Genomic DNA, 113,484 nt, shown 5'->3' on the forward strand with positions numbered 1-113,484 from the left:
TCAAGTAAGGTTTCCCTTAAACGTGTTCTGCGTTGCGGCCTTCAAAAACGATCCATTTGGTATTGAAACCGTCGTTTATTTCCGCCATTAAACGTGATGCATCCGCCGTGAAGCCAAAGGAAGCATAGGTTTGCTCATATTCACTTCGTGGAATCGTAATACCCGCCATCTGTTTTTTTGGACTCTGCCAGCTAAGTTAACAATGTTTGACATTAAAAAGTTAACTGCAATTAAATTGTCGCTCGTCATTCCGTAAGGAGTTGCAGTTATAATGTGGACGGCTTACTTTATTAACATTGAAACTGCTATTTGGACTGTTATTATACCTGGGAGATTATGATCGAAAATCGCTGACATTAAATCATCCGGCAACGCATCTCTTTATACCATGACCGGTCTACACGCAACAGTTCACCGTTCTTAAGTTGGACAACATATGCACAGGGCCACCCGAGACTACTTATTTATATAAACAAGCAAAATCGGTCGGTTATTCAGGCATTTGACGAAAAAGGACAAAGTATCGGAACAACCATGTTTAAAAATGGTAAACCCGACCGCAGGGAAGGAAGATCTCGGCCGATAAGGGTATTCCAGATCTTTGATGCGATTATCCCAGCACGTTAACTTGTCTTTAAAAGGTTGATTTATTATAACAAGTTCCCATAACCAAAATACTCAATAGCAAATTTTGATTAGCCGTATGCTGATAAAACTCGTTGTGATGACCCGGCCGGGATACTCACAGGATAAAAATCCTATAAAACCACAATTATACGGCAAATTTAAAAGCGCGAAGCCGACAAAACTATGACTAAGCAGAACAAACCGCCTTCATCAATCAAGCCAAATGCATAACAGCATACAAAGCTGTAGCAGAAATCAGCCCCCAAAGTACAACACCTTGAAAAAGCGGCTTAAAACCTACAGATGCCAAGACCATTTTTGATAACCCTGCGCCAATTAAAAATAAGGTCAAGCTAAGCCCTGCTTTTGCCACGGTAATCAGGTATGGACTTACTATTTTAATTGCAGGTATATAAGTATCAGCCACCATAGCCATTATAAATAAAGCTATAAAGTAGGGTATGCTTATTTTTTTTGAGTTATTTTTAAAGATAAAGGTAGAGAGAAATGCTATCGGAATGATCCAAAGTGCGCGTGTCAATTTAACGGTAGTCGCCACTTCCAGTGCGTGGTTGCCGTATTTACTTGCCGCGCCTACTACAGAACTGGTATCGTGAATGGCAATCGCGCACCACAGCCCAAATTGCGTTTGTGATAAATTGAAGTAATGGCCGATCACCGGGAAAACGAATAAGGCAATGGAGTTGAGAATGAAAACACAGCCTAACGCAACAGAAATTTGTTTTTCATCTGCTTTAATCACCGGTGAAATCGCAGCGATTGCACTGCCGCCACAAATGGCCGTCCCTGATGAGATAAGATAAGAAGTTTTCTGATCGATGTTTAACCAACGTCCCATCAGGTATCCGAATACCAAAGTCGAGCTAATTGATACTACCGTGAAGAGAATCCCTTCCCGGCCGGCCTGCATGGCGCTATGTACATTCATTCCAAATCCTAACCCAACCACAGAGACCTGCAATAGCCAGTGTGTTAATCTATGATTTAAATGCAGATAAGGATGCCCGCTCACCTGTGCTACTATTAAACCCAGGAAAAGTGCAATAGCCGGACTAACAAAAGGTGTTGCACATAAAGCTACGCAAATAACGAAAATTACTTTTCTGCCGGTATGATTTATGTGGAGCAAGGTGCCTGTTTTATAAACTGGAATGGGATGATGTGTGTTCATGAATGAATATTTAATAGCACAAATATGAAAACCTCTCGAGCCTGATTTTTATGATATAAAGGCCTGATCAATAACCAAAAGTTATTAAAGCTTTAAATTGGTATCTTGTCAACGGTAAAGTACTGGCTTATGGGTTAACTTATAACAGCCTGCTGTTTCCTGTTTTTATATTTAAAATTTATGCTTGACTTTAGATTAAAGGTATTTGACACCGTAGCTAAACGACTCAGCTTTACTCGGGCTGCTGAAGAATTATATATTACCCAACCGGCGGTAACCAAGCACATCAGGGAACTGGAAGCTTATTTTAAAACTTCACTTATTGAACGAAGCGGCAATCGCAAGGTGAGCTTAACGCCGGCAGGAAGAATCTTGCTCGCCTATGCTGAGCAGATCGCCAGTGTATATAAGGGGTTGGAGTTTGAAATGAATGCACTGGTGAATAAGCATAGTGGCGTATTGCGGATAGGCGCCAGTACAACCGTAGCGCAATATGTGCTGCCCCCGGTTCTGGCCGGTTTTCACGAACGGTTTAAAGACGTTAAAGTGATATTGGTTACCGGTAACACTGAGCAAGTAGAAGAAGCCTTGCTTAAAAAGGAAATAGACCTTGGGATAATTGAAGGAATGACACGGCAGCCGCAGATCAGTTATCAGGAATTCGGTAAAGACGAACTTGTGCTTGTTAGTAGTATCTCTAACCAAAAACTCAAAAAATATGTCTTGAAGCCTGAGGAATTGAAAAATTATCCGTTTTTGTTAAGGGAGCCCGGATCGGGGACTTTGGAGTTCATTGCTTATGCATTAAAAGAGCGGGATATCCGGTTAAATGATTTAAATGTTGAAATGCAGCTTGGTAGTACAGAAAGCATGAAGTCTTACTTGCTCAACAGTAATTGCATTGCATTTTTATCTGTTCATGCCATCGTTAAAGAGCTTAAGTCTGGGGAGTGCAGAATTGTTGATGTTGAAGGACTTTCCATTACACGTCCTTTTCATTTTATTCAGCCACTGGGGCATCCCTTACCCTTAGCTGAACTATTTCAACGCTTCTCATCAACGTACAGATTATCATGATTAATCGGTACTAATTAGTCAACCAGGTAACCAAAATTGGACAACCTAAACAGTAATGGTACCCACAGCATACGCACTTCAGGATAGTATTAAAGGTTCGTTGCCTGTATGCCGAACATATAGATCAACTATTTAAAATTACCTCGTGTGCCCGGCAACTCAATTTGCCGCCTTAACGTTTGTTTTTCCCGCTTCGCTGATTGTTTTCTATTTCAAAAGATTTCGATCCCATTGTTTTGCAGAAGATTATATAATACAAAACATATGAAGACAAGAATCTTATTAAGTATTTTGACCACAGCTTGCCTGTGGTTCCAAACAAGTACTGCACAAATAGTGGTTGCCAGAAGGCCGGTAGTTTACCGCCCGCGCCCGGTGTTAGTGGTAAAGCCAGCACGTGTATTATTGCCCGCCCGGCGCGTTGTTATTGTGAAGCCGGCACCTATTGTCCGGGCTGTACCAGTCAGGCCGCGGAGAAAAGTGATCATCTACCGATAAATAAAAATTGCTTTGAACACCCATAAATAGTTAAAAATGAAAAATCTGATTGCTTGCCTTATCCTGATCCTATCTTTGCCATATGCTGCTTCGGCACAAACGGCTGGTACCAAATTGACGGAGGATCAAAAAAAGGAATACAAAGCCAAAATGGAGGCCTTTAAGACCGAGCTTAAACTTACGGACGAACAGCAACCAAAATTCGAGCAGATCAATTTGCAGTTTCTTGAAGAGCTGGCAAAGTTGAAACAAGACAATGGCTCCAGAATAAGTAAATACCGCAAACTAAAAGCCGCTACCAATGACCGGAATAGAAAAATTAAAGATATGCTGACCGCTGAGCAATACAAGGTATTCCAGGCACATCAAACAGAAATGAAGGACGAACTGAAATCACTGCGGTCGCAGTAACACGGAATGCAGATAGCACAATCCAAATACAGCCGCCTGCTTATACCTTTAACGGCCCTCGCCGTTGCCTTATTTATGACGTTGCCACGGATAGGCATCATGGCCTATTTGAGGACTAACCCGGGGCTACGCATGAGTCAGATCACTTGGGGCGATCTGGGGAGCAAATTCTTATATGCCTTCCTCGTCGCATGGCTGTTTCTCTGGCTTAACGCCGCCAACATCAATATCGCTGTTGGCTTCAGGACGATCAGAACGTCGAAATTCAGTCATCGGCTGCTGATTAATATTTTGCTGTTTCTGCTGGTCAGATGGCTGTTTCGCTTATCCGGTATCCCTGAAGTAAGCGCTTTAAGGCCGGGCAGAGGCGCCACATTCCTTTTCAATATCAGTTTGGTACTCGAAGTCAGCTTTTGTATCTTAATTGCAGAGATCTACCGTCTATTCAGGAAGCATCAGGAACAACTGCTTCGTAATGAAATGTTACTCAAAATCAATGCTGAGGCAAGGTTTGAGGTTTTAAAGAACCAGGTCAATCCACATTTCTTGTTCAACTCGCTGAATACCATCAATGCAGTGATTGACAAAGATGTCGCGGCTGCAAAAAGATTTGTTAACAATATGTCGCAGGTTTACCGGCATATTTTAAACAGCTCCGGGAGGCCCGTCATTACGCTGGCCGAGGAAATGGAGTTCACCACGGCATATGTCAGCATGTTGATGGAGCGCCACGCTGATAGTATCTCAATTGAAATAATGGTGCCTGATGAATACAATTCGCTATTATTACCGCCGGTATCTTTACAGGTGCTGATAGAAAATGCGGTCAAGCACAACGTAATGTCGACCGGCAACCCTTTGAAAATCAGTGTTTCAGCACACGAGGGTTGCATAGTGGTGAGTAATAAAGTGAGCGAAAGGAAATTGAAATCACCTTCAACCGGTACAGGCCTGTGGAACCTGGATCAGCGATACCGGCACTTGTGCAGCGGTACAATAACTATCAGTAATAACGATGGCGTGTTTACCGTTGCCTTACCCCTTTTAAAGGCGTATGGTGACAAATATGTACCGGTATAGTTTAAATTACGGACCATGGATATATTGATCATAGAAGATGAACCTAACGCGGCCAGGCAGTTGCAAGGCATGATTGCGGCTTGCCGACCTCTGGCACGGTTTGGCCCGCTGATCGATAGTCTGCGTGATGCGGTGAGTTATTTGGGCGATGGGCATTCGCCTGACCTGATCTTTCTGGACATTCATCTTGCTGACGGGCACGCATTCGATCTCTTTGAACGTGTTGACATACCATGCCCGGTTATTTTTACCACCGCCTATGATCAATATGCTGTTAAAGCATTCGAAGTGAACAGCCTTGATTACCTATTGAAACCGATGTTGGAAGAAAGGGTGCGTAAGGCCCTGGATAAATTTGACCTGCATTGTTCAATACGACAGCCAGGCAAATTAGACGAGACCTACCTCGGCCGGTTACAAAGCCTGCTATCCGCCGGTAATAATAACTACAGACAAAGTTTCCTTATACCTTATAGAGACAAATTGCTGCCGGTACAGGTAAAAGATTTTGCCTGGTTTGAAATAAAGCAGGGAGTGGTTAGTGGCACAAGGTTGGACGGTACGTTTCACTTGCTGGAAGAACGTTCATTGGATGAGTTAACGAAGCTTCTTGATCCCCGGCAGTTCTATCGGGCCAACCGCCAGTTCTTGATCAACAAGGCTGCGTTAAAGGAAGTCGTACATTACTTTAACGGCAAACTGTTAGTGCGGTTACATCCTGAGCCATCGGATAAAGTGATCATCAGCCGGGAGAAGGTGACACAGTTCAAATCATGGGTCACCGCTTAAGCTGCTTATTATACCGTTTGGCTGTATCAATACGAACTCTCCTGCTATTATCTGCCTTTCTTTGTGTCATCTTATTATAAAGTTAACACCATGAAAATGATTTTAAATTTTATCAACCTGTGCATATGCTTATTGATGCTTTCCTGTGGTAAGGACGACCCTAAACCTGCAGAATACCGCTTTACTGAACAAGTGGTGATAGACGGCATCCGCCGGACGTACATTATCAAACTTCCGCAAAACTATTACAATAATGACAGCTCACGGGCAATGGTCATTGGTCTGCACGGCGGAGGCGGCAGCGCAGCGCAATTCGAAAGGGCCTATGGATTTGACCAGAAGGCCGATAAGGAAGGTTTTGTGGCCGTTTATCCGGACGGGGTACAGAAAGAGGATGGCTTGGGTTTATTAAAGATCCGTACCTGGAACGCAGGCACCTGTTGCGACTTTGCAATGAACACCAACGTTAATGACGTGAAGTTCATCAGCACATTGATCGATAACATCAGCAGCCGCTTTCATATTAACCGCAAAAAAGTTTATGTAACAGGCATGTCCAATGGTGGCATGATGGCCTACCGCCTGGCTTCCGAATTGCCGGGCAAGATCGCCGCAGTCGGTATTGTCAGTGCCACCATGGTCGCACCGAAGGATGCCTCCAAACAGGGCGTTGTGCCAATCATTCATGTTCACAGTAAGCTGGATACGAAGGTGCCGTTTATCGGAGGTACCGGTATTGGCGATTATGACTTTCCGCCAGTAATGGATGGTATCAATTACTGGGCAAACCGAAACCATTGCACTGTTAATCCTGTAACAGCGCAGCGCCAGGGTTACACCTTACAAAGCTGGAAGAACAGCGAAGGCAGCATCCTTATTCAATGCTATTTAACCGAAGACGGCGGGCATGCCTGGCCCCAATCAGCGATACAAGGTCGCCGGGGGGATACGCCCTCCACAGTGATCAACGCAACCGATCTGATCTGGGATTTTTGCAACAGGTTTACCCTTCCTTGAAAGGCGGATAGTTCCAATTTGCCGTCTATTTATTTGTACTGTCATCTCAGAAAGAGTGAACACGGATAGTCGCGAACGGCCCGGCCTGCAGTGTACGGTGTTATATATAGTAACAGATCTCGGCGGGTTTTCACATCAATAATACGAATGATCGGATATCCTGAAGGCAACTATAATCCTCGTATATAATATGGATCCAACTGCTTTAATCCAGCTTCGTTTTCTCTAAATAAATACGCGGCACGTTGGCCCTTCATAAAAAAACTGATAAACGGCTAAGCACCTGTAACATTTTCTAATATTCCCGGCTGGGGCTAAGATTGTGATTGAGCCGCACCAAGTTGATCCATAAATTAAATTGCTCGTCCTCGTCAATCCCAGCGAATGCTGCCTGAGCGATTTCTTTCACGGCAGCATTTAATGATCGTTCAATCACTTCAGCTTTTCCTGTAAGGTATATGGTTTGCTCATCCCGGTCATTATAAACTTGGGCTAACTCGATGTAACCAGCAGTTTTCAGATCAGACAATGAGGACATCAGATCCGGTAAGCTTGCCGTTACATATTTGAGTAATTCAGATGGAGTGGTCGTTCCGTCCATTCTGAAAAGCGTCAGCATTATCAGATAGTGTTCGGCAAGATCATATTGAGAAAAAGCGCTCTTGAAGTGGCGGTGTAATGCCGCGTTGGCAGCCGTTAACTGCAAACTGATGTCTTTAATAATATCCATCTATAATTTGCTTTATTTTATGGTTTGGCCTTCTTTAATTTCGTCGCTGGCATGCAGCAATATTTGATCACCAGTTTTTAGGTTCCCAAAAACTTCGGTCTGCTCATCGCCTGCAATGCCTTCCTTGATATCAGCATAAACAGCTTTGCCATTCTTAATCTTAATAACATACTGGCGCTCTGTCGACCGGACTATTGCGTTATTGGGTACTATGAGTGATTTCGCCCCCAGGATCAACGGAATCTTGACCTCTCCATACATGCCTGGTTTCAATCGCTGACCGGCGTTCTCTACGTCGATTTCGACGGCCTCAGAACGCTGATTGCTGAGTGCGTTGGATGAACGGCTAATGAAGGCTTTATTTTCCTTTCCCGGTAGCGCGTTGAAAATAAATGAGACTTTTTGCTTGAGATCCACTTTGTCAACATATGATTCCGGTATCATGACCTCCAAGCGAAGCTTACGGGTATCCTGTAATACGAGCATCGGTTGATCTGATGCTTTACCGGGTCCCACCAAAGCACCCGCTGAAACGTTTCGCTGGACAATCATTCCGTCAAAAGGCGCTCGGATGTTTAGGTACGACTGTATATCACGTACTGACGCAGCATTGGATTGTTCTGATAGAACTACCGCTTCATCCGCCCTCATTTTAGAAAGTGCATTATCCAGATCAAGCGGAGAAACAGCTCCTTCTTCTTTGGCCGCCTCCTTAAGGCGCCGGTATTTCTCCCTGCTGGCATTGGCTGCTTCCCTGGCTTGAAGATACCTGGCGTTAGCCGCCTGTACCTGTGACATCATTTCCGGAGCTTCCAGAACAGCCAGTAATTGCCCTTTTCGCACAACTGAACCCCGATCAACATTGATCTGCTTGACAAAGCTGTTGATCTTGGCAAAGAGATTTACTTCATTAAAGGGTTTCAGCTGGCCGGGCAAACGTACATAGCTTGAGAGTCTCTTTTCGGATACAGTACCCGTCTCGAAATTCTCCCCTGCAGCGGTCTTTTCTGCGGTCATATCTACCGGTTTTTCTGAATGGGAACATCCGCCCATTATAGCGGATAGTAGTATAAGAGCGTATAATGTCTGTCTCATGATAATTGTTTTGATAAAATGCTTTCGTTGGACGTTTGGGTTAATTGGTCATCGGCGGGTAACAACGATGGGGAATTAAACTTCGATTTGCGTTGTACCCAGGCGAATACAAGGGGCAAAATGAATAATGCTGCAACCGTAGACGCGAACAGTCCCCCGATCACTGCGCGACCCAGCGGGGCACTTTGTTCGCCTGCCTCTCCCATACCTGAAGCCATAGGGATCATACCGGCGATCATGGCCAGGCTGGTCATTAATATTGGGCGCAAACGTATCGAAGCACTGGTAACACCTGCTTTTACGGCGTCGCGGTAATCAATACGAAGTTTCTCCGCATTGGTGACAATAAGGATAGCATTGGCAACAGATACGCCGACCGACATGATCATCCCCATATAACTTTGCAAGTTAAGCGTAGATCCGGTCAGTAGTAAGGCGGCCAACGAACCCAGTACCACTGCCGGAACGGTTGATAATACGGTAAGTGACAATTTCAGTGATTGATAGTTGGCCGCCAGCAACAGGAATATAACCAATATGGCGAATACTAATCCGTTCTGCAAACTGGCGAGAGTATCGGTTAGCAGACCTGACATTCCCTGTACCTGGGTGACGATGCCTTTAGGGGGCTGCCCCAGTTGATCAACCGCGTTTTGCACGGCGGTAGTAGCGCTGCCCAGGTCATGGCGATGTATGTTGGCACTCACTGTAAGGTAACGTCGGGGGCCCATACGGTCATACTCACCCGGAACATATACGGTCTTGAACTGCGCCACGTCTCCCAGTACAGGAGAACTCTGACCTTTTACCAGGGGAATCTCCCGAAGCTCATCCATATTGTTCATTACATATTCGGGAATTTGCACCTGTACCTGGTAGGTATTTGATGCCCTTTCGTCAAGCCATTGATTTTTTTCCGAAAACCGGCTCGAGGATGTGCTTGCCGTAACTGAACGTGAAATTTCACTTACGCTTAAACCCATCTGCGCAAGTTTTAACCTGTCAAGCGTAATCTGTACGACAGGAAACTTAAGCGGTTGATTGATCTGCACGTCACGCAGATAGTCGATTCGCTTTAATTTATTAACCAGCTTGTTACTGTAGCTCGTGATCTGTCCCATGTCTTTACCGGCCACAGTTACCTCTATAGGAGTAGACGCGCCCTGGCTCATGATCTTCTCCGTCATATCGATCGGCTCAAATGTGATGCGGAGTTCCGGCAAACTGTAGGCGATATTCTTTCTGAGGGTTTCTTTAAAATCATCCATGTTGACGTGATAATCAGCATCAAGATTTACCTGAAGGATGGCTTCATGGGTTCCGGTATTGAAAACGTAAAGGTTGCTGACGCCGTAACTACTGGGGATCAGCCCGACATACCCGGAACTAATCGCTACATGATGGTTCGATGTACTGTCGATGATCTGAAGAACCTGCTTTAGCTTAGTCTCGGTACGCTCGAGCCGGGTACCATCTGGTTCCTTAATACGTATCTGGAACTGTCCGTTATTTAGCTTGGGCATCATATCTTTGCCAATGATGACAAAAGCGCCTGCGGCCATTGCTAGCACGATGAGCAGGTATCCAAGTACGATTGGCTTTTTGAGTAGCATCCATTTTTCCAAAACGTTCATGAATCGTATTTTGATCCGTTCAAACATATCGTTTTGTTCAGGATGTTGTTGTTCTTGACTGAGATGAGCTGAAACCTGACGCTCCTCCTCCTTGCTGAATGCCTCTCCTGCATGGGCGTGCACTTGTCCGTGATGGTAATGCTGATATCTTTCAGCCTTGATCATCCAGTTGCTCAGGATCGGTACCAGCGTCTGTGCAATCACGTAGGATACGATCATCGTCAGGCCAATTGATAAAGATAACGGGAGAAACATGGCTCGGGGTACGCCCTCCATCAAAAAGGCAGGCGCGAAAACCGCCAGTATACACAAGAGTATCAATAATAATGGAAATGCAATCTCCTGGCAGGCATCGAAAATGGCCTGCTTTTTCGACTTGCCCATCTCGAGGTGCTGATGTATGTTTTCAATAGTAACCGTAGCCTGGTCTACCAGGATACCAATAGCGAGTGCCAGCCCACTCAGCGTCATGATGTTGATCGTCTGACCGAAAAGGCCAAGCAGCATCACGCCGATAATGATTGACACAGGAATAGTGATGACCACGATCAGACTACTGCGCCAATCCCTCAAAAAAAACAGCACCATCAGTCCGGTCAGCAAAGCACCGAGCCCACCCTCGGTTACAAGGCTTTCTACGGCGTTTACCACGAATACCGACTGATCGAACTCGTAACTTACCTTAACGTCATCAGGTAACAGGCTTTGTATATCGGGTAGTTTGCTTTTTAAGGATTGCACAACTGCCCAGGTTGAGGCATCAGCTGTCTTGACGGCGGGAATGTAAACCGAGCGCTTCCCATTGATCAGCGCGTAACTCACCGTGACATCAGCACCGTCGGCCACACGGGCCACATCTTTAATAAAAACTGGCGAACCGTTCTTACTCAACACCGGTATGTTGCCGAAATCTTCGACCTGTCTGATCAATGAGTTCATGGTAGTTACATACATGGTGTTATTCATCCTCAGGTTACCTGAGGGAGACATCACGTTGTACTTGGCAAGCGCTGTGACAATCTCATCTGGTGTCAGGTTATAGCTCCGCATCTTATTAGGATCGACGTTGATCGTAACAGAGCGCGAGTTGGCGCCAAAAGGTGGTGGGGCGGACAGCCCTGCAACCGACGAGAATGTTGGCCGCACACGGGTCGTTGCCAGATCGTATATATCCTTCAAGCTACGAGTTTTCGACGAGAGCACCAACTGGCCGACGGGAAGCGACGAGGCATCGAACCGAAGAACCTGGGGAGGAAGTGCCCCGGGCGGAAAGAATTTCATGGCTCGATTCACCTGCAGGGCTACCTGTGCCGATGCTTCGCCCATATCGGTGCCTTCATAAAACGCCAGTTTGAGAAGTGTAAGGCCTTGAATATTTTTAGCGGTGATACTTTTGATACCGTTTACATACAAAAACTGATCCTGCAGGCGGGTAGAAAAAAAGCCCTCCATTTGCTGTGGCGACATGCCGCCGTACGATTCAATAACATATATGGTCGGCATGTTCAGCTGCGGAAATATGTCTATAGGGATTTTAACAGCACTTAATACGGAAAAGATCACCAAACTCAACGTTATAATTACGGTAGTGACGGGCTTTTTGAGCGCAGAAGTAACCATGGACATAGTGTTTAATTTAAAAGGTTTATGATTGTACTGACCTGGTTTTCAATAACTGCTTTCTGAAACAGTGCCTGAACGTAGCTGTACCTGGCTGATACAAGATCTGTTTCTGCCCGATAAAGCAGGTTAAGCGCCGCGTTTAGTTCAATAATGTCGGTCAATCCGTTCTTGTATAGAGAAAATTTCTGGCGATAGGCTGCATTGGCTGCCTTCAACTGCTTCGGTATTTCATTCAGGCGGTCGAGGGCGGCGCTTACACCGGCATCTGCCTGCGCTGCACTTGCGCTAAGCAAGGTCCGTTGTTCATACAACTTGTTAAGCGCATATTGTGATGCCAACTTTTGTGTGCTTAGCTTAACCTGGCGTCGTTTCAGATCAAATAAATTGAAGGTTACACCCAAACCGACCAGGTAATTTTCACGCTGAAAGCCCCAACCGGAGTGCAAAGGCTTAAAATTCTGATCAGCATCAAGACTGGCCCCGCGGCCCCATACGGCGGCCTGAAATAAGATCTTGGGGTTGTAACTTTTTTTGACCAGGTTCTCACGAGTTATACTACTGTTGTACAAGGATCGGTAGTAGTTGACCAATGGGTGATTCAAGGTGTCCGTGTTGATCATACGCAATTCGGCAGATTGGGCAAAAAGCTTACGTTCTGTCGTAGTATCCGGAATGATTGTCTCATAGGGCAGGCCGCTAATTGCAGACAATTTCAGTTGGATCTGGCGGGACTGGCTCGTTAATTCAATATAATTCAATCGTGATTTCGAAAGTTCAGCTTCTGCAATACTGGTATCCACACCGGGACGGATTCCGCTTCGCGCCAGAGCCCTGATTGATTGGCGTATTTCTTGGTTTCGGTCGATGTTCAAGAGTTGGATAGTTTCCAGTTCTTGCAACCGCATAAGTTGAAGGTAATTATCGATGGTAAAGGTTTCCAAGCTAAATTTAGATTGGGCATACTGGCTTTTTTGAATATCCACCTCGGCGGCAGCTGCTTTATTTTGAGCCTGGTATCCCCCGAAATTGTATACCTCCCAATCGAAAGCAGCGATGCCAAGGTTGCTCAGCACGGTAGTCGCGTTGCTTTCATCGCGCACCCCGCGGGCGTTGGATGGTACAATTCCATAGCTAAAGTACGGGCCGCCAACGTTATTATTTGTTCCCAGGTTAGCCTGGTAGTTGAGTTTCAGATTGGGCAACCAGTTGAATCCGGTCTCCCTTGCCTGTGCTTCTTTGATCAATATGGCAGAAGAGTCTGTCTGAAGGGTAGGAGCAGTCTGACTGACTTTCCTTAAAAGCATTTTAAGACTCAGACTTTTAGGGGCCTGCGCGTAGATAGTGCCGGACATCAACATCTGTAAGATGATGAAGCCGCCTAGTTTAAGACGTAACATGAAATAAAATGAGCTTTAGTTATGCTTGAAAAACAAGGAGATTTATTTCGTTTGGCAGGAGTTTTATAGAATTATTACCTGCGTGCATTTTGAATCAAATAGTTAACTTACAAGCAGTAAGATATATAGGTGCCCATTGGGGAGTAGACGTCCTGTTCCTGCACCGGACATCTGCGGTGCGTCGAGGCCGGCCCCACATCAACAATATTGTTAGTGATAATAAGTAAGCCTGGAAGGTAATCCGATAATCGCTCGCCTTGTCGAGCAGTAGGCTGCTAATCATTGCTGACTTTGCGGCAGCTTCATCTAAAAAGTCAGGTTTGCGTTTGGCAAAGACTTTGACCAGCAGGGTACATTCGATTTTATCGTTCAATTGCTGGTAAAAATGAAAACCCAGGAATGGCTTAGCAATTATTATTATTGCTGCAAAACACATTATGAAAATATTTACCCTGGAAATCCTCATACCTTAACGACGCAATAAAATTTGGTATTTGTATTTTAACGAAGAAAAAAGTAACAGTATTGTTGCATATTTTGGGTGATAAAAATATCTTGTAAACAGTTGTTTCAATTCAAAACTCTATATAAGAATCTGTGAATCATGGTACCCAGATCTGATGCAGTGATTGAATTGCATCAAAAATGTTCATCCGACTCGGATACAGTCGGATGGTCATCCATAGCTGCTAAACTAAATTTGTTTAAAATCAACTATTATGGCGGCAATCGAAATTTTAACGAAAGACGACCTGCAGCAGTTCAGGCAGCAATTACTGGAAGATATCAAAAACATCATTTCGATACCAAGTATCCAAGTCAAGCAATGGCTAAAAAGTGACGAAGTGCGAAAAATGCTGCGTATCTCCGCAAGCACACTACAAACGCTGCGAATCAATGGCACATTGAGTTATAGTCGTGTGGGAAGAATCATGTATTACAAACGTGATGATATCTTAAAATTGCTGGAAGGGAATGAAAGATGAATATGATCAAAACGTTGAACAACTTTCTGAGTAAAGCGACTGAAGATAAACGACTGCATCCGAGCCACATCAGCCTCTATGTAGCTGTCGTAACCTCGTGGAGCGAAAGCAAACATAAACATGTTTTAAAGGTATTCAGAAAAGATCTGATGCGCCTTGCCCATATTTGCTCTATCGCAACGTATCACAAATGTATCAGAGAATTAAATGAATATGGCTATTTGAAATATGAGCCATCTTATAATCACTTTGAAGGATGCCACATACATGTTCTTGAGCACAACCAAACCTACGCTCATCGTGTCTGTTAAAGCGTTATGGAAAAATGAATGATTGCCGACGTGTGGGGCTTGGTATCTGGCTCAGCCCTTGTTATGGGCGCATTGGCCGGTTACTTTTTGAAGATTTCTCAAAAGACAGTGGCTATCATCATGGGATTCGGTGCTGGTGTGTTGAAGTACTCGACTTAAGTAAATTAGTTAGACTGATGGGTAAACGCACCGCCTGAAGAATGTGTCTATTATGAATAGTGCAGGTCGTTAGTGGACGCTTTGGATGGTCATTTTATCGCCGTAACGGAAAGCAGGTATCAAACAATTAGTGAATTTATGCCTTGTAAATAATTAGCCGATCACAGCCAAAATAATGAGTGATAAAAACGTTACACTGCATAAATTAAATGAACTTCAGGCAACTGCTATATCCGGCAATGATATCAGCTCCTCTTGCCTTTACGTATCTGCTATTACGATCAGCTACGCGGGCCAGTATGCCTGGATATCACTTTTGATCGTAGCCACGGTTCTCTTCCTTTTCAGAAAAATCTATGGAGAAGTGGTGGGTGCCATGCCGTTGAACGGTGGAGCTTACAATGTACTGCTCAACACAGCCTCTAAACGCACCGCCTCATTTGCCGCCTGCCTGACCATTTTATCCTATATGGCAACAGCAGTCATCTCAGCGTATGAAGCGATGTTCTATCTTCATGACATTACGCATAATCTTCCCCTTATTTCAGCAACTATATTGCTGCTGCTGATCTTTATGATGCTGACCATCATTGGTATCGGAGAATCAGCATTTGTTGCGGTAATCATTTTCATCATGCACATTACCTCACTGTTCCTGCTTGTACTTGCCGGAGGCTGGTATGTGCTACATCATGGGACAGCGATATTCATGGCAAACTGGCGAATGCCGGTCAGTTCCGGCAGTGTGATTACCGCGTTGTTTCTCGGCTTTTCGGCTGCAATGCTAGGCATCTCAGGTTTTGAAAGTTCGGCCAACTTTGTTGAGGAGCAAAAGCCAGGCGTATTTCCAAAAACGCTTCGTAACATGTGGGGAGTGGTCAGTTTCTTTAATCCTACTATAGCACTGCTCGCCCTGGCGGTACTTCCGATGGTTGAGATCGGCGACCATCAGGAGTCACTCTTATCTTTTATGGGACAAAGAGCCGGTGGACACTGGCTCAGTTATATGATATCTGTGGACGCAGTACTTGTATTGAGCGGCGCGGTGCTGACCTCTTATGTAGGCGTAACAGGGCTCGCCGAGCGAATGACGCTCGATCGGATACTACCCAATTTCTTTTTGGCAAAAAATCGGAGAGGTGTCAATTACCGTATCGTCATCGGATTTTTTATATTATGCCTTTCTATCCTCCTGGTTACAAAAGGTGACTTGGCAAGTCTTGCCGGCGTCTATACTTTTTCCTTTTTGACCGTAATGGGCTTGTTCGGCTTGGGCAACCTGCTCTTAAAAGCCAAGCGGGAAAAATTGCCGCGGCCCGAAAGGGCAACAGTTTTATCGGTCGTGCTGGCTGTCGGTTTCATAATTGCCGCATTTCTTGGAAATATGCGGCTTAACCTGTCTTCCTTTTATGTATTCATTCAATATTTGATACCAGCGGTATTGTTTATATTAATAATGTTGAACCGCGGCAGGATCATCCGGTGGCTCATTTACGCCATCAATTTGATGAATAAGCCTCTAAGAAGAATCATCATTAGTGCTATCCGGCCATACAGGACCCTTGTTAAGATCAATTCGCAGGAACTTGTGTTTTTCACAAGGGGAGATAACGTTGCGATCCTGAACCGGGTGATGATTTACGTGGAAGAAAATGAGAGCACCAAGCGACTTAAGATCGTTCACATTGCCAACCCGGAAAGCAACAATGAGCATCTAAAGAAGGACATAGAAGTTCTGGACCGTGCCTACCCGGATATCGATATTGATTTTGTGGAGATCGATGGAGAGTTCGGCCCTGAGATCATCGACAAACTTTCCAAAGAATGGAACATTCCTAAAAACTTCATGTTCATTGGTTCGCCGGGAAACAAGTTTCCTTATCATGTGTCTGAACTTGGTGGTGTCCGTTTAATCATGTAATAGATATGCTTATTATGACAAATTAAGAAGGCTAATTTTCCTGTGATCTGAACGCTTTTCGTTCGCTATGGGTCCGAAAAAGTTGCGTATTTGAAAGATTTTGACTATATTGAAAATATGGGCGTGAGAAGAATACTTTTTTTACTGACGACTGCCTGGCTGATCAACACAATGGTTTGCTTTCACGGCAGCAACCCGTTTGAAAGCAAACAGGACTTCACCCCATATACGTCAAAACAGCTTCATGCTCCTCACAGCCTGCTGTTATGGCTGATGAAATCGCAAAGAGGGTTTCAGCAGCAAGAAGAGAAACAGACGGAAAAAATCAAATACCGTTATCGCTATATTGGTGCTCAAAACCACTTTCTGCAAATTTTCTGGAAAGCGGTTGAGGAAAATGACAACTATCATCATCTTTCATTTTCGACTGTCATGCCGGGATACCGGCTTTCGGGTAAGTTGCCTACATCTTTGGCAGCCTATATATTGCTTTTCCGACTAACGCCTTTCTGACCGTAGCTCCCCCGAATACAAATTAGGGTATACATCAACTTTTTAACTAAAGGTGCTGATCCGGCATGGGCAAAAACTTCCCACCGGAGATCATATGCACCCGTTGCTACACGATTTAAAGAAAGGAAAAATGTCTAAATTATTCATCATAGCCAACCGGCTACCCGTTACCGTTGAAGAAACCGCCGAAGGCAATTTTTACCGGCAGTCATCCGGGGGGCTGGTATCCGCAATCAGCGCCTATCTGCGTCTGGAAGACAGCAACCAATTCACTAAGAAGATTTGGGTTGGCGTATCCGAATGCGCAGAACGCGTGTGGGCGTCAGCTGAATCAGTGACTCCACCAGAGTACGATTTTAAACCGGTATTTGTACCGCCAAAGCTATATGAACACTATTACAACGGTTTCTCGAATTCGGTACTTTGGCCCCTGTTCCATTATTTTCCTTCGTTTGCAGACTATCAGCCTTCGTACTTTGAAGGCTATCTCAAGGTAAACGCGAAATTTGCTAGCGAACTGGAACGGATTTTAGACCCTAAGGACACCGTTTGGATACATGACTACCATTTGCTGCCGCTGGCTGCAATGCTGAGAAAAAAGTTCCCGCAACTTACCATCGGTTTTTTCCTGCATATTCCTTTTCCTTCATACGAATTGTTCCGGGTTATTCCCAGAGAATGGCAACACGAATTGCTTAGCGGAATGCTCGGTGCTGATGTCATCGGTTTCCATACGGAAGATTATCTTCAGCATTTTCTGACTTCCGTACGGAAAGTGATCAAAGCAAGGATTGACCACCGGACCATATCCTGGGACGGTCGTGACATTCAAATTGGAGATTTCCCCATCGGGATTGATTACAATAAATTCCAGGGAGCCTCCAGCGATCACGGCGTACTTACAAAGCGGTCCGAGTACCTCCGTTCCAAACTAGATAAACGGCTGATATTCTCAGTTGACCGGCTTGACTACTCGAAAGGCGTGTTTAACCGTTTAAAAGGTTACCGGGAGTTTTTGGTACAAAACCCACATTACAAGGAAAAGGTTGTCTTCGCATTGGTGATCGTTCCGTCCCGGGATACGATCAGCAAATATGCTGAGCGAAAGAAACTGATCGATGAATATATCGGAAACTTCAACAGCCGGTATGGTAATATTAACTGGCAGCCGGTAATATATCAGTATGGTCATTTGTCTTTTGAGGAATTAGTGGGTATGTACACCGCTTGTGATCTCGCACTTATTACACCACTGCGGGACGGAATGAACCTGGTTGCCAAAGAGTTTGTCGCCTCCAGGCGAGACCGACAGGGCGTTTTGGTGCTTAGCGAAATGGCGGGTGCAGCTAACGAGCTGACAGAAGCGCTGCTCATTAATCCGAATGACCGCAAAGAAATCGCAAAAATGATCAAAATTGGTTTGGAGATGACTCCTGATGAGCAGGAAAGACGCATGACAGCTATGCAGAAAAGGCTACAGGAATACAATGTGGTGACCTGGGCCAAGGAATTTTTTACCGCACTGGCGCGGATAAGCAGCGAGCAAATGAAAAAGGAGCCTTTGTTACTTGACAATTTTGCGAAAGCAAAAATGTTCCAAGCCTATTCGCTGGCGGAAAGCAGATTGATTCTGCTGGATTACGATGGGACCCTCTCTCCGTTTTATAAAGATCCGCAGATGGCAATGCCATCACAAACAGTATTACAGCTACTTCGTGAACTTAGCACCGATCCGGCAAACAAAGTATATATCGTGTCGGGGCGCGACAGCGGCTCACTCGAGAACTGGCTCGGCCATCTTCCTCTTGGCCTCATCGCGGAACACGGTGTTAAGATACGCCATCATGGTGGCAGCTGGCAGGTTTCGGGACTGGGCAGCATCAAAGCTGCACTAAGCGAGATCGCTGCGGTTATGAATAAATTTGTACAGCAATGTCCCGGATCTTTCATTGAACAGAAAGATTTTTCTATCGCCTGGCACTACCGTAACGCTGACATGGCTTTGGCGGAGGTAAAAGCGAAGCAGTTGCACCTGGCTTTGCAGGAAAAAGCCGACCTCTCTGAACTAAGCATACTTAATGGTCACAAAGTGATTGAGGTGAAGGGGGCTGCGATTAATAAAGGTATGGCCATAGCGATGCTACTAGATGATGGCAAATATGATTTTATTTTATCGGCTGGGGATGACCAGACGGACGAGGATATGTTTCGGAAACTAAGAGGAGAACCACATGCCTTCACCATCAAGGTAGGAAGCGAAGCCTCCATTGCAGCGTATAATCTGCTGACGCCTTATTTGTTACAGGAGCTGCTTCAGCGGCTTTCTGCGACCACGCAAGCTGCCAGAGAATATGAATCTAACATTTAAAGAAATAAAACTATGAAAAGTACAATTGGAATAATAATGATTGTTTTAGGAGCCGCGATGCTTATTTGGACCGGCTTTACCTACACAAAAAAGGAAAAGGTGATCGATGCAGGGCCAGTTCAGGTGTCTGCTGATAAAGAGAAGAGCGTAAACTGGCCGCCTTACGCTGGCGGAATATTGCTTTTAGGAGGTGTTGTGCTGGTCGCATCAAGCAGGAAGAATAGCTAACATTGATTACTCATACGCTGATTTCCGGCGGCACAATGTGCCGCCTTTCTTTTTATACTGTTCGCGGCAAAGCCCTATATTGTCCTTTCAAACTAACTACGCAATGAACATCAACGAAATATTGACCATTACCATTGTGCTGGCCGCTGTTTTCGCTTACATCAATCACCGGTACATCAAGTGGCCACCGACAATCGGTATCATGATCTTGTCACTGGCCGCTTCCCTTTTGCTGGCGACGCTGGGCAGTTCGCATTCACTGTTGTCGGAGAAAGCCGTTCAACTGGTTTCTTCCATTGACTTTCAGGAGGTATTGATGAACTTTATGCTAAGTTTTTTGCTCTTTGCCGGTGCAATTCACATAGACGCGCAGAAGCTGCGGGAGCAGGCATTGCCCGTCCTCGTACTGGCGACAGTCGGCATTTTGTTATCTACTTTTATCGTTGGCACCCTGATGTGGCTGCTATTCGGCTGGTTTAGCCTTCAGATACCGTTTATTTATTGCTTGCTTTTTGGGTCGCTGATCTCACCGACGGATCCTATAGCTGTACTTGGCTTGTTAAAGGCAGCGCGTATTCCGGGTTCACTGGAGCTTAAGATATCCGGGGAGTCACTATTTAATGACGGTGTTGCTGTGGTGATCTTTATTACACTCGCAGAAATCGCGCGTTCAGGCGGTTCGGACATTTCTTTTCTTAATGTATCCAAGCTCTTCTTACAGGAGGCTGTAGGCGGACTGGTGTTTGGTGCCGCAGTTGGTTATATCGGCTTTTTGGCGCTGCGCTCTATCGATGAATATAAAGTCGAAGTGTTGATCACCCTGGCTATTGTTATGGGTGGCTACTATGCGGCAGGGCACCTGCATGTTTCGGGGCCGCTGGCGATGGTGGTTGCGGGGATTATTACCGGTAACAAATCGAAATCCGAAGGCATGTCTGATATGACGCGCGACTATTTGGGCAAATTCTGGGAACTGATCGATGAGATATTGAATGCTATTCTTTTCCTGCTGATCGGTTTTGAAGTGTTGGTCATCAAAATAAATCCGACGATACTCATCATAGGAGGAATAGCCATCCTGATTGTTCTGCTGGCGCGGTTCTTGTCCGTTGTCCTGCCGGTGAGCCTGTTACGGTCCAGGGTTAAGTTTGAGCCGCATGCGGTAACCATATTAACATGGGGAGGACTACGCGGAGGCATTTCTGTGGCGTTGGCACTCTCCTTAAGCAATGATATGTATCGGGATGAATTCGTCCTGATTACGTATGTGATCGTTGTCTTTTCTATTCTGGTACAGGGATTGACCATTGGTAAACTGGCGGCACGGCTAAAGACATAAAAAGAAACTATGGGAGAAATTACGAAAGCGGTAAAGCATTTTATAGAACACCGTTTCAGCCTGCTGGAGGATAAGGCTGAGGAGCCGGTTATCATTGATGCTATTAAAAAGAATGTTGATTTCAAGGGCGCTAATCTTTGGGCGTTGATATTTGCTATTTTTATCGCATCTATCGGCCTGAACGTCAATTCCACTGCAGTCATCATCGGTGCGATGCTGATATCGCCCATCATGGGGCCGGTGATGGGCATTGGGCTCGGCATTGGTATCAACGATCTGGAACTGGTTAAGAAGGGCGGTAAAAACCTCCTGGTGGCGACACTTTTCAGCATCCTGACCTCAACAATATATTTTTATATTACGCCGCTACATGAAGCCCAGTCGGAATTGCTGGCGCGCACCTCGCCATCCATCTGGGACGTTTTCATCGCCTTTTTTGGCGGGCTGGCCGGTATGGTCGCCGCCTCCCGGAACCAGCGTAGCAATGTTATCCCGGGAGTGGCCATTGCCACGGCGCTGATGCCACCCCTATGTACCACCGGCTTTGGTTTGGCCACAGGTAACTGGATGTATGCCTTGGGGGCCTTGTACCTTTATTTTATTAACAGCGTCTTTATCGCGATCGCCACGTTCCTGATGGCCCGCTACATAAAAATGCACCGGAAGCATTTCGAAGACCCGGGAATTGAAAAAAAAGTTACCCGTTATATGGTGATCGTAGTACTGATCACCATTATTCCCAGTGTCGTGATGGCTTATCGTATTGTGGATAAGAGCATTTTCGAAACCAATGCCAGAAAATTTGTAGATGAGCGGTTCCACTTTCAGAACACTCAGGTGGTGTCAAAGTCGTATAAATACGGCCAGAACAATAAAGAGATCGACCTGCTTTTGATCGGCAATGAACTCAGCCGGCAGGAGCTGGACTCCTTACGCCTGCATCTCAACGATTACAAATTACAGGGGGTTAAGCTGAACATCCGACAGGGTCTTAACGCCAAGCAGGAGATCGACTTTTCCCAGATCAAAGCCAGCATCCTGGAAGATGTATTCAGCCGGCAGCAAAGCACAGATACGATCAAAGTCAATCCTGCAGCACCGGCAGTCGCAGATAGTAACGTGTTAGCGGAATTGAAAGTGCTTTACCCCGCCATACGCTCATTTGGCATCAATTCCATGGTGCTTTACACATCGAGCAATGGAAAAGCTGATACCCTGAACGTGGCATTGGCCGATTTCCGTTCAGCCATCCGGCCGGCAGACCGGGCTAAACTGGAGGAATGGCTGCGGGTGAGATACAAAACAAACATCAGGCTGGTAGTACAATAAATACGCCTTGATGATTAACATGACCTGCGTTTAATACCTTTGCTATTTGCTGAATATGAAAAAATCCCCAATAGACCACATCATCAAACCTGTCAGCAAGTTCATCCACCTGGAATATACCAGTGGAATCGTGCTGTTTATTGGCGTGCTGCTGGCCATCATTTGGGTGAATTCCCCATTTAAAGATGCTTATCACCATTTATGGGAAATCGAGTTTGGTATAGGGTTCGATGACAATGTATTGCGGCACCCGCTGCATTTGTGGATAAACGATGGCCTGATGGCTATTTTCTTTTTTGTGATCGGCCTTGAGCTCAAACGCGAATTCATAGCCGGTGAACTATCGTCCGTAAAGAGGGCGGCATTGCCGATGGCTGCTGCACTTGGCGGCATGCTGGTGCCGGCAGCGATCTACAGCCTGGTCAATTATGGAAAAGAAGGTGCACATGGCTGGGGAATACCCATGGCGACTGATATTGCATTTGCGCTGGCCTTATTATCAATGGCCGGGAAGCAGATTCCAACTTCGGTCAAAGTCTTTCTTTCCGCCCTCGCTGTAGCCGATGACCTTGGTGCGGTGCTGGTCATTGCTATGTTTTATAGTGCCCAGCTTCAATTCACACCCCTTATGATCGGTGGCATTTTCCTGTTGGTACTGGTCATCGGTAATGCTATCGGCGTAAGACATACCGCATTTTATCTCATTATAGGGTTCGGCGTGTGGATTGGGTTTTTGCTTTCGGGCGTTCATGCCACGATAGCAGGAGTGCTCGTAGCATTTACCATTCCTGCGCGCAGGAAAATTGATGAGAAGCGCTATTCTTTAAGATTACGTGAGCTTTCCGAAGAATTCGAACAGGAGATACCCAACTGTAGCATCCTGACCACACCGAAGCAACATGAGATCATCGAACACATCAAGGGTCTGAGCATCGCAGCCCAGACACCACTTCAAAAAATCGAATCGGCCCTGCATCCCTGGGTAGCCTTTGTTATCATGCCGGTTTTCGCCCTGGCCAATTCTGGTATCATTATCGAAAGTGACTTTTTAAAAAATCTGGCCAACCCTGTTAGCATTGGTGTGACCGTGGGTTTGGTAATCGGCAAGTTCACTGGTGTATTATTATTTACCTGGCTACTTGTCAAATCAAAATTTGCTGAACTGCCCGAGCGTGCCACCTGGCGCCACATTGTCGGCATTTCAGCTTTGGCGGGTATCGGCTTTACCATGTCCTTATTTGTTTCCTCATTGGCTTTCAGTGATTCAAAAATGGTGGAGCAGGCGAAATACGGTATTTTGATCGCGTCGTTAATTGCGGGAACCGCGGGAACCCTCCTGCTTCGACATGCCGGTAAGCAATTGTCTGCCCGTTGATTTTTTGAGGTAGATATTTTTCCTTTCTCCCGCTCATCGTCTTTGCCATCCCGGTATTGAATATGCCTGACTGTTTTTTCGTTAAAGCAGGAATCGAAGCAGTCCATGCCTAGCCTCCATACTTTGGATAGATTCTCTGAATAGCGATGCCGATAAAAATGGGTCTCCCTTTTTCCGTGACCAATTAACCATTTGTTAGCTAAATTTCTTTTTGGGAAACATTGTCTGTTTTAAGGCGTTACTTTTTTAGAGAAAAATAGTACAACTATGGGATATCATGAATGGAAAACCTGCATTGACGCTTGCCTGCAATGCGCTGCAGTTTGCAATCACTGTGCAAGTTCCTGCACAAAAGAAGATAATGTACAAATGATGGCCGGTTGCATCGAATTGGACATGCAATGTTCCGCGATCTGTTATGCCGCCGCGCAGCTTATGAGCCTTGGAAGTCCTCAGGCTAAAGAGGTATGTGCCATTTGCGCTGAAATATGCGAAGCCTGCGGAAACGAATGCGGGAAGCACCAGACCGAGCACTGCCAGGAATGTGCACGTATTTGCAAATCCTGTGCGGAAGAATGCCGTAAAATGGCGGCCTGATCGCCGGAAAAGCTTCTACACCGCTGTCAACAGCGAATTTATGCCTATGAGTTATCAGCCTATAGAAAATTATGCCATAATTGGAGACCTCAATACAGTTGCCCTCGTCGGTCAGAACGGCTCGATCGATTTCATGTGCTTTCCTGATTTCGATTCTCCGACTTTATTTGCCGCGTTACTGGACGATCGCAAGGGGGGATCATTCAGTTTATCTCCCGAATCGACGGGTACCAAGCACAAACAGCTTTATATACCTGACACGAACGTCCTCATCACCCGGTTCCTCTCACCTGACGGCGTTGCCGAACTGACCGACTTCATGCCGGTAGAAGAAATGTACGGCGGCAAAGAACTCGTCAGACGGGTAACATGCATTCAGGGCGCCTTTACCTTCCAAATGACTTGTTGTCCCCGATTTGACTATGCCCGGACACCGCACAAAGCCAGGCAAGAAGGACCATTTGAAATTATTTTCAATACTGCTGAAGATGAAGGCATTTCCGTCAGGCTAAAAAGTACCGTGCCAATGACTTTGTCTGGCGATGATGCCGTAGCCACTTTTACGCTCGGCAAGGGCCAGAAAGCGGACTTTTTACTGGAGCACATTGACTGCTCGAGTGCTGCTACAGACAATCTGGAAGACTTTACTACACAAAGCCTTTTCGACACCATGGCGTATTGGAAATCATGGGTTGAGAAATCAAACTACCATGGCCGGTGGAGGGAAACCGTGAACCGATCTGCGCTTTGCCTTAAACTGATGACCTCTTATCAATATGGATCCATTGTAGCCTCACCCACGTTTGGCTTACCGGAGGAAATCGGCGGTGAGCGGAACTGGGATTATCGCTACACCTGGATCAGGGATGCTTCCTTTACCGTATATACCCTGCTCAAGCTGGGTTACAGAAGAGAAGCCAGGGAGTTTATTACTGGATAGAAAAGCAATGCCGGGAGATATCAAAAAGTAACGAATATATTAGTCTGATGTACGCCCTTGACGGAAGGAAGGAACTTACCGAGATCAAGCTGGATCACCTGGAAGGCTATAAGGGCTCTCGCCGGTGAGGATAGGTAACGGCGCCTATACCCAGGTACAATTGGATATCTACGGCGAACTCCTGGATTCTGTGTATATGTATGACAAAAATGTTGAACCCATCGCGTATAAATTTTGGACAGACCTGTCCAGGCATGTGGATTGGGTATGCAACAACTGGCATCGAAAGGACGAAGGGATATGGGAAGTGAGAGGCGGAAAGAAGGAATTCCTGTACTCGCGGATGATGTGCTGGGTGGCGCTGGACAGGGGTATAAAGATCGCGGAAAGACACTCATATCCGTTACCAGAACAGTGGGTTAGTGAAAGAGATCACATTTTTGAATCGATTCACAGCGATTTCTGGGACGAAGAATTGCAGGCTTTTGTACAATACAAGGGAGCAAAAACGGTTGACGCTGCTACTCTACTTATGCCTATGGTGCGCTTTATCAGCCCAAAGGATCCGCAATGGCTGTCTACATTGCATAAGATCGAGCAGGATCTCGTTTCCGACTTTTTAGTTTACCGCTATCGTCAGGAGGAGGGCTTTGACGGGTTAAAAGGTGGCGAAGGAACGTTTTCCATGTGCACCTTCTGGTACGTAGAGTGTTTATCGGCTGCCGGTGAACTTTCCAAAGCTCGTTTGTATTTTGAAAAAATGCTTGGCTATGCCAACCACGTAGGCTTATATGCAGAGATGCTTGGACTGCAGGGTGAGCATTTAGGGAATTTTCCGCAGGCCTTTACCCATCTTGGTCTGATCAGCGCAGCACTGAACCTGGATAAGCAGTTGGATGACCGGCGAAACAAACAAGTACACCAACCACATCGGGCTGCGGGCAAAGAAGAATTTATTTAAACAGCTAATACCGTACGTATGAAAGCCATAGCAATTACACCAGGCGCCCCGGGCGCAGAACTTATCGAATTTCAGGAGCCGGAAATCAAGTCTCCTACTCAGGTAAAACTACAGGTTTTGGAGGTCGGCATCTGTGGAACTGACCGGGAAGAAGTGACAGGCGGGCGGGCAAATGCGCCTCAAGGTTCCGGTCACCTCGTTATCGGCCATGAAATGCTGGGTAGGGTTATCGAAACCGGATCTGAAGTTTCAGCAGTTCGTCCGGGGGATTTCGCGGTTTTTACGGTTCGCAGGGGTTGCGGGAAGTGTGAGGCTTGTCTAAATCGGCGGAGTGACTTATGTTATACAGGAGATTACACCGAAAGAGGGATCAAGAGCAGGCATGGATTTGAAACGGAGTTTGTCGTTGATGATGCCCAATATGTGATCAAAGTACCCGAATCGGCCAGCAGCATCGGGGTTTTGGCGGAGCCGATGTCCGTAGCCCAAAAAGCAATCGATGAAGCTATAAAGATCCAGCTGGCTCGTCTTGGCAAAATTGCAGACGAGGAGTGGATGGCCGGCAAAAAAGTGATTGTGGCGGGAATCGGCGCAATTGGACTGCTTGCTGCGCTTGCGCTTCGGTTAAGAGGCGCTGAGGTAACCGGGGTCGATATTGTTGAAGAGGACTCCAGGCGGCCATCCATTCTTAAACGGCTTGGTGGCAGTTACCTCAACGCTAAGAAAGTTGCGATAACGGATTTAGATGACCGGCTTGGACAGGTAGATTTTATTTTCGAGGCAGCCGGGGTACCGCAACTAGGCTTTGATCTGATCGATGCACTGGGCATTAACGGCGTTTATGTCATGACCGGCATCCCGGGTGAAGGGAAGCCGGTTTGTATTCCCGGATCGGATACAATGGCGCAAATGGTCTTGAAAAACCAGATCATTCTTGGTAGCGTCAATGCCAGCACCCTGCATTTTGAAATGGGAATCAAAGACCTGGAGCGTGCAAAGAACAGGTGGGGAAACCTTGTGGATGAATTGATTACGACAAGAATTCATTTTGACAATTTTGAGAAAGCACTCGATTTTAGGTCTTCCGATGACATCAAGACCGTCATCACCTGGAAGTAGTTACTCCAGGCAGACCGATACGCAGCCTTCGCATCACTTACATTAAGAGGCTCTCCACCACCATCACCGCTTGTTCGTTATACAGGAGTTTTGCGGTATTAAGATGCTGATCAATTGCCGTATGCCACCAGTCGCTAAACTATCTGCTATGAAATCTATTCTTAAGATTCTTTTTTTTCTTGTGCTGCAATCAGCATCAAAGACCTCACACGCCAGTCGTACGGTGCCACCAGAAAAAGTAAACACCGATACCTCCTTCACCAACCTGCACCTTACTAAAAATGCGGTTGACGCATTTATTAAAGACAAAGTGGTGGGCGCAGTAGCTGGGGAAAACATCCGGCAATTTTACCAAAGCCGCAACTTCCAGTATGCCTGGCTTACAGAAGAAGGACTGGCGGAACAGACACAAACGCTTTGGGGTTTATATAAACAATACCAGGGGTTCTCCAGCGATAGCTCCCTTTATGATGCTAATCTGGATCAGCAGTTGGAAGGGTTGTCCAGTGGAGAAGAAAGCCTTGACCTGAACGGTCAGCAGCGGCTCGAACTTCGTTTAACGGCGTTCTTTCTGCGTTTCCTTAAATATGCCTATGCGGGCAAAGTCAATCCGGAAAAGCTACAATGGCACATTCCAAAAAAGAAATTAAAGCCAGTTGACCTGCTTGAAGAACTGATGTCGGTTGATGATCAGAATCTTGATGAATGGCTCCCCGCAAGTACCGGGTATATCGCGATGAAAGAGAAGCTGATTAAACTTCAACAGCTTCGCTCAAGCGACTGGCCAGTCATCTCCCTGGACGATCCCGGTGTGCTAAAGCCAGGTGATACGGCTCTGGTGGTCAAGAGACTGAAACAAAGGCTATCGCTACTGGGCGACCTGCCATTGACAGATACTAACGCAATATATGATCATGATTTTAAGTCTGCAGTTCAGTCTTTCCAACGCCGTCATGGTTTGGTTGTCGACGGTATAGTTGGACCGAATGTTATGGAAGCGATCAATATTCCGATAGAAACTAAGTTGAAGACCATCCTGATCAACATGGAAAGAATGCGCTGGATGCCTTTTAAACCGGCGGGGAAACGGGTACTCGTTAATATCCCCGAGTTCAGGCTCCACTTTTATGACGGTTCACAGGAAGTGCTCAGCATGGATGTGGTTGTAGGTAAAGCAGCAACAAGAACCGTGATCTTCTCAGACCAGATCCGGTATGTTGTTTTCAGCCCCTATTGGAACCTCCCCCGAAGTATTGTGAGGAATGAGGTCCTTCCCGGAATGGCGCGTGATGCCGGATACCTTGATCGACACCGTATGGAAATTACCGGCAGGCGGAACGGATTGCCCGTTGTGCGCCAAAGGCCGGGCGCCGGCAATGCACTTGGCCGCGTGAAATTTATTTTTCCTAATAAATACAGTATTTACCTGCATGACACGCCTGCGAAACAGTTGTTTGACAGGAACACCCGGGCATTCAGTCACGGTTGCATAAGGGTTGGGGCCCCTTCCGCACTGGCCGATAAGCTGCTGGAGAATATGCCTGACTGGACATCTGGCAAAATAGCAGCAGCTATGGCATCGGACAGGGAACACTGGGTGAAGCTTACAGATCCGGTGCCGGTGTTTATTACCTACTTAACTTCCTGGGTAGATGAATCCGGGAAATTAAATTTCAGACAGGACATCTATGGGCACGACGCTAAGCTGGCTTCACATTTGTTTGATCAGTAATCTAAGGCGGGATTTATGAAAGTAGTTTTGAAGTGGGTGCGTAAGCATTATACAAAAGTAGTAAGCAGCATTGCTTTCTATCCTGCTATCATAGCTGTCTTTTTTCTCCTGCTTTCTATAGTCATGCTGCAGGTGGATTTTTCGGACGCAGGTAAGGATTTTAAACAGCAATTGAGCTGGCTGAGCCTGAAAGATGCCAGTACCGCACGATCCATCCTTACAACAGTTGCCGCAGGTGTCATTTCTTTAACCGTTTTTAGCTTTTCCATGGTCATGATCGTGCTTAACCAGGCGGCATCACAGATGAGCAACCGTATACTCAGCAGCATGATCGAGAACCGATTTCAGCAGATTGTGCTTGGGTTCTATATCGGCACGATCGTTTATTCACTTTTTCTGCTCAGTACGATACGTGATATCAGCAGCGGTATCTATGTACCGGCCATCAGTATTTATCTCCTTATCCTGTTAACCATTGTTGATATTTTCCTCTTTATCTATTTTTTAGATTATGTTACGCAAACCGTAAAATTCGAGACGGTGATCAGAAGGGTTCAGCAGCAGACAATCGCGGCAATGATGAAGCACTTCTGTCCAGAGACTTCAAAAGCAACCGCCTATAGCGAAGAACCTTTTATTACGCTGCCGGCAAACGATTCCGGTTATTACCAGGGTTTTGACACCCATAAACTGAGCGATCTAGCCAACCGTCGGAAGCTATGTTTTGAGATCCTTCAGCCGAAAGGCACTTACTTCGTCCAGGGAACTGACTTCATGAACATTTTTGGGACCGCAGCGTTAACCGACGACTTAAAGAAAGACATCTATCTCAGTGTCGATTTTTTTAGCGGTCAACCGATCGATCAGAATCCCGAGTATGGTTTCAGGCAGTTGGCAGAAGTAGCCATCAAAGCCCTGAGTCCGGGTATAAACGATCCTGCTACCGCTGTTTTAAGTATCAACGCACTGACTGAACTGTTTGCATACCGCCTCGATAACTGTCTACCCGATGTAATTAAAAACGATCAAAGCGAAATCATTATCAGGCAGGTGGTGCCAACATTTGCGGAGTTGTTCGAAGATTGTATGTATCCGATCTGGGCCTATGGCAAAAATGACCGTTACATTCGAAATGGGTTTTTGCATATGCTTGATCAACTTAAACAATTGGACAGAAAGAAAAGGCATACTGACCTGTTGAAACGCTTTCATGCCCATTTGACTGATGCGGGAGCGGGTGATTGACAGGACTCCTGTCAGATAACGGGAAACAATTTCAAAATTGGTCCGTTGCTTTTTTATCCTTTCTTAATGTCATATGGTACCGGGCTCGCAGGCAGTGCTTACTACCAGGTTTTAAATAATGTACTATGAAAACAATAGCGATAGTTGTGCTTACAGTTGTGATTGCAGCAGGTGTCAGCTTTACGACCGTAAAGTTGATGGAAAGAACTGATGCGCAATCAGGAACGGGAGGCGACAGCCGATCACCGGTGCATTTCGCGTCCTCCAGGACTAAAGATGCGGACACCGGAATTGATTATCCGGATTTTACACAAGCAGCGGAAAGATCAACACCACAGGTCGTACACATCAAAGTACAATTGACAGCCGGTCATACAAACTCCGGGTATTATCCATCACGACAGCGGTTGGCAATGGCGTCGGGCTCTGGTGTCCTGATCAGTACAAACGGCTTTATTGTAACCAATAATCATGTGGTAGAGGATGCTTCTGCTATTAAGGTTGTACTGACCGATAAGCGGACCTTTGCAGCCAAATTAATTGGCCGTGATCCGAACACTGACCTGGCGCTGATCAAGATTGAAGCTTCAGGCTTAAATGCGGCCACTTTCGGCAATTCCGATGAAGTGCGGGTCGGGCAATGGGTACTGGCCATAGGCTACCCTTTTTCGCTAAACACCACCGTAACGGCAGGCATCGTGAGTGCGAAAGAAAGAAGCATAGGAATTATAGGAAATAAGGAGCGCCTGTCTGAGAGACAAAACACCGGTTCAGCAGTCGAGGCATTTATACAAACAGATGCAGCAATAAATCCGGGTAACAGCGGTGGTGCGCTCATCAATACAAATGGAGAACTGATCGGGATCAATGCTGCGATAGCCTCGCAAACCGGCAGTTATGCAGGATATGGCTTTGCGATTCCAGTTAACCTGGTCAAAAAAATCGTCAATGACCTAAGGCAGTTTGGCACTGTCAAACGGGGGCTTTTGGGGGTAAGTTTCCCCTCACCATCCACCGAGGAAGAGGTGCTGAGACAACGCGGTATCGATCCGGGGAAGGTTAAAGGGGTCTATATCACTGGTGTCCAGCCCGGCAGTGCCGCCGCGGCGGCGGGATTGCAGGAAGGCGATATTATTAAAAGCATTGATTCGAATACCGTTAACTCATCAGTTGAGCTTTCTGAACGCATTGCCCGCCACCATCCAAACGACAAAGTACCTATAACCTACCAGCGTAATGGAAAGCAGGCTGATGCAACCGTTATCCTGAAGGCTCAGGCAGACGAGGATGTAGCGGACCGGAACCGGCCCTCAATTGACGACATTTATAATAAACTGGGCGCCAGATTTGCACCACTGAACGACCTGCTTAAACAACGATACCAGGTGAATTCAGGGATGATGGTGACCGCTACCTTAAGAGGAGGCTTTTTTGAGCAGATAGGAGTTCTGCCGGGATCGATCATTGTCAGCATCAATGGCCGTCAAACCAACACCCCCTATGAGCTCAACAGTGCCTTGATGGATGCCACGCGCGGGACCGTGCGGATAGCCTGTGTAATGCCTGATGGATCCAAAGTGCTGGTAAACCTGTCGTTAGGCGCTTAGCGAGATCGCGCATTCCGCTATTGCTCAACAGCAGGGTACTGTAGTTCAACCGAACTGTCGGTTCGGGCATGCAGGGAAAGCAAAAGCAGGTTCCTTATTGCAAATCTATGATCCGGGCAACTGAACGAGCGCCGGGTTCTTTACGGAATCCGGTGAAAAGTCATGGTCTTTCCAATCCACTTGAAATGCCAGTACCCTCGTACTTTTAACAACCCTTTTGGGCTGATCTTTGCTGAAGCGTTCCAGGTCTTTCCATGTCTGGAATCATATACCTTTCCATCTTCCCAGGTATTTTTTTTGGCGTCATACTTGAGTCCGCTTAATATACTCATTCCCAGAATTCGCCGGTTCCGTAACGCGGGATCGGGGTTCCGCTTGTCTTTCCAGTAACTCATGGGTTTCCCTTCCGTGTCACTGAACCAAATAATTTTGGCTAAAAAGTCATTGTTCTCCGTGAAAATATGTATGCGCAATGATTTGTCTTCATTCTCCCACTTTCCGCAGATCTGTTCCCTGGCAGGAACAGACTGTGCAAAGACCCCGATGGTCATTAAAAGAGCGGCCAAAAGCACAACGTAAAATTTATAATTTTTTGCAGGTGCAAAACTCATATTTCTCTCCTTAATATTGTAACTGAAGCGATTGTACGGCTGCGGCGTCAACCGGTTGTTTAGGGTTGCTCTGCACGTCAGGCTTTACCAATAATACCGCTGTTCGTGCGTTGCGGATCATTCGCTGGGTAAAGTTTCCGAAGAAAAACTCCTTTAAATTTCTTTTAGTTTTACCCTCAATCACGATCAATTGCGCATTTTCTTCTCTGGAAATAACATTTATATCTTTTGCAGGACTAAGAGAGTAAATCGATCCTTTAGTTGCTTTTCCCGCAAAGCGGCTCAGCCTCATTCGGATACGGTCCGACAGTTCTCTGAGCGATTTCAGAATGCCGAGATCATGTTTTTTTACGATTCCGACAACGTATACTGCAGCATTATTTTTTTCAATGATGCTACGCGCCAGTTGCAGTTTTGCCAGTGGCTTCTCATCACTCAATACAGGAAATATAACTTGCCGGAAACTATTAATTTCTTTCCGGGCTGGTACAGCAAGCACATGGCATGTTGTTTTTCGAAGCACTTTATACACCAGGCTGTCCTCCAGGTAAGACTTCTCACTAATACCAGGATCTATTCCGATCACGACCATATCAGCCGCTAATTCCGTTGCATGCTGCGCAACAACCGTGTGAAGGATACCTTTCGCAAAATGCAGATGGCATTTTACCTGGTGTTCAAAAGAAATAGATGTGGCAGTTCGCTCGAGCAAATACCTGTCCTTTTCAAAAACTTCGTCCAGCATGGGATCAATTGTAACGAGTTGCCCCAATTCCGGGTAATAATTTGTGATGTCCTGGACATATAACAGGTGCAGAACGGCATCGTGTCGCTTTGCCATTTGTATTGACGTATTGAGTGCGTTTAGTGAGGTTTCGGAAAAGTCGATGGGGATCAAAATATTTTTGATGGTAGTTTTCATAACAAAATAAATTAAATGGTTTAAAAATCCGGGTGTTGAATAACAACCCGATGAAGTATTCATAATATACAAAAAAAAGACCGAAAATCCAAATTTATTTGATTTTTTGACCTGTTTCGCCGAGAGAAACACCTCCTTTGATGCCAAAGTCCAGCGTTCTGATAGGGAACGGTATCATGATGTCATGCTCATCATAGGCTTTCTTAATCCGCATGATCGCGTCACTTCCAGCCTGTAAGAAAGCAGGCTGCTCCGGGGAATTGACCCACAACCGGATGACAAAATTGATTGAACTATCACCGAATTCCTGAAAAAACATGGTGGTCTCGTTCTCTTCACAAAGACCAGGCATATTTTTTACCGCATTGAGCGTTACCACCCTTACTTTTTCAAGGTCATCCCCGTAAGATATGCCGACGGATAAGTCAAATCTTCTTTTACCCAGCATGGAGAAGTTTTCGATCGGGTTCTGAAACACGTTCTTGTTCGGGACAATAACCATCTGCCCCTGAAAGGTGCGCAAAACAGTATCCCTCAAATTTACTTCCTCCACTTTGCCCATGTAATCACTGATCTTGACGATATCTCCTGTTTTGAACGGACTACGAAAAGAGATAAAAATTCCTGATATAAAATTTGCCGCCATATCCTGAAAAGCAAAAGCAAGGGCTAAACCGACAATACCTGCGCCGGCGAGTATGGAGGTGACCGCTTTGTCCAGTTGCAGGATGGACAGGACAGTAAAAAGGGTGATTCCTATAAAGAGGATGTAAATAACGGAGGTCAGCAGATGATTGAGCGATGTATGACCGGAAAATCGTTTAACTACCTTTGCCGCAACCTTTCTGATCTGCCCGGCTATGAAGATACCAATCACCAAAACTACGGCAGCAAGCACAAAGTTCGGAAGCAACCTGATGAGGTCATGCAACCAGTTGCTGATTTTCTGGCTGATCAGTTGATATGCTTTGTCTATATCCATCATTTTTCAGTAACTGTTTTAATAAGGAGAAAACGAAAACTAATGTTTTGGTGCAATCCTTTAATAGACCGGGGGACCATAGATTTTTCAGTTAAAACGCCCAAAAAGACGATAGTTGCCTGCAGTTAGCCATTCAAACATCAATTGTCGCCTTGACTGTCATCGCTTCGTTCATTTTCTTGTAATGTGGGTTTTCCGCTTTCTACCTGTAAAACCCGGGTGGTCACCGCGTACTCATCCGGCGCAATCTCCTTTCCGAACCTGATCGCGTAATATTTTGTAAATACGGCCCCGAAATACAGAATGATAGCCGAAAAATAAATCCACAGCAAAAGGACGATAATCGAACCTGCGGTGCCATACGCACTACCCGGATGGCTGTTCCCGATGTAAAAGGCAATGGCAAAGCGGCCAAGCATAAACAAAGACGCAGTAAACAAGGCGCCAACAACTACATCTTTCCACCTGATCACTGCGTCCGGCAACACTTTAAAAATAATGGCGAAGAGTGATGCGGTAATGATCAACGAAATTACCAGGTTGACGATATATATCAAGACGACCGTTGCGTGGGGAAAAAGATGGTTTAACTTTCCCATGAACCCTTCTACCAATCCATTTATGATCAATGAAACCAGCAGCAGAAAAGCCATGCTGACGACAAGCGAAAATGATAGCAGACGGTTCTTGAGCAGGATCAGCCAGCCCCTGTCTGTTTTCACCTTCAGTTTCCAAATGGCGTTGATAGAATCCTGTATTTCGGCAAAAACGGTTGTCGCACCGATTAACAGCGTAACAAAGCCGACGATAGCTGCAAACGTATTGTTTCCGCTTATCGCGGCATTCTTGATGATTTCCTGTATCTGAAGTGCCGCCTTATTGCCGACGAGGTCTTTGATCTGTCCGTAGATCAGCCCTTCCATGGCCTGTTCGCGCCAGAGCAGATTTGACAGGAAAATAATGACCATCAGCATGGGGCCCAGCGAAAAAATCGTGTAGTAGGCCAGTGAAGCACTTAGCTTGGTGACTTTGTTTTCTACAAAACCTTTTCCCGTATCCCTAAATAACCCCCAGGTATTTTTTAATGAAAATTTTTGCATAGGCGTACCTCCGGGCCGCAATGGAGATATCGGCCGCAGCCGGCGGCGCGATAACCGATCACGCTCCTGTTAATTTAGCGCTGTATCAGGAACCGCATACCTGATCAGCAACGTTCCAAGCCGGTTATTGAAACCCATTACCGGGCTGGTCATCGTCAGCACATGGCCTGCGGCTTCAATGCTGGTTTCATCTGTGGCGGCTGCAGCCGCTTTGCCAATTGTTGCAAACTGCTGCCCCTCGTCTTTCTTATTGGTCGATGCAACGATGATACCTTTATTATTGGCGATCACGACCCGTTGAATATTTTTTTCCTTCACCAGGTCGCTCATATACAAGTTCACCTGATTGAGATTGCCTTGCAGCATTTCCGTTCTCAATGCCCATACAAAGGGCTTGGCTAAAAGCTTAAGGTGGTCGCTGTGCACCTGCACTATTTTTTCGTCGGCTGCTTTTTTCAAGGCCTGGTTCTCGGTAGCCGCCTGTTCTTTCAGGTGCCCGATCTCGATCGATTTCCAGACCCACAGCGCGCCGATCAAAACCAGCGCGATCACGATCGTAATCAATACCGTGCGCTTGTTGCCTTCGTTAGCAGCAGGAGTTTGCGTTGAAGTGTCAGTCGTATCCATCATATCTATTTTATTGTATAATAAGCCCGCATTCAACACGCACTTAACTATTATATAAAGAAAAATACACCGCTTTGTTTTCAGCTTTTCAACAGTACCTGATCATCCGCTACGGTCACCCAGCATCATCCGCAATGCGTTTAACGCGAAATAAAGGCGATTGTGGGTCATCGACGGAACCGTTCTTTACAACGCTGAACTGGCCGTTTGACTCCATTACAACGGCTTCCACCTCCCGGAGATCGGCCACCTGCTGGCTTCTCAGCACTGAACGTACTTCCGCCTCGGTTACCCTTTCCTTTTTCAGTGCCTTTGTTAAAAATGCGCCTTTATAGAATATCAAGGTGGGCTCGGAACTGATCAGTTTTGAAAACCGCCGTGATCTCACAGAGCAGTAAGCCAGAATGTATTGAAGCGAGATCAGCAAGGCTAACGCAGCCACACCGGAAGCCAGCGTCACGTCTTTACTCAGCAAAACCGTAGCCAGTGTGGAACCCAGGGCCACTGTTACGATAAAATCGAATTCCTTCATTTGTGAAAGTGTCCGCTTTCCCGATATCCTGAGCATAAAGATCAAAGCCAGGTAGGCGATTGCCCCAATGATCAGCGTCCTGCTGACGCTATTCCAGTTGTCAAAAAATATCTTTTCCATAGTTCGCCGGTAGTGAAGTAATCTTTACTGAACAATAATTGTGCAGGCTTGTTGTTCTAAATAACAAGGCTTAACTCCCCAAGGCGCTCAAGGCAGGTATCCCCTCACAATTGTTATTGAACCGTCCCGACATCAGGCGGGCCGGGTTTAAACTACGTGCGATGAATGCAGATATTAAAGCGGTACGCGCAGCTTTCTTCCCCTCGCTGACGTTGTCGGACTGAATGCATTCAGTACTTCTTTACTTTTTAATCCAGGCTCACTTAGCTACGGGCTCCTGGGCGGATTAACAGCCCCGCTGTTTAACCGCAGGCGGTTGAAAGCAGACCAGGAACGAACAGTTGCCGAAAGCCGCCAGGCGCTGTATAGTTATCGCAAGACGGTATTAAGCAGTTTCCAGGAAGTAAGCAACAGTCTAAAAAGTATCGAAAACTATGAACATATGTACGCGTTGAAACAGGAGGAGGTAAAAGCATTGAATGATGCGGTCGCCGTCGCCAATGACCTTTACCTCGTTGGGCGGGCAAACTACCTGGAGATCATCACCGCACAGCGCAAGGCACCGGACGCGGAACTGGAACTTGCGAATACGAAGAAGAATATTTATCGGGGCCATCAACCTGTACAGATCTGTTGGCGGCGGCTGGAAAAAATAAGTCAAAACAATTAAGGTTAACATCATGAAAGACACAGAAAAGGATGGGGGCAACGACCCAGCACTGTTAGCATTCGGAAAGAAGCTGGGCCTGACCGCTCTGCTGGTGGTCGTGCTTTTGCTTGTAAGAGCGACGTTTAATGTGTTCATGATGGTGCTTGCCGCATCACTCATTGCCTTGTATTTCCATGGGCTTGCAGACATTGTCCAAAGAAGAACAAATATCGGGCGGCGCTGGAGCATGACCATCTCGGTTGCCGGGAGCTTTCTCTTGCTGCTTATCCTTCTGTTTCTTATTGGCAGCAAGGTACAGTCGCAGGTAGAAGAGCTCAGTTCGAGGTTTCCGTCCATGGTGGAAGAGGCGAAAGGACGGCTAAATGAGTCGGCCGCCGGAAGGAAGGTATTGGAGCAATTTTCGGGTGACAACGCGAAAAAGGTAGCCGGCACTGCTCAGCAATTTTTCAGCTCTACCTTCGGCGTTCTCGGCGACCTGTATGTAATTCTGTTTCTCGGGATTTTCTTTACAGCATCTCCCGGGATTTATAAAAAAGGGATCATCGCGCTGGTACCAGCGAAAGGTGAAGCCGCGGCGGAAGACATTTTAGACAAACTGGGAACCAAGTTAAAGAACTGGCTTAAGGGCAAGATCTTCGCCATGGCCGTAGTTGCGGTACTCACCGCTGTCAGCCTGGCCATTATAGGCGTTCCCATGATATTCGCGCTGGCACTGATCGCAGGTGCGCTCAACTTTATACCCAATTTCGGACCGATAATGGCGATGGTGCCGGCTGTTCTGATCGGACTTTCGCAGGGCACGGACACTGCTTTACTTATCGCCGGAATCTATGTCCTCATTCAGGTGATCGAAAGTAATTTCATTACCCCCCTGGTACAAAACAAACTGGTCAGTATTCCTCCTGCGATGATCATCGCAGGGCAGTTGATCGTAGGATCACTGACGGGCTATCTCGGGATCATTCTGGCCACGCCCTTAGTGCTTATCGTTATGGTTTTGGTTCAGGAACTGTATGTCAAGAAGAAGCGACGTGCAGAATGAATAACGAGTGGAATTTCCTGACGGATCACGTTATAGCATGTCGCACTGGTTAGCACCATCCTCATGGTTTTTATCGTTTATGATATCCGATAAAAACCAATTTTCATAAGATCAATGTGGAAGCCGGTGCCTGACGAGGCCGTAAACATACGTACCCAGTAAAGCGCCGATGATCACCATAATAAAGGTAGTGTATCCATAACCAAAGTTGACGAACATAGGCCCCGGACAGGCCCCGGTTAATCCCCAGCCCAGGCCAAAAATAACACCGCCGATAATATACCTGGGCCAGCGTTTGTCCTTGTTTTGGAAATTGATCTGCTGACCTTCGGAATCTTTAAGATGAAAACGCTTGATCACGTAAACTAAAATGATACCCAGTACTACCGCTGTACCGATGACGCCGTACATTTGAAATGATTGAAAACGGAACATTTCCTGTATGCGGTACCAGGAAGCAGCCTCGGATTTTACCATGATAATACCGAACATGATGCCGGCGAAAATAAAACGAAGTCCTTTCATAAATTCAAAATATAAGGGGTAGCAAAAGGTGGGTCATGATCAGTCCACCGGCAATAAAGCCGATAACGGCCCAAAGCGATGGCAGTTGCAGGTTAGAAAGGCCGCTGATCGCATGGCCGGAAGTGCATCCGCCGGCATACCGTGAACCAAAGCCGACTAAAAATCCCCCGCCTAAAAGGATCATCAGTCCCCTGAAGGTTAAAGCATAGTGCCAGTTAAAAATAGCGGAGGGATTAAAGTCACCGTCGTACGGAATGTGCAATAATTTTAAATCGGCCACGGTTGCAGCAGATAATTGAAGCGGCTCATGACTTTTAAAAACAGTGCCGGCTAAAAAGCCGCCTGCTACAGCGCCCAGCAAAAACAGCAGGTTCCAGCGCTGCGTTTTCCAGTCAAAATCAAAAAACTTATGCTTTTTACCAGCCCCGGCAAGTGTGCAGATGGTCCGCAGGTTTGAGGAGAAACCGAATGATTTACCGTAGTACAGCAATAGTATCATGATGAATGCGATAGCAGTTCCGGATATGTACCATGGCCAGGGTTGTTTGAGAAGTTCGGGCATCAGCGTTTGTATTCAATATAAATAAGGCAGATAGCTGCCTCTACAAAGTTCCGGAATTAAATTGAAGCATTTTTATAATACTGCCAGTCTCTCAGGCAAAAAGCGCCCCTTGTTTTTACATCCTTAAAACGATCAGCAGGCAAAACATGGGGCGAAAAAAGGCTCCCCGGTGGGGAGCCAAAATTTTTAAAGTTCGACAATAACACCTGCCTGACAGTCGGCAGCTTCTGCCTCGGCTTCCGCTTTATCATCAAATATTTTATTATTACCGTTTTCATCGGTAACGATGATGGCGTATTCCGCGCCACCATGCGTTTCTATCACTAAATAGTTCATCCTTGTAGTTGTAATAGTTTCTGATAAATATCTTCCCAATACGCCTTAAGCTTTTCATCAGCCTGTCTGTGTAGGGGGTCAATATGTTCGTAGTGGCGATAATCATCGGCCTGCATGATCGCCAGTTGCAGGTTCTCTATTTCGAGGTATAAACCATTGATATCGATGATTTTCATGGCCTTAGAATTTGATGCAATCAAATCCCGCTACGGCTAACAGACCTAATCCTGCTAAACCGCAGCAGTTGCCGATAAAAAGTACCAGCCTTTCTAAAAATGTGATGATGACCGCTTTACCGTAACTGCTGAACTGCTGCAGTCCACCAATTCCCCTGCGGTTGAACCTGCGCCGGCCAATATGGTAGCGGATAAACAGGCAGATGGCGAACAGGAACAATCCGCAGGGAATGATGTAGCTGTGATGCGCTTTCATCTTAACCGAATAAGAGGTCTACCGCAGGTTTGAATTTCGGATCGGTATGCCTGCCGAGCGCCACGTATTGGGTCAAAGCATGCGCTGTAAAAATGGCGGTGTAGCCGTCGAATAACTGGTCAGCGAATACGTTCGGGCTCTTATGCAAGTCTTTCGGATATTTCGCCATGACCCGGTGTACTTCCCCGGCCAGATCAAACCAAAAATCGACACCGAATAACTGGTCTTTCCATTCGGCTTTAATCCGCTCTTTGTCGTTCAAAATCGTTTTGGTGAGTTCGTTGAGATACCCCAAAAATTGGGGTATCTCCTGAATCAGCAAACTGTGCAAAAGCCTTGCTTTCGCTACATTGGTCAGCATTGTTAAGGGTTGCATCATTTAGTTTTTAAAGAGGTTCAACGCGTCTGCACCCTGACGGGCAAAGTTGCCACACAGGTCAAAGGCCACCTGCGCCCGTTGCTTTGCTGTGCCGTCCATGATGGATTTGAATTTGGCGTCGACGTCCTTGAAACCGCGGACATTCTGGTAGTAGCCGGTGATCGCGTTATAGGCCCCGAACAATGTCCCGGCAGTGGTTTCCATTTGCTGGGTGGGGTTACCCATCGCATAGGCATAGGCGTTATCTACGATGTTGGTATAGGTAGTGGAAAGCTTTTCTACCAAACCCAATTCGAGGTTGCTGATCACTTCCTTGTTGGGTGCCATAGCGACCTGTATCAATTTTTTCACCTGTGCATCGGTAATGCGCACTTTTGTCCAATGATTAAAGAGTTCTTCTAATTCCTGCCCTACAACATGTGAAATGCCCATTAACGTGTGCGCCTGTTTTAAACGGTCGTTTGCCGAAGCGGTGTGACGTATCTTGATGCCATTCGACTGGTTGCGGATGGCCGCGTTCAGCGTATTGTTGCAAACGATACGGACAGGGGTAAAAGCGGCGGTAATGCTGCCAAACCCATCGTGCGAAGTGGTCAGGAATAAGTATTGCTCGATCAGATCCTGCCTGCCGACCCTGATATAATCCGGTAGTTTAGCGGTAATAAAAATGCGTTCCCCTTTGCCCAAAGCTCCTGCCGTCTCATATTTGATACCGTCCCCACCCCCAACGATCGCGTCAAAGAACTGGAAGGCATCGGCGTTCTGTACCACTTCGTAGTCTTTACCGACCACGCCCAAAACAGCGTTGTTGTCATTGCGGACGGTGGCAAAGAAATTAGGGACTTCTATCTTTGGAAAGGTGATACCGTTAGCTAATTCCATTAAATCATTGCTTGAAGAATTGCTGAATAAAGGCCGCTTTTCAACGGTGTAATCCAACCCGGCATAACGGATGGCTTCCGCACTGGTCGGGTGATCTTCGACGATCTGCCCCAAGCCGTGCCATGCTTTTTCTTTTACGCTAAAAAAGCTGTGCCGCTGTGTTTGTTCGTTATAATTCAGATGGTGTGCCATGACTTTAATTTTTAATGATGAATGCTGTTGGTGAGCTGTTCAGTTGAATTGTTCGCTTGGTTTCAGTACGCCTTTCTTACTCCTTTTTTTGGCGTGCTTGCTATCGGGTTTCGCGGATTTGGTCAACAGGTTAATTTCATCGGTACGAAACTTCAGGCTTGCCATTGGTTCGCCGTCTCTTGACACCCACGGCTCCGCAGTCATAAAGCCGGAAAGCTGCACCAGCATGCCTTTGGTTAAAAATGGCGCGATGGCATCGGTACGCCAGTAAGTACAATCCACGAAGGCCGTCTCCTGCTTCCGCTCGCCCTGTGATCTGTAGCTGCGGTTGATCGCAACCCTGAAAACTGTGACATTTTTGTCGGCGTTTACTGCCCTTACGGTAGCATCTGCTACCAATCTTCCTGTGATTTCCATAACGTTTTTGTTTTTAATGAATAAATTTTGTCCGTTATTTCTTTCCTGCTCTCCCGACTCTGCGACCCTGCCCGGGTAGTTTTTTTCAAAGAAAAAAGAGAAAAAAAGAAAGCACCAGCTGCCGGAACGGTAAGGGACGGGAGAACTATAAGTCCCGAAGGGTGACCGGAGCGCAGCGAAGGGCATTATGCGTTCGTACGGACCGTCCGTTCCGAGCATCGCGTTCTTTTTTACTCTTGTTTCTGGGAATAACTGCTGACAGCCATGTTTACTGCAATTTCTATAAGCGTGTCCGGAGGCGGTTGCAACAAAGTGAAACGGCCGGATCATATGCAGCAGGACGCAAGTGGTCTCCCCGGCAGGCGATGTACCGAAGCGCACGGCGGCCTTCTCTGAATAGCGTGGGCCGGCTGCCAAAAGACATTCCGGCTATCCTTATTGCGCTATTCTGCGGCTTTTTAACGATATTCCGCTTATTCCCGGCTTTCGGCAAAACGGGAACAATCAGCCGTCCGTCAGTTGCATAAAAAACAAATGTATACTGACGGGTCTGCGCTGCCGTTTACTTTATTACACCTTAACCTTAAAATCATGCCCGATCACCACCTGTCCGATTTCATGATACTCCGCCAGCCTGCGGCGCCGGCCAGTGCGTACAGCCTCGATCCGGAGCAGATCCTGAGAGACGATGACTTTTTGAACGCGCTATCCGTCGCTGTCCCGCAGTTCTACGCCTCGTTGAAGGAAGGCCCCGCCGATGCCCGCGTAAGACATACGCTGCTTAAATATTATAACCGGTTCTGCTTCCGTCCGACCCCATTTGGGTTATTCTCTGCGATCACACCTACTTCGTGGCAATCGCCGAAAAGCGGGCCGGTAACCGACCATGTATTCATCCAACTTGACAATCATTTAGCCTACCAGTTGCGCGGGCTGTTGATGCCTTCACCGGCTGAGCGGCTTGAACCGAATCCCACCTTATACCAGGTGCAACAGGAGCACCGGTTCATCCGGAGCGAGACCGATAATGAAAACGGCAGGCGGCAATACCTGCTGCAGGCCACCGACCATACGACGACTTTAAAAAGCATCCTCCGGTTTTGCGCCTCGGGGCAGACCCGGAACGCACTGTTGCAACATATCCGCCGAGTCAGCCTGTGTGATGAACCTGAGGCAAAAGAATATCTTGATTTTCTGGCGGATGCACAGGTGCTGCTGCCCGTGAACCGTCCTAACATTACCGACAGAGATGATCTGTTGCGATTGTCCGATATGGCCGCACCCCCTGCGGAGGCATCCGCAGCTGTCCTTGCCGTACAACAGTTACTTCAGTTCTGTGGCAAGCCCCTCCCGTATCGTACGCAACTTATAAAAGACCTTAATGAAACAGCCCAACTATTAAAGGCCGTGGAAAACCGACCGGAGCGTCCGGTGTTCAGCATCATTCGCCTACGTTCGGCCAGCGATGATCGTGAAGCCAAACCCCATAAGGAATCCCTCCACGACGGCCTGTTCGCGTTGAGTCGGTTAAGCCAGCCATCCGCCCACACCGCTTTGCAGCAGTTCATCCGCCAGTTCAACGAACGGTTCGAAGGACAGACGGTGCCATTACTCAGGGTACTAGACCCCGAGACCGGCATTGGTTACCAGGCGCCGGAAGCAGAGAAAGGAAACGCGCTACTGGAGACGGTAATAATTGCGCCACGCCAGTTGAAGCAGGAACAGATCAGCTGGAACACGGTACATCAAGTATTGCTGAACGCGTGGCACCGGCGGGGCCACTTGCACCGTCAACCATTGAACTGACCGACAAAGACCTCAACCAATTACCCGAGCCAGCGACCGGTATGGGAACCAGCGGCTTTTCCGTGCTCTTCCGGACGAACGGCGACCAACTGTGGATCGAAGCGGCAGGTGGTTATCACACCAATAGCCTGCCGGGACGTTTTACGCCGGCCAGTGAAGCGATCGAAACCGCTGCTGTGGCCATGGCGGCACACGAACAGGCGCTTAACCCGGATGTCCTGTTCGCGGAGCTCGTGCACCTGAGCGATCTTCATACCGACAATGTGAACCGCCGGTCCGTCATTTTACCGTTTGAGATCCCCATTATCGCGGCCTCAACGGTACCAAAATCCAGGCAACTGGCGCTTGCGGACCTGTTCGTTACCGTTTCAGGCGGCCGGGTACTGCTGACGTCGCGGTCACATGGCAAGATCGTCCTGCCCCGGCTGAGCTCTGCGTACAACCACGGCCTGAACGACCTCCCATTATTCCGTTTCCTGGCGGATATTCCTTACCAGTTCAGCAGTCCTGTACAGACGCTTGACCTACGGCAGCTTTTTCCCGGCCTTGATTTTTACCCGAGGGTGGTTTTCCGCCAGGCCGTCCTTGCGCCGGCGAGGTGGATCCTGACAGAATCCATCATCAAGAGCCTGGCCATGAAGAACAGTGAGGGAGAAACCATTAAAAACTTCAGATCGTTCAGCCAGCGCCTGGGATTGCCGGTCATCTTTGCCTGGGCACAGGGCGACCAGCAACTCATTTTTAATGCGCAGCGTGAGGCGGACATCCTTTTCTTTATCGCTTGTCTCGGACGGTCCAAAGTGGCAGAACTGCAGGAAGTATTGCTGGACAGCGGCAACAAGCCCGGAAGCCACCCGGTGGTCACTGTGCAGTATAACGCGTTTATCGAAGCGAGCCGCCCGCTTTCGCTACCCTATCCGGAAATACCCGGGAAAGCAAGCACCAGGAACAAACGGCGATTTATGCCAGGCTCGGAATGGCTCTATCTGAAGATCTATACGACACGACTTGCTACGGATGCGCTGCTACGGCAACTTGCGCCCTACCTCAAGAAACGATCGCGGGAGGACATCATTCGAAAATGGTTCTTCGTCCGGTATGAGGACCATGCGCCGCATATCCGGTTGCGCTTACTGGTAGCCCCGGCCGATCTCGGACAGGTTATGGCGGATATGCGCCGGCTCTTCGAAACAAAAGTGGAGCGACAATTGATCAGGGAATTTCAGGTCGACACGTATGCCAGGGAACTGGAACGTTATGGGATCACACCTTTTGAAGAAGTCGAGCAATTCTTCTGGTCGAGCAGTAAACTGGTCCTGAAATATCTGACCGGTAGAAAGAACCTATCAGCAAGTCCGCTGTATATATTCGCGTTAGCCATCACGCGTACACTGGTCGCTGCGGCGTTCGAAAATGAGGAACAACAAGCCACTTACTGTTTCGGGCGTTACCAGCAGCTCAGTCAGGAATTTGAGGGGGATAAGATCCATGTTGAACTCGATAAAAAGTTCAGGTCATTGCGAGCACCATTAAACGATACTTTGAGCGATGCATCTTTTTTCAGGCGTCTGCGCCTTGCAGGTTTGAACGCAACTTGCGTAGCAGATTTCCGCACGTTGATACAGCAAGTCAGCTTGAACAGCGCCGTTTACGAGGATCTGGTCGGCAGTCTTATCCATATGCACCTGAACCGCCTGTTCACGACGGAAAGCAGGAAGCAGGAGATGATCGTTTTCTACCTGCTGTTCAAGTACACGAGATCCCAAGCCTATAAAGGTAAAGGCCTTAATCAGCCTGGCTGACCGTCGGCAAAGCGCAATCAGGACGCACGCTCCGATTTCAGCAGCTTATCATCCATGTCTTTAAGGAACTGCTCTTTGTAATGATCGCCCATCGGCAGGTAGCGGCCGTCCTCCAGCCTCACCTGGTTACGTTCAATGATCCTGGCATAGTTGATATTGATCACGAATGACCGGTGAATACGGGTGAATAACTTGCGCGGGAGGTGCTGCATGATCTCTTTGAGCGTCAAATACGTCATGTGTTTCCCGTTCACGGTATGGATCTGGATATAGTTTACGGCACCTTCAATAAAGATCACCTCGTCAAAGCGTATGCGGACCATTCTTCCTTTGATCTCGCTTTTGATATTGAAATATTCCAGCTTTTCTTCTGCAGGCCCGCTACCCATCCGGTGCCACTTCCGTTTGACACGCTGGATGCATTTGAGGAACCTTTCACGATCGATCGGTTTCAGCAAATAATCGAAAGCTTCTTTCTCAAACGCCTGCAGAGCGTACTGCGGGAACGCGGTGGTAAAGATGACGGTCGTATAGAGGTTTACCATTCCGGCCAGCTCCAGCCCTGTCAACTGGCGCATATCGATGTCAACAAAGGTAATGTCAGGTGCCTGTGCACTGGTCAGAAAGTCGAGCGCCTCCAGCGGGTTCTCAGCAGAGCCGCAAAGTTCGAGGCCTGGTGTCGATTCGATATAATCCCGGAGCAGCGCAACGGCATCAGTTTCATCATCAATTACATAGCAGCGTATATTTTTCATAGGTCGATGGATAGATGTACAGCGAACTGATCCTGCTCATCGTTAACCTGCAGCTCGAACCTGTCCGGGTAAGCGTTTTGAAGACGCTTCCTGAGGTTATTCAACCCGAGCCCGGTTGTTGAATAAGCGGTCTTTTCTCTCTTTTTGTTTACGGTGGAAAAATGCAGTTTGTTCCCTCGTAGTTGAAGTTCAGCGGTTGCAGGGGCGCTTGGATCGCCACATTCGCCGTGTTTAATAACATTTTCTACAAGGGTCAACAAGGCCAGCGGTAAAATGAACCTGCCTGACAGCTCACCGTTCGATTTGAACCCGAGGTAACGCTTTTCATTAAAGCGCATGCGATCCAATCCAATCAGGTTACGGATCTGTTCGACTTCCTGTTTAAGTTCAATGGTTTTTTGCTGTGCGCTCCCCGCAGTGAGCGAGTACCGGAGCAGGTTGGACAGTAACATGATCCCTTTACCGGCCCTGTCCGATAATTTGTACACCGCATAATAAATGAAGTTCAAGGAATTAAACAGCAAGTGTGGACTGACCTGGTGTTGCAGATAGGCGTTTTCGACTGATATGTACCTGTTTTCCAGCTCGAGCATACTTGCTTGCTGGCGTAACCGCTCGATCTCCATTTGCTGCGCCTGATCCCTGAAACGGGTCAGGTACAACATGGACCAGTAAGCAATGCTAAAGCCGATGAAAAAGATCTGCCGGAAAATGTTAGACAGCAAATACGCCCTGGTAAAGACTTTCAACGATAGCCAGGGTGCGTCTGCCCCGGCCAGGAGACCGTCGATGACCGCTTTGAGGAGACCAAATACGATCATCTCCACAACGATAAGTCCGGCTGCGATCAGGTACGGGCTTTTCGTTTTAAAAAAACTAAAGTCAAGGATTACATGCGCGTTCAGGTAAAATAGGCTGATATACATCACGTAGTAAATCCCGTAATGGAGGTACTGCCCGTCCAGCCCAACTGTGGTGAACAGGCATAACAACTCATAGCTGATAAAGACTGCCCAGACCAGCAAGTGGTAAAATGCGGCCTGTTTCCACTGGCGGATTGGTCTGTTCTTTGTCATCTTAATGTCAACACCATCTCTTAACATAGCGCAAACGAGCCTCTGCGTAATAAACTTTTATACCCTGTTCTATCAAAATAGCTTTGGTCAAAACAAACACCATGAAAACGACCAAAGCAAAAAAATTATCCCGGCGACTCATGACCATTACGGATTTCAGTAGCGTCCGTAACGTGTCTTATGCTGCACGGCCAACAGAAGACACTTCTGATACGACGGCAACAATGACGATCATCATCACGACGATCAGCACCCACCGCGGGTTAAGAAATTAACATAAAGTTAATGAAACGATTTGTTTGTTTAAGATGGATTTATCGCCGATAGGTAAGTACCACCTGAGAAAAAGCGTATATTTTGCTAAAACCAGAGACACATCAATTAGAGAAGGTGGCTGGCGAATTATTAACCGCCGGCAAGTCGTGGCGAATTGAAACCGCCGCCGCCTGGCATGACCGTGTACTGCTGGCACTTGACACCCTGGAACAGCAGATCAACGCGCGTTACTTCGGGCCGGCCGGCGATCCATCAATCCGCAGATACCTGCGGTATCATCGAACGGCTATCACACTGTTGTCAGACCGCATGTTTACTTTCCTTCAGGACGACATTGCCGGTCCAACAGCGACACTGCTTAAAGATGTACTTCAACATCTGGAGACCGCTATCAGCAACCTGGGACATCGCTACCCGGACGCTTCCGGCAGTACCATTCCGGCCACTGCCTATTACCGGCATACGGTATTAGACGACTTCCAACGCAAGTCAGCCCTGATCTTGTCGATATTTGCCGACGATCAAACCAGGGAACTTTGGACAGCGATCGGGTATTCATTGGAAGAATTGCTACAGCCCTCGTCCGGTATCCGGTATGATCACGCGGAGCTTGGGCGGATAAGCAAATTTGCGGAACTGATCGTCCGGGAAGCCGGGCTGCCTACCTTTGACGCGCACCGGCTCTTCCGGCTGGCTTATATGGAAAACCTCAATACTTCCAAAGTAGCGGTATGGTACCAGGAGCAGTTCCTGCACGAAATATCCCGCTTGTCAGCGGCAGCATTGGAAAGCAGGTTCCTGAGGGAGGAACGCAGGCTGCTCCTCCATGGCGTTGCACCGAAAACAGCGTTTGATCCGCGACGGGAAAGCCTTTCCGACCAGTTGCCGGCATGGCTGCAAAAGTTGCGCAAACAACAGGTCACAGACAGCGACAAGACGACCGGCATCGCCCGTTTATCCCTGGAGCTTTCGGTCGCCCAACTCGGGCTGTTCCTGCGTTTATGTTACCTGACCGGTTGTTTTCACGAGCATAATATCTCCGCTCTATTGCGTTTTGTCAGCCGGCACTTTATTTCCAAGAAGCAGGACCACATCTCGCTTAAAAGTCTGGCGAAGGCATTTTACAATGCGGAACTCAGCACAGCCGCTTCAAACCGTGCCTGGCTGCAGCGTATGATCGATCGTATCAATCAAAAATATTTCCCTAAATAAGCCTATGGACGAAACCGACGCGGCATTGTTAGCTACACCTGCATGGATCGCAGGTGGCATTGCTGACCAAATCAAAACAAAAGTATATGATCGCCAAATTCAGCGAAAGACTCTACGCGGACCTGAACAGGGACCTTAATGAGTACGTACTGGGTGAAGATAACCCGATCAAACGGCTGGAAAAGTCAGTCCACAGCTGCGTTAAATACCTGATCCGTCTGAAAGAATTCTGTAAGGAGCATGACCCGTCCACCCCGGCCGAGCAGATCGAATTCTTTAAACACATCAAACCGAAGTTCAAATCGCTGCTCATCTTTTATCAGTCCTTACTGAGTATCGAGACGCGAAAGCCGATCGGAGAAGAGCAGGCCATCTGTGCCTTCCTGGCCAATGAACTGAAAGTACTGCATCATTTTTTCGAAAGCAATCTCTCTTTTTACCAGTACGTCCGCACGGAGGCAACCTATCTTGATGAACACTACTTTGTCCGCGGTTCTTATGATGTCCGCCTGGACCCGGACCAATGCGTCATCGATTCCGACCCGGCCTTTAGTACGACCCATGACCATAAGCTCGCGCAGGTACTGGCGAGTGAGTTGCTGCAGGAGCAACTGCAGCAGGACATTCTGCGGATCACGCAGCGGGAGGCCATTGTGCAGACAGAATCTGAATACCGCGACTTCGATTGGAAACAAACCAAATGCGCCCTGATCGAACTGATTTACAGCTGGCACGCGACGGAAGCGTTCGGCAAGAAGAGCCTGAAAAGCATCGTCAAGTTCATTGAACGTGCGTTCAACGTTTCGCTGGGCAACTTCTATGATACCTACGACTGGCTGTGCGGCAGGCAGACCCCAACCGCGTATCTGGACGAAATGAAAGAAGCCTTCCTGCTTCGGGCGCAAAAGCGATTAAGATAAAAAACAAAAAGTACACCTCCGACTCGGACAAACTCGGAGCATAGCGCTTAGGATGATCGTGACCTTTGTATGGTCGCTGTAATGGTGCAGCGACATTAAAACGATCATTTATGCTAAGTCAAATCTCGTGGACCAATTACCTGGTCAGCATTATTGTCCTGTTAGTGATCTATTACGGCTGGGTCGGCCTTCGCTTTTTTGGCAGCGACCTGCGGCGCGGCTGGGGCCCTAAGCGATCTGCCAGCATCGCGGACCTGGCAGACCTCACGGTGCCCTCCGTATCGGTGATGGGTGCTATTGCGCCGGAACCGGAACAGTTAAGGGATCACACGGAAATGCTTTTTGATGACCCGGAGCCCGATGCGCAAATGCCGCCAACGATAGCCGACGATATCGTGCCGGACATACAGCAATTCGAGTCGGAACTACAAGCCCTGGTCGATGTGATCACCGTATCCAAGGAGAGCAAAGCGAATTTCCTGCTGCTTTTCGGGCTGCTGACGGAAAAGTACGCCGCTGTTACGGATCCGGAGGTGCATGACCGGATCAAAGTGTTGCTGCTCCAGCAAGCCGGTGCGTTCGCTTTTAAACTTACTGCGGAAGAGTTAGAAAAACAATGGTTTAACCCTGTAATACATTAAAATCATGAAAACAATGCTTAATCGCTATGGTAAGGCCCATAGTCTGTTTATCCGGCTGATAACAGCTACCATCATCTTTGGCTTTATGCCTTTTATGTCCGCCATGGCCCAGGACGGCAATGCCGGCATCACTGAAGCGACCAACCAGGTGAAGGGTTATTTCGACACCGGCACGAACCTGATGTACGCCATCGGCGCGGTCGTCGGCCTGGTCGGCGCCGTCAAGGTTTACAAAAAGTGGAGCGATGGCGAACACGATACCGGCAAGGTAGCCTCCAGCTGGTTCGGGGCCTGTATCTTTCTGGTGATCGTTTCTACCGTTCTTAAATCATTTTTTGGCGTTTAAAAATCCTTTATGTCAGTATATCACATCAATAAGGGAATCAATAAACCGATCGAGTTCAAGGGCCTCAAGGCGCAGTATATCGCCTATCTGGGCGGCGGGCTGGTCGTGCTGCTCCTGGTTTTCGCAACGCTTTACCTGCTCGGAACACCGGTGCTGGTGTGCCTGCTGATCATCGGTCTCGCCGGCAGCGGCCTGTTCTTCAAAGTATTTGAAATGAGCCGGAAATATGGCCAGCACGGACTGATGAAACGCCGTTCATCAAAATATATACCTGACCACCTGAGATTCCATACAAGGAGGATATTTTATGAAAAACGCTGAACAGATCTTCCCGATCTATAAAGTCGAAAACGATGCGATGGTCTCCGCACAAGGGAACGTGACCGTTGCCTTTGAGGTACGCCTGCCCGAACTGTTTACGCTGTCCAACGATGAGTATGTCGCTTTTCATCAGGCCTGGGTAAAAGCCGTGAAGCTGCTGCCGGTCAACAGTATCCTCCATAAGCAGGATTGGTTTGTCGAAGCGCTGTACGAACCGGTTTTTGGTGATGAATCGTTCCTGAGCCATTCGAGTGAACGCTTTTTTAACGAACGCTCGTATCTGGCGCACCGTTGCCTGCTGATGCTGACCCAAAGACCAGCCGACTTCAGAACGGTCACCAGCAGCTCCAGCAGTCTTTTGCGCAAACACATCACCCCGCGGGAAGCGACTTCAGCAAGACTGTTCACGGAATTTCTGGATAGCGCCGGACAGTTTAAGCGGATCCTCGAGGATAGCGGCCTGGTCGGGTTAAAACGCCTGACGAACGAGGAACTGGCAGGGACACCCGAGCAGCCGGGCATTTTGGAGCAATATTGTTTCCTGCTGCGGGCGGGCGACCGTCCTTTGCTCAAAGACATCCACCTGAAAGGCGGCCTGATGATCGGCGAGGACCATTGCCAGTTGTACACGCTTTCCGACGCGGAGGAGCTGCCGGCTTTGTGCGGGCCGAGGATCACCTACGACCAGTACAGCACGGACAAAACCAAGTTCAGTACCGGCTTTGCGAGCCCGGTGGGCGCACTGTTGAATTGCAACCATATCTATAACCAGTACCTGATCATCGAAGATACCGCCAAAACGATCAAAAAACTGGAAGCGAAAAAGTTGCGTTTACAGTCCCTTTCCGCTTATTCAAGGGAGAATGCGATCGGCAGGGATGCCACGCAGGAATTTTTGAACGAAGCGATCAGCCAGCAAAGAGCGCCGGTGAAAGCGCATTTCAATATCCTTGCCTGGACATCGGATAAAGCCGCGCTGAAGGATATGAAGAACAAGGTTAGCTCGGCCCTGGCACAGCTGGATGCACAGCCCAAACTGGAAACTGACGGCGCACCGCAGATCTGGTGGGCAGGGCTTCCGGGCAATGCCGGCGATCTGCCGGTCAATGATACGTTCGACACGTTTGCAGAACAGGCTTGCTGCTTTTTCAACCTGGAAACGAACTATCAAAGCAGCTTGTCCCCTTGTGGTATCCGTTTGGGCGACCGGCTGAGCGGCAAACCGCTGCATGTCGACCTGAGCGACGAGCCGATGAAGAATGGCATCACGACCAATCGTAACAAGTTCATTCTGGGACCATCCGGTAGCGGCAAAAGTTTCTTTACCAACCATCTCCTGCGCAGTTATTACGAACAAGGTGCGCATGTGGTACTGGTCGATGTCGGTCACAGTTACGAAGGACTATGCGAGTTTCTGGATGGTTATTATTTTACCTACTCGGAAGAAAAGCCCATAAGTTTCAACCCATTCTACATTGGCAAGGGCGACAAACTCGATACGGAGAAAAGGGAAAGCATCAAAGCAATGCTGCTGGCCCTGTGGAAAAAGGAGGATGAAGGCGTACAACGTTCGGAGTACATCGCCATCTCGGACGCCTTGTTTCATTATTACGAACAGCTCACGGGGTTCGCGTGCTTTGATACCTTCTACGAATTCCTTAAAGGTCCTTTTTACGAAACCATGAAGCAAAGCAAGGTCAAGGACCAGCACTTTGATATCGACAACCTGCTTTTCGTCCTGCGGCCGTATTATAAAGGAGGCGAATACGATTATTTGCTCAACGCCCGGGAAAATCTGGACCTGCTGCACCGGCGGTTCATCGTTTTTGAACTGGATAATATCAAAGATCATCCCATTCTGTTCCCGGTCGTGACCCTGATCATTATGGAGACCTTCGTTTCCAAGATGCGCAAGCTACCAAAGGACGTCCGCAAAATGATCCTGATCGAGGAGGCCTGGAAAGCGATCGCCCGGGAAGGCATGGCCGAATACATTAAGTACCTGTTCAAGACGGTGAGAAAGTTTTTTGGTGAAGCGCTGGTGGTCACCCAGGATATTGAAGATATCATCAGTTCGCCAGTGGTAAAGCAAGCGATCATCAATAACAGTGACTGTAAAGTATTGCTGGATCAGCGCAAGTACCAGAACGATTTTCCTAAAATCCAGGCATTGCTTGGCATCACGGACAAAGAAACCGCTTTCATTATGAGTATGAACCGTGCCAATGACGAGCGGTACCGGTACAAGGAGGTCTTTATCAGCCTTAACGGGCAATTATCGCGGGTCTACCGCACGGAAGTGAGCCGGGAAGAGTACTGGACGTACACGACCGAATCGGCAGAAAAGGCCAAAGTCAAACGCTATAAGGAACGATATGGCGATATCCGCAAGGCCATCGCTGTCATCGTAAGGGAAGAAAGAGAAAGCAAACACACCGCGTTATGAAAAAGCACTTCACCATCCTGCTGCCGTGCATCATTGCTGCAGCCTGCAAAACAGAACCGGACCATGACGGAACGTACATCGCCCATTTTAAAGGCCAATACTCAGTCGGCGACGATACATTGATTGTCAAAGACAGTGTTGTAACGAAACGCACAGGCTACCAAAAAATAAGAGAAGGTAAACTGCTGGCGAAGGAACACCGGGTCAAACACTGGGTCATCGGCAGCCTGGACGCACCATTCCTGAGATTTGAAGGCGAAGACCTTTTCATTGGCGAAACCATTTATAAAAAAGTACCATGAAAAAGTTGAAAATTTTATTACTCGTGGCATCGCTTTGCTGGGTCCAGCAAAGTCATGCGCAAATCGCCATTGCGGAAGCGGTCAAACTTGTGGTCAAGAAAGTGATCAAGGCCATCGATCTGAAGGTGCAGCGCCTGCAGAATCAAACCATCTGGTTGCAGAACGCCCAAAAGACCCTGGAGAACGAGCTTTCAAAATTCCGGCTCACCGAAATATCGGATTGGTCGGAAAAGCAGAAAATGATCTATGACAACTACTATCAGGAGCTGTTGAAGGTCAAGTCTGTGATCGCTTACTACCAGCGGATCAAAACGCTCAGTTTGAAACAGGTGGCCATGGTATCGGAATATCAGCGCGCCTGGCGGCTGTTTCAGTCGGATAAGCATTTTAAACCTGGGGAATTAGCGGAAATGCAACGTGTCTACCTCGGCATACTGGAAGCCAGCGCCAGGAACCTTGATCAGATTATGCTGGTCATTCATCCGGGAAAAACGCAGATGACCGATCAGCAAAGATTGGAGATGATCAATAAAACAGGGGACCTGCTGGACGAGAATTACAGCGACCTGAAGCAATACAATCATCAGAACATGATCCTTTCACTGCAACGCAGCAAGGACCTGATCGAATTACGCACCATCAGACAATATTATGGAATCCATGAGTAACATCAGTAAAAAAGCGGGCGCTTTGCGCCGCCAAAGCCGCAAACTATTGGCCTTTGCGATGGTGACGGCGGGTATGAGCGGACAGCTGGCCTTTGGCCAGACCTTCTCGGAGTGGTTCAAGCAAAAGAGCACCCAAAAGAAGTACCTGTTACAGCAGATCAGCGCTTTGCTGGTCTACCGGCAAAACGCTCAAAAGGGCTATCAGATCGCAAAAGGCGGATTGGGCAGTATCAGCGGCTATCTCGGGAGGGAATTTCAATTACACGATACTTACTATAAAAAGTTAAAGACGGCCAGTACTGCCGTCCGGAACGAGCCGAGGGTGAAAGCTATCCTGCGCTGGCAACAGGACATTATCCACAGGATGCGTGCGCTTCATCAGGAACCGGGCCTAACGGCCGGGGAACGGCAGTATATCGGCGCAGTAGGCGCGGCGCTGCTTGGGAATTGTGAGGGGCTGCTTTACGACCTCGACGTGGTCCTCAGCGATGACAGAACGGCGATGAGCGATGAGGAACGGCTGCGGCAGATCGGCCGTTTGTACCTGGACATGCAGGAAAATTACCGGTTCGCAAGCACATTCCATCAGCAGGTCCTACTATTCAGCCGGTCGAGGCAGCATGAAATCATCGATGCAAAACAAATAAAAACGTTTTATGGGAACGATCACTAAATTTCAGAAGTTCGGTCTGCTGGTTTGCGGGCTGATCAGCCTCAGCGCACCGGGGAAGGCGCAAAGCCAGGAATTGCAGCAGTTATTGCTGAACATTGAAAAGCTAACGCAATTCAAGGCGATACTTTCTGATATGAAAACAGCCTACCGTATCTATCAACAGGGTTACGGAACCATATCGAACCTATCTAAAGGCAACTTCGATCTCCATAACGCCTACCTGACGGGTTTGATGGCCGTCAGTCCGGCGGTACGGAACAACCCACGCGTGGCACAGATCGTAGGCCAGCAGTCGGACCTGTTGAAAGAATACCGGCGTTTCGGTAACCTGTTCCGGCAGAGCGGCAGTTTCAGCCGGCAGGAGCTTTCCTATATCGACCGTGTCTTCAGCCAACTGGTCCGGCAAAGTAACGCAGCTGTTGCGGATCTTACCAATGTGATGACCGCGGGGAAACTCCGGATGTCGGATGACGACCGCCTGCGGGCGATCGACCGGCTTTTTATACAAAGCACGGAACAACTGCAGTTCCTTCGCTGGTTCAGCCGAAAGACGGCACTTCTCAGTCTTGCCCGCAGCAGGGACCTGAATGACACCCGCACGCTGCAACGCTTATATCAACTCCATTAACCGCATTGTTATGAAAAGTAAATTAATGACCAGCGTCCTGATGACGCTGACGGGGATCGCTTTACCGATACTTAGCCGGGCGGACGGCCTGGCGGACGATATCCACGGCCTGCAAGGTGTGCTCGATAAGGTCTATACAGAGATGCTGCCTTTATGCAGCGACCTGATCGGCGTGGCGCGGGGTATCGCAGGATTCGGTGCTTTGTGGTACATCGCTGCCAGGGTCTGGCGGCACCTGGCGAATGCAGAACCTGTGGACTTTTACCCGCTATTGCGTCCTTTCGGACTCGGCATGGCTGTTTTGCTGTTCCCGACGGTGATCGCCCTGATCAACGGTGTGATGAACCCGACCGTTACGGCTACCGGCAGCATGGTTAAAAACTCCGATGCGGCAATCGCCAGGCTTTTAAAGCAGAAACAAGAAGCCGTTGAACGTACCGACGCATGGCAAATGTATGTGGGCGATGACGGCGAAGGCGACCGCGACAAGTGGTATAAATATACCCATCCGGACGATGGGAATCATAATGAAGAAGGGTTGCTAAGCGGGCTCGGAAACGACGTGAAGTTCGCCATGGACAAAGCCAGTTATAAGTTCCGGAACAGTGTCAAGCAATGGATGAGCGAAGTGCTACAAGTGGTGTTTGAAGCTGCAGCGCTTTGCATCAATACCATCCGGACGTTTTACCTGGTGGTCCTCGCTATCCTGGGGCCGCTCGTGTTCGGACTGTCGGTCTTTGATGGGTTTCATCATACGCTGACCAGCTGGCTGGCCAAGTACCTGAATGTCTTCCTCTGGCTGCCGGTAGCGAACATCTTCGGCAGCATCATCGGTAAAGTGCAGGAAAATATGATCAGGCTGGACATCAGGCAGATCGACCAGGCAGGCGATACGTTTTTCAGTTCTACCGATACTGCTTACCTGATCTTTCTGCTGATCGGTATCGTCGGCTACTTCACGGTGCCAGCAGTGGCCGGCTACATTATCCATCCCGGCGGTAACAATGCCCTGCTGAACAAGATCACCAGCCTGACCTCGATCAGTCTGACCAACATTGGATCAGCCACCGTTTCCGCAGGGGCAGCCGGTACGAACCGGATGGCGGCTGGCGCCACTAACATCATCCAGGCCCCGGGGCATTTCGCAGAAGGTTACCGTTCTGCAGGCGGTGACCACCAGGCGGAAAAACTAAATGGAAACCCTAAAAAATAAAGATCATGTTTACGCACTTAAGAAACATCGAGAGCGCTTTTCAGCAGAACAAGCGGATCGTCGCGCTGGCGATCGTCACCAGTATGATGATCTCCATCACCGCCATCTGGCTTGGCTTCAGGGCCTACCAGAAAGCCAACGCACACATCTATGTGCTGGCCAATGGAAAGATACTGGATGCGGTTGCGGCGGACCGCCGCGAAAATGTACCGGTAGAAGCCCGCGATCATATCCGCATGTTCCATCATTATTTCTTTACGCTGGATCCTGACGAAAAAGTGATCGATCAAAATTTGCGTAAGGCGCTTTACCTCGCTGATGAAAGCGCCCGTAACCAATACAACGGCCTGAAGGAAAAGAACTTCTATAACAACCTGATCTCGGGTAATATCAGCCAGCAGATCGAAGTGGACAGTGTGCAGCTGGACATGGAGCGTTACCCTTACTTTTTCAAGTGCTTTGCCACAGAGAAACTGATCAGGGCGACGTCAACCATCCAAAAGCTGCTCGTTACCCAGGGCTACCTGCGCAACGTCAGCCGGTCGGATAATAACCCGCACGGTTTCCTGATCGAAAAATGGGAAACATTGGCAAATCGCGACACCGTTATCAGCCGGCCATGATACGCACACTCATCGACAAACTGAACCGCTGGTACAACTCAAGGGACAGCTGGGTACAGCTCGGCGTACTGTCCGGCTTCTGCCTCACTTCCCTGGTGCTGCTGTGGCTGGCCATCCGCTACATCCAATTTGACGTAAGGAGCTACAATACCAAGGTGCCGGCCTACATCGGACGACCCTCAGGCCCCGAATTTAAAGACAGTACAAAACATCAAAAACAATAGATATGGAAAAGCAACGAAAATTCTACCTGGTATTACCACTGCTGGTATTACCATTCCTGACGATGGCCTTCTGGGCTTTGGGCGGCGGCAAGGGCGGACGGGACACGGCTGTCTACGGAAAAGGCCTGGACACCGACCTGCCGGAGGCACAATTCGGGGACAAAGAAAAAAATGATAAGCTCGCGGTCTACCAGGCGGCGCAGCGTGATTCGGCAAGGGATGGGATCAGCCCGGCCTTTCTCCATGCCATCGGCTTAGCCGGTGATTCTGCCAACCATACGGCACAGGTGACGACCACTGATGAACAGGCACAGCAGCTCCAGAACAAGCTCGCTGCGCTCAACCGCCAGATCGGTCAACCGCAATCCGAACCTGCTCCGGCGTATGATGAACCCGAACCCGCGCAGGTCAGGCGGCTTAACAGGCTAATGGAGCAGGCCGGCCACAACGGCGGTGCCGACGACCCCGAGCTCAGGCAGTTGGACAAGATGCTGGATAAATTACAAGCCATTCAGAATCCCGCTACAGTAGCGCCGGTCAAAGCCGCTCCGGAAGCTTCGACACCTTTCCGCACGATCCCTGCGCTCATTGATGGCAAACAAAAGATCGCAAATGGCGCTGCAGTGAAAATGAAGCTCAATGATTCGGTAAGGATCAAGGGACAACTCCTGCCGCGTGGGCAAGTACTGTTCGGAACGGCGCAGATCGCGAACCAGCGCTTACTGGTACAGATCAAAAATATCCGTTCCGGAATACAGATCATCCCCGTTGACCTGACGGTCTTCAGCGAAGATGGTATGCCGGGCATTCCAGCACCTGAAGCGGAGTTAAGCGGGATCACGGCAAGCAATGCCGACCAGACCCTGCAAAGCATGCAGATCATGAGCATGGACCAGTCACTGGGCGCACAAGCAGCGGCGGGCGGGATCAACGCGGCCAAGGACCTTTTCAGCAAAAAGGTGAAAAAGATCAAAGTGAAATTAATGGACGCCTATCCGGTTCTGCTGAAAATCAACAAGTGATATGGAGCAGGCCGCGGGTTCCCCTGCGGCGAAAAGAAGACATGAACAAGTACTATTAAATCAAAAAGTTATGAATACACAAAATGCAGAATTTCTGAAGAAAAGCTTACTGAACCTGGGGTTCGGAGAGAAGCTGAACACGGAACTGGACGAGAAGATCGGCGCTAAGGTCCCGGAGTTTCACCTGAACACGCAACACGAGTTCAATGGCCGGCAGGTGGACTATCAACTACATTTCAAAGCCGGCGACAACAATGAAATGTATTTTTTCAATAAATACGATGCTTCGCTTAAGAATGAAAAAAATGAACAGGTCAGCCAATCTTTCTACATCAATAAGGGCAACGGGATCACGGCCAAGGAAGCGTTCAACCTGATGGAAGGCCGCGCGGTACACAAGCAGTTGTACAGCCAGGACGGTGAAAAATATACCGCCTGGCTTAAGCTGGATAAAGAGAACCTTACCGAAGGCGGCAATATGAAATTCCGGTCCTGGAACGAGAACTATGGCTATAAGCCTGAAGAAGTACTTGCCGGGAAAGGTATCAGGGAAATGAACAGCGACCAGGGCCGTGACAATCTATTACGTTCTTTAAAGAAGGGGAATGCACAGCAGATCACCGTCGAACGCGACGGCAAGGAAAGCAAATATTTCATCACGGCCAACCCGCAATTTAAAACGGTAGATCTGTTTGATCCGCAAATGAAAAAGATCAGGCGGGAAGAATTGTTAAAGCCGGAGACGTCCAACAGTAAAACGCAAAAGCAAGCCGCACAGCAAAAGGAGGAGCTGCCTGCAAAAAAGCAAACCAGAAAACATAAGCAAGCAGTTTAAAAGGAAGCGGGGCCGCCCCCCGCTTCCTTTTTAATAATAAATCACTTAGCTCTCGCTGCAAGGGATTTTTAACCTAAGTAATATGATTCAAGAAATACCCAGGCTTATAAAAATGTCTTCTTATTCACGATAGTAACAGGACAGATAAGTTTTTAGAAATGATACCCTGTAACCTAAGTTGCCCAACTATATAGCTAGCATCCAGGCTTGTTATAAGAGAACGCAAAGGAAACGTATTTTTTGAAATCAGGGGATTCCAGGCCTACTAAACCCGAACAGTGTTACTTGGTTAACAACTGCCCGCGGTTTATATTTACCTTATCAACTATATTACTGATTGGTCGCTACGCGATACGTTGGATCTTCGATGATGTTTACATCGATTACCCCGTCCGCATTTTTAAGCAATATCCGGCAATCCTCGCTTAGGTGCCGCAAGTGAAGTTTTTTGCCATTTTTATGATACCGCTCAGTCAACTTGTTCAGGGCCTCTATCGCAGACATATCTGCAACACGGCTTTCCTTGAAGTCAACGATCACTTCATCAGGGTCATTCAACACATCAAACTTCTCATTAAATGCTGTCACGGAACCAAAAAATAAAGGGCCATAAATTTCATAATGCTTCACACCAGTTTCGTCCACGTATTTTTTCGCACGGATACGTTTTGCGCTTTCCCAGGCGAAAACCAGCGCAGAGATAATAACACCTATGAGCACCGCTAAAGCAAGGTTATGCAGCAGAATAGTAATAATGGCCACTACTATTCCCACAAAGATATCCTGTTTTGGCATTTTATTGATGATGCGAAAACTTACCCATTCAAAGGTGCCGACTGCTACCATGATCATTACACCGGTCAATGCCGCCATTGGCACTCGTTCAATGATCGGTGCACCAAACAGAATGATCATCAGGATGGTTAAGGCCGCAATAATTCCGGATAATCTAGCTCTAGCTCCTGCGGACAAGTTGACCAATGTTTGTGCGATCATAGGGCAACCGCCCATCCCGAAGAGAAATCCATTTAACAGGTTTGCGCCACCTTGTGCGATCGCTTCGCGGTTGCCGTTACCTCGTGTGCCGGTAATTTCGTCTACAAGATTTAGTGTTAGCAGCCCTTCTGTTAAACCTACGCCTGCCATGATCAAGGAATAGGGCAATATGATCTTCAACATATCAAACGTAAATGGTACCGATGGAATATGGAAGGCTGGAAAACCGCCGCTGACTGCGGCTATGTCCCTGACCGTTTTGGTGTGGATACCAAAACCAAGAACGATCAGAAAAACGATGACGATAGCTACCAAAGATGGCGGAACCGCTTTTGTCAGGCGCGGAAAAAGCACAACGATCCCGATGGTAAGCGCTACCAAGCCTGCCATCATGTATAGCGGACTGCCGGACAGCCATACTTCTTGACCGTCAATTATGGTTTTAAATTGCTCCAGTTGCGCCATAAATATAATAACGGCTAAGCCGTTCACAAATCCATACATCACCGGTTGCGGAACCAATCTGATAAACTTTCCTAGCTTGAACAAGCCAACAAGTATTTGAATAATGCCTGCGAGTGCTACTGCCGCAAATACGTATTCGAGGCCGTTGGATTTCATCAGTGCGATCAATACAACAACAGTTGCACCAGCGCCTCCGGAAATCAGTCCGGCCTGCCGCCGAAAATGGAGGTGATCAAGCCCATAATGAAGGCAGCGTACAGGCCGACCAAAGGCGGAAATCCTGCCAGTATCGCGAAAGACAGTGATTCCGGCATCATCGTCATCGCGACTGTGAGGCCAGCAAGGACCTCGTTTTTGTAGTTGATTTTTTGAGAAAAGTCGAATAAGTTCAATTTAAAACCCGGCATAAAGAGAATAATTAGATAGTTAAATGAAGCATGGACGCAGAAAATGACACATCTATACAGACGTATATTACGCAAACAAGCAGTTCAAGAAAATATTAGATACAAGTGAAACAGCCCAAAGAAATTTGAACTACGCGATGTTACCAGGAAGTAACTCAGGGTGGTGTAACCGGACTATTATAAATAGCTTGTTTCATTGCCGGCAAAGGTAACGAAATATGGCGAACGACAAAACGTTAACCTGAAGTAAACAAAACGGGCATCTATGATGGCACCCGTTAATCTTATTTTTAGAGAAACCATCACCATAGCCAGGCTTGTGTTGGCTGTACCTACACAGGTATTTTTACCAGTTGAGTTCACGATACATGTGCGCTCTGTCATTGATTAGACTTTTTTCAGCCCAATCTGCTGTTAGGTCTATTACTGTCATAATGTTATAATCAGCCAGGATCAAGGAACGCCAAACATTTGGTATTTTCTCAGCAGTGTTCATCAAGACGAACCGGTGTAGTAAACGATGAATGGAATTTCAGAGGTCCGGCGAAACACTTATCATCCACTGCCGTTAATATTGTATCGCATTCAAATTGGTCAATATGATGAGCAAAGAAGAGTTACTCGAAGGTTTAGAGTTGTTGTACACCGGCAAAGCCTTCGCAGGTTTCAGAGAGGAAAACCCTTTTGTAACATTTTTGGGTTATGACAGCCATGGCTGGTCAAATATCTGGGTAAAGTACGGCGGGCGTAGTATTTTTACATCGATCAGGGATGTTATGCTAAAAAGCGATCTGACAAGCGTTATATGACGATTTACAACTTGGAGGAGTATTCCGATTATGTATCTTTGTATAGCAATATCGGGTTACTGCCGGCGTTGCAGGGTTAATTTTTACTTTTAAAAGCTCCGAAGATGAACCCATTAGACTTTCCTCAAATTACCGATCTGAGCCAGGCTGTGGGCTACCTGATCAAGAACCAACTGGCCAATGCAGGTACGGTCAGTACCGTAGCCAACCAAGTGATCATTTGCATTTCCCGCTTTGAAATCGAGCACCGGCTGGGCAACCTGCTCCAGCAGATTTACCGAACGGTCGATCAGCAGTTCCCGGTCCGCAAAGACGATCTTTCGCTGGTGATACGTGATGCAGAGGGCTTGTATGAAAACACTTTTAAGATCTGGAAGTCATCATCCTGAATGGCAGTTTTGTTAATCTTTCGCGGATCATAGGTTTGGAAGCAGGTAATAAAGCAGTAGGAGGCTGCCAATAACTACACCGGCTGTGAGCACGAGTAAAAGCCGGGATTGCGGATAAAATTGCGCATTCAGCAGTTGTTTTTCGATCCGCCGGTAACGCAGGTATCCGATCAGGGCGGTTAGCGCACCGATCGCAACGAGGCACATGCCGATCAAACCGGAAAAACCCTTGACCGGTGTCGGTGCGATTTGACCGGTCATCGCTAAGGAGAGTTGCTTGACGAACAAAGAGAATTTGACGACCACAAAGCCGAACCCCATAAGGGCGATGCTGGTGCGGATCCAGGCCAGGAAGGTCCGTTCATTGGCTAAATGATCGCTGGCACTGGCTTTCGGGCGTTCTATTTCGTTCATGGTTTATCGGCGATCTGGTGTTAGAGAATCATTTACAAGATTAATGCCATTCGTAGGCGCATCTCTGGCACAAGTCAATGGATCATTACAGGCGGTTCATGGCGGATAAAGATTATATCTCGACCAGTTTAACTAGCTTAAGTTCAATCACAGAGGCCGTCTTAATAAGCGGCCTCTTTTTGAAGTCTCAACTTTAATCAGAAGTTATTGCGATTTCTGAATCCGTCTCATTCTTAAAAACAGTAATACGGTTAAGCTTAAAAATAATATCAAGCCGGTAGAAAGACATATTTTTTTTAAGACCGAGCCGTCATCCAAGGCTTTGATCGTTAGTCCAAACGTGGACAGCAACAAGGCTAAATGTATCCAGAACAAAAATACGGCCTGTTTCTCCTCGCTCTTTTTATCTGCTTCTTTCATAATATAAAGATCAGAAACCTTTCTTAAAAGTGATGCAAAATTTGATAGTATTTCAGTTTGACCCTAATCGAAATTTATCATGACCGAATGCACTTTTTAAACCTTATTAATGTAGTTTTGAAGTGATGAGAATGACCGTAATGTTATAATGCCCTTCCCGCTCAATTTGGAGCATGCACGGTAAACCAACCGTGTACGCAATCTTTTTATCTTATTGTTTACCCGTGAAGTTTTTGCTCGTGCAGTATTGCGCGGGTGGAGGCTGTCAATTTTATTAACTTATATGTCATACCTCTTAAGTAAAAAACAGATCGAACAGTTCATTCACGATGGCTTTGTTCGAATAGATAACGCGTTCTCTGCCGAACTGGCTAATGCTGCCTTAGCTATTTTATGGCAGGATATCCCTTTTGATCGTTTCAGCCCCGAAAGTTGGACAGAGCCGGTCATCCGTTTAGGCATGTATACGCAGGAGCCGTTTATTAAGTCACTGAATACACCTGCCTTATACGCCGTATTTGACCAGCTTGTAGGCGCAAATAAATGGATCCCCTGTAAAAGCGTCGGTTCATTCCCAGTTAGGTTCCCAGCGGGCAAAGAACCTAATGATATCGGTAAACATGTCGATGTTAGTTTCCCGGGTGATGATCCGGGAAATTACTTTGAATGGCGGGCTAATATCAAATCAAAAGGAAGAGCATTACTCATGTTAGTTCTATACTCGGATGTAAGCAGCGACGATGCGCCTACCGTCATATGCAAACGATCACACCTGGATGTGGCGAAGTTGCTTTATCCGGAAGGAGATCGTGGCCTTTCATTTATGGACCTGGCAGCCAGGCTGAGCGACTTGCCAAACCGTGATGAAGTGTTAGCGACAGGCAAAGCGGGTACAATTTATCTTTGTCACCCTTTTTTGGTTCATTCCGCCCAATCACATAAAGGGACCAACCCTAAATTTATGGCACAACCACCGCTGTTGCTGCGGAGCGAACTAAACATAATGGATCAGGAAATCGGATTTTCACCCGTCGAGCAGGCTATACGTCTGGCAATTGATTAACCGTTAAAATGCCCTGCCCATGCATGGCCCCCAAAGAACTTAAACGCTCATTGGGGGCATTTTTATGAATTAAGAAAGCGTACAGGACCGAATCCAAGTGGAGGTAGAATTGAAGACAGTGGCAGCGATCAATAACATCTTTCAAAATGCGCAATTACCAACATTTATCACTTTATTTCTGCAGTGTTTTGGGCTGAAATACTTCCTTAAAAGCCTTAAGCGGGCTTAATCGGCTTATGTTTATAAAATATTATTTTTGAACTATGTTAGACCCGCTTTTTGATTATATACAACGTTACGGTAAGCAGCTATTGTCCGAAGCGGAAAAGGAAAGAATCCGCAGGATCATGCTGCCCAAACGACTGCGCAGGAAACAATATTTCCTGGAGGAAGGTAAGGTTTGTACTTATACCGGCTTTATTGTTCGTGGCGCTACACGTCAGTTCAGTGTAGATGAGCAAGGCAATGAGCATATCCTGCAACTGGCCATTGAGAACTGGTGGATCACGGACCGCGACAGTTACATGAACCGTACGCCATCGAAATATTTTATAGAGGCCTGGGAAGATACCGAGCTCTTGCTGATGCCGCGTGAACGACTGGATGAGCTGCTGGAGATACCGGCGATCAAAGGCATGTTCTGGCAGATGAGCGAGAACAACCACATCGCCTCGCAAAAACGGCTGGACGATACCATCAGTTTGCCCGCCATCAAACGCTATGAGCATTTTGAGCAACTCTATCCTGAGATCGTTCAGCGCTTTCCCGCACACCAGATCGCTTCTTACCTGGGCATCGCACGCGAAACGCTGAGCCGGGCCCGGTCACGTTCACTACGCTAACGGTCACTTCACTGTGACCTTTGTCAACAGGCGTTCGTGACAAAGGTCATCGTCCGGGGTCTCTTTCGCCCGGTACTTTTGCTTTGTAAACATTAAAAAATACAAAGCACATGAAAAAGTTCAAGATCGAAGACACAGTTATATTACTGATCGACCACCAACAAGGCACCATAAATTTTTCAGCTAACCGCCCGCACGATGTGATCATCTCACGCGCCCGTGCGCTGGCACGCTTAGCAAAAGGCTTGAACATTCCGGTGGTGCTCACCACCAGCCAGGAAGAAATGCAGCAGGGCCCGCTGATCACCGACCTGCAGCAAATATTGCCGCAGGAATATGCAGCGCGCATAAAACGCCAGGGTATCACCAATGCCTGGGATGACGCGGAATTCAAAGCAGCAGTCTTGAAAGTGGCTGACGGCCGTAAGAACATCGTGATGGCCGGCCTGACCAATGACGTTTGTATCGTTTGGCCGGCTATCGACATGCAGGAAGAAGGATTTGACGTTCAGGTGGTCATCGACGGTGGCGGTTCACCCACACAGATCGCTGAGGATGTGGCCCAAAAGACCTGGGAAGCGCAAGGCGTTCGTACCACGACCATCAGCCAGTTCGTTTCGGAACTGATCGGCAGCTGGGCCTCACCGGAAGGTGAGATCGCCAAACCGATCGTTATTGAAGAGATCTATTCCATGTTATTCAAATAATTTTTCACGGCCGCGCCGGTATACCGGCGCGGCTCTAAATCGATGATCATGTTAAAGAAAATAAACAGCGATACTTTCCGTGGCAATGGCCCGATCAGGGTACTTTATCCGGGTTTGGTTTTAAATGAAGGTGATACCGGACTGGGCAGCATTGGCCGTATCGATCATGCAACCTTCAGGGGCCGGCACCATATCGCCATGCATCCCCACGTCAACGATGAGATCCTTTCTTATTTCCGCTCCGGAACGGTGAAGCACCGCGACAGCGAAGGCCATCAGGAGATCCTGAGCGGCGGGCGCCTGATGCTGATGAAAGCGGGGCAGTTTTTCCAGCACGAAGAGGATATCGACGGAGTAATCGAACCGCATGAGGGTTTGCAGATCTTTATCCGGCCGGGCGAAAAAGACCTGCGGCCGAAAGTCATCTTTCATGACCTGCCTGAACTATACAGTGATAACGCATGGCGGTTGCTGGCTTCACCTGCTGCGGATACCACATTGCAGTTCAGCAGCCGGACATGGATCTATGACAACCGGCTGGCTGCAGGAACTTCCGCCAGTTTGCCGGAGTTTCCCGCAACCGGTCTGACCGGACTTTTGTATATTTATCAGGGCGGCCTAACCGTCAATAATGACCTGCCGTTGCAGAAACAGGAAGGACTGATCTTCCGGGATGAATTCCCTGGAAATACAGACAACTACCGGTGCGGAACTGGTCCTGTTCTTGACCGATGAGCAGGCGCCCATTTACAAAAGCGGTATGTACAGCGGCAATCAATTAGATTAGAATAATATGGAAAACACTGTTCGTATACTGGATAAGAACGACGGCCGGCGCTTAGGCGTGGTAGGTGGTAATTACCGGGTGATCGTAGACGGCAAGGACACCGATGGTGCCTACGCCGTTATCGAAATGCTGGTACCGCCGGGCGGCGGTCCGCCACCGCACAGCCATCCATTGACGCAAGAAACCTTTTATGTGCTGGCAGGTGAAGTGACCTTTAAAACAGAAGCGGGGCACCAGGTAGTACAGCAGGGTGGTTTCGTGGTCATTCCCTTTGGCGGAGCCATCCATTGTTTTCAAAATACCTCAGGAGCAACCGCCTGCTTACTCTGTACGGTCATGCCGGCCGGCCTGGAAGAGGTATTCCAGGCGATCGGTACACCCGTCGCCCCCGGTGAGTTCCTGCCGGTACCCGAGTTGACACCGGACCGCAAAGCCCTGTTGCAGCGATTGGACGAAGCGCATCAACAACAGACCTATCCCCGTGACTATTTGGATCTGAAAGAATAGATTTGAAAAGATATGTAAACACAGATAAGACGGGCAACTGGTTATTGTCCCAATCTAGAAGACTTGTTAAACTGCATGCAGAATTTTTACTTAAGTGACCTGTTCAACCTCCTTCAGACCGACTACTGCAGCGAGTTCGGCCAAATGACCCTATAAGCCATGAATTCGGCTGGTAATTGCATGATCTTCGTTAAAAATACAGATTGATTGGTTTGACATATCGAAGTGTCGTATTAGTGATTTCCAAGCGACGATAATGTTCAGTTATCCTTTATTAAACTTATTGCATCGCCATCGAAAAATTCATCTTGGAGTGTTTTTTTTGCGAGGATAGGCGACTTTAAAGGATGTGGTCGGATCATAACGTTCGCCGGTACCCTGTTGTAAGCTAGCTCTATGGTTCGTTGAAATCCCATTACAAAAACGAGGCCGATTTGTAGCCAGAAGCAATTCTGACTTCGAGGATCTTATTCTCTTTCACCAGTAACACCTGCACACGTTCTCCGTCGGGTAGCTCGTATTGGATATGGGCATACGCGAAATCGCTGCCCTCCGGGTCCATCCAGGCTTGGCCGAGGCCGTTGATCATGCCGAAGCGATCTTCTTCGGATGCTTTCATGACAGGGTATTCCCAGTTCTGCGCTTTTTTCAGATGCGGGATCAGGAAATCAAAGGGGACCATCATATCCGAGGAAATGGGTTCCAGGTCTTCATCGTGGTAGTATTGTTCGAGGGGCTCTTCGGCATGGGTATAGGCGTGCCACAGGAAAGCCAGTTCTTCATGGTTCAGTTTGGTGAAGTCGAGCTGGTGGTAGAGGTCATACAGGGCTTTGGGACCCGGTAGGATATGATGGGATACCCATTGCTGGAGCAGGCCCCGGACGAGGCGTACGTGGTCATCGGCGAAATACTTGACGATGATATCAGGGAACAGGAGCAGTTGCTGTTTGAGGAATTTGCCTTCGATAGTATGGATCATAAAAGATTCGGTTTGCCGGGCTTTTTCCAGCCACTCGCGGGTGGCGGTGGTTAGGTAGGAAGATACGATGAGCAGGAAATGCTCTGCTTTTTCTACCCTGGCCCAGTTGATCTTTTCGACCACCTGGTCAAGAGGAAGGCCCTGGCTATGCCGCTTACATTCGATAAACCATTTTTCGGTATAAGGGCTCGTGATGGTATCGGTCACGGTGCGCCGGGCTTCGATGTCGCGGCCATGGTCAGCGCCGCCCTGACGCCAGGCCATAGTGTGGAAGCGGAACCGGACGAGGATGTCGTAGCAAAGCTCTTCAAATTGTTTCCAATCGAGCCGGTCAAAATCGATATCATCTTCCTGGTAGGCCATGTCTCTTATTTAACTGTACCAGGCTTCCGGAATTAATTTATTGCCGTTGCGCCAAACTTCTACTTCATGGACACCCTCGATATCGCCGTAGATCGTGTCGTCGGCGTGGTCGAGGATAATACTTTGCCATCTGCCGTTCTTGGCACGGATGGAATCAGCGATGGTTCTGAACATGCCTTTTACTGCTTCGACGTCTTCGTCCGGGAACTGCAGATCGCTTTCGGTGGGTATCTGATTGCGCTTGAGTTTTGGAAAATAGACCTGGCTCGGCTGGTCAAAGATTACAAAACTAGGTACGCAGGAAAATGGCTGGCTGAGGAAATATTCCTGCAAGGCGCACATCAGCGCCAGGTGAAAGGAAACCCAGTTGGAGGCGCTGCCGACCTGGCCGAGGTAATGCCAGTGGTTATCGTTGCTTAGTACAGAAACGTTCAGGTCCTTGGTATCGAAGCGTGGGGCAACTTCGCGGTACTTGCTTTCCACGTCCAGGGTTCTCAGGTGGCTGAGGACGCCTTGCGCAATGCGGGCGGTGGCAGCGTCTATCCGGGCACGGACGGTCTGTTCATTGATGGTAGCCATCAGGTCATCGTACTCTTTTTCCAGTAAAGCGATCTCGGTCTGCAATTCGCCGCCGTCGACCAGGCTTTCAAAAGTGGCCAGTGAGGCCTGCATATTACCCAGGAACAGGTACATGTTTTTGCGGCGCTGGAATTCGGCGCGGGCTTCGTTATTGGTTTGCATGATCAGGTCAAAGCGGCGCTGGAAGTCTTTTTTGTTATCGATCAGGGCTTCCAGTTCCTGGTTCAGCCGCTGCTCCTCGCGGGAAAAAGAAGTGGGAACTTCGGCAAGTGTCTTGGACTGTTGTTCGATGGTCGAAAATACCGCAGCGATCTTTCGGAGTTCAGCTTTCCCATTAGGGTGTTCCGTGCTGCCGCAGGCGGGACAACTGGAGGTTTCGGTAGAGACGTCTTCAAGCCATTTGGAAATCTGTAGGCGGTCAACGCGCTTACGGATGGAACTTTCATAGTCGGTCAGGCCTGTGCTCAGGCGTTTGACGTCGGATAGACGCTTTTTCACCAGGCCGATCTGGGCGCTTAAGTAACGTTCTTCGGCTTCCAGGTCGGCAATGTTTTTGTTGGCGGTATCGATATCCTTGAATTCGGTCAAGGAGTGTTCCGGGATGACTTGCAGGATCTGCCGGGCCATATTCAGCAAGGTTTCCGGATCGGCGTTCTGCAGGTTTTCTTCCTGCAGCAGTCCGTACTCTTTGGCGACACGCAGGTGCCCTTCCATATTGGCTTTCCAGGCGGAGGATACCGCTTTGGTTTTATCAAATTCCCGGCGCAACTGGTTCAGTCTTTTCTCAATGACCTGGATGCGCTGCCGCGCTTTCAGCGTATCCAGGTTTTCAGCGCCGAGGATAAAAGGAAACCAGTTGCGGAGTTTTTCGCGGTGCTCATGGGCATGGGTCTTATAGAACAGGATATTCTGGTTAGCGACAATATCCTGGCTTTGAAAAACGAGGGCCACCAGGTCGCGAAAACTGAGTCGGGCGGTATACGCTTTTTTGTCTTCTTCCCCGTCCAGATTGAAATAGGGCACGCCGGAGATCGTGTTGAGGTAGTTCTTGATGCCGTCGCTGGTCTCGTTTTTATCGGGGATAGTAAGCGGAACACTGATTATGGCCGAACGCAGCAGGTAAAAATCATTGCTGACCTGGTTGCCTACCGGTACGCGTCGGGCTAAGAGGACCTGCTCGTAATCGGTCTGGAAAACGATGCCGTACCAGGACGCAAAATCCCGGATGGTGTCGATGGGGACGGAACAATCACCCGACGCCAGGCAATAGTCAATAATAGGGATGATGGCCGATTTGCCGGTACGGGAGGCGCCGGTGATGACATTGAGCATGCCTGGTTGAAAGTTGACCGGTCTTGGCGGGAATTCCGCGTTTTTGGGCCAGATGATCAGTTGTAGCAGTTGAAAATTCATTAGAATACGATTTTTAAGTAATTGGCGATGCCGGCCAGGTCCTGCCGCCCGAACCAGTTGCCCAGGATTTCGGCTTTTTTGCCCTGCTGTTCGTGGACGCTTTTCAATGCATTTCCCCTACCGGTTTTTTTCAATTCACTTTTCGGATAAAGTTGGGCGGTCTCCGTATCCCAGAAGAGCAGGCCCTGGGCGACGGCAATATCAATGGCTTTCAGGGTATAGGCTTGTCTGGCTTTGATCCGTTCGTGAATGCTGAGCAGGATGTCGGAGCTTTTGGAATCTTCAAAGCTGCGGACATAAGATGGCAGATCGGCCCTCATATTGCTGACCGGTGCGGACAATTGCTGGCTGGTCAGGATCGCTGCGGCCACAAAATGGAGCAGCGCGACAGGGGCGTCGCCACTGGGGTGCGTGGCGGTATAGCCTTTGGTGAAACGCCATAAAAGGTAAGCGCCGATGACCGGCGTGTTCCATATCCGTACTTCTTCTACTACTTCTCCCATATGATTACAGAGCATCCCAGCGGGGATGCCAGCCTAATGATTTACCTTCAACAAGGGCGTGATAAGTGCCGGCTATGGTCCCGTTTGGCGGTGACATATCGCGGATCATTTCCTGCCGGATCTTGCAGTTTAAAAAAAGCAGCTGCCCGCGCTCATGTTCCTCGCGTGTTCTTTCTGTCAGCGCAATCATCTTTTGCTGGGTGTTCCAGAAACCGGTAAGTTTTTCTTCAAAGTCAATGGCGATATCTTCGTTGATGATCTCGTTTTCAATCCATTTATCGCGGTTGGTCTTGGCCCGGAGAAAGTCTGTTACGGCTTCCACGATCTCGTCTTCGTCAGCGCGAATATGGCTGAGCTGCTGTAAATAGCGCGGCTGGATCTTGACCTGATCCCGTATAAGGTCGTCGGTTGGCGGATTTTCCAACGCAAAATCTACGAGTTCGAGTTTTCTTGCGCGGTCAAAATAAACGGCAAACTGCTTCTGATAGTCTTCCCAGGGGATCAGCGCTGGTTGTTTCAGTGCGATCTTGCTCATGATTTCTTCCTGCAGCCAGCCGCTCAGCAAGTTGGTCACGAATTTGCGCTGGTGCTTACCGATTAGCAAGCGTTCGAGTTCGTCCTGGATTTCGTTAAAACCAAGCCCGTCGTTGACCTGCAATTCAAAACGGGTCAACAACTCGGCGAGTTTACCCGGGTCATAAGAAAGCACAAAATTCAAATACGGCCAGATTTCGTGGCTTTCGCTAATATCGGCAAATGTCGTTCTTGCGGTGGCTAATGCTGCTTTAGCTTCGCCGGTCGTTGCCGCTTTGTCAAAAACGTGAACGATGGCCTCGCGCCCGCTTTGATTGGTATAGAGGTAAAACCTGGTCTTATCTAAAACGATAGAGCCTTCATCGATAGCCTTTAACCAATTATAAAAGGTCTTCCAGAGGTCAGTGGATCGGTCGGTCAGGGGGTTACCCACAGTAGAGGTTTTATCTTCTTCTGACGAAGCTGAACCGTCCGCATGATGAGTGGCCACATCGCCTATGACTTCCACGCTGACCGCATCACCGGGACCTCCCCGCAACAGGTGCAGCAGCGCCCGGGGGAATTGTACCGCGTATCCTAATAATTGGGTCGGCGCGTTGGATATCATTGTTGATAAATTATTTAGGGTTATGAATAATTATTAAAGCTACGGATAATATTAAAATTTTCAATTATCCCAAGATAACTCATCCATTGGGGATCTCATAAATATAAAATAATATCTACAAAAACTCATAAATTAGCCTGACCCTAAACATTTAAACCATTACTTATGTCCAAGGCCGGCATGTTTGCCAAATCCGAACACGAAGAATTAAATAGAATTACTTCGAAATCCATCCTGGAAAAATTGATGAATATCCGGCAAAAGATCAATGTAGGCTTCACAGCCCGTCGGCTCGTTTGGGAACTGATACAAAATGCGAAAGACAATGTCGCCCTTTGCAACGAAAACGATGAAAAAGTAGACGTTCATATTGGTTTAAGTGAAACTGAATTTATTTTTTCACACAATAAAGGATACTTTACCAGCGGTCATATCCGCGGACTGGTCAGGAAATATTCCTCCGGCGACAAAGAGCGGAATACCGAACAATTAGGACAGGCTTATAAAACGACCGGACGTTTCGGAACTGGTTTTATGACGACCCATTTGTTATCAGAAAAAGTCAGGGTGGTAAGTAATTATGAACACGAAGATACCAAACTATTTCACCCTTGCAGTTTCTGGCTCGATAGAACTGGAAAAACCGAAGCTAAGATCGTCGAAGGGATGAATCTGGCCTTTGGTATGGCAGAAAAAGCAATAGTCGATTCCGAAGGAGTTAGCAGAGTTGACGCGGTTTTACAAACCTCCTTCACTTATCCACTAACAGATCAAACGAGGGTTCTTGCACATATCGCGGTCGAAGAAGTTCAAAAAGGTATTGCCTATACTTTGATCAACGTGCCTGATGTAAACACCCTAACCATCGACCAGGAACTAATCGGTGAAACGTTATATCAAATAGACAAATATAAAACCTTCATTATCGGAGAAAATCAGGCTGTCATTTATAATCTAATGGTCAATCACAAGAGATCCAAACAGTTCTTTTTAGCGCTTGGCGAGGAACACGTGCAGATAATTATTCCAATATACCATGATGGTCTTAATTACTATATTCAAGCCCTTTCTAATGAAATACCCAGAATACACTTAGATTTTCCGATGGTAGGCACAGAGGATTTGAATATGCCTTTCATCGTCAACAGTACACTTTTCGAACCTACTGAACCAAGAGATGGCATAAGTTTGATCGATGACGATGATAATGAATTCGCCCGGCTCAACTGTTCACTTGTCCAAAAGGCCGTTGATCTGTATAACTCATTTTTAACTTATGCTGGTCATAACAGTGATTGGAATGACCTTTATCATTTAGCCAGGATCAAGTCCCCGGGCAAGCGGGACTGGATAGATCAAAACTGGTTTAAAACCAACGTTATTAAGCCCATTCGAACAACAGTTCTTCATACGCCGATGGTAGACATACCTTCAGGCGAAAGAATGGCGATATGGAATGACATCGACGAATCTCAGGTATTCTTTCCAAGCGCAGGCACAAGCGCGATCAGAAAACAAATATGGTTACTCGCAAAAAAATTATACCCATCTTCAGTGCCCACTGAAGATTATGTAGACAAATGGGTCGAAGTTATTTGGAGCGATTGTTTCCAATTTACTATTTCCACGTTGTCTGAAGTTATACAGACAGCAGGAAATATCGAAGAACTCGCTGCTTTACTTCAAGACAACGAGGCAGCAGCGATTGATTTTTTGAATAGTTACTATAGTTTATTGAACACGGAGGCCATTCATATAAAAGAGATATTGACAGACAAGTATGTGGTAATACCTAATCAGCTTGGAGAGTTCAAAAATAAAACCTTTTTATATGTTGATAAGGGTATAGATGAGGAGGTGAAAAACGCTTGTGGAATTGTTTCAGTAGACCCAAGAACTTATTTGGTTCATAAAAACGCTTACACGGGTGATGGAATAACCTACACCATAAAAAAGCAGGATGCTGTTATTACAGAGATTAATTCTGCTATCAAAGAAAATGGTGATAATGTCACTGCTGTTTGCGACTATCTGGCTTCTTTACTGCCGGATAATAACATTCCGGAACGGAGGGCCGCTATTTTCGATTTCTCTAAACAGGTTTATCCGGAAGACTTTCAAAAAAAGAGATTGATAAAAAATTATGACGAGAATATTTGGGAAGAGTCCGATAAAAAATCAATTTATTTTATTGTATCAAAGGTCTCTGGAAATAAAACAGTTGAAAAACTACGGCAAAGTCTTGAATTCGATACAAAATTAGCTGCACTGAATTGGTTAAATAGCTTAGTTAGCTTTTTGACCAAGTACGGATTTGATAATAACATAAATCGGGAAAAAGACCCGATTCTTCCGAATCAAAATGGGTCATTCTGTATTAAAGACGATCTGTTTTTAGACGGTGGAGACATCGACGAGATACTAAAAGATATTGCAGCGGACCTGGGTTACGACTTTCGCGATGAGCTATTGGATACTGCGATCTATCTGGAATTACCTGAAAACCGAACCTATAACATTGCAGATGTCGCTGAGAAAATAACAGCTTATTTAAAACCCATGTTAAGGGACGTCGATAAACGTAAAGAGCATAAAGAATCTTTAAAAAGTTTTTATCTCTGGATGAATGATCATCGGGAAAAAGCAGCACAACATTTCCAAGATTTACATGAGAAACGATTTCTTTTTCTCGAAGATGACGATATATCCCTTAACATTAAGAAAGCGGTTGAAATTGATGAGCTGATGCAGGAACACGGTATAGAAAACATCGACGACCTTCGTAGGCAATTGGCCAGACTTAAGGAAATACGTAATGAATTTACCTCCGATGTTGAAACACCGGAAAAGATAAACCTTACACCGGAGATATTAGCCAGTCTTGGCATTACCTCTCAAGCCAAGTTCGAAGAAGCCTTTAGAGATCCTTGGCTTCAGGCGCAATTCTATCATACCTCAAATCCATCACCCAATAGTTATGCCTACGCTCAGCGACTTATCGAACGAGCCAAAGCAAATATTGAGGCATTTTTGAGGGCACACCCTGACTACGATTGCACCGACCTTGAAGCGACCGCAAATACGGTCCTCGGTGGTATCGTGAAGAATGGCGTAACAATAGATGTAGTGACCAGACCATCAGATAACGGAGAAGTGATATTTTACTACTCCTCGGAAAAAGATACGCTTGATACTGCTACCGCAGAGCTTTGGGTAGATAACGGTTATGACGACCCTCATATGCTCACTTTAGGACGAATATTGAAAAGCACCGGTATCAACCGCATCCCTATTAGCATGAGTTAAAAATGGATCTACAAACTCAAGTTTCTTCAGTCATTCTCCAGCCGGAAAATGATTCATTGGAATATAAAGCGGTATTACCGCCCTCAAAAACTATTGCTCAAGTCATTAGTTCATTTGCCAACACTAATGGTGGTCTGCTCATTCTAGGCGTATCTGAGATCGGCGGCCTAAAGATCTCTGGTTTAAGCGAAGATTTTCGGGCGACCTCCATGACCCATAAAGCTATAGACCTATTGTCGCCCAAACCCATAGTGGATTATGGCTACGTACAGGAGCATGGCAAAAAGTTGTTCGCCATAAGCGTCGCTAAATCGCAGGTTCAGGTGTCTGTTGAGAACAAGGTATATGTCCGGACAAACGGAAGGCTCCAACTAGTCGATCCGCCAGCCCCAATATTTCAATCCGCAGGTTATGCCAGGATCTCAGCCATCAACGCTGATCTCGAAACATTAAAAGCCGGCACAACCGACTCGAAGTTTAAACTGATCGAACACTATCAAAGTATTTTAAAGATGGTAGATGGCTTGAAGCAGCTTCTTTATCCGGAAAGCCCAACCGTATTTACAACGGTAAAAGAAGGCAAGGTACTGGCCAGAATACTGTTTTCATCCATGGTGGACAATTTTGAAACCTACCTTTCGGATATCATGTTTGAGATCTATCTGGCTAAACCCAATACCTTGAAATCCGAGCAAATGGTTAAGGTCGAAGATGTATTGAACTGTGCTGATATACAAGAATTCATTACTTTTTGGGCGAAGCAGAAGATAGGTAAACTACAGAAAGGAAGCGTGAAGGGCTTTATAGCGGAAAACAAGCAGATCAAAGACCTGAATGTCATTACCAATACCATACAGGACGAGATCGAAAAGATCCTACAGATACGACATTTATATGCCCATCGTAACGGGATCGTTGATGACAAATTTTTAAAATTCTTCCCGGCCTTATACACCTATGGAACCGAACATCAAATGTCCATTGACGAAATTTTAGATAAGATCGTTTACCTAACAGACATTGTAAATCAGATCGATCAAGCTACTATTCTTAAATATAATTTGTCAATTATTTAACATAAGAAACGGTGCTCATGAAAATTAGCTCACCGGAACAATTTTCTATCCTAACCTTGAAACCGGCGAAGCTTTTTCTTAGCAACAGAAATGGCTTTTTTACTTCTAACAGAAGTATTTTGACCTGGCTAAAATTCTTCCCCGGCTTTCTCACTAGCGATGGATTTACAGTTCTATTTGGTCAACTTAACGCAAGTTGTTACAAAGTGTAAAAGCACGATTGTATAGCAATTAGTCCCCAAAGCGATCAGTTCATTGTCAACAATAGTTAACTATTTATTATCTATCAGTTTTAAAGCAAAGCATTTTAATCTCTTTGATAAAAATTAATTGTGTCTTAAAAATGCGTTAAGGATTGCAGTGAAAAGCCCGCAGCAAAGCGAGGACTTGTAACGGAAAGCCTGGGCTGAAGGCAACGCCCTGTTTAGAAATTAAATAAATCTTTTGGATCAATATTTAATCCTTTTGCTAATGCTAGCATAACGGTCAATGAAGGGTTTCTCTTACCTTTTTCGATTCTATGAATTTCACTATGATCTACCTCTGCCAGTATTTCCAATTTTCGCAAGCTAACTTTCTTCTCCTTTCGGATCCGTTGTAAGTTTTTACCAAAAGCAGTCAAGGTATTTTCATCACGAGTTGCACTCATGAAGGAAAAGTCGCCTTATCACAAATTTTAATTGTAGGACTATTGACATACAGATTTAATTTGTAAATTGCCTTTTAATAAATATGATTAGATAACGTATTTTAGCGATTCTTCAAGAAATTTAGAAGCATTCGCTTTGAATCTCGTAACTGAAACGTAGGAAATTTCAAGACGGCGAGATGATAAGTGGAATGCTCACGCTATAGGCGTGGGCTCCCTTATTGTCGTCGGTTCTCCTACGTACCAAGTTGCAATAAGACGGGTTCCACGCCTTCCTTTTGCTCCGCAAACCAGACGTCACCCTTCTTCAATTAAACAAGGGTATGGCCAAATTAAAAACCATTCATTCCGCTTCACTGCTTTCCGCCGAACAGGCGCTGGAAAAGCTCTTCAGCACCATCCCGTCGCCGGAAGTGCAAGCCGAACTGCGCAGGTGGCTTGACTACGGCCGTACCCGCAGCGAAGAGACGCTGCGCTACCTTAGTCCGGAACAGCTCAGCCTGTTCCTCGACAAACTACCCGATCTTCTGCTCGCCATCTACTGCCAGCAACAGGAAGATCAGAAAGGAGGAAGACCATGAACCCGTTCAGATTACACCCATGGTTCTACGTCCTGTGCCCGCCGGACTAAGCGACCGATCAACGGCAACCTCCGCCAGTTAATAGTTAATCCAGGTTGCCGTTCTTCTTCCCTTTTTCTTAACCATTCATTAAACGCTCATGAAAAAAATAACGATCAACATCGTCCTGGCATTGCTATGCCTGAATTTTCCGGCTGCTCAAGCACAGCCAACCAAAACCTCCGGAAAACTCACCGTCGGGGACCAGTTCCCGGTCACCGCCATCAAAGACATCATCAATACAAAAACAACTGCCATTGACCTGAATAAACAGGCAAAAGACCTGGTCATCCTGAACTTCTGGACCACCTGGTGCTCCAGCTGCATCAAGAACTTCCCCAAGGAAGAAGCCCTGCAACAACAGTTCAAAGACCGCATGCAACTTTATCTGGTCAACGGCAATGACGGCGACTTTAAACGCGGCGTCCAGATCGTGCTTGACCGGTACAAAGAGAACTACGGCAAACGCCTGAACATCCCGGTGGTCTATCCCGGCGACTACATCACCAACCTTTTCCGCTACACCTCTTACCCGCACTGCGTATGGCTGAACAAGCAAGGAAAAATCATCGGCATCACGGATGGTGAAGCGCTGACCGCAGCGAATATCGAAAAAGCACTCAGAGGCGACCCGTTCAATCTCCCGATTAAAACCGACTAACCTCATGAAAACACTTTACAGACATTTTTTATATATCCTGCTGGCCCTGTCCATCACGCTGCCAGCAGCTGCTCAATCTTATTATAAGATCTACGGACGCGTTTATTCCGATGACGGCAAGCCACTGGAAGGAGCCAGCGTCAGATTCCTTCAACATGGCACCTCTGCCAGCACAGACAGCACCGGTGAATTCGGCATCCTGTTCTATGAGCCGGCCGACAGCTTAAAGATCACCCACATCGGTTACCGGCCGCTCGTCGTGAAGGTGGACGCCAAAACGAAGATACCCCTGCGCCTGACCCTGGAACTATCGGTCAATGACCTGAAAGAGGTCGTGGTCAGTTCCGGCTACCAGGAACTTCCGAAAGAACGGGCCACCGGCTCCTTTTATAAGCTCGACAACAAAATTCTCAGTCAACGCGTAACGCCAGACATCATCAGCCGCATTGAAGGCCTGACCAGCGGCCTGCTGATCGACCGCCGGGAGCCCAACCAGACCAGTATTCAGTTACGTGGCGTGGCGACCCTGACCGGTGCGGCGAGTGCGCCCCTGGTCGTCCTGGACAACTTTCCTTACCCGGGGGATATCGCCAATATCAATCCCAATGACGTCGAAAGTATCACCGTCCTGAAAGACGCCGCTGCGACCTCGATATGGGGCGCCAGGGCCGGCAACGGTGTGATCGTGATCACGACCAAAAAAGCGAGGAACGGCCAGCCGCTGACCGTTAATTTTAATGGGAACGTGACGCTCTCCTCCAAACCCGACCTGTTCAGCGCGAACCAGCTATCCGTCAACAGCACTATCGATCTGCAGCGACAATTATTTGCGAAAGGGAACTATGATGCCCTATTTGACGACTTCAGCCATCCCGGAATTCCCGCCGTGGCCGAGATCCTGCAGCAAGTAAAAAGCGGTGCCATCAGCAGTGCGCAGGGAGAAAAACAGCTCAATGCGCTGCGGCAACACGACCTTCGCGAAGACATGGATCGCTATCTTTACCGGCCGGCCGTCGTACAGCAATATGCCCTTAACCTCAGCGGCTCCGGGAAGCAGGTCAAATACCTGCTGTCGACCGGTTATGACCGTAACGCCTCGAACCTGAAAGGCAATACCAACGACAGGATCACGCTTCGTTCGAACACGACCGTTGATCTGACGAAAAAGTGGCAGCTGCAAACCGATGTCTTGTTGACAAGAACTACCGGACAGACCAACAGCCCCGGCGGTTACGGCGCTTACAATTTCGGGAGCAATAACCTCTACCCGTATACGCGACTCGTCAATGCCGATGGGAGCCCGGCGGCGGTCGACCTGTTTTTCCGCGGCTTCTATACCGATACCGCCGGCAATGGAAAATTACAGGACTGGAAATACCGGCCGTTGCAGGAACTGGCCAACAATGACAATACCCAGAAACGGACGGATGTACTGGTGAACCTGGGCAGCACTTATAAAGTGAGGAGTTGGCTGACCGCTGATGTCAAGTACCAGTACCAGTCGGCCTTCAACAATAATCGCCTGTTCTTTAATTCCCAGTCTTACTATACCCGCGACCTGATCAACCGCTATTCGCAGGTCATTGGCAATACGGTCACCTCCGCCATTCCCTCCGGCGGCATCTTACGGACAACGGATGTAGAAACGCGGGCGCAATCCGTGAGAGCTCAACTTAATGTCAACCAAAGCTGGAACGACCGTAATGAATTTTCCGGTATCATCGGCTCAGAGATCAGGGAAGCGGTCGACGACCTCAATATCCGGACCGTTTACGGATTTGATCCCGCCACCCAAGTCAGTTCGCCGGTCGACCATACCCGGCCTTACCCGACCTTCGATTCGATGTATGGGAACAGCTATGTACCCTATGAGACCGTCATCAACCGGCTGACGAACCGCTTTGTCAGCGTTTATGCCAACGCGGCCTATACCTATAACCGGAAATACACTTTAAGCGGCAGCATCAGGCGGGATGCCTCGAACATTTTTGGTACCACGACCAATCAGAAATGGGTCCCGCTCTGGTCAGGGGGAATGAAGTGGCAGCTCAGCGAAGAGCCCTTTTTTAAGGTCGACTGGCTCTCCCAGCTTTCCCTTAGGGCATCTTATGGCGTGAGCGGCAACCTTGACCCGACACAATCGGCCTTGACCCGCATCCAATATTACAGCGCCGGGCAAAATGTCGTGCCTTATTCATTTGTCGGCATCAACGCGCCGCCTAACCCGGACCTGCGCTGGGAACAGGTGAAAACACTGAATATCGGCACTGACTTCAGTATGCTCAACGGGCGATTGAGCGGCTCGATAGACTACTATACCAAGCGTTCTACCGACCTGATCAACAGCGTATCCCTTGACCCGACCGTCGGATTCGGTATCGCCGACCGGAATTCAGCCAGCATTGCCGGGCACGGCCTCGACCTGGTCCTGAACACAATGAATCTGACAGGGCCGTTCCGCTGGAACAGTATGCTGCTCTTTAACTACGTTCAATACAAGGTTACCAAAAACCTTAATCCACCGACGACAAACGGTCTGACCCTGGACGGCACCTTCCTGTTCCCGGTATTGGATATGAACCCCTATGAGATCATCAGCTACCGCTGGGCAGGACTTGATCCTAAAACAGGCGATCCCTTGGGATATGTGAACGGCCAACCCTCGAACGACTACAATGCGATATCGACTACGCCGATCGAGCAGCAGGTAAGAAGCGGTTCGGCATTGCCGCCATTTTTCGGGACACTCAGGAACGTATTTACCTGGAGAGGATTTACGCTTTCTGCCAACATCCTTTACCAGTTTCATTATTACTTCCGTGTGCCGACCACCAATTACACCGATCTTGTCGCGGGACGTCCCGGTTATACCGACTTCGATCAGCGCTGGATGGAGCCGGGAGATGAAACAAGGACAAATGTACCCTCGCTCACTTATCCTACTAACGCAAGACGGGACAAGTTCTACCAGAAATCTGAGATCAACGTAGCGCCGGCGGATCATATACGACTGAATGACATGTATGCAGGCTGGAAATTACCCGCTTTGCGCCATATCGGAGGAATTAAAAATGCAGAGGTGTTCTTCTACGCGAACCAACTCAATCTGATCTTGTGGAAGAAAAACGACCGCGGTATCGATCCATTGATCGGCTATGGCGTCAAACCGCCTGCGACCTATTCCATTGGCATTAAAGCAACCTTACAATAATGATATGAAAACCATAACTAAATCAACGATCCACGCAGCGATGGTATGTACCGGTATCGTGCTGCTATTTTCTATTATTTCCTGCAAAAAATACCTGGAGGAAAAGCCCGACCTGTCCATCGCTACGCCTTCCACGATGAGCGATATTGAAGGCATACTCAATAATTATAATTTTATGAATGCACGCTACCCCTCGGCCTCTGAAGTAAGTGCGGATAACTTCTATCTTCTTACCGCGGATTTTAACGCCTTAAATGACCGGCAACGCAATTTTTATCTGCGGCAAAAATTCGATGATATAGGCGGTGATTACTCGGCATTGTACACCACGATCGAATATGCGAACATTATCCTCGAAACGCTGGAAAAGATCAGCGGGGACGAAACCCAAAAAGCACAATACCGTGCCGAAGCCAGATTTGTCAGAGCTTCGTGTCATTATGCTTTGGCCCAGCTTTTCGCCGCTCCCTATAACAATAACGATTCTGCGTTGGGCATTGCCCTGCGGCTGACCGCAAATATCAATGAGCGCCCTACGCGCGCTACGGTCAATGAAACCTATCAGGCTATCTTGGACGATCTCCAAGCTGCTGCAAAAGCTTTACCGTCCAGCCTTGCCCTCCGTTTCCGGCCAAACCGGGCTGCCGCCTTCGGGTTATTGTCGCGCGTGTTCCTGACCATGCAAAACTTTGAACAAGCAGAAAAATACGCTGATTCCTGCCTTAGTATCTCCGGCACCCTGCTTGATTACAATAACCTAAATGCGAACGCTACGGTCCCCATCGCCCAGTTCAACGAAGAAATTTTGTACGATGCCCGGAGTTCACCTCCGGCTGCGCTCGCGACATCAAGGGCAAAGATCGATACTTTACTATATGCGTCCTATCAATCAAACGACCTAAGGCAAACAGTATATTTCCGTACGAACACGAATGGAAGCAGAAGCTTTAAAGGCAATTATACAGGACTGAATAATGCTTCTATTTTTAGTGGCGTGGCGACCGACGAAGTGTATTTAAATGGTGCTGAAGCAGCCGTACGTAACGGGCACCAGGCCAAGGCCCTGAGTCTAATAAATGCGCTGATGGCTAAACGCTGGAAGACAGGAACCTTCCAGCCTTACCAGACGACGGATGCAGCGACATTGCTTACTGAAATTTTAAAAGAGAGAAGGAAAGAGCTTTTGTTCAGGTCACTCCGCTGGGCCGACCTGCGCCGGCTTAACCAGGAAGCGGGGCGGTCACAAGTGCTGACCAGGGAGATCAATGGCCAGACTTACACGCTGGAACCACAAAGTCCACGGTACGTTTTTGCCATAGACCGGGCGGCGGTGGAGATCAGCGGACTTCCGCAAAACCCGTAAAACATTAGAGCGGGTGATGAACCCGCTCTAGTTATTTTTAATTCTTCATTTGGATATTGCCGTTTGCCGGACTACCGCTGTCCTGCGAATCCCAAAGGGCAGCTTTCTCCGCATCAAATTCAGAAGTCACCGGATGCTGGCCGGTGGCCCGGTTAGTGCCTAAAAGTACGCCGCAGACGTCCGAACCACTTGGGCAGGATGCAGCGCTCCGCACATAGTTATTGATATTGGTGATATCTGCTTCAGCGGTTGAACTGGAGGTATATTCGTAAAAATAACCAACGGTTCTTTTCATGGTAAATGCACTGGCAGAAAGCGCGATAACCGCAGCGATCATGGGAATAAATAACTTTTTCATGGTATAGCAGCCTTTTGTTTGATCAAAAAGGGCAGAAAAACTTTATGTTTTATAATTAATTACTTGCCTACTCTTTTAAGGTTTTCGGCGCCCCCTGGATTGACGATCCACTTTGGACTTTCCCTCGCTCATCTTCTTTTTTTTGTCACGGACCTCCTTTCCTGTTAGTTATGTATATTCCGGTTGAACTTACCAGCAAAAGGAACATATTGAAGGCAAAATGTACGGGCCAGCTCATGGCCGAAATAACGCCTCCGCAGGTGCACGGTATGCGCCCAAAGCGACCTGTTAGTATCAGCCCGATATAAGCTGTAAAACCAACGAGTAATCCTGTTGCCAGCGAAAATCCGGTCCTTCTGGTTTTTTCATATGCGAGCAACGCGGCGGTCAGGATCTCTACTGGTGGTATGGTCCATACGACGAGTTCGCGGACCGTTGGCGAAAACGGTTGTTTTTGCATCTGTCCCCTGAACTCTTCGAAGTTGAGCAGTTTAGACATCGCGGTATAGAGGAACACGAGTAGCAGGGTCGACCCGAGCCATAAAGCTAATCCGGACTTTCGTTGATAAGGTCTTGCTTCCATTGCACGCATTTTGATGAACGCTCTTTCAAAGTTCGCGTGAAGGTTGCGATCAAAACAGTAGCAAATAGGTGGTAATACGATACCCGAAAACTTTGATCAAATCGTCTTTTGATCGCTATGAAAACATGTAGAAAGTTCAGCAATCAAGAGGTGAGGCCACGATCAGCACAAAAAACTTGTACCCTTTTGGGAGTGCTAATTATCAAGAAGATAAATTGAGAACTGCTTGTGAGTCCTTTACATTTCATACCAGGTGATGCTCGCTGGTGCTTATCGTATGAAAAAATAGGTTTGCATCACCCTTGACACCAATACTTACAAATGAGAACCTCTATGTGATTTTAATGGGGTTAGCTAAACGTTCCTTTTCGCTTCAATCTTGATATCTTTTTGAAAAACCAGCTCATTTAAAAGAAAGGGGAGAAAAAGAAACCTAATCTAACAATTGAAGCAATCCGTAGCATCGATGGGAAATAGCTTAGATTCTGAACCACCAGGCTTCCCTTAATAAGTATCACAAGCTATTAATGGTATAATCAAGTTGCAACTATATTTGATACATACGCAGATTAAACCACTGTTTACATTGCCCTATGGGTCTTAGTCCGCTTTCTAAGAGCTTCAAAGTTGGCAGCAGCATATTGATCGATCTTGTAGGGTTCCAGAAAGTTCGTTTTAATCTGTTCTTTCCGTTCCTCACCACCCATGATCACATTTATATCCTCTTGGATCAATCCTGCAATGGTCGCTAGCGCCACTTCTTGAGGCGTATCCATTTTGTCTACTACAGCGGTTTTCATCATGTTGGTGTCTGTTGCCGATGGATACACGGTCATCACGTGAATGGGATATTGATGTAATTCCCGTCTCATGGCATCAGAGAATTGCCCAACTGCAGCTTTTGTGGCTGCGTAAACACTGTAAAAGGGCATGGCGATATAACCGTAACCGGATGATATATTAACGATCGCGGCTTCCTTGCTCGTTTGCAGTAAGCCCAGCGTCTTTTTGGTCAGCAGAATGAGCCCCGTAAGATTGATGTTGATCTGTGCTAAGATATCCTCATCGCTGATGTCCGACAATAGTCCAGCGCTGACAACACCCGCATTATTGATCAATATGTCTAAATTTCCCCACTCCGTTATGATGGTTTCACCGATTCGATTCAGGTCGTCCATCACAGATACATCCGCCTCGATCGTCAGGATATTTACCTGCTCAGCGCTGAGATCCTGCTTAAGCGCCTCTAATGATGCTTTTTTCCGGCCCACAACAGCAATATGGTGTACGCCTTGACGTATAAGTTCTTCAATAATGGATCGACCAATACCCGCACCGCCACCGGTGATCAAGACTTTTTTATTTTCCAATCTCATATTGTTCCGATTAAATTTGATTTAACATTTTTGTGGTTGGCTGCTAATGCTTCACCGGCCGTCCATAAGGAAGCACCTAAAAGCACCAGGTCTTTGATCAAGAATTGGCCTGGTGAACCTGATATAAATGGAAATGACATACCCTGTTGGATAACTCCAGGCGTTGATAATAGAAAGGTCAATGTTATCACAAAGGTGATGACACCCAGTATGCTGCCCAACGCAGAAAGTTTTGGTGACATCGGGCGCATAGCGATCAAAAGCCCCGTGGCGATCTCAGTAACGCCAAGAATATTGGAGAAAGCTTGTGTGCTGAGAAAGCTGTAAGCCCAAGAGAAAAATGGACTGTGCTCTGCCAGGGGACGAATGCCCTCCGCTTCATATGATGTAAATTTTAACAGGCCGATCCATATAAGCACCACGACAAGTCCGTAACGGATAACAATGGTGCCGGAAGTTAACAGATGGTCGGCATTGGTAGATGTTGATTGTTGCATAACGATTGCTTTAAAATTTTCTATATAGTCGGCAACCTGATTGAAACCTTACAAAAATTTATTTGAATGAACGACAATAGCAGATATATGTCCAGACCCTCAGGTAAGGCTAACGCATATGACGGAATAGGGATCGGATATCAAATAGCACCGCTTCAGGATTTTCATAATAACCAAAATGCCCCCCTTTTTCATGTGCGTTCAAATAATGCAAGTTGTAAAGGCTCGCCTTCGGACCTGTTCGGAAAGCTTTTATTCGCTGCTCGGTAGTTACACCCACGGGATTTTCTCCTCCTAAAAACGTAATGCCGGTAGGTGCCTGGATCAGGGGCGTTTTATCATGCGATCGCTCCCATGGAAATTTAGCGCTGTCTGCGTAAAAGCGCATGGATGACCCTACGGTACCGGTCAGCCAATACAGCATCGCAGTGGTGATCATATGTTCCTTACTAAAAACACTCTCTACATCACCACCTTTTGTTTGTGCCCAGGACCGCCAACGCTCCAATAGCCAGGCCAGCAAGCCCACGGGCGAGTCTTGCAGGCCATAAGCCAGCGTTTGCGGATCGAGTACATGCACGGCATAATGACTGACAAAGCGCTTCATGCGTTCCAAACTTTGCTGCCTGATCTCTTCAGGCGTACGCTCTGCTGTTTGATGACCCGCAAAGACATCCCAGGGCCTTTCTTTATTGAACTGGTCGAGTTCCATTGTATGCATCAAATGGATCCCATGTAGATCGTCTGCGTATTTATGTCCCAGTTGTGTAGTGATCAAAGCGCCCCAGTCTCCGCCACTGGCCGCGAACTTTGAATAACCGAGTATATCGGTCATCAGTGTATGCCATACGTCGGCCGTTTTCCAGAAATTAATGCCTGAGGGCGCAGGTGTTGAGAAGCCGTAGCCGGGAACAGATGGTATAACTACGTCGAAAGCATCATTTGCATTGCCGCCGTAACTGGAAGGATCAGTGAGTGGCCCGATGAGTTTTTGCATATCCCAGAACGACCATGGCCAGCCATGTGTTAAAATGAGCGGTATCGTATTATTACCGATCCCTTTTTGATAAATGAAGTGAACCGGGAATCCTTCCATATGGATACGGTAATGCTTGTACGCATTGATGCTTCGCTCGACCCGCCGCCAGTCATACTCATTCAGCCAGTACTTCATCAGGTCTTTCAGGTAACCGGCAGGCACGCCATAACTCCAATCATCGTTATCCGGATCGGCTGGCCACTTCGTATGTTGCAACCGATGCTTGAGGTCATCTAAGTCATCTTCCGGTATTTTGATCTTAAATTGGTATTGCTCCAGAGTCTTCATGATTTGATCAGCATTGATAAGATAAATTTAACATACCGCACTTGTGATGGTCGTTCAAATGATCCTTTGTCTAGAGCTTCCTTTTCTTAAGGCCAGCCTGGCCAAATGCGATCAGTTGCTTTGCATCCATAAAACCCACAGAACGAACCAACACATCCCCATTCTCGTTAAGAATGAGAAGTGTAGGATATTCCTGAACGTCCCACTTTTCTGCCAGAGACACGCCGTCTCCATTTTCCATATCAATGGATGCATTGACAAAGTTGCTATTGAAATAGGTGCTTACTTCGCTGTTTTTGAACGTCGTTTTTTTCAATTGCTTGCAAGGGCCGCACCATGAAGCATAAGCGTCAACGAAAATGTATTTATGTTGTGCTTTGGCTTTTTTAAGGGTTGCAGGATAAGCGTTTTCTATAAAGCTTATCGCTTGGTCTTTTTGCGAAGAACGCTGCCTTACTTTTTCATTGTTGATCTTGGGAACCAAAAATGAACTCAAGGTTAAGATGCCTACGGTAAAGACCAAATAATACTTGACTAGTTTCATTTTTTTAGATTATAGGGATTAGTTATAGGTGCTCATACGCGATCTTCCCTTTTTCAAGAAAGGCTACATAATTTGAAATATTAAGATCAAAGGCTTGCGGCATCGTTAGCTTCTTTCCGGAGCCGTTAACGATCACATAGTAGGGTTGTGAATTTGTGCTGAAGCGTGCCGCTTGAAGATCACTCCATTTTTGGCCAACCGTTTTGATCTTTTTTCCGCTAAAACTGGAAACATACTGCTCACTTGCCGCAAGTTCGGTCTTATCGTCTACGTAAAGTGACACCAGCACATAGTCCTTTTTAAGCCGTTCAAGCACAGCCTGATCAGACCATACGCTCGCCTCCATTTTTCTGCAGTTGGTACAACTCCAACCGGTGAAGTCCAGCAAAACAGGTTTATTTAACTTTTTGGACTCGTCAAGCGCTTGCTCATAATCATAAAACGCATCCAGACCATGTGGAGCATGAAACAGCGACGCGTATTTTTTGCCGGAGGTTTGTCTATCCCCGTTATCAGTAGCACTCACCAGGTCAGATCGCTGCGCCGTTGGCGGTGGCAGCCAGCCACTGATCGCTTCTAAAGGCGCGCCGAAGGCACCAGGGATCATGTATAGTGTGAATCCAAATACCACCATACTGATAAACAAGCGCGGAAGTGTGAGTGTCCTCGTTTCGGTATCATGTGATAGTCTGATCTTTCCTGCCAGATAAAAGCCCAGGAATGCGAAGACAATGATCCAAATGATCAGAAAAGCTTGTCGGTCCAGCAAGTTCCAATGATAGGCGAGATCCACGTTTGACAGATATTTAAATGCAAGGGCAAACTCCAAAAATCCCAGAGATACCTTCACTGTGTTTAACCAACCTCCAGATCTTGGAAGTTCCTTAAGCCACGAAGGAAAAACAGCAAATAAAGTGAAAGGTATGGCTAATGCAGAAGAAAATCCCAGCATTCCCATCGCAGGGCCGTAGTAAGTGCCCTTTGAGACAGCATCTACCAGCAACGTTCCGATGATCGGCCCGGTGCACGAGAAAGATACTAATGCCAAAGTAAGCGCCATAAAAAAAAGTCCCGTAAGGCCGCTTTTGTTCGATCTGTCGTCCATCTTGTTAACCAGGCCTGACGGTAAGGTGATCTCAAAAGCGCCCAGAAAGGATAATGCAAAGATGATTAACACCGCAAAAAAGATCAGGTTAAAGGCTGCACTGCTTGCGGCTTCATTTAGTGCCGCTGAACCGAAAATGAAAGTGATCGATAAACCAAGGCCGACATAGATCCCTATGATAAAAAGTCCGTAAAGTAACGCAGAACGTATTCCTTTACGCCTCGTTCCTTCCTGCTTCGTAAAAAACGAGATAGTAAGGGGGATCATAGGATAGATGCAGGGCATAAAGAAAGCAGCTAATCCCCCTAAAAAACCGGCTAGGAATATACCGGCATAGGAACTGGAAGTGGTTTGAGGGAGTGAACTTTGTACAATTACTTCAGTTGGTTGCGCTTTCTTATCGCTGCCCTTGTTATTGCCGGCGCTGATAGGATCAGAAGCGACAATTGTATTAGCTATGGCCTGGATTTGAAATTTCTCTTCCGCGGGTGGCAAGCACTTATGGTCATTACACGCCATATACTCTATCGTACCGCTTACCTGCGCAGTGCCCTTATATTCAATAAGCTGCCTGAATACAACCTGCTTTTCGTGCCAGGAGATCTCCATATCAAAGTTCTGATCAAAGCCGGAAACGGGCTTGGGTGTTTCGGTAACTTTACCGATCAGCCGGTAATCGGGTGACGGATCGAATTTAAACGTTGTAGGAATAGGGCCATCTTTGCCGATATGTTGACCATATACATGCCATTTAGGGTCAATACTCGCATGTAGGACAATACAACCTTGATGAACATTGATCTTCTCGAAAGAAAAACGCCAGTGCACAGGATTTTCGATTTGTGCAACAGCAGACAGCGTGGTCCATAATAAGACCAGTGTGAAAAAATACTTTTTCATTTGATACTGAGCTTCAATTGATCAGACCTCTTCACGAAGGGCTGCGGCCGCTGCTTTCAATAAAGGTGCGCTTAGACGTTGCGTAATATTGGGATTGATATATTCAAAAAGGATATATCCTTTTTTGCTAAGGATGAATACGGACGGCACTGGTAACAGCTTATCTACGTTCTTTCCGCCGGAAGTCTCAGGTAAGAATTTATCATAACTTTTGGGACTTTTGAAAGCTATACCGAATCGCTTGGCCGCGTTCAGGTCTGCATCCGATAAAAGCGTATAAGACAGTTTACCTTTTGATCTTGATTTGCTCAAATTGTCCGGGCTATCGGTGCTGATGGCAATGATCTGATAGCCCAGTTTGGTCAGGTCACCTTCGATCTCCTGTAGCCCGGCCAATTGCTTTGAGCAGTAGGGGCACCAACCACCGCGGTAAAACACAAGGATCGTCGGTTTTTCTGCAACCGATCTGTTCAGGTCAAATATTTCTCCTGATGCCCCTGGCAACTTAAGCAGTGGAATCCGTTCTCCCGCCAGCAAAGGGCTTACATCTTCGGCCTTTAACGGAACTCCGGCTGTCATTTTGATCGTGTCCGCGGTGATCATTGAGCGAGTTATTTGCTGAGCCTGAAAACCGGAATTACCGGCAACGGCCTTTAAGCAGAATAATGAAAAGGTCGCAAATGCGGAGGCCATTACTGAAAGTCTCCATGATGTGTTAAGACTGTTTTTGAGTTGCATAATTGAATTTTTACCGTTTAGTCGGGACTCCAAGCAATTCCTTACAGTAAATCTTCGTTACCATAGCGACAGTAGAGAAGTATGAGTTGAAAAAGATAAATCCACACTCTTCCAACTGGCGGTCAACAGGTGCTAAAAAAGTATGAAAAGTCTGTAAGGTTCTATAAGATGGTACGACTAACATCACAACGAACATTGCAAAGCCGTTTTTAGGAACAACGTGAAAAGTGTGAGCAGCTCTATAACTACAAATCGTCAGAATAGCGCTCCCCGAGGTTATCAACCATGGGCAGTGCTGTTGCTGATAATTGCATTCCTTACCTTAAGCTATTGTCCATTACGCCAGGCACTGCAGAAGTTTCTTACCGGCGATCATAGAACTGAAAAAACAGAGACTGATGTATCTGGAAGAACTTCGCTGGTCCGTTGCCTTGGTGTTGTAGAGAACTCAAGCTTTGGGTTAAAGATATCACAGTCAAAGGCTCGTTCCCGAATTCCGGTACCGCCTGCTGCATTGGTTGGATCGTTCTGTTTTGCTTTTTACAAAAGCGCTGGCGCTGTCCGTGCCGTCAACTACGGGCAGTTGGTCAGTTATCCGCTTGATCCTGTTCCTATATACCTCAAAAATCTCATGCTGTTGATTTGATATTGATCGCTTCCCTGACCAGGCTTTCGGGTTATCAAGCGTAATGGCAAATTGCCATTCGTTTATCGTTTTTCAATATCAATATCATAACAAAATCATCAGACATGTTTAATCATTTGTTTTCTATTTCCAATAAGAATTATCAATTATACAGCCCTTTTATATTAAGGTTGATCATCGGCGCGGGTTTTATCGTTCACGGGTGGGCTAAACTTAGTAAAGGAACGCCGGCTGGCTTTGAAAAATTGCTTACCCAGTTACAAGTGCCTTTTCCGCATGTGACGGCCTGGGTAGCGTCGCTGACCGAAGTGTTTGGCGGTCTGGGCATATTGGCCGGCTTATCAGTTGGTGTTGTAGCTATACCATTGATCTTTACCATGCTCGTGGCCTTGTTTACCGTGAACATCAATTACGGGTTTAGCTCTATTAAGACCATCGGATTAACACCGCAAGGGCCTTTATTCGGGCCACCAGGGTATGAGATCAATCTTTTATATATTGCTGGATTGATATCGCTTATCCTGACCGGGGCCGGTATTTTTTCGGTCGATGCCTTGCTTGCTAAAAGAAGGGGCCTGTCGAAGTAAGTACTTTTAAATACACCCCATCATCACAAAAGCCGGATCTCCGGCTTTTGTGATGATATATGATCTGGCTGCTTAAATAAGACTTTCTATTGCAAAAGCATCAGGTGTGCCTGATCTTGTCTTCTATTGTCTTTTTTAAACGGTCTTTATAATCATCGTCAAGTTTCAGTTCTTTGACTTGATCAGATGCAAACAGATTTTTCACCATGGCATTGATCAGCACGCTTTGCGTTTCGTATACCCGGCAAATGTAACACCCTGCAAGATGGATCTTCAATTCCAGCTTCTCCCTATTCGTTAGCTCCTCGTCTTGTTTCTTTTCGATCAGATAGGTAGCTTTTCTGCAGTTGTAAGCAATTTTTTCCAGATCGGTTTTTAGTTCCTTTTTCATCTTCTTATATCCAGTTTTTTTGCAGGCAGGACCTTAGATTTACTTTCGCCCGGTGTATGATCACCCAAAAATTAGAAGAGGATATCCTCAATTCTTTGCAGATCGTGTCAGTAACTTCCTCGTCCACATGTTTCATCGTAAAAACTGACATCCACAACGCAGGTAACTTTTGCAAGCACTGCTGTAGGACCTGTTTAAACTCGTTATTGTTCAGTGGATCTTGGTCTTCGATGCCAAATGGCGCCGGCCAGTGTTCTTTTTTCCAGTTATTCAGGTCAGGATCAAAAAAATCGTCCTCATTAGCGCTTTGCTGAATCCTATTTGTGGTGCGCGCTTTTTTTCGGTACAGGTCTATAAGTTTATATTTAATGATAGCCGTCAACCAGGTCCGTTCTGTACTATCTCCTTTAAAGGTGCTTACTTTCTCCAAAGCTGCTAAAAAAGTCTCCTGTACAAGGTCGCGGGCAACCTCCTCGTCATTTATTCGCCTGTAGGCGTACTTAAATAGATGATCCGCGTGCAATTCCACCCATAGCTGTGGCTTTAATGTATGTGCATTTATATGATCCTCTTCTATACTATTGATAAATTCAGTGTCCATTCTTCCAGGTTAAATTTACATATTTCCCCTTAGTCGTAGTATCATTCAACTCCTTACAAATTAGTTGCTGTTTATTAAATTAGTCGAACCAATGAAAAGTTCCTTACAAGATTTTTAGCTTCTTTTGCCGCTAAAAAATACTTCGTTCCAGATCAATTATTTGTAAGGTTAGCGACCTGACGCCGACTAATGCAGCATGGCCTTATCGAATTTTTTGGCAACTATCGGTTGGGTCATCCTGCTTACACTTAATTAAATCATATGGAAAAATTTGCTCTATTGGCCCGTTTAGAGGCCAAACCCGGAAAAGAACAGGAAGTAGCCGAGTTCATCAAAAGTGCGCTGCCACTGGCGCTGGAAGAAACACAGACCATCAGTTGGTATGCGTTACAAATTGATCGCTCTACTTTTGGTATTTTCGATACTTTTGAAACAGAAGATGGTCGTAATGCGCATTTGGGAGGACAAATTGCGGCTGCATTGATGGCGAAAGCTCCCGAACTGCTGGCCACTGAACCGGTGATCGAACAGGTCGATCTACTGGCCGTTAAATAAGAATAACGACGGACTGCGGCAAAAAATGCTGTAGTCCGTCGTTCAATCATCACCTATGAGTTGTTCAGCACAACACGAGATCGTTAAAGTAAACCTGTGAAAGATCACTGTAACGGCCTGTGCGCTCTGTTCAAACCTCTCTTAAAAGCCCACATCTACGAGTATAAGTTATCAATCAACTTCAGGGAAGTCTATGGGTAACCGGGTGATCTTATGGAGATAGTTGCTGATGATCTTGTCGCCGATGACCATCAGGATATCGATCAGGTTTTGCTCGGTATAGTTTGCGTCAAATAAGGCTTCTTTTGTTTCAGCGGATGGTTCGCCATGAGTTACCGTAGTGTCTTTTACGAACATCGCTAATGCAGCTAATTTATGATCGAAATTAATGGCAGCCAGACGTATTTGCATAACTTCCTCATCGGTGTAGCCAAACATTTTAGCGATCGTCGTGTGTGCTGCTAAACAATATTTGCAGTTGTTCACCTGGCTGACAACGAGATTGATCACCTCTCGCTCCTTAGCGGTCAGGGTGCTTTTGCGGTTTTGAAGCGCCAGATAGTCCGCCAATGCCGTTTCATTTTTTGCAAAATAGGCGTACAGATTAGGCATCATGCCCAAGTTCTTTTCCAGCGTATCAAATAGTTGTTGATTAGCTGGAGAAACTTCCTTCCTGGTTGGAACAATGAATTCTTTCATAATGGTAGTTCATTTTAATACCAGCCCTGCTTTTCAGGGCCGGTGTAGTATTGTTATGTTGGGAACTATTTAAGGGTGACTTTAATGATACCTGTAATAGCTGGCAAGGTTGTAAAGGCATTTGGATTGGGAACAACTACTATCGGCTGATTTTCTTTTAGTGGGGTTCCCGCCAGGTTGAACTGTGTAACGCCGGCGCCAGGAAACTGATTGATCGCTGTGCCATTATCGTACAACTGGACAGATGTCGAAATATCACCTTTTTGCGTTGCGTCAACGCCATTGCCTGTGGAGGCAAAGAACCAGTCGTTTGAAAACCCATACATGGTCGCGATTGCTAAACGGTCGCCTTTGCTAACATTGATCTCCTGTGAGACAATGCCACCCTTTTGACCGCCTATCTGCGGCAGCAACACTTTCGTTGTTGGCGCAGGCAATACATAAACCGCTTTTATACCTGGTTTGCCTTTTAGATAGGCGGCAAGGGTATCTGCATTGCCTTGCTGTGCCAAGGCTTTCAGTCCCTGACCGCGATCTGGTTCACCTGTCTTATAGATCGGATTGTCGATGCCATTGTAAACCACTACTAACACCGGTGATAGTGGTGTGAATATGCCGGTTATAGACTTAGCGTATGCACTTAAAGCTGAATTGTCGCCGGCCTCGGCTACATTAGTTAAACCATTAGCCGTTGGCTCACCATTGGTGAAGAGCGGGTTAGGTGCCAGTAAATTGCCTCCAACAATATAGGATACGGCCCAAACGCCAGGGCTTAAAGGCGTTTCATTAGCCGTTCCTCCTGAAATATTCTCCAAGGTAAGTGTGAAGGTAGAGTTACCGTTATATTTTAAAGTGGCCTTTACCAGCTTTGATGCAGCAAGATAGCTGTTGCCCTGAGCATCAGTGCCTGTTACTTCGCTGATGTTTTTGCTTTCGGCAGTTCCGGGGTGATTTACTGTAGCACCCGGCTTCTGATTTAAGCGCGTGCCGTTATCCCATAATTTCACCTGCGCCGATACATCGCCTTCTATCGGTTTACCGCTATCATCATAAACCTGAATGCCTGGATTAGCTGGCGCGAAAAAAAGATCATTGGACGCACCATACATGGTGGCAAACGATAAAGCTTCTCCTTTGGCTGCTGAAAAGGTGATTGCTGTGGATTGGCCGGGCAGGATCAACGCAGGGGAACCGGAGCCCTGAAAGGTGCCCGATTCAACCAGGGGCTGAGCGTTTAGTACGTTTTCTACAGTAATGGTTGTGGATTGAATGGCCCCTCCGTTTGAATCATTCTTATCTTTTTTGCATGCCGTAAATCCGGCTGATAACAGAAGTGCAATACTTCCGATAGTCAATCTGTTCGTGAAAATCATAAGTTAAATTTTACCGTTTGGTCGTCGCGGTTTGCTTTATCTTACATTATTTTCCGGAAAGTTTTGGAAGTGACCTTAGGATGACAATGATCGCTCAACGGCTCGGATTTAGATAAAGTAGACTCAGGACAATTGATATTGTACAACGGCAGTAACTTGCGGAGAAAGGAGCCGGACGTCATGCGGGATATGTAAAGGGATAGGCAGGTGATCACCCGGCCCTAATTCAAAAACATTGTCGCCGACAGTGCAGGCGCAACGACCTTCCAATATGAAAAAGCTTTCTGCGTATTCTTCATGCACTTCCTCCGGTACATCTACTTTGGTGATAACAAGCGCTTGAACAATATTTTTGTTACGTTGGAACTCATGCATGAAGATCGTTTCAACGGGTATTTTCGGAATGAACGGGGCCAGTACCTTTAGCCAGCTCAAATGATTAGCATACTTGTCCGCAGCGGGAAGATCACTCAAGGATAATACATCAGTTTCAAAGCCGAGACGCCCCATCAGGTTGTTTTTTAGCTTATCCGGCGGCTTGATAGCTTTTAAAGCGAGCAATTCAGGTAAAACGCGCTCAGCTGCTTCGCGCTCTAACTGATCTTCGTCATCAAAAAAACCAAAGCTGCCTGTGATCTCCATAATGCAAATATAAATTTTACGCTATTTAAGAACCTTGTTCGCTATTAACTCACGAGACAATGCTACCGTATAATTACTTTAGTCGGAACAACTGACTGAACCTTACAAATTTTTTTTTAATTTTCCTGTAAGGTTTTAATTCCCTCTTCGACTAACTACTGTGCCTAACAGGGATCTATGGAACTTGAAGACCTAAATAACGATAGACAATTATTTAAAAGTCAGCCACATTTATGGGTTGAGCAGTATGCCGATTACCTATATAGCTATGCGTTTACCAGATTGAACAATGATGAATTGTCTCGTGATCTGGTAAAGGAAACCTTCCTGGCGGCGCTGGAAAAAGTCGGCACCTTTAATGGTGACAGTACCGAGCGGACCTGGTTGATAGCAATTATGAGACATAAGATCATTGATGTTTACCGGAAAAGAACGTCAAACGGCATATCACGTTTTGAAAGTTTAGAGGCGGAAACGCAACAAAAGATCTTTTTTGACCCAGACAATGGTCATTGGAACCCACCGTATTACCCCCAGCTTCTGGGTGTTGAAGACCATGATCCGCTTAATAACAAAGAACTGGCCGGTGTCCTGGAACGTTGCCTCAAAAAGCTGCCTCCGCAATGGTTTTCCGTGTTCACGTTAAAACACGTTGACGATCAAAAGACGGAAATGATATGTAAAGCTCTGAAAATTTCAGCCGGCAACTTTTGGGTGATCATGCACCGGGCCAAATTAAATTTGCGGGAGTGTCTTCAAAGGCACTGGCTTTAGCGAACGCCCGGTTCTTCACTTTGTCGTCATCGATCTGCCTAAGCCATTTACTGATCCAATCGTTAGCTACTGACGTAATAATGAAAACGAATAATATTAATGAGCCATCAGCAACCTGAACAATCGCCCACATATAAGGAAGCACTTAAATTCTGGTTCAAACTGGGATGGATAAGTTTCGGCGGTACAGCAGGCCATATTGCCCTTATGCACGACTTCATTGTTGAAAAAAAGAAATGGATCAGCGACGGGCTATTTTTCCATGCATTAAGTATTTGTATGCTACTTCCCGGACCAGAGGCTCAACAGCTGGCTATTTATATTGGTAAGCAGCTGCATGGTAAAAAGGGTGGATTAACCGCTGGTCTCTTGTTCGTTCTACCTCCACGTTTATTTTATTAGCACTAAGTATTATAGATGTACTATGGGAAGACCTGCCATGGCTATATGCTATATTCAATAGTTTAAAGCCAACAGATATCCCAATAATAATCCTGGCATTATTGCAGGCAATTAAGCATGCTCTAACAAAAAGTTAGCATCGATGTTTAGTTTGGCGTGAACGGCTTTTAAAAAGGACACGTCTGGCTTTTGCTTGCCATTCATGATCAGTGAAAGTTTAGCGTCACTCACATTGAGTTTTTGGGCCAAATCTCGTTGCCTTAGCTTCATTTCAAACATGCGCATCTCAATCATACCTACGATCGTAGTAGGTGCTTCAATGACATATTTTGCCTGCTCAAAATTCTGCGCAGCTTGCGCCAGTGAACGTATCTCTGCAAGCTCATCTTTCGAAACTTTTTCGCTTCCCTTGGCCATCAGGCCGTCGATCTTTGCCATTACATCTCTGTAATCGGCTTCGTTTTTTATCCCTTTCATCAGTCCCGTTTATCAAAAGATTCTTTGAATATTCTGCCGCCTTTTTCCACAGGCGGTTTATGGTGCCCGTTCTCTCAGATCGTCGAGCAATCGATCCGGTCATATTCCTTGTGTGTTCCGACAAATCGAATATAAACCGTTCTGATATCAAAAAAGATCATCGCGACAATGCGGTAATGATTACCTCTGATATCAAACACAAAGCGGTCGTTGCCTACAGCGTCTACCGTGTTGAACATGGACTTCACTTCATGGAAGTTAGCCCAATCAGCCTGGCTGACCAGCCGGTACCAGTTGTTCAAAGCATCCTTTGCATCCGCATGGATAATGAAAAATTCCCTTAAAATACCATAGCTGAGGACAACCATAACCATGCTTGTTTTGCAAATCTAAAAAAAATTTAGAAATTCTAAAAATTAGTATTGTTTTGAACAGTAGGTAGTCGTTTTGACTCCGAACTCAATTACTAGAGAATGGCAGCACAAATAATTGGAGGTCCCGTTACCTGCGTAACTACCTTACGGGAGAGCCATTGTAAATATCTTTCCATACGCTTATTTAAAAACAGATCCGGGCCTATGTAGTTATATAATTCTTTGACTCTTGATGATCCGTGCAATATCCTGCTTGATGTCGAGATAATTTGCCATCACCATATCGTTCGTCAGCTCGCGCAGCACCGGCAGTTCTTCATAGCCGGCTTCTTCCGCTTTGATCTTGTCATGATCATTGGTAATATGATTATGAAAGGCTTTCAGCCCGATCTGCTGATCCGGGTTGTCTGCCACTACGCCTACGAATTCGCCGGAAGAAAGCGTAGCGACCTTTGAGGCCGGAACCGCGAAATCCAGTTGGGTCGAACGGCTAACAGAAGTATCCTGGCTATTCACCGTGACGCTCCTTTTCTCCTGGTTGATCTTCCCGATCCGTTCACTCAATTGTTTGGCGGTATCACCGGTCACCTGCCCGGATATGACATTTCCGACGATATTCATAATCACCTCTGCCTGGTCACGGCCATAATCTTTTTTCAACTGGCTGTAGTCCTGTACGGCCAAGGTCGTCGCCACTTTATTTGACCGGGCGGTCGCGATCAAACTATCAATGTTATTGAAATAAATGGTCGGGAATTCGTCAAAGACCAGATTGCATTTCAGCTTATTTTTCTGGTTGACCAATTTGATGGCCCGGGCAATATATAAACTGAGCACGGCGCCATAGACCTGTTGCTTCAGCGGATTGTTGCCGACGCAGATGACCTTAGGAGCGCCAGGGTCATTGAGGTCCAAGGTAAAGTCATTCCCGGACATTACATAATACAGGGCAGGTGAAGCCAGCCTCGCCATGCTGATCTTCGCACTGGCAATTTGACCTTCCAGTTGGTCGGTCGCCTCATTCCGCCAGGCAGAAACAAAAGGATTGATCAGCACTTCTACCTCCGGTTCGGTCTGCAGCAAAGCAAAAAGATCGTCATAATCTACCTGCGCCAGTTCGATCACATGCGGCAAAGTGCAATACCGGCCATCCTGATATTTCCGCAGGAACCAGATCAGGGCAGTCACGAAGTTGATCGGCGACTGCACAAAGAAATCGCTTTGTTTCCTGATCCAATCGCGGTTCAAACCCAGCATAAAGGTCAGCGATGATTCCATGGCGTCGGTAATGTCGGTCATTCCGGCCGGGTCCAGCGGGTTGCAGCGGTGCGTCCGGGAAAGGTCCTCAAAATTGATGGTGTAAAATCTGGCTGGGATGTCATAATTTTCCTGGTGCCACCGAAGCGTATTATAAGCAATCCGGCTCAGGTCATCATATTTAAAATCATAGAGCAGCATGGCGAAGCCCTTCCTGATATGCTGGGTGATGATGTGGCGAATGACAAAGTAGGACTTACCGGCGCCCGGGCTACCCATCACCAGCGTTCCGCGGAAAGGGTTAATAATATTGATCCAGCTTTTCCGGGTCTTTCCCTTAAGCGCATACGATGCCGGCAGATTGATCGAGAACGGGTTATCCAGCAGCCTTTCTTCCTGTGGAAAGGTCTCGTTATCCCGGTTAAAGATATCCGTTTGCAGGTCGATGCGAAGCAGCCGGAATAGTTTGGAACCCGCAAAAAGGATCATCAGATAGCCAATGCCTGACCCGGTCATATACACAATGGTTTCTGTAGTTTCCGCCAAGTTTGAATTAAGCAACCAGCCGCTGCCAAAAAAGATTGCCATACCTAAGCCCGCATAGATCAGCACCTGGTGTTTCTTCACGGTCTCATCTTTCTTACCGCGGCTGCCAAGCAGGGATACGAGCAGTAATCCCAGGCTGGTAAACTTGGCGTAAGCTATTGAGGTGAATACCGGTAAGAGGGCGATATGAGCCAGAACCTTATGGCTAACCGGCCAGGTCAAATGCCATTCCGCAAAACTCCCATAACAGCACAAATAGATATGGATGACCAATACGCAAATACTCAGGAAGCGCGTAAAGTCAATGATCTTTCTTAAAGCTTGTTCATTTTCTCCGGTCTGCATGATCGTGTGTTTATAGATTCAACCTTCTTTTCTTCTTCCTTTTTGGCCGCAAGGCAGCCAATGTTGCCGGGTCATCTGCGGTCGGAGCTAACAAGGTGTTCAACAAGGTCTCCTTACCTGCATAGGGGACGACTGTTTGTTGCGGCCGTTGCTTTTCCCAGACCTGTGATCTTTGGATCTTGCCCTCAGGCGTATCTGCTAATTTTGAAGCAATGGCAGCGGCTGCGTAGCCTTTCCCGAGGTCGCTTCCATTAAAGACCGTTCGCAGTTCGTTGTCGACCAGGGTCAAACCATAGATCAGCCCGTTATCCGTCCTGCGGATGACCGCAGATATATTTTCCCCTTTCAGGTATTCTTGAAACTCCCGGATGGTCCTGGCACCTACCAGTGCCCGGTCAACCTTGAGCCGCACCTTTTCTTTCAGCGAACGCCGCAAAGTGCTGTTTAAAGTAAAGCGCTGTTCAAGCAGCTTCAGGGTCGGCTTGCCTTTGAGGGCACTCGCCTTGATCGGCACGCCTATTTTTGTACCTTTTGGACCGATGACCCAGTAACGCAATCCATTCTGCTTACGCATGGTCGATGATTGACTGCCCCGGTCAGCCAGCACATTGAATTGTTGCAACACGGCATTGAATTCCGGTAAGCTGGTAAAGCGATAACGATTCGTAACCAAACGGACGACCTGCTCCATAGCTCTTTTAGTATGGACTGCGCCATAGATGACCGGCTCGATCCGGAGTTCCTCATCTGGTTTGGCATCTTCCGCCCGTTGAAGACCAAAGTCGATCTCGATCTCTTTGCGGGTTGATTCGGATTTAGTGCGTCCCAGGTCATGCAGGGAGATGCGTTTACCATCCCGGTCTATATTTGTACTCAGGATATGAATGTGAGGATGACCAGCATCAAGGTGCTGGTAGACCAAATAAGGTTGTGCCCCAAAACCGATTCCTTCCATGTACACCCCTGCGATCGTTGCCAGTTGTTCGGCTGATAAGATCTCCTTCAAACCGAAATTCAGTGAGATGTGCACGGTGTTCGTCGTCACACGCTGATTCCGTCCGGCCAGATCCTGCAGACGAAAAAGCTTATCGCTGATCGTCAGCTGCGGGACCTCTTTAGCATAGCCGACAGCCTCCAACAGCAACGCTTTGCCATCCGCCACTTTTTGTTCATTGTAGAACAACGCGCCTTTCAGGCTTTTCCCGCTTTTAATTTTTGCGACCATAATTCTGCATAATCGGCTGTTCTTTGCTTAATCTCACGGATGGCCGGCTCCAGTTTGGCATTGATGATGCCCAACAGACTCATATACATCCGGGTATCTGCATTACCATGGGCAGCGTTGATATTCCGTACCGCCTGGTTCAGGTTATTGCCGATCGCACTGAGCTCGCGTCTTAACACCAGCAACTCCTCCAACATATCGTCCATCGCCTTGTCCCGGATTAATACAGTAACCGGCTTACCCAGGATCATGGCACGGCCGTACTCGCTTAAATTCTGAAAGGTGGTCTTTTTGAAGAGTTTGGACAACGCTTCCTCTTCACTGGGTTTCAGCCGGATCTTCAGCCATTTCGATCTATTCTCTTGCTCGCTCATAACCTGTCTTTAAAAACCGACTCCGGAGGTTTTGGAGCCAGACCAGCCCGACTTCGGAGGCAGCGGGCAAGATCCGTTTGTGGTACAAACGTACATCTTGCTAACTGCAAAAAGACAGCAGTTGATGACCTTGGGATCTCCGGCAGAACCTTGTCAGCTATTATTCCTTATTTACTTTTATCCGTTTATCCAGGTATTCCTGCAATGCCTGAATATTTATGTCCTTGAGAGAAATGTCGTTTTCCGCAGCATAAGCCTTCAGCCGTTTTTTCAGCGATTTAGGGATCCAGTTGTTGAACCGCGACGAGGGCTCCGTTTCTACGGGGGTGGCCTTAACGGGGTGCACTTCCTGTATAGGCGTGGCCGGGGGTGCTCCCTTTAACTTGTCCGCCAATGTGCTGAGCTTGCTTTTGTAATCTGACATGATAAAATCCATGAACAATTGCACCTTGCTGCATCTACTCATTTGCGATGTTCACCAGCTATTCATTTCTGCAAATCCACATTTGGAGATTTTTGGAATTGAATAAATGAATAAATGCAGTTTTGAACAATTACAGTTTTGTTAAATTGTATTCTTATTCACTGATCATGTCTATGATCTCGCCTGCCAATGCGGTGATTTCTTCAATGGCTTTCTGATCCGTTCCTTTTAGCACCCCAGCGGTCATGGAGGACCTTGCGATGCTCACCCGGTCAAATACCCTGGTGCGCAATAATGGCGTACCAAGCGTTTGCAGCAGGCTAGTCACTTCAGCAGTCAGGCCGGAGCGCGGTTTAACCATATTCAAGACTATGCCTGCTTTTAGCCGGTTGTTCTTAGCCTGGGAAAAACGGATGAGGGCAAGCGTAGAGCGAATGGCCATTATATCAAAAAACCCGGCCTTGGTAGGTACCAGCACGTAGTCGGACTGATGGAACAGGTCGTTTAATTTGTTGGATAAGTAAGGAGGCGTATCTACGACGATAAGGTCGTAATCCAATGCGGGAAGCCCGATGATCCTGTCAGGAGTAAGGATATCCAGGTCCTTAAATTCGTCTCTGAGGTGATAAATACTGCCCTGCAGATCAGTGTCGATCAGTGCGACGCGTAGCTGACTTTTGAAACAGAGTGAGAGGTTAAGCGCAAGGGTGCTTTTGCCAACGCCACCCTTCTGGTGGGCTAATGTGATGATCTTTGCCATAACGTTATTTTTTTCTGCAAATGCACAATTGTTCAAATGCAGTTGTGAATAAATGTTCAGCAAAGTTGACGGAAAGTGCCTGAGATAGGCTCCGAGTTCATCCGACTCGGACAGAAAGTTTTTAAGTGATTTCTCTTCGGTATCCAAAAAGCAGATAGCGCATAAGATAGCTATCACCTATCTTTCGGTCAGTTGCTAAGCAGACCGTTAAAAAGCAGTCCTTGCCTCCATAAATGATGCCTGACATCTGCAGCTTTATATTGAAATGTAATGTACCGGTGATCAGTGCACCTTTCAGACGCAGATGTCGTTGCTTCTCATGCTCCAGCGTCTTTAATGCTTCATGCAGCCTTTGATTCAACATCGGGCCTGCTTATCGTCAAACATATATTGGACCGATTTAGCGTTCAATTTATTTTTAAACGGTGGCTTGCCAAATTCGAACCGCTATCCATCAGCGTGGTTTATAAATTGCCTACCCGTATAGCAGGCAAGTCCAAAGTTCGTTATTTTTTTTTAAGTTCGCTAATTGACAATGTACCGGTAAATAATCCGCAGCCATTTTATTTAAAAATAAGCACAAGTGGCAGGATCCGGCAATTTCAGAAAAATTAAAGAAGTTAGCCGGCAATGCAGAACGCCATACCAAGAAACTTCATCATTTGGTCGGCGATCTTTTAAATACCACCAAGATAGAAAAAGGCCAGCTTGCTCTCAACAAAATTATTTTTGCGCTTAGTGATATTACAAATAGCTGTTGCAGTCATATACAGGTCGGTGGCAAATATCATATTAAGCACACCGGTGACCACTCGCTTAAGGTAACGGCAGATCAAAACAAGATCGACCAGGTAATCGTGAACTTCGTGAACAATGCCGTGAAATATGCGCCTGAATCAACCGAGATTATTATTCATGTTGAACGTGCGGGAAAATTTACGCGCGTTTGCGTTATTGATAAGGGCCATGGCATTCCGGCGGATAGCTTGAATAAACTATTTGACCGCTACTACCGGGTTGACGGACAAAATAGGCAGATCTCCGGTTTGGGCTTAGGTTTATATATATATCGGCAGAGATCGTACGGCGGCACGGCGGCGAGATTGGCGTTGACAGTGAGTTAGGCTTAGGGTCTACCTTTTGGTTTACACTGCCGGACGTTGAAGCGTTCAGCTAAAGTTATAGGCGGGCGGCGTTACCTTTTACAAAGGCGACCAATTCTTTTGTGATTCACAAGGAATAATAAATTTCTATACGTATAAGTACCTTAGTTCATAAGTAGTCAGTTGAAAGCGTCATATTTATACGGTACTGCGGTTAAATATTTCAGATATATTTGAGTATCGTCATAAAGTAAATAAAGTTAAACCAAGGACATGGTAAATAGTCCATTTTTAATGATGAAAGTATTAGTTGTGGACGATCACCAAGTTGTGCGGGAAGGGCTTTGTCAGCTTTTATCGGCTCAACCAGACATGGAAGTTGTGGCAAATGCTGCTGACGGACGTGCTGCATTAGATCTTTTGAATGATGGACTGCAGCTAAATTTACTGTTAACGGATATGAATATGCCAGGTATGGATGGACTGGAACTGACCAGGCGATCAACCAAATTACGCAGAGGCCTTCGGGTCATCGTTCTCACCCTTCATCCGCTGCTTGCCGTGAAGCCCCGTGTATTAGCCGCAGGTGCAAAAGATTGCGTATCAAAAGATGGCTCAATTGATGAACTTCTGACTGCGATTCGTGCGGTTCATGCAGTCCCCAATCATTAATCAACCCTTTTGGGGATTGTAATAGTTATTGTCGTTCCCTGACCTTCTGCCGAAGTGATATTCAGCTTTCCGCTCAGGAATTCGGTTTTGGTACGTATCGTATGCAAGCCGATGCCGTTATTCTCCAGCCTTGCTTGATTAAACCCTTTGCCGTTATCTTTCACGGTAATATTGACCAGTTTCTCGCCTGCCAAGATGTGAATGCTGGCTAAGGTTGCATCCGCATGTTTTACGATATTCATTAATAATTCTTGTATCATCCGGTAAATGGCCACTTCCAAGAATTCGGGCAATCGTGGTTTCAAGCCCAGCAAGCGGTATTCAAATTTCACAGTGCCTGTGAGTTGCCGGCAAATGTCTACAACGGCTTCTTTAAGCCCATCTTCAGCCAGCATGGCTGGCATCAGGTCATGCGATATACCTCTGCATTCCACTATGCAGTCGGTAATCAGTTGTTCAGTGTACTTTATTGCTTCTCTATTGTTATCGGTATTTACTTCGACTCGGTTTAAACTCAGTTTCACCCCGTAAAGCAATTGGCCTAAGCCATTGTGTAACCTTTCGGCCACCCGGCGTCGCTCTTCCTCTTGTGTATTTAGTACCGTTTCAGCAATCTGCTGGCGTTGTTCCTGTTCACGCACCAGAACTTGTATCCGCTCCAGTTCCTTTCGTTCCGAGATATCCTCTAAAATGGTATATCCTAACCTGTTCCCATTATCCTCGATAATGATCGTCGTTACATGAAGCCAGATGGCAGAACCGTCCTTCTTGATCAGGCAGCTATCGAAATTAAATGAGGTAAGCTCGGTCGTCCAAAGCTCTTTTTGCAATGCCTTCCATTGCCTGGCATGATCAGGATGTGCAAAGTCGGTGATACGTTTGCCGATCAGTTCTTCCTGATTGTAACCAATAATCCTGGTTAGTGACTTATTAACTTTTATTATTTTTAATTGGTCGTCGATGATCTTTTTACCAACTGAAGACTCTTCGAATATAGTTCTGAAGCGGTGCTGGCTTTTTTCGTATTCTAAGTGAAACTGATCTTTTTCCGCCTGGTAAATAGCGGTTTGTTCTATTTGAAGTTTTAAACGTTCAAGCTCTTCCTTTAAAACTTTATTTTCCTCTGTGAGGTTTGTCATGGGTAACGAATCGTAACGGTACAAGATACGGTTTTTTCTTATCGGCGCCTTTTAACTTAACAGGACAGGGAAAATGCCGGGCGGAGCTATCAGGGCATGAATTAAGAAGTGCCAAAATAAAGAAAATTGGAAACATTTCGTTATAGGATAATTACCTTCCCTTATAATTTAAATTTCAAATAAACTATTTCAGCTATTCTGCATTTTAATTTATCCGCAAACATTAAACATTATCGAGTTAAGTCAACACTGAACATGTGCCATGTGTTGGTCTTATGCTGATGAACAGAACACATGGAAGATAAGCAAGACCTGCAAAGACAAAACGAGGAGTTGACTGCCGAAAATGAGCGATTATTAGAGCAGGCCCGTCAGCTTGCTGAAGTAACCCGCGCTTACCAGGAAAGTCAGAGCCGTTTTCGGGCGGTTTTTGAAGCTTCAAGCTTAGGCAATAAAATCATCGGAGCTGACCTTAAGATATTGCAGGTAAATGCTGCGCTAATTAAATTACTGGGCTATTCCAATAAAGAGGAGATCATCGGCACTGAAATTTTAAATTACTCACCCTCTGAACGGCACAAGGAATGGCGTTATTTACAGCAACAGTTATGGCAGCATCTTGCGCCATCGTTCAGTCTGGAAACCGTTTTGATCAGAAAGGACGGCTCGCTGATCTGGTGTCAGGTGACTTCCATACTTTTTCAGGATAACGGCGAAACGCTGGGATACACCATCATTGAAGATATCACCGAGCAGCACAAGTTACGTCAGCAGAAAGAAGAGTTCATCAGCGTTGCGAGTCATGAATTAAAAACGCCTTTCACCTCGCTTAAAGCTGCCTTGCAAATCATTAACCGGTTATTAGAGAAGGATGATATCGCTATTGAGCAGTTGCGCAAACTGGCAAAAGGTGCTGAAAAAAAGCGCGGTAAAATTAACCTACCTTATTGCCGATCTGTTAAACACCACCAAAATAGAACAAGGGCAGCTGTCACTCAACCGCACTACATTTCCGGTCAGTGAATTACTGAACAGCTGTTGCAGCCACATAGAAGCCGAGGGAACCTATCGGTTGAAGTTGGAAGGCGATCTCTCTGCCTTTCTTTATGCCGATCAGCAGAAGATAGAACAGGTACTGGTTAACCTTGTGAACAATGCTGTCAAATATGCGCCAAAAAGTTTGTTTATCACTTTTCGGGTGGAGCAATTGCCTTCGGCTGTAAAAATTACCGTGAGTGATGAGGGGCCGGGCATCGCGTTGGAGCATCTTAGTCATTTGTTCGACCGCTATTTTCGTGCAGACCAGCAAAAGAGCCAAACTTCCGGTTTGGGGCTTGGCCTGTATATATCTTCGGAGATCATCCGTCGACATGGCGGCCGGATGGGTGTGGATACCTCGCCGGGAGAAGGCGCATCATTTTGGTTTACCTTGCCAAACCCAGATAGATAAAAGACGATATACTGGCTTAACGCGAAAAGTTTTACCGGCTACCTTACTTTGACCATGCTATGAGTGCAATGTCGCAAACGTTTTCGTGCTATTCTGATATCGCATTCTTTAAAAAAGCAGATTTGCAACCTCCCCCGCATCTCGTTTACCACTGCCATTAAGGCAGCGGGTGGCTTTACTAACATTACTTCACCTTTGGATTTCAGGCGCTCTTTCAAATTAAAGCGTGAGATTATGTTGGCAGGGACTTGGTCATTTATTCAAATTGGACGAACATCAGAAAATTGCTATCTTTACCTAAAATTTACGGCCTCTAAAAGGCATAAAAACTGGTGAGTCATCCGGTGAGTCAATTTTGACCGCCTTCATAAGGTATTGAAAAACAATGATATAGGAGCTTGGGTTCTGAACCCTCTCTCTCCGCAACTAAAACATAAAAGCGGATCAGTTAAACTAATCCGCTTTTGGTTTTAAAGTATAGAATGGCTACCTGTACCTACCATCCAAAATCAACTGTTTTGATTACATTTTCATTCAGGCTGAGGTGAACCGGACAGGTAAGCGCGGCATGTTCCAGTATCTTTTGCTCTTTTTCAGTATATTCTTTAGGGAAAGTAAACTTTACCACCACCTCGGCTACACGGCGCGGATTGGCAGCCATTATTTTGGTGATATCGCATTGGGTGTTATTAATATCAATGCCATGTGTGCGTGCGGCTATGCCCATAATGGTCATCATGCAGCTGCCTAATGATGCCGCGAGCAAATCGGTTGGTGAAAAGGCCTCGCCCCGGCCCTGGTTGTCAACAGGTGCATCGGTAATAATTTTTGTACCCGATTGTAAGTGTGTAGCCTCGGTACGCAGGTCGCCTAAGTAAGTTGTTGAGATAGTTGCCATGGGGAATGTATTTAAAGGCGAAGTTAATATTTATGAGATTATCTTATCTATAATTTGCATGTTGCCATATACCCCTTGTAGCGATGGGTTTAAAACCCATCGCTATTTTGAATAGTCACATTTATCAATCAACTGTAATATAATTATCCGCCCTTTAGGGCGTTACTTGGTTTTTACTTACTTTTGTTTTTATGATAGAACTGCCCGTAGTACCGGCCACGCAAGTGCAACGCAAACCTGATTGGTTAAGGGTAAGGCTCCCGGTTGGAAAAGAGTATGCGCATGTGCGCAGTTTAGTTGATACACATAAGCTGCACACCATTTGCGAAAGCGGCAATTGCCCAAATATGGGCGAATGCTGGGGTGCCGGTACGGCTACTTTTATGATATTGGGCAATATCTGTACCCGCTCATGCTCGTTTTGCGCGGTTGCAACCGGCAGGCCGCTGGCCGTTGATATGGACGAGCCAAACCGCGTTGCAACTTCGGTTAAGCTAATGCAGGTTAAACACTGCGTAATAACCTCTGTCGACCGTGACGATTTGAAAGACGGTGGGTCTATCATTTGGGCTGAAACTATAAACGCTATCCGTCGCGAAAGCCCTGACACTACTTTAGAAACCTTATTGCCTGATTTTAAAGGCAACTGGGATAACCTGGCACGTGTGCTGGCTGTTCGCCCCGAGGTTGTTTCACATAACCTTGAAACCGTACGCCGCCTAACCCGCGAAGTACGTATTCAGGCTAAATATGATCGCAGTCTTGATTGCCTAAGGCACATTTCAGCGGCAGGCCTTCGTACCAAATCAGGTATTATGCTTGGCCTTGGCGAAACTGAGGCTGATGTACTGGAAGCGATGGCTGATCTGTACGATGCCGGTGTGCACATCCTTACTTTAGGGCAATATTTGCAGCCGACACGTAACCACCACCCGGTTATCGATTGGATACATCCTGATCAATTTAACTTCTACAAACAAAAAGGCCTTGAAATGGGTTTCAGGTACGTAGAAAGCGGACCACTTGTCCGTTCGTCATATCATGCTGAAAAACATTTGTTTGATTTGTAATTATTCTTCAATATCTTAACCGGCGTTGAGCAGAAACCATAAAATATCATTGCCGGAAGAAGAATTAGTACGCGCGTTACACCATCGTGAACGAACCGGTGCCGAGGCGTTGTACAATATGTATTCATCATCGTTGTACGGTGTTATCTTTCGTATTATAGGAGAAGAAACAGCCGCTGAAGACGTTTTACAGGAAACTTTTGTAAAAATATGGCATTCATTTTCAGGTTACAGCGCCGAAAAAGGCCGCTTATTTACCTGGATGGTAAACATCGCGCGAAACCTGGCCATTGATAAGGTTCGTTCAAAGGATTTTAAAAATCAAACCAAAAACCAAGAGCTTGAAAATAACGTAACTTTTATCGACGAGCAAAAGAATACGGTTTACAAACCCGAACTATTAGGCTTAAAAGATTTGGTTGACACTTTAAAGCCCGAGCAAAAGCTAATCCTTAACCTCATCTACTTTAAAGGCTACACCCATGTGGAAGCAGCTGAAGAACTTGGCCTGCCATTGGGTACCGTTAAAACCAGATTAAGGATGGCGATACAGGAGTTACGGAAACATTTTAATTGAAATTGGAAGATATAAAGGCATATATTGAATCGGGGATACTGGAGCTTTACGTACTGGGCGACTTAAGTCCGGAAGAAAGGCTGCAGGTGGAGGGGATGGCTTTAAAACACCTGGAAGTGAAAGCTGAACTGGGTGCTATTGAAGCCTCGCTTGAGGTATATGCCCGTGCACATGCCGTTGATCCGTCTGAAAAAATGCAGGACAGGGTATTGAACAGTTTGCTTATAAACTTCGGTAACGACGAAAGTTTTCCAGGCAGAACTGTTAACAGGGTTATTGAAATGCCTGCACGAACCCCAAGCAACTTTTATAAATACGCTTTTGCCGCATGCCTTGTACTATTGCTGGTTAGTATAGCGGCTTTGATAAATGTTTACAACAAATGGAAGCAGTCAGACAGCCAGGTAGTAGCCTTGCAACTGGAGAAACAGCAATTCAGCAAGCGTGTTAACCTGATGGATGAGCAGCTTGATGTTTTTCGTGACAGTACTTTCAGGTTTGTAAAGCTTAAGGGCACACCTAAAACGCCTGCATCAGCAATGACAGTTGCCTGGAGCCCGGTGAAAAAGAAGGTAATGATTGACATGGCCGGTATGAAACTTCCTGCTAACGACGAAAGCCACCAATACCAGCTTTGGGCCATTGTTAAAGGCAAACCTGTCGACCTGGGTGTTTTTGACGCTAAGGCTGATACTGCCATGAAGGAAATGAAACCAGTAGAACAACCGCAAGCCTTTGCCGTAACACTTGAACCACGTGGCGGCAGCGCTAACCCTACTATGGACGAAATGGTAGTAATCAGCAATATTTAAATAGCCAGTTTATTCTGAAACAAGTATTCTGCTTTGCGGGCAGCTTTATAGCTAATGTAAAGGGGGATAATACCTATTGCTCCGAATGAACAGTCGATAAGCTGCCAGAAAAAAGGTATGCCGCGAATATTTCCCGCTATAAAGGCTAACGGAAATATGGCCAGACAAGCGATCATGCCAAATTGCAGCACCCATATATTTTTTACCGGTTCGCGGTACGGACCAATAAAAAGTACAGCCAGCATAACATGCGCAAAAGCAAGCCAGTCGGTACCGTAACTTAAAAAAGGGTAATGCATATTGACGTACCATATAGCATCATACACCGTTTTCAGCCAGCTTTGCATAGCCAATGGTAAGCCGCCGGTATGAGTGGTCAGCCATTTCAACTCACTTTCCAAAGGTAAAGCTGTGATGCCGCTTATGGCTAATCCGGCAATAATGATGAGGATGCCGATGCGGGCACGCTTGATCAATTGATAATAAGTAATTTGCATGATTACAGTTTATTTGGCTTCGGCACGTTGCTTAATAATTTGTAGAATGTTGTTCTGAATATCTTTCATTATCCAATCAGCCCACAGCGAAGCATAAAAATTAAAGGTTGTGGTAAGTTTAAAATGGCTGTACAAATGCAAACGGTAAGTATTACTATTTAACTTTTCCAGTTCGTAAGTCCCATCAATAACGTCAAAGTAATTACCACCAATTACCACATGTTCATCCATTGCTGTTGAAGGAATTTCGTGTGGATTAGCTTTTATAGTAAAACGCATTTTCCTTTCTTCCTGATAATAAGTTACCTGTTCATGAAAGACCAAACCTTTATCAAATATCGCTTTGCGGTAACCGCCAACTCCGTTATAATTTAATTCGGCACTAATGGGGCGAGGAAAGCCAAGGCTATTAGTGAGCCAACCTTTATCTTCATTGTTTTTAATAGCCCTAACCCGCGTTACGTTTTGCCATATATTTGCCTTATCAGCTTTAATATCAATATAAGTGTATGCTTTATAGATAGACGGATGCTCACCTATGTATCTTTCAACAGGTGATATTAATAATGGAAACAGCATTAATATTGAAACATATGTACGTTCATTACTATCTTTTTTCAATTTAAAATACCCTGCTGTTAATCCGCCAAGACTTGCCGTTATTAAAAAAACAGGCAATATCATTAACCAACATGCCCAACCTTCAATAGACAATAAAAGGGTTAACAAAAAAAAGCCAATACCGGTATCCAGGGTGTAATAATACGATAGCCCAATTTCTTTACCCGGTCAATACCAGACAAGTAGATAACCAATGCCCCCATTCCGAACGGCACAAGAAACAAGAAGCTAACAGACATGATGACAAAGACATAAGACCATGCATTAATGCCGAACAACAAATAGAATGCTAATAAAACCAATAAGGCTATTCCACTGATTGTAATTACTCTGTTTAATTTCATACGTGATAAGGTTAGGTAATTACTTAATACTTTTCTCAATCGCTTCTTTTACATATGGCACTTTAAATTGATAGCCTGCTTCTTGCAACCGTGCCGGCAAAACCCAGCGGCTTTTTAGTATAAGTTCAGTTTCGGTTTGCAACAGGCGGGTACCTATTTCAAGCATCCATTTGGTGGCTGGCAAACCGAAGGGCACACCTACTGCTTTACGTACTACGCGCATTAATTCATGATTTTGTATTGGGTATGGAGAGGCTATATTAAAAGCCCCATCTAACTCCGGATGATCTAAAAGGAAATCGACAGTGCTTGTCAGGTCGTCTTCATGCACCCAACTGAAATACTGCTTGCCATCACCCTGAATACCACCCAAACCATATTTTGCCAAGTTTAGGTAATAGCTTGCCACGCCGCCGTAACTGCCAAGTACAACACTGATCCGCAAAATCACCTTGCGAATGCCCGGTACTACAACATCATTAAAGGCTTTTTCCCATTGTTTGCACACTTCAATAGAAAAGCCTTCGCCTATCTCTCCGGTGTACTCGTCCTGCGGACGGTCTTCAGCATGGCGGTATATGGTGGCTGATGCGGCGTTCAGCCAAACCTTAGGCTTGTTCTTAGTTTGCTTAAGCGCTTCGCCCAGTATCCATGTGGCTTTTAATCTTGATGAAAATATTTCGGCCTTGTTTTCTTCGGTATAACGGCAGTTAACGCTTTTGCCGGTAAGG

General features: G+C 46.8%; 122 protein-coding genes and 1 pseudogene (1 of these 123 cut by a window edge). 66 read left to right on the forward strand and 57 right to left on the reverse strand.

Translation table 11 applies throughout. The annotated features are described in order from the left end of the window. Positions 1 to 841: 841 nt before the first annotated feature. Complete coding sequence (locus tag EOD41_RS16555) at positions 842 to 1,819, reverse strand: YeiH family protein (RefSeq protein WP_127706966.1); 978 nt, start codon at positions 1,817 to 1,819, stop codon at positions 842 to 844. A 180-nt stretch (positions 1,820 to 1,999) separates the two neighbouring features. Here EOD41_RS16555 and EOD41_RS16560 point away from each other — a divergent pair, with 180 nt between their 5' ends. From EOD41_RS16560 to EOD41_RS16585, 6 genes are all read left to right on the forward strand, one after another. Continuing rightward, positions 2,000 to 2,896 (forward strand): LysR family transcriptional regulator, encoded by an 897-nt coding sequence (locus EOD41_RS16560; RefSeq protein ID WP_127706968.1) that lies wholly within the window; start codon positions 2,000 to 2,002, stop codon positions 2,894 to 2,896. A gap of 264 nt (positions 2,897 to 3,160) precedes the next feature. Continuing rightward, the gene (locus EOD41_RS16565; protein ID WP_127706970.1) at positions 3,161 to 3,394 is read left to right on the forward strand and encodes a hypothetical protein; all 234 of its coding nucleotides are present in this window, start codon (positions 3,161 to 3,163) and stop codon (positions 3,392 to 3,394) included. A 36-nt stretch (positions 3,395 to 3,430) separates the two neighbouring features. Beyond that, positions 3,431 to 3,805, forward strand: coding sequence for a hypothetical protein (locus EOD41_RS16570; RefSeq protein ID WP_127706972.1), 375 nt, complete (start codon positions 3,431 to 3,433; stop codon positions 3,803 to 3,805). 132 nt (positions 3,806 to 3,937) lie between these two features. Then, positions 3,938 to 4,885, forward strand: coding sequence for a sensor histidine kinase (locus EOD41_RS16575; protein WP_164849957.1), 948 nt, complete (start codon positions 3,938 to 3,940; stop codon positions 4,883 to 4,885). 15 nt (positions 4,886 to 4,900) lie between these two features. Continuing rightward, entirely contained in the window at positions 4,901 to 5,674 is a 774-nt protein-coding gene (locus EOD41_RS16580) for a LytR/AlgR family response regulator transcription factor (protein ID WP_127706976.1), read from the forward strand. 63 nt (positions 5,675 to 5,737) lie between these two features. Then, positions 5,738 to 6,691 (forward strand): alpha/beta hydrolase family esterase, encoded by a 954-nt coding sequence (locus EOD41_RS16585; protein ID WP_127706978.1) that lies wholly within the window; start codon positions 5,738 to 5,740, stop codon positions 6,689 to 6,691. Positions 6,692 to 6,986: 295 nt separating this feature from the next. On the opposite strand, the gene EOD41_RS16590 is transcribed toward EOD41_RS16585, so the two are convergent. The 4 genes from EOD41_RS16590 to EOD41_RS16605 all read right to left on the reverse strand — a co-directional run bounded on the left by EOD41_RS16590 (position 6,987) and on the right by EOD41_RS16605 (position 13,170). Further along, on the reverse strand, positions 6,987 to 7,421 hold the full coding sequence (locus EOD41_RS16590) for a MarR family winged helix-turn-helix transcriptional regulator (protein ID WP_127706980.1): 435 nt from the start codon (positions 7,419 to 7,421) through the stop codon (positions 6,987 to 6,989). Positions 7,422 to 7,433: 12 nt separating this feature from the next. Next, positions 7,434 to 8,438: an efflux RND transporter periplasmic adaptor subunit gene (locus EOD41_RS16595; protein ID WP_240663466.1), complete on the reverse strand. Its 1,005-nt coding sequence runs from the start codon at positions 8,436 to 8,438 to the stop codon at positions 7,434 to 7,436. 74 nt (positions 8,439 to 8,512) lie between these two features. Next, the gene (locus tag EOD41_RS16600) at positions 8,513 to 11,776 is read right to left on the reverse strand and encodes an efflux RND transporter permease subunit (protein WP_127706984.1); all 3,264 of its coding nucleotides are present in this window, start codon (positions 11,774 to 11,776) and stop codon (positions 8,513 to 8,515) included. A 5-nt stretch (positions 11,777 to 11,781) separates the two neighbouring features. Continuing rightward, positions 11,782 to 13,170 carry a TolC family protein gene (locus EOD41_RS16605; RefSeq protein ID WP_127706986.1) on the reverse strand — a complete coding sequence of 463 codons (1,389 nt, stop codon included), beginning with the start codon at positions 13,168 to 13,170 and terminating at the stop codon, positions 11,782 to 11,784. A gap of 719 nt (positions 13,171 to 13,889) precedes the next feature. On the opposite strand from EOD41_RS16605, the gene EOD41_RS16610 reads away from it, so the two are divergent. From EOD41_RS16610 to EOD41_RS16675, 15 genes are all read left to right on the forward strand, one after another. Continuing rightward, positions 13,890 to 14,156, forward strand: coding sequence for a helix-turn-helix domain-containing protein (locus EOD41_RS16610; protein ID WP_127706988.1), 267 nt, complete (start codon positions 13,890 to 13,892; stop codon positions 14,154 to 14,156). 645 nt (positions 14,157 to 14,801) lie between these two features. Further along, positions 14,802 to 16,547 (forward strand): APC family permease, encoded by a 1,746-nt coding sequence (locus EOD41_RS16615; protein WP_127706990.1) that lies wholly within the window; start codon positions 14,802 to 14,804, stop codon positions 16,545 to 16,547. 90 nt (positions 16,548 to 16,637) lie between these two features. Beyond that, positions 16,638 to 17,060, forward strand: a complete 423-nt coding sequence (locus EOD41_RS16620) for a hypothetical protein (RefSeq protein WP_127706992.1) — start codon at positions 16,638 to 16,640, stop codon at positions 17,058 to 17,060. Positions 17,061 to 17,190: 130 nt separating this feature from the next. Then, entirely contained in the window at positions 17,191 to 19,428 is a 2,238-nt protein-coding gene (locus EOD41_RS16625) for a bifunctional alpha,alpha-trehalose-phosphate synthase (UDP-forming)/trehalose-phosphatase (RefSeq protein ID WP_164849958.1), read from the forward strand. A 12-nt stretch (positions 19,429 to 19,440) separates the two neighbouring features. Next, on the forward strand, positions 19,441 to 19,656 hold the full coding sequence (locus EOD41_RS16630) for a YidH family protein (protein ID WP_127706996.1): 216 nt from the start codon (positions 19,441 to 19,443) through the stop codon (positions 19,654 to 19,656). A 103-nt stretch (positions 19,657 to 19,759) separates the two neighbouring features. Beyond that, positions 19,760 to 20,995, forward strand: a complete 1,236-nt coding sequence (locus EOD41_RS16635) for a cation:proton antiporter (RefSeq protein ID WP_127706998.1) — start codon at positions 19,760 to 19,762, stop codon at positions 20,993 to 20,995. Positions 20,996 to 21,004: 9 nt separating this feature from the next. Beyond that, complete coding sequence (locus EOD41_RS16640; protein WP_127707000.1) at positions 21,005 to 22,324, forward strand: TIGR00341 family protein; 1,320 nt, start codon at positions 21,005 to 21,007, stop codon at positions 22,322 to 22,324. A 55-nt stretch (positions 22,325 to 22,379) separates the two neighbouring features. After that, positions 22,380 to 23,699 carry a Na+/H+ antiporter NhaA gene (gene nhaA / locus EOD41_RS16645; protein WP_127707002.1) on the forward strand — a complete coding sequence of 440 codons (1,320 nt, stop codon included), beginning with the start codon at positions 22,380 to 22,382 and terminating at the stop codon, positions 23,697 to 23,699. Positions 23,700 to 24,134: 435 nt separating this feature from the next. Next, positions 24,135 to 24,296: a four-helix bundle copper-binding protein gene (locus tag EOD41_RS21085; protein WP_240663470.1), complete on the forward strand. Its 162-nt coding sequence runs from the start codon at positions 24,135 to 24,137 to the stop codon at positions 24,294 to 24,296. Between the two features lie 46 nt (positions 24,297 to 24,342). Continuing rightward, a complete protein-coding gene (locus EOD41_RS21170) occupies positions 24,343 to 25,236 on the forward strand; it encodes a glycoside hydrolase family 15 protein (protein WP_205780577.1) in 894 nt (297 codons plus the stop codon). Positions 25,237 to 25,396: 160 nt separating this feature from the next. Then, entirely contained in the window at positions 25,397 to 26,197 is an 801-nt protein-coding gene (locus EOD41_RS21175; RefSeq protein ID WP_205780578.1) for a glycoside hydrolase family 15 protein, read from the forward strand. A gap of 18 nt (positions 26,198 to 26,215) precedes the next feature. Beyond that, positions 26,216 to 27,316 (forward strand): glucose 1-dehydrogenase, encoded by a 1,101-nt coding sequence (locus EOD41_RS16660; RefSeq protein WP_127707006.1) that lies wholly within the window; start codon positions 26,216 to 26,218, stop codon positions 27,314 to 27,316. Positions 27,317 to 27,464: 148 nt separating this feature from the next. After that, positions 27,465 to 29,048, forward strand: coding sequence for a L,D-transpeptidase family protein (locus EOD41_RS16665; protein WP_164849959.1), 1,584 nt, complete (start codon positions 27,465 to 27,467; stop codon positions 29,046 to 29,048). A 15-nt stretch (positions 29,049 to 29,063) separates the two neighbouring features. After that, complete coding sequence (locus EOD41_RS16670; RefSeq protein WP_127707010.1) at positions 29,064 to 30,293, forward strand: DUF2254 domain-containing protein; 1,230 nt, start codon at positions 29,064 to 29,066, stop codon at positions 30,291 to 30,293. A gap of 413 nt (positions 30,294 to 30,706) precedes the next feature. After that, entirely contained in the window at positions 30,707 to 31,900 is a 1,194-nt protein-coding gene (locus EOD41_RS16675) for a S1C family serine protease (protein WP_205780579.1), read from the forward strand. 140 nt (positions 31,901 to 32,040) lie between these two features. On the opposite strand, the gene EOD41_RS16680 is transcribed toward EOD41_RS16675, so the two are convergent. The 6 genes from EOD41_RS16680 to EOD41_RS16705 form a co-directional block, all read right to left on the reverse strand. After that, entirely contained in the window at positions 32,041 to 32,511 is a 471-nt protein-coding gene (locus EOD41_RS16680) for a DUF2147 domain-containing protein (RefSeq protein ID WP_127707014.1), read from the reverse strand. 10 nt (positions 32,512 to 32,521) lie between these two features. Beyond that, positions 32,522 to 33,433, reverse strand: a complete 912-nt coding sequence (locus EOD41_RS16685) for a universal stress protein (protein WP_164849960.1) — start codon at positions 33,431 to 33,433, stop codon at positions 32,522 to 32,524. Positions 33,434 to 33,527: 94 nt separating this feature from the next. Continuing rightward, positions 33,528 to 34,418 (reverse strand): mechanosensitive ion channel family protein, encoded by an 891-nt coding sequence (locus EOD41_RS16690; protein WP_240663472.1) that lies wholly within the window; start codon positions 34,416 to 34,418, stop codon positions 33,528 to 33,530. Positions 34,419 to 34,555: 137 nt separating this feature from the next. Continuing rightward, positions 34,556 to 35,515 carry a YihY/virulence factor BrkB family protein gene (locus tag EOD41_RS16695; protein ID WP_127707018.1) on the reverse strand — a complete coding sequence of 320 codons (960 nt, stop codon included), beginning with the start codon at positions 35,513 to 35,515 and terminating at the stop codon, positions 34,556 to 34,558. A gap of 69 nt (positions 35,516 to 35,584) precedes the next feature. Then, the gene (locus EOD41_RS16700) at positions 35,585 to 36,145 is read right to left on the reverse strand and encodes a hypothetical protein (RefSeq protein ID WP_127707020.1); all 561 of its coding nucleotides are present in this window, start codon (positions 36,143 to 36,145) and stop codon (positions 35,585 to 35,587) included. 112 nt (positions 36,146 to 36,257) lie between these two features. Then, positions 36,258 to 36,794, reverse strand: coding sequence for a DUF421 domain-containing protein (locus tag EOD41_RS16705; protein ID WP_127707022.1), 537 nt, complete (start codon positions 36,792 to 36,794; stop codon positions 36,258 to 36,260). A gap of 116 nt (positions 36,795 to 36,910) precedes the next feature. Between EOD41_RS16705 and EOD41_RS21280 the strand changes: the two genes are divergently transcribed. From EOD41_RS21280 to EOD41_RS16720, 3 genes are read left to right on the forward strand one after another with little or no spacing between them, the layout of a single operon-like run. After that, positions 36,911 to 37,018, forward strand: coding sequence for a TolC family protein (locus tag EOD41_RS21280; RefSeq protein WP_205780580.1), 108 nt, complete (start codon positions 36,911 to 36,913; stop codon positions 37,016 to 37,018). Positions 37,019 to 37,071: 53 nt separating this feature from the next. After that, on the forward strand, positions 37,072 to 37,464 hold the full coding sequence (locus EOD41_RS16715) for a TolC family protein (protein WP_262707681.1): 393 nt from the start codon (positions 37,072 to 37,074) through the stop codon (positions 37,462 to 37,464). A 10-nt stretch (positions 37,465 to 37,474) separates the two neighbouring features. Continuing rightward, positions 37,475 to 38,506: an AI-2E family transporter gene (locus EOD41_RS16720; protein WP_127707026.1), complete on the forward strand. Its 1,032-nt coding sequence runs from the start codon at positions 37,475 to 37,477 to the stop codon at positions 38,504 to 38,506. A 111-nt stretch (positions 38,507 to 38,617) separates the two neighbouring features. On the opposite strand, the gene EOD41_RS16725 is transcribed toward EOD41_RS16720, so the two are convergent. The 8 genes from EOD41_RS16725 to EOD41_RS16755 all read right to left on the reverse strand — a co-directional run bounded on the left by EOD41_RS16725 (position 38,618) and on the right by EOD41_RS16755 (position 42,648). Beyond that, complete coding sequence (locus EOD41_RS16725; protein WP_127707028.1) at positions 38,618 to 39,031, reverse strand: YeeE/YedE family protein; 414 nt, start codon at positions 39,029 to 39,031, stop codon at positions 38,618 to 38,620. A gap of 4 nt (positions 39,032 to 39,035) precedes the next feature. After that, positions 39,036 to 39,593, reverse strand: a complete 558-nt coding sequence (locus EOD41_RS16730; protein ID WP_127707030.1) for a YeeE/YedE family protein — start codon at positions 39,591 to 39,593, stop codon at positions 39,036 to 39,038. A gap of 186 nt (positions 39,594 to 39,779) precedes the next feature. After that, positions 39,780 to 39,929 (reverse strand): hypothetical protein, encoded by a 150-nt coding sequence (locus tag EOD41_RS20770; RefSeq protein ID WP_164849962.1) that lies wholly within the window; start codon positions 39,927 to 39,929, stop codon positions 39,780 to 39,782. Next, the gene (locus tag EOD41_RS16735) at positions 39,926 to 40,105 is read right to left on the reverse strand and encodes a hypothetical protein (RefSeq protein WP_127707032.1); all 180 of its coding nucleotides are present in this window, start codon (positions 40,103 to 40,105) and stop codon (positions 39,926 to 39,928) included. Before EOD41_RS16735 ends, EOD41_RS20770 begins: the two co-directional genes overlap by 4 nt. A gap of 4 nt (positions 40,106 to 40,109) precedes the next feature. Continuing rightward, entirely contained in the window at positions 40,110 to 40,361 is a 252-nt protein-coding gene (locus EOD41_RS16740) for a hypothetical protein (protein ID WP_127707034.1), read from the reverse strand. Position 40,362: 1 nt separating this feature from the next. Then, entirely contained in the window at positions 40,363 to 40,722 is a 360-nt protein-coding gene (locus tag EOD41_RS16745) for a hypothetical protein (protein WP_127707036.1), read from the reverse strand. 18 nt (positions 40,723 to 40,740) lie between these two features. Beyond that, positions 40,741 to 41,814 carry a DUF932 domain-containing protein gene (locus tag EOD41_RS16750; protein ID WP_127707038.1) on the reverse strand — a complete coding sequence of 358 codons (1,074 nt, stop codon included), beginning with the start codon at positions 41,812 to 41,814 and terminating at the stop codon, positions 40,741 to 40,743. Between the two features lie 39 nt (positions 41,815 to 41,853). Continuing rightward, positions 41,854 to 42,648 carry a single-stranded DNA-binding protein gene (locus tag EOD41_RS16755; protein WP_127707040.1) on the reverse strand — a complete coding sequence of 265 codons (795 nt, stop codon included), beginning with the start codon at positions 42,646 to 42,648 and terminating at the stop codon, positions 41,854 to 41,856. 174 nt (positions 42,649 to 42,822) lie between these two features. On the opposite strand from EOD41_RS16755, the gene EOD41_RS21180 reads away from it, so the two are divergent. Together EOD41_RS21180 and EOD41_RS21185 are read left to right on the forward strand one after the other, a co-directional pair. Further along, positions 42,823 to 44,037 carry a lantibiotic dehydratase gene (locus tag EOD41_RS21180; protein ID WP_164849963.1) on the forward strand — a complete coding sequence of 405 codons (1,215 nt, stop codon included), beginning with the start codon at positions 42,823 to 42,825 and terminating at the stop codon, positions 44,035 to 44,037. Between the two features lie 41 nt (positions 44,038 to 44,078). Then, positions 44,079 to 45,839: a lantibiotic dehydratase gene (locus EOD41_RS21185; RefSeq protein WP_127707044.1), complete on the forward strand. Its 1,761-nt coding sequence runs from the start codon at positions 44,079 to 44,081 to the stop codon at positions 45,837 to 45,839. A 17-nt stretch (positions 45,840 to 45,856) separates the two neighbouring features. Here the strand turns inward: EOD41_RS21185 and EOD41_RS16770 are convergent, their stop codons facing one another. Together EOD41_RS16770 and EOD41_RS16775 are read right to left on the reverse strand one after the other, a co-directional pair. Beyond that, complete coding sequence (locus EOD41_RS16770) at positions 45,857 to 46,594, reverse strand: LytR/AlgR family response regulator transcription factor (RefSeq protein WP_127707046.1); 738 nt, start codon at positions 46,592 to 46,594, stop codon at positions 45,857 to 45,859. Then, positions 46,591 to 47,670, reverse strand: a complete 1,080-nt coding sequence (locus EOD41_RS16775; protein ID WP_164849965.1) for a sensor histidine kinase — start codon at positions 47,668 to 47,670, stop codon at positions 46,591 to 46,593. The genes EOD41_RS16770 and EOD41_RS16775 overlap by 4 nt, the downstream gene beginning before the upstream one ends. A gap of 101 nt (positions 47,671 to 47,771) precedes the next feature. Between EOD41_RS16775 and EOD41_RS20775 the strand changes: the two genes are divergently transcribed. From EOD41_RS20775 to EOD41_RS16850, 16 genes are all read left to right on the forward strand, one after another. Then, positions 47,772 to 47,945 carry a hypothetical protein gene (locus EOD41_RS20775; protein ID WP_164849966.1) on the forward strand — a complete coding sequence of 58 codons (174 nt, stop codon included), beginning with the start codon at positions 47,772 to 47,774 and terminating at the stop codon, positions 47,943 to 47,945. Positions 47,946 to 48,060: 115 nt separating this feature from the next. Beyond that, positions 48,061 to 49,158: a hypothetical protein gene (locus EOD41_RS16780; protein ID WP_127707051.1), complete on the forward strand. Its 1,098-nt coding sequence runs from the start codon at positions 48,061 to 48,063 to the stop codon at positions 49,156 to 49,158. Between the two features lie 86 nt (positions 49,159 to 49,244). After that, complete coding sequence (locus EOD41_RS16785) at positions 49,245 to 50,078, forward strand: RteC domain-containing protein (RefSeq protein WP_127707053.1); 834 nt, start codon at positions 49,245 to 49,247, stop codon at positions 50,076 to 50,078. Between the two features lie 110 nt (positions 50,079 to 50,188). Beyond that, entirely contained in the window at positions 50,189 to 50,719 is a 531-nt protein-coding gene (locus EOD41_RS16790) for a hypothetical protein (protein WP_127707055.1), read from the forward strand. Positions 50,720 to 50,723: 4 nt separating this feature from the next. Continuing rightward, positions 50,724 to 51,065, forward strand: coding sequence for a DUF4134 domain-containing protein (locus EOD41_RS16795; protein ID WP_394342475.1), 342 nt, complete (start codon positions 50,724 to 50,726; stop codon positions 51,063 to 51,065). Between the two features lie 9 nt (positions 51,066 to 51,074). After that, positions 51,075 to 51,386, forward strand: coding sequence for a DUF4133 domain-containing protein (locus tag EOD41_RS16800; RefSeq protein ID WP_127707057.1), 312 nt, complete (start codon positions 51,075 to 51,077; stop codon positions 51,384 to 51,386). Beyond that, positions 51,373 to 53,832 (forward strand): TraG family conjugative transposon ATPase, encoded by a 2,460-nt coding sequence (locus EOD41_RS16805; protein ID WP_127707059.1) that lies wholly within the window; start codon positions 51,373 to 51,375, stop codon positions 53,830 to 53,832. Before EOD41_RS16800 ends, EOD41_RS16805 begins: the two co-directional genes overlap by 14 nt. After that, on the forward strand, positions 53,829 to 54,134 hold the full coding sequence (locus EOD41_RS16810) for a hypothetical protein (protein WP_127707061.1): 306 nt from the start codon (positions 53,829 to 53,831) through the stop codon (positions 54,132 to 54,134). Before EOD41_RS16805 ends, EOD41_RS16810 begins: the two co-directional genes overlap by 4 nt. Further along, complete coding sequence (locus EOD41_RS16815) at positions 54,131 to 54,802, forward strand: conjugal transfer protein TraI (RefSeq protein WP_127707063.1); 672 nt, start codon at positions 54,131 to 54,133, stop codon at positions 54,800 to 54,802. The genes EOD41_RS16810 and EOD41_RS16815 overlap by 4 nt, the downstream gene beginning before the upstream one ends. Continuing rightward, positions 54,795 to 55,475 (forward strand): hypothetical protein, encoded by a 681-nt coding sequence (locus EOD41_RS16820; RefSeq protein WP_127707065.1) that lies wholly within the window; start codon positions 54,795 to 54,797, stop codon positions 55,473 to 55,475. The genes EOD41_RS16815 and EOD41_RS16820 overlap by 8 nt, the downstream gene beginning before the upstream one ends. Then, the gene (locus EOD41_RS16825) at positions 55,459 to 56,103 is read left to right on the forward strand and encodes a TerB family tellurite resistance protein (RefSeq protein WP_127707067.1); all 645 of its coding nucleotides are present in this window, start codon (positions 55,459 to 55,461) and stop codon (positions 56,101 to 56,103) included. Before EOD41_RS16820 ends, EOD41_RS16825 begins: the two co-directional genes overlap by 17 nt. Positions 56,104 to 56,113: 10 nt before the next feature. Continuing rightward, positions 56,114 to 57,316 (forward strand): conjugative transposon protein TraJ, encoded by a 1,203-nt coding sequence (gene traJ, locus EOD41_RS16830; RefSeq protein ID WP_127707069.1) that lies wholly within the window; start codon positions 56,114 to 56,116, stop codon positions 57,314 to 57,316. 5 nt (positions 57,317 to 57,321) lie between these two features. Then, on the forward strand, positions 57,322 to 57,939 hold the full coding sequence (traK, locus tag EOD41_RS16835) for a conjugative transposon protein TraK (protein ID WP_127707071.1): 618 nt from the start codon (positions 57,322 to 57,324) through the stop codon (positions 57,937 to 57,939). Beyond that, complete coding sequence (locus tag EOD41_RS16840) at positions 57,936 to 58,163, forward strand: hypothetical protein (RefSeq protein WP_127707073.1); 228 nt, start codon at positions 57,936 to 57,938, stop codon at positions 58,161 to 58,163. The genes traK and EOD41_RS16840 overlap by 4 nt, the downstream gene beginning before the upstream one ends. 2 nt (positions 58,164 to 58,165) lie before the next feature. Then, a complete protein-coding gene (gene traM / locus EOD41_RS16845; RefSeq protein ID WP_127707075.1) occupies positions 58,166 to 59,185 on the forward strand; it encodes a conjugative transposon protein TraM in 1,020 nt (339 codons plus the stop codon). Between the two features lie 70 nt (positions 59,186 to 59,255). Further along, the gene (locus EOD41_RS16850) at positions 59,256 to 60,020 is read left to right on the forward strand and encodes a hypothetical protein (protein WP_127707077.1); all 765 of its coding nucleotides are present in this window, start codon (positions 59,256 to 59,258) and stop codon (positions 60,018 to 60,020) included. 330 nt (positions 60,021 to 60,350) lie between these two features. Here the strand turns inward: EOD41_RS16850 and EOD41_RS16855 are convergent. Beyond that, a pseudogene (locus EOD41_RS16855) lies at positions 60,351 to 61,888 on the reverse strand (SulP family inorganic anion transporter). Between the two features lie 177 nt (positions 61,889 to 62,065). Next, positions 62,066 to 62,272, reverse strand: coding sequence for a hypothetical protein (locus EOD41_RS16860; RefSeq protein WP_127707079.1), 207 nt, complete (start codon positions 62,270 to 62,272; stop codon positions 62,066 to 62,068). Positions 62,273 to 62,487: 215 nt separating this feature from the next. Between EOD41_RS16860 and EOD41_RS16865 the strand changes: the two genes are divergently transcribed. Both EOD41_RS16865 and EOD41_RS16870 read left to right on the forward strand, forming a co-directional pair. After that, positions 62,488 to 62,697: a hypothetical protein gene (locus EOD41_RS16865; RefSeq protein WP_127707081.1), complete on the forward strand. Its 210-nt coding sequence runs from the start codon at positions 62,488 to 62,490 to the stop codon at positions 62,695 to 62,697. A gap of 104 nt (positions 62,698 to 62,801) precedes the next feature. Next, positions 62,802 to 63,086, forward strand: coding sequence for a hypothetical protein (locus EOD41_RS16870; RefSeq protein ID WP_127707082.1), 285 nt, complete (start codon positions 62,802 to 62,804; stop codon positions 63,084 to 63,086). Between the two features lie 27 nt (positions 63,087 to 63,113). Here the strand turns inward: EOD41_RS16870 and EOD41_RS16875 are convergent, their stop codons facing one another. Beyond that, complete coding sequence (locus EOD41_RS16875; protein ID WP_127707084.1) at positions 63,114 to 63,500, reverse strand: YidH family protein; 387 nt, start codon at positions 63,498 to 63,500, stop codon at positions 63,114 to 63,116. Positions 63,501 to 63,704: 204 nt separating this feature from the next. Further along, on the reverse strand, positions 63,705 to 63,920 hold the full coding sequence (locus EOD41_RS16880; RefSeq protein WP_127707086.1) for a hypothetical protein: 216 nt from the start codon (positions 63,918 to 63,920) through the stop codon (positions 63,705 to 63,707). Between the two features lie 283 nt (positions 63,921 to 64,203). On the opposite strand from EOD41_RS16880, the gene EOD41_RS16885 reads away from it, so the two are divergent. From EOD41_RS16885 to EOD41_RS16905, 5 genes are all read left to right on the forward strand, one after another. Next, the gene (locus EOD41_RS16885; RefSeq protein WP_127707088.1) at positions 64,204 to 64,983 is read left to right on the forward strand and encodes a phytanoyl-CoA dioxygenase family protein; all 780 of its coding nucleotides are present in this window, start codon (positions 64,204 to 64,206) and stop codon (positions 64,981 to 64,983) included. A gap of 263 nt (positions 64,984 to 65,246) precedes the next feature. Beyond that, on the forward strand, positions 65,247 to 65,825 hold the full coding sequence (locus tag EOD41_RS16890) for a Crp/Fnr family transcriptional regulator (protein ID WP_127707090.1): 579 nt from the start codon (positions 65,247 to 65,249) through the stop codon (positions 65,823 to 65,825). 110 nt (positions 65,826 to 65,935) lie between these two features. Beyond that, positions 65,936 to 66,532, forward strand: a complete 597-nt coding sequence (locus EOD41_RS16895; protein WP_127707092.1) for an isochorismatase family protein — start codon at positions 65,936 to 65,938, stop codon at positions 66,530 to 66,532. Between the two features lie 48 nt (positions 66,533 to 66,580). Beyond that, positions 66,581 to 67,267, forward strand: coding sequence for a pirin family protein (locus tag EOD41_RS16900; protein WP_205780581.1), 687 nt, complete (start codon positions 66,581 to 66,583; stop codon positions 67,265 to 67,267). A gap of 58 nt (positions 67,268 to 67,325) precedes the next feature. Further along, on the forward strand, positions 67,326 to 67,826 hold the full coding sequence (locus EOD41_RS16905; protein ID WP_127707094.1) for a cupin domain-containing protein: 501 nt from the start codon (positions 67,326 to 67,328) through the stop codon (positions 67,824 to 67,826). Between the two features lie 415 nt (positions 67,827 to 68,241). On the opposite strand, the gene EOD41_RS16910 is transcribed toward EOD41_RS16905, so the two are convergent. Genes EOD41_RS16910 through EOD41_RS16925 form a run of 4 tightly spaced genes read right to left on the reverse strand, consistent with a single transcriptional unit; the run spans position 68,242 to position 72,804 of the window. Then, on the reverse strand, positions 68,242 to 69,168 hold the full coding sequence (locus tag EOD41_RS16910; protein WP_127707096.1) for a restriction endonuclease: 927 nt from the start codon (positions 69,166 to 69,168) through the stop codon (positions 68,242 to 68,244). Between the two features lie 9 nt (positions 69,169 to 69,177). Then, on the reverse strand, positions 69,178 to 71,160 hold the full coding sequence (locus EOD41_RS16915; RefSeq protein ID WP_127707098.1) for a DUF3732 domain-containing protein: 1,983 nt from the start codon (positions 71,158 to 71,160) through the stop codon (positions 69,178 to 69,180). Then, entirely contained in the window at positions 71,160 to 71,663 is a 504-nt protein-coding gene (locus EOD41_RS16920) for a three component ABC system middle component (RefSeq protein WP_127707100.1), read from the reverse strand. The genes EOD41_RS16915 and EOD41_RS16920 overlap by 1 nt, the downstream gene beginning before the upstream one ends. 4 nt (positions 71,664 to 71,667) lie before the next feature. Then, complete coding sequence (locus EOD41_RS16925) at positions 71,668 to 72,804, reverse strand: ABC-three component system protein (RefSeq protein WP_127707102.1); 1,137 nt, start codon at positions 72,802 to 72,804, stop codon at positions 71,668 to 71,670. A 165-nt stretch (positions 72,805 to 72,969) separates the two neighbouring features. On the opposite strand from EOD41_RS16925, the gene EOD41_RS16930 reads away from it, so the two are divergent. Next, positions 72,970 to 76,110 carry a sacsin N-terminal ATP-binding-like domain-containing protein gene (locus tag EOD41_RS16930; RefSeq protein ID WP_127707104.1) on the forward strand — a complete coding sequence of 1,047 codons (3,141 nt, stop codon included), beginning with the start codon at positions 72,970 to 72,972 and terminating at the stop codon, positions 76,108 to 76,110. Positions 76,111 to 76,112: 2 nt separating this feature from the next. Then, entirely contained in the window at positions 76,113 to 77,186 is a 1,074-nt protein-coding gene (locus EOD41_RS16935; protein WP_127707106.1) for an AlbA family DNA-binding domain-containing protein, read from the forward strand. A 424-nt stretch (positions 77,187 to 77,610) separates the two neighbouring features. Here the strand turns inward: EOD41_RS16935 and EOD41_RS16940 are convergent, their stop codons facing one another. Then, entirely contained in the window at positions 77,611 to 77,835 is a 225-nt protein-coding gene (locus EOD41_RS16940; protein ID WP_127707108.1) for a helix-turn-helix domain-containing protein, read from the reverse strand. A gap of 323 nt (positions 77,836 to 78,158) precedes the next feature. Between EOD41_RS16940 and EOD41_RS16945 the strand changes: the two genes are divergently transcribed. The 4 genes from EOD41_RS16945 (at position 78,159) to EOD41_RS16960 (ending at position 83,690) form a co-directional block, all read left to right on the forward strand. Next, positions 78,159 to 78,416, forward strand: coding sequence for a hypothetical protein (locus tag EOD41_RS16945; protein ID WP_127707110.1), 258 nt, complete (start codon positions 78,159 to 78,161; stop codon positions 78,414 to 78,416). 139 nt (positions 78,417 to 78,555) lie between these two features. Next, the gene (locus EOD41_RS16950; RefSeq protein WP_127707112.1) at positions 78,556 to 79,116 is read left to right on the forward strand and encodes a TlpA family protein disulfide reductase; all 561 of its coding nucleotides are present in this window, start codon (positions 78,556 to 78,558) and stop codon (positions 79,114 to 79,116) included. 4 nt (positions 79,117 to 79,120) lie between these two features. Further along, the gene (locus EOD41_RS16955; RefSeq protein WP_127707114.1) at positions 79,121 to 82,327 is read left to right on the forward strand and encodes a SusC/RagA family TonB-linked outer membrane protein; all 3,207 of its coding nucleotides are present in this window, start codon (positions 79,121 to 79,123) and stop codon (positions 82,325 to 82,327) included. A 4-nt stretch (positions 82,328 to 82,331) separates the two neighbouring features. After that, entirely contained in the window at positions 82,332 to 83,690 is a 1,359-nt protein-coding gene (locus EOD41_RS16960; RefSeq protein ID WP_164849967.1) for a RagB/SusD family nutrient uptake outer membrane protein, read from the forward strand. A 37-nt stretch (positions 83,691 to 83,727) separates the two neighbouring features. Here EOD41_RS16960 and EOD41_RS16965 read toward each other — a convergent pair whose 3' ends face one another. The 8 genes from EOD41_RS16965 to EOD41_RS17000 all read right to left on the reverse strand — a co-directional run bounded on the left by EOD41_RS16965 (position 83,728) and on the right by EOD41_RS17000 (position 91,118). Next, positions 83,728 to 83,985 (reverse strand): hypothetical protein, encoded by a 258-nt coding sequence (locus tag EOD41_RS16965; protein WP_127707118.1) that lies wholly within the window; start codon positions 83,983 to 83,985, stop codon positions 83,728 to 83,730. 208 nt (positions 83,986 to 84,193) lie between these two features. Then, complete coding sequence (locus EOD41_RS16970; RefSeq protein WP_127707120.1) at positions 84,194 to 84,640, reverse strand: MauE/DoxX family redox-associated membrane protein; 447 nt, start codon at positions 84,638 to 84,640, stop codon at positions 84,194 to 84,196. A gap of 572 nt (positions 84,641 to 85,212) precedes the next feature. Beyond that, a complete protein-coding gene (locus EOD41_RS16975) occupies positions 85,213 to 86,007 on the reverse strand; it encodes an SDR family NAD(P)-dependent oxidoreductase (RefSeq protein ID WP_127707122.1) in 795 nt (264 codons plus the stop codon). Next, a complete protein-coding gene (locus EOD41_RS16980; protein ID WP_127707124.1) occupies positions 86,004 to 86,504 on the reverse strand; it encodes a YkgB family protein in 501 nt (166 codons plus the stop codon). Before EOD41_RS16980 ends, EOD41_RS16975 begins: the two co-directional genes overlap by 4 nt. Positions 86,505 to 86,613: 109 nt before the next feature. Further along, positions 86,614 to 87,831 carry an epoxide hydrolase family protein gene (locus EOD41_RS16985; RefSeq protein WP_127707126.1) on the reverse strand — a complete coding sequence of 406 codons (1,218 nt, stop codon included), beginning with the start codon at positions 87,829 to 87,831 and terminating at the stop codon, positions 86,614 to 86,616. 70 nt (positions 87,832 to 87,901) lie between these two features. Then, on the reverse strand, positions 87,902 to 88,375 hold the full coding sequence (locus EOD41_RS16990; protein WP_127707128.1) for a thioredoxin family protein: 474 nt from the start codon (positions 88,373 to 88,375) through the stop codon (positions 87,902 to 87,904). Positions 88,376 to 88,397: 22 nt separating this feature from the next. Next, positions 88,398 to 90,380, reverse strand: coding sequence for a protein-disulfide reductase DsbD family protein (locus tag EOD41_RS16995; RefSeq protein WP_127707130.1), 1,983 nt, complete (start codon positions 90,378 to 90,380; stop codon positions 88,398 to 88,400). Positions 90,381 to 90,401: 21 nt separating this feature from the next. After that, the gene (locus EOD41_RS17000) at positions 90,402 to 91,118 is read right to left on the reverse strand and encodes a peroxiredoxin-like family protein (RefSeq protein ID WP_127707132.1); all 717 of its coding nucleotides are present in this window, start codon (positions 91,116 to 91,118) and stop codon (positions 90,402 to 90,404) included. A gap of 750 nt (positions 91,119 to 91,868) precedes the next feature. Between EOD41_RS17000 and EOD41_RS17005 the strand changes: the two genes are divergently transcribed. Further along, entirely contained in the window at positions 91,869 to 92,351 is a 483-nt protein-coding gene (locus EOD41_RS17005) for a DoxX family protein (RefSeq protein WP_127707134.1), read from the forward strand. A 100-nt stretch (positions 92,352 to 92,451) separates the two neighbouring features. On the opposite strand, the gene EOD41_RS17010 is transcribed toward EOD41_RS17005, so the two are convergent. Together EOD41_RS17010 and EOD41_RS17015 are read right to left on the reverse strand one after the other, a co-directional pair. Continuing rightward, the gene (locus EOD41_RS17010) at positions 92,452 to 92,742 is read right to left on the reverse strand and encodes a zf-HC2 domain-containing protein (RefSeq protein ID WP_127707136.1); all 291 of its coding nucleotides are present in this window, start codon (positions 92,740 to 92,742) and stop codon (positions 92,452 to 92,454) included. A 4-nt stretch (positions 92,743 to 92,746) separates the two neighbouring features. Further along, positions 92,747 to 93,343 carry a sigma-70 family RNA polymerase sigma factor gene (locus EOD41_RS17015; protein ID WP_127707138.1) on the reverse strand — a complete coding sequence of 199 codons (597 nt, stop codon included), beginning with the start codon at positions 93,341 to 93,343 and terminating at the stop codon, positions 92,747 to 92,749. A 261-nt stretch (positions 93,344 to 93,604) separates the two neighbouring features. On the opposite strand from EOD41_RS17015, the gene EOD41_RS17020 reads away from it, so the two are divergent. After that, positions 93,605 to 93,898 (forward strand): putative quinol monooxygenase, encoded by a 294-nt coding sequence (locus EOD41_RS17020; protein ID WP_127707140.1) that lies wholly within the window; start codon positions 93,605 to 93,607, stop codon positions 93,896 to 93,898. Positions 93,899 to 94,069: 171 nt separating this feature from the next. Here EOD41_RS17020 and EOD41_RS17025 read toward each other — a convergent pair whose 3' ends face one another. The 3 genes from EOD41_RS17025 to EOD41_RS17035 form a co-directional block, all read right to left on the reverse strand. After that, positions 94,070 to 94,597 (reverse strand): carboxymuconolactone decarboxylase family protein, encoded by a 528-nt coding sequence (locus tag EOD41_RS17025; RefSeq protein ID WP_127707142.1) that lies wholly within the window; start codon positions 94,595 to 94,597, stop codon positions 94,070 to 94,072. A 65-nt stretch (positions 94,598 to 94,662) separates the two neighbouring features. Further along, the gene (locus EOD41_RS17030) at positions 94,663 to 95,970 is read right to left on the reverse strand and encodes a spondin domain-containing protein (RefSeq protein WP_205780583.1); all 1,308 of its coding nucleotides are present in this window, start codon (positions 95,968 to 95,970) and stop codon (positions 94,663 to 94,665) included. A 123-nt stretch (positions 95,971 to 96,093) separates the two neighbouring features. Beyond that, the gene (locus EOD41_RS17035) at positions 96,094 to 96,612 is read right to left on the reverse strand and encodes a cupin domain-containing protein (RefSeq protein WP_127707144.1); all 519 of its coding nucleotides are present in this window, start codon (positions 96,610 to 96,612) and stop codon (positions 96,094 to 96,096) included. Between the two features lie 177 nt (positions 96,613 to 96,789). Here EOD41_RS17035 and EOD41_RS17040 point away from each other — a divergent pair, with 177 nt between their 5' ends. Both EOD41_RS17040 and EOD41_RS17045 read left to right on the forward strand, forming a co-directional pair. Then, complete coding sequence (locus tag EOD41_RS17040; protein WP_127707146.1) at positions 96,790 to 97,386, forward strand: sigma-70 family RNA polymerase sigma factor; 597 nt, start codon at positions 96,790 to 96,792, stop codon at positions 97,384 to 97,386. Between the two features lie 99 nt (positions 97,387 to 97,485). Then, on the forward strand, positions 97,486 to 97,788 hold the full coding sequence (locus EOD41_RS17045; protein WP_205780584.1) for a chromate transporter: 303 nt from the start codon (positions 97,486 to 97,488) through the stop codon (positions 97,786 to 97,788). A 111-nt stretch (positions 97,789 to 97,899) separates the two neighbouring features. Here the strand turns inward: EOD41_RS17045 and EOD41_RS17050 are convergent, their stop codons facing one another. From EOD41_RS17050 to EOD41_RS20780, 8 genes are all read right to left on the reverse strand, one after another. Continuing rightward, entirely contained in the window at positions 97,900 to 98,265 is a 366-nt protein-coding gene (locus EOD41_RS17050) for a helix-turn-helix domain-containing protein (RefSeq protein ID WP_127707148.1), read from the reverse strand. Positions 98,266 to 98,339: 74 nt separating this feature from the next. Beyond that, positions 98,340 to 98,633, reverse strand: a complete 294-nt coding sequence (locus EOD41_RS17055; protein WP_127707150.1) for a type II toxin-antitoxin system HigB family toxin — start codon at positions 98,631 to 98,633, stop codon at positions 98,340 to 98,342. A 216-nt stretch (positions 98,634 to 98,849) separates the two neighbouring features. Then, the gene (gene mobC, locus EOD41_RS17060; RefSeq protein WP_127707152.1) at positions 98,850 to 100,787 is read right to left on the reverse strand and encodes a conjugal transfer protein MobC; all 1,938 of its coding nucleotides are present in this window, start codon (positions 100,785 to 100,787) and stop codon (positions 98,850 to 98,852) included. A 10-nt stretch (positions 100,788 to 100,797) separates the two neighbouring features. Continuing rightward, the gene (locus EOD41_RS17065; RefSeq protein ID WP_127707154.1) at positions 100,798 to 102,012 is read right to left on the reverse strand and encodes a relaxase/mobilization nuclease domain-containing protein; all 1,215 of its coding nucleotides are present in this window, start codon (positions 102,010 to 102,012) and stop codon (positions 100,798 to 100,800) included. After that, positions 101,979 to 102,386 carry a plasmid mobilization protein gene (locus tag EOD41_RS17070; RefSeq protein WP_127707156.1) on the reverse strand — a complete coding sequence of 136 codons (408 nt, stop codon included), beginning with the start codon at positions 102,384 to 102,386 and terminating at the stop codon, positions 101,979 to 101,981. Before EOD41_RS17070 ends, EOD41_RS17065 begins: the two co-directional genes overlap by 34 nt. 160 nt (positions 102,387 to 102,546) lie before the next feature. Next, positions 102,547 to 102,852 (reverse strand): hypothetical protein, encoded by a 306-nt coding sequence (locus EOD41_RS17075; protein ID WP_127707158.1) that lies wholly within the window; start codon positions 102,850 to 102,852, stop codon positions 102,547 to 102,549. Positions 102,853 to 102,964: 112 nt separating this feature from the next. Next, complete coding sequence (locus EOD41_RS17080) at positions 102,965 to 103,717, reverse strand: ParA family protein (protein ID WP_240663474.1); 753 nt, start codon at positions 103,715 to 103,717, stop codon at positions 102,965 to 102,967. Further along, entirely contained in the window at positions 103,692 to 103,934 is a 243-nt protein-coding gene (locus EOD41_RS20780; RefSeq protein ID WP_164849969.1) for a hypothetical protein, read from the reverse strand. The genes EOD41_RS17080 and EOD41_RS20780 overlap by 26 nt, the downstream gene beginning before the upstream one ends. 298 nt (positions 103,935 to 104,232) lie before the next feature. On the opposite strand from EOD41_RS20780, the gene EOD41_RS17085 reads away from it, so the two are divergent. Together EOD41_RS17085 and EOD41_RS17090 are read left to right on the forward strand one after the other, a co-directional pair. Then, positions 104,233 to 104,694, forward strand: a complete 462-nt coding sequence (locus EOD41_RS17085) for a sensor histidine kinase (protein ID WP_164849970.1) — start codon at positions 104,233 to 104,235, stop codon at positions 104,692 to 104,694. A 252-nt stretch (positions 104,695 to 104,946) separates the two neighbouring features. Continuing rightward, positions 104,947 to 105,345: a response regulator gene (locus EOD41_RS17090; protein ID WP_127707162.1), complete on the forward strand. Its 399-nt coding sequence runs from the start codon at positions 104,947 to 104,949 to the stop codon at positions 105,343 to 105,345. Here EOD41_RS17090 and EOD41_RS17095 read toward each other — a convergent pair. After that, positions 105,342 to 106,484, reverse strand: coding sequence for a sensor histidine kinase (locus EOD41_RS17095; protein ID WP_127707164.1), 1,143 nt, complete (start codon positions 106,482 to 106,484; stop codon positions 105,342 to 105,344). The genes EOD41_RS17090 and EOD41_RS17095 overlap by 4 nt on opposite strands. Positions 106,485 to 106,778: 294 nt before the next feature. On the opposite strand from EOD41_RS17095, the gene EOD41_RS17100 reads away from it, so the two are divergent. Continuing rightward, on the forward strand, positions 106,779 to 107,507 hold the full coding sequence (locus tag EOD41_RS17100) for a PAS domain S-box protein (RefSeq protein ID WP_127707166.1): 729 nt from the start codon (positions 106,779 to 106,781) through the stop codon (positions 107,505 to 107,507). A 49-nt stretch (positions 107,508 to 107,556) separates the two neighbouring features. After that, positions 107,557 to 107,934, forward strand: a complete 378-nt coding sequence (locus EOD41_RS17105; protein ID WP_164849971.1) for a sensor histidine kinase — start codon at positions 107,557 to 107,559, stop codon at positions 107,932 to 107,934. Between the two features lie 496 nt (positions 107,935 to 108,430). On the opposite strand, the gene EOD41_RS17110 is transcribed toward EOD41_RS17105, so the two are convergent. Further along, the gene (locus EOD41_RS17110; RefSeq protein ID WP_127707170.1) at positions 108,431 to 108,832 is read right to left on the reverse strand and encodes an OsmC family protein; all 402 of its coding nucleotides are present in this window, start codon (positions 108,830 to 108,832) and stop codon (positions 108,431 to 108,433) included. Positions 108,833 to 109,023: 191 nt separating this feature from the next. On the opposite strand from EOD41_RS17110, the gene lipA reads away from it, so the two are divergent. Genes lipA through EOD41_RS17125 form a run of 3 tightly spaced genes read left to right on the forward strand, consistent with a single transcriptional unit; the run spans position 109,024 to position 111,291 of the window. Next, positions 109,024 to 109,902 (forward strand): lipoyl synthase, encoded by an 879-nt coding sequence (gene lipA, locus EOD41_RS17115; RefSeq protein ID WP_127707172.1) that lies wholly within the window; start codon positions 109,024 to 109,026, stop codon positions 109,900 to 109,902. Positions 109,903 to 109,927: 25 nt separating this feature from the next. Continuing rightward, a complete protein-coding gene (locus tag EOD41_RS17120; protein WP_127707174.1) occupies positions 109,928 to 110,479 on the forward strand; it encodes an RNA polymerase sigma factor in 552 nt (183 codons plus the stop codon). Between the two features lie 2 nt (positions 110,480 to 110,481). Next, positions 110,482 to 111,291, forward strand: a complete 810-nt coding sequence (locus EOD41_RS17125) for an anti-sigma factor (protein ID WP_127707176.1) — start codon at positions 110,482 to 110,484, stop codon at positions 111,289 to 111,291. On the opposite strand, the gene EOD41_RS17130 is transcribed toward EOD41_RS17125, so the two are convergent. The 4 genes in view from EOD41_RS17130 to EOD41_RS17145 are tightly spaced (at most 38 nt apart) and all read right to left on the reverse strand, a layout consistent with a single transcriptional unit that may run on beyond the window. Beyond that, complete coding sequence (locus EOD41_RS17130; RefSeq protein WP_127707178.1) at positions 111,288 to 111,788, reverse strand: hypothetical protein; 501 nt, start codon at positions 111,786 to 111,788, stop codon at positions 111,288 to 111,290. The genes EOD41_RS17125 and EOD41_RS17130 overlap by 4 nt on opposite strands. Positions 111,789 to 111,797: 9 nt before the next feature. After that, positions 111,798 to 112,472 (reverse strand): hypothetical protein, encoded by a 675-nt coding sequence (locus EOD41_RS17135; protein ID WP_164849972.1) that lies wholly within the window; start codon positions 112,470 to 112,472, stop codon positions 111,798 to 111,800. Positions 112,473 to 112,510: 38 nt separating this feature from the next. Then, entirely contained in the window at positions 112,511 to 112,753 is a 243-nt protein-coding gene (locus EOD41_RS17140; protein WP_127707182.1) for a hypothetical protein, read from the reverse strand. A 19-nt stretch (positions 112,754 to 112,772) separates the two neighbouring features. Beyond that, on the reverse strand, positions 112,773 to 113,484 hold the 3' portion of the coding sequence (locus EOD41_RS17145; RefSeq protein WP_127707184.1) for a TIGR01777 family oxidoreductase. Its footprint extends 206 nt past the window's final position; only the last 712 of its 918 coding nucleotides appear in the window; its start codon lies off the right edge, out of view — the gene reads right to left on this strand; its stop codon occupies positions 112,773 to 112,775.

The sequence above is a fragment of the Mucilaginibacter limnophilus genome (genome assembly GCF_004005815.1).
GTDB classification, from domain to species: Bacteria; Bacteroidota; Bacteroidia; order Sphingobacteriales; family Sphingobacteriaceae; genus Mucilaginibacter; species Mucilaginibacter limnophilus.

Excerpts from the sequence above, each read along its gene's own strand:
- EOD41_RS17070 (WP_127707156.1), bottom strand. The coding sequence starts at position 102,386 with ATGAGCGAGCAAGAGAATAGATCGAAATGGCTGAAGATCCGGCTGAAA.
- EOD41_RS16730 (WP_127707030.1), bottom strand. The coding sequence starts at position 39,593 with ATGCCCGAACTTCTCAAACAACCCTGGCCATGGTACATATCCGGAACT.
- EOD41_RS16635 (WP_127706998.1), top strand. The coding sequence starts at position 19,760 with ATGAACATCAACGAAATATTGACCATTACCATTGTGCTGGCCGCTGTT.
- EOD41_RS17110 (WP_127707170.1), bottom strand. The coding sequence starts at position 108,832 with ATGGCAACTATCTCAACAACTTACTTAGGCGACCTGCGTACCGAGGCT.
- EOD41_RS17045 (WP_205780584.1), top strand. The coding sequence starts at position 97,486 with ATGAGCCATCAGCAACCTGAACAATCGCCCACATATAAGGAAGCACTT.
- EOD41_RS16965 (WP_127707118.1), bottom strand. The coding sequence starts at position 83,985 with ATGAAAAGAACCGTTGGTTATTTTTACGAATATACCTCCAGTTCAACC.
- EOD41_RS21170 (WP_205780577.1), top strand. The coding sequence starts at position 24,343 with ATGAGTTATCAGCCTATAGAAAATTATGCCATAATTGGAGACCTCAAT.
- EOD41_RS17095 (WP_127707164.1), bottom strand. The coding sequence starts at position 106,484 with ATGACAAACCTCACAGAGGAAAATAAAGTTTTAAAGGAAGAGCTTGAA.
- EOD41_RS16625 (WP_164849958.1), top strand. The coding sequence starts at position 17,191 with ATGTCTAAATTATTCATCATAGCCAACCGGCTACCCGTTACCGTTGAA.
- EOD41_RS16735 (WP_127707032.1), bottom strand. The coding sequence starts at position 40,105 with ATGAAAATCATCGATATCAATGGTTTATACCTCGAAATAGAGAACCTG.
- EOD41_RS16800 (WP_127707057.1), top strand. The coding sequence starts at position 51,075 with ATGTCAGTATATCACATCAATAAGGGAATCAATAAACCGATCGAGTTC.
- EOD41_RS16815 (WP_127707063.1), top strand. The coding sequence starts at position 54,131 with ATGAAAAAGTTGAAAATTTTATTACTCGTGGCATCGCTTTGCTGGGTC.
- traJ (WP_127707069.1), top strand. The coding sequence starts at position 56,114 with ATGAAAAGTAAATTAATGACCAGCGTCCTGATGACGCTGACGGGGATC.
- EOD41_RS16865 (WP_127707081.1), top strand. The coding sequence starts at position 62,488 with ATGATGAGCAAAGAAGAGTTACTCGAAGGTTTAGAGTTGTTGTACACC.
- EOD41_RS17005 (WP_127707134.1), top strand. The coding sequence starts at position 91,869 with ATGTTTAATCATTTGTTTTCTATTTCCAATAAGAATTATCAATTATAC.
- EOD41_RS16690 (WP_240663472.1), bottom strand. The coding sequence starts at position 34,418 with ATGATGGATATAGACAAAGCATATCAACTGATCAGCCAGAAAATCAGC.
- EOD41_RS16675 (WP_205780579.1), top strand. The coding sequence starts at position 30,707 with ATGGCGTCGGGCTCTGGTGTCCTGATCAGTACAAACGGCTTTATTGTA.
- EOD41_RS16850 (WP_127707077.1), top strand. The coding sequence starts at position 59,256 with ATGAATACACAAAATGCAGAATTTCTGAAGAAAAGCTTACTGAACCTG.
- EOD41_RS16985 (WP_127707126.1), bottom strand. The coding sequence starts at position 87,831 with ATGAAGACTCTGGAGCAATACCAATTTAAGATCAAAATACCGGAAGAT.
- EOD41_RS16700 (WP_127707020.1), bottom strand. The coding sequence starts at position 36,145 with ATGATGGATACGACTGACACTTCAACGCAAACTCCTGCTGCTAACGAA.
- EOD41_RS16610 (WP_127706988.1), top strand. The coding sequence starts at position 13,890 with ATGGCGGCAATCGAAATTTTAACGAAAGACGACCTGCAGCAGTTCAGG.
- EOD41_RS16890 (WP_127707090.1), top strand. The coding sequence starts at position 65,247 with ATGTTAGACCCGCTTTTTGATTATATACAACGTTACGGTAAGCAGCTA.
- EOD41_RS16630 (WP_127706996.1), top strand. The coding sequence starts at position 19,441 with ATGAAAAGTACAATTGGAATAATAATGATTGTTTTAGGAGCCGCGATG.
- EOD41_RS16705 (WP_127707022.1), bottom strand. The coding sequence starts at position 36,794 with ATGGAAAAGATATTTTTTGACAACTGGAATAGCGTCAGCAGGACGCTG.
- EOD41_RS16695 (WP_127707018.1), bottom strand. The coding sequence starts at position 35,515 with ATGCAAAAATTTTCATTAAAAAATACCTGGGGGTTATTTAGGGATACG.
- EOD41_RS16605 (WP_127706986.1), bottom strand. The coding sequence starts at position 13,170 with ATGTTACGTCTTAAACTAGGCGGCTTCATCATCTTACAGATGTTGATG.
- EOD41_RS17100 (WP_127707166.1), top strand. The coding sequence starts at position 106,779 with ATGGAAGATAAGCAAGACCTGCAAAGACAAAACGAGGAGTTGACTGCC.
- EOD41_RS16720 (WP_127707026.1), top strand. The coding sequence starts at position 37,475 with ATGAAAGACACAGAAAAGGATGGGGGCAACGACCCAGCACTGTTAGCA.
- EOD41_RS16750 (WP_127707038.1), bottom strand. The coding sequence starts at position 41,814 with ATGGCACACCATCTGAATTATAACGAACAAACACAGCGGCACAGCTTT.
- EOD41_RS16570 (WP_127706972.1), top strand. The coding sequence starts at position 3,431 with ATGAAAAATCTGATTGCTTGCCTTATCCTGATCCTATCTTTGCCATAT.
- EOD41_RS16820 (WP_127707065.1), top strand. The coding sequence starts at position 54,795 with ATGAGTAACATCAGTAAAAAAGCGGGCGCTTTGCGCCGCCAAAGCCGC.
- EOD41_RS16980 (WP_127707124.1), bottom strand. The coding sequence starts at position 86,504 with ATGCAACAATCAACATCTACCAATGCCGACCATCTGTTAACTTCCGGC.
- EOD41_RS16825 (WP_127707067.1), top strand. The coding sequence starts at position 55,459 with ATGGGAACGATCACTAAATTTCAGAAGTTCGGTCTGCTGGTTTGCGGG.
- EOD41_RS16975 (WP_127707122.1), bottom strand. The coding sequence starts at position 86,007 with ATGAGATTGGAAAATAAAAAAGTCTTGATCACCGGTGGCGGTGCGGGT.
- EOD41_RS16790 (WP_127707055.1), top strand. The coding sequence starts at position 50,189 with ATGCTAAGTCAAATCTCGTGGACCAATTACCTGGTCAGCATTATTGTC.
- EOD41_RS17025 (WP_127707142.1), bottom strand. The coding sequence starts at position 94,597 with ATGAAAGAATTCATTGTTCCAACCAGGAAGGAAGTTTCTCCAGCTAAT.
- EOD41_RS16775 (WP_164849965.1), bottom strand. The coding sequence starts at position 47,670 with ATGACAAAGAACAGACCAATCCGCCAGTGGAAACAGGCCGCATTTTAC.
- EOD41_RS16925 (WP_127707102.1), bottom strand. The coding sequence starts at position 72,804 with ATGATATCCAACGCGCCGACCCAATTATTAGGATACGCGGTACAATTC.
- EOD41_RS17035 (WP_127707144.1), bottom strand. The coding sequence starts at position 96,612 with ATGGAGATCACAGGCAGCTTTGGTTTTTTTGATGACGAAGATCAGTTA.
- EOD41_RS16895 (WP_127707092.1), top strand. The coding sequence starts at position 65,936 with ATGAAAAAGTTCAAGATCGAAGACACAGTTATATTACTGATCGACCAC.
- nhaA (WP_127707002.1), top strand. The coding sequence starts at position 22,380 with ATGAAAAAATCCCCAATAGACCACATCATCAAACCTGTCAGCAAGTTC.
- EOD41_RS21180 (WP_164849963.1), top strand. The coding sequence starts at position 42,823 with ATGCCCGATCACCACCTGTCCGATTTCATGATACTCCGCCAGCCTGCG.
- EOD41_RS17020 (WP_127707140.1), top strand. The coding sequence starts at position 93,605 with ATGGAAAAATTTGCTCTATTGGCCCGTTTAGAGGCCAAACCCGGAAAA.
- EOD41_RS16740 (WP_127707034.1), bottom strand. The coding sequence starts at position 40,361 with ATGAAAGCGCATCACAGCTACATCATTCCCTGCGGATTGTTCCTGTTC.
- EOD41_RS16590 (WP_127706980.1), bottom strand. The coding sequence starts at position 7,421 with ATGGATATTATTAAAGACATCAGTTTGCAGTTAACGGCTGCCAACGCG.
- EOD41_RS16805 (WP_127707059.1), top strand. The coding sequence starts at position 51,373 with ATGAAAAACGCTGAACAGATCTTCCCGATCTATAAAGTCGAAAACGAT.
- EOD41_RS17015 (WP_127707138.1), bottom strand. The coding sequence starts at position 93,343 with ATGGACACTGAATTTATCAATAGTATAGAAGAGGATCATATAAATGCA.
- EOD41_RS16860 (WP_127707079.1), bottom strand. The coding sequence starts at position 62,272 with ATGACAGAGCGCACATGTATCGTGAACTCAACTGGTAAAAATACCTGT.
- EOD41_RS17135 (WP_164849972.1), bottom strand. The coding sequence starts at position 112,472 with ATGATATTGCCTGTTTTTTTAATAACGGCAAGTCTTGGCGGATTAACA.
- EOD41_RS16905 (WP_127707094.1), top strand. The coding sequence starts at position 67,326 with ATGGAAAACACTGTTCGTATACTGGATAAGAACGACGGCCGGCGCTTA.
- EOD41_RS17130 (WP_127707178.1), bottom strand. The coding sequence starts at position 111,788 with ATGCAAATTACTTATTATCAATTGATCAAGCGTGCCCGCATCGGCATC.
- lipA (WP_127707172.1), top strand. The coding sequence starts at position 109,024 with ATGATAGAACTGCCCGTAGTACCGGCCACGCAAGTGCAACGCAAACCT.
- EOD41_RS16945 (WP_127707110.1), top strand. The coding sequence starts at position 78,159 with ATGGCCAAATTAAAAACCATTCATTCCGCTTCACTGCTTTCCGCCGAA.
- EOD41_RS16915 (WP_127707098.1), bottom strand. The coding sequence starts at position 71,160 with ATGAATTTTCAACTGCTACAACTGATCATCTGGCCCAAAAACGCGGAA.
- EOD41_RS16725 (WP_127707028.1), bottom strand. The coding sequence starts at position 39,031 with ATGAAAGGACTTCGTTTTATTTTCGCCGGCATCATGTTCGGTATTATC.
- EOD41_RS16770 (WP_127707046.1), bottom strand. The coding sequence starts at position 46,594 with ATGAAAAATATACGCTGCTATGTAATTGATGATGAAACTGATGCCGTT.
- EOD41_RS16615 (WP_127706990.1), top strand. The coding sequence starts at position 14,802 with ATGAGTGATAAAAACGTTACACTGCATAAATTAAATGAACTTCAGGCA.
- EOD41_RS16555 (WP_127706966.1), bottom strand. The coding sequence starts at position 1,819 with ATGAACACACATCATCCCATTCCAGTTTATAAAACAGGCACCTTGCTC.
- traM (WP_127707075.1), top strand. The coding sequence starts at position 58,166 with ATGGAAAAGCAACGAAAATTCTACCTGGTATTACCACTGCTGGTATTA.
- EOD41_RS16785 (WP_127707053.1), top strand. The coding sequence starts at position 49,245 with ATGATCGCCAAATTCAGCGAAAGACTCTACGCGGACCTGAACAGGGAC.
- EOD41_RS16560 (WP_127706968.1), top strand. The coding sequence starts at position 2,000 with ATGCTTGACTTTAGATTAAAGGTATTTGACACCGTAGCTAAACGACTC.
- EOD41_RS16955 (WP_127707114.1), top strand. The coding sequence starts at position 79,121 with ATGAAAACACTTTACAGACATTTTTTATATATCCTGCTGGCCCTGTCC.
- EOD41_RS16880 (WP_127707086.1), bottom strand. The coding sequence starts at position 63,920 with ATGAAAGAAGCAGATAAAAAGAGCGAGGAGAAACAGGCCGTATTTTTG.
- EOD41_RS17140 (WP_127707182.1), bottom strand. The coding sequence starts at position 112,753 with ATGAAATTAAACAGAGTAATTACAATCAGTGGAATAGCCTTATTGGTT.
- EOD41_RS17040 (WP_127707146.1), top strand. The coding sequence starts at position 96,790 with ATGGAACTTGAAGACCTAAATAACGATAGACAATTATTTAAAAGTCAG.
- EOD41_RS17090 (WP_127707162.1), top strand. The coding sequence starts at position 104,947 with ATGGTAAATAGTCCATTTTTAATGATGAAAGTATTAGTTGTGGACGAT.
- EOD41_RS16565 (WP_127706970.1), top strand. The coding sequence starts at position 3,161 with ATGAAGACAAGAATCTTATTAAGTATTTTGACCACAGCTTGCCTGTGG.
- EOD41_RS21185 (WP_127707044.1), top strand. The coding sequence starts at position 44,079 with ATGGGAACCAGCGGCTTTTCCGTGCTCTTCCGGACGAACGGCGACCAA.
- EOD41_RS16950 (WP_127707112.1), top strand. The coding sequence starts at position 78,556 with ATGAAAAAAATAACGATCAACATCGTCCTGGCATTGCTATGCCTGAAT.
- EOD41_RS17010 (WP_127707136.1), bottom strand. The coding sequence starts at position 92,742 with ATGAAAAAGGAACTAAAAACCGATCTGGAAAAAATTGCTTACAACTGC.
- EOD41_RS16885 (WP_127707088.1), top strand. The coding sequence starts at position 64,204 with ATGTCATACCTCTTAAGTAAAAAACAGATCGAACAGTTCATTCACGAT.
- EOD41_RS16870 (WP_127707082.1), top strand. The coding sequence starts at position 62,802 with ATGAACCCATTAGACTTTCCTCAAATTACCGATCTGAGCCAGGCTGTG.
- EOD41_RS16575 (WP_164849957.1), top strand. The coding sequence starts at position 3,938 with ATGAGTCAGATCACTTGGGGCGATCTGGGGAGCAAATTCTTATATGCC.
- EOD41_RS16595 (WP_240663466.1), bottom strand. The coding sequence starts at position 8,438 with ATGACCGCAGAAAAGACCGCTGCAGGGGAGAATTTCGAGACGGGTACT.
- EOD41_RS16840 (WP_127707073.1), top strand. The coding sequence starts at position 57,936 with ATGATACGCACACTCATCGACAAACTGAACCGCTGGTACAACTCAAGG.
- EOD41_RS16920 (WP_127707100.1), bottom strand. The coding sequence starts at position 71,663 with ATGGGAGAAGTAGTAGAAGAAGTACGGATATGGAACACGCCGGTCATC.
- mobC (WP_127707152.1), bottom strand. The coding sequence starts at position 100,787 with ATGCAGACCGGAGAAAATGAACAAGCTTTAAGAAAGATCATTGACTTT.
- EOD41_RS17055 (WP_127707150.1), bottom strand. The coding sequence starts at position 98,633 with ATGGTTGTCCTCAGCTATGGTATTTTAAGGGAATTTTTCATTATCCAT.
- EOD41_RS17075 (WP_127707158.1), bottom strand. The coding sequence starts at position 102,852 with ATGAGTAGATGCAGCAAGGTGCAATTGTTCATGGATTTTATCATGTCA.
- EOD41_RS20775 (WP_164849966.1), top strand. The coding sequence starts at position 47,772 with ATGAAAACGACCAAAGCAAAAAAATTATCCCGGCGACTCATGACCATT.
- traK (WP_127707071.1), top strand. The coding sequence starts at position 57,322 with ATGTTTACGCACTTAAGAAACATCGAGAGCGCTTTTCAGCAGAACAAG.
- EOD41_RS20780 (WP_164849969.1), bottom strand. The coding sequence starts at position 103,934 with ATGTTGAATCAAAGGCTGCATGAAGCATTAAAGACGCTGGAGCATGAG.
- EOD41_RS16795 (WP_394342475.1), top strand. The coding sequence starts at position 50,724 with ATGAAAACAATGCTTAATCGCTATGGTAAGGCCCATAGTCTGTTTATC.
- EOD41_RS16580 (WP_127706976.1), top strand. The coding sequence starts at position 4,901 with ATGGATATATTGATCATAGAAGATGAACCTAACGCGGCCAGGCAGTTG.
- EOD41_RS16685 (WP_164849960.1), bottom strand. The coding sequence starts at position 33,433 with ATGAAAACTACCATCAAAAATATTTTGATCCCCATCGACTTTTCCGAA.
- EOD41_RS21085 (WP_240663470.1), top strand. The coding sequence starts at position 24,135 with ATGAGCCTTGGAAGTCCTCAGGCTAAAGAGGTATGTGCCATTTGCGCT.
- EOD41_RS17030 (WP_205780583.1), bottom strand. The coding sequence starts at position 95,970 with ATGATTTTCACGAACAGATTGACTATCGGAAGTATTGCACTTCTGTTA.
- EOD41_RS16940 (WP_127707108.1), bottom strand. The coding sequence starts at position 77,835 with ATGAGTGCAACTCGTGATGAAAATACCTTGACTGCTTTTGGTAAAAAC.
- EOD41_RS16910 (WP_127707096.1), bottom strand. The coding sequence starts at position 69,168 with ATGGCCTACCAGGAAGATGATATCGATTTTGACCGGCTCGATTGGAAA.
- EOD41_RS16900 (WP_205780581.1), top strand. The coding sequence starts at position 66,581 with ATGTTAAAGAAAATAAACAGCGATACTTTCCGTGGCAATGGCCCGATC.
- EOD41_RS16680 (WP_127707014.1), bottom strand. The coding sequence starts at position 32,511 with ATGAGTTTTGCACCTGCAAAAAATTATAAATTTTACGTTGTGCTTTTG.
- EOD41_RS16995 (WP_127707130.1), bottom strand. The coding sequence starts at position 90,380 with ATGAAAAAGTATTTTTTCACACTGGTCTTATTATGGACCACGCTGTCT.
- EOD41_RS16745 (WP_127707036.1), bottom strand. The coding sequence starts at position 40,722 with ATGCTGACCAATGTAGCGAAAGCAAGGCTTTTGCACAGTTTGCTGATT.
- EOD41_RS16930 (WP_127707104.1), top strand. The coding sequence starts at position 72,970 with ATGTCCAAGGCCGGCATGTTTGCCAAATCCGAACACGAAGAATTAAAT.
- EOD41_RS17050 (WP_127707148.1), bottom strand. The coding sequence starts at position 98,265 with ATGAAAGGGATAAAAAACGAAGCCGATTACAGAGATGTAATGGCAAAG.
- EOD41_RS20770 (WP_164849962.1), bottom strand. The coding sequence starts at position 39,929 with ATGAACTATTTAGTGATAGAAACGCATGGTGGCGCGGAATACGCCATC.
- EOD41_RS17000 (WP_127707132.1), bottom strand. The coding sequence starts at position 91,118 with ATGCAACTCAAAAACAGTCTTAACACATCATGGAGACTTTCAGTAATG.
- EOD41_RS16960 (WP_164849967.1), top strand. The coding sequence starts at position 82,332 with ATGAAAACCATAACTAAATCAACGATCCACGCAGCGATGGTATGTACC.
- EOD41_RS16990 (WP_127707128.1), bottom strand. The coding sequence starts at position 88,375 with ATGAAACTAGTCAAGTATTATTTGGTCTTTACCGTAGGCATCTTAACC.
- EOD41_RS16660 (WP_127707006.1), top strand. The coding sequence starts at position 26,216 with ATGAAAGCCATAGCAATTACACCAGGCGCCCCGGGCGCAGAACTTATC.
- EOD41_RS16875 (WP_127707084.1), bottom strand. The coding sequence starts at position 63,500 with ATGAACGAAATAGAACGCCCGAAAGCCAGTGCCAGCGATCATTTAGCC.
- EOD41_RS16600 (WP_127706984.1), bottom strand. The coding sequence starts at position 11,776 with ATGTCCATGGTTACTTCTGCGCTCAAAAAGCCCGTCACTACCGTAATT.
- EOD41_RS17065 (WP_127707154.1), bottom strand. The coding sequence starts at position 102,012 with ATGGTCGCAAAAATTAAAAGCGGGAAAAGCCTGAAAGGCGCGTTGTTC.
- EOD41_RS16665 (WP_164849959.1), top strand. The coding sequence starts at position 27,465 with ATGAAATCTATTCTTAAGATTCTTTTTTTTCTTGTGCTGCAATCAGCA.
- EOD41_RS16970 (WP_127707120.1), bottom strand. The coding sequence starts at position 84,640 with ATGCGTGCAATGGAAGCAAGACCTTATCAACGAAAGTCCGGATTAGCT.
- EOD41_RS16935 (WP_127707106.1), top strand. The coding sequence starts at position 76,113 with ATGGATCTACAAACTCAAGTTTCTTCAGTCATTCTCCAGCCGGAAAAT.
- EOD41_RS16810 (WP_127707061.1), top strand. The coding sequence starts at position 53,829 with ATGAAAAAGCACTTCACCATCCTGCTGCCGTGCATCATTGCTGCAGCC.
- EOD41_RS16640 (WP_127707000.1), top strand. The coding sequence starts at position 21,005 with ATGGGAGAAATTACGAAAGCGGTAAAGCATTTTATAGAACACCGTTTC.
- EOD41_RS16670 (WP_127707010.1), top strand. The coding sequence starts at position 29,064 with ATGAAAGTAGTTTTGAAGTGGGTGCGTAAGCATTATACAAAAGTAGTA.